Origin of the sequence: Nocardia transvalensis NBRC 15921 (assembly GCF_000308875.1) — a bacterium.
GTDB lineage: Bacteria > Actinomycetota > Actinomycetes > Mycobacteriales > Mycobacteriaceae > Nocardia > Nocardia transvalensis.
Genome location: NZ_BAGL01000061.1, coordinates 1 through 113,254 on the forward strand (window position 1 = coordinate 1; position 113,254 = coordinate 113,254).

A 113,254-nucleotide genomic window follows, 5' to 3' on the forward strand; every position below is an offset into this window, starting at 1 on the left:
ACCAGGGTGTGCGGTCGGCGCTCGTCGACTACGAGTTCGTCCATGACTGTCGCTTTCTGTATCGAATCCGTCCCGCCGGGAACGGATCTCGGACGCATGCGGGCAGCGGACACCGGCCGACACCATGGCGGTGTCGGCCTGGCGCTGACCGATCAGCGTCGGGCGATACAGAGGTGGGTCAACACGTCCCGGCCACTGACGGCGGGGACGCGGGACGCGGGCGGGCCTCGCGGGCGCTCCACCGGCGGCGCGGAGACCGCGGCGGGCCTGAGGACAGCGAGGGCGAGCGTGGCCACCGCCCGCGGCGCCGCCTTGTCACGGTCGCCGGGCAGGACGGTGTCGGGCACGCAGTGGCCGAGGTGGTTCAGGCAGCCGGTGTCGGCGGGATGGCGCACGCAATGCCACAGCGCCGCACCGCCGTCCGCGGGCGCGGCGATCCGGGTGGGAATCGTGGTGTGCTCGTGCGTGGCGGCGGTCGCCGCCGAACAGTTCACCAGCGGCACGACCAGCGCCAGGACCGCGACGAGGAGCAGCAGGGGGCCGGCGAACCGCGACCGGGCGCGAGCGCTCACTCGCACCATGCGCGTAGAGTGTTCGGCAGCCACCCGATCTTTCTACCATACCCCCCAATGGTATTGACGAACGGCGAGCGGGATCACATCGGATACAGGCTGTGCTTGCGCGGATTGGGCGGGATGGTCGCCTCCTTCTCGCGCAGCAGACGCAGGGCCTGCCGGATTTCCAGGCGGGTGCGCGCCGGTTCGATCACCGCATCGATGTAGCCGCGCTCGGCGGCGATCCACGGCGTGGCCACGGTGGTGTTGTACTGGTCGATCATGGCGTCCCGCACCGCGTTTCGCTGATCCTCGGGCACCCGCTCGAGCTGCCGCCTGCCGACGATGTCGACCGCGCTCTCCGCGCCGATCACCGCGATGCGGGCCGTGGGCCAGGCCAGGCTGATATCCGCGCCGAGCTGCTTACAGGCCATGAATCCGTAAGCGCCGCCGTAGGATTTGCGCACCACCAGATTGACGATCGGCACCGTCGCCTCGATGATCGCCCGGAAGACCCGGCCCCCGCGGACGATGACGCCGTTGCGCTCCTCCTCCACCCCCGGCAGCACCCCGGGGGTATCCACCACGAAGATCAGCGGCAGCCCGAAGGCATTGCACAGCCGGATGAAATGCGTTGCCTTGTCCGAACATCGGGCGTCCACGGCCCCGCCGAGCACCAGCGGCTGATTGGCGACCACGCCCACGCTGCGGCCGTCCACCCGGGTGAATCCGGTGATCAGATTCGCCGCGGTCTCGGCGCGGATCTCGAGGAAGTCGCCGTCGTCGAAGATCCGCAGCAGGATGTCGTGCATGTCGTACCCGGCCCGGTCGGAGTCGGGAATGATCGAATTCAGCTCCAGGTCGGAGGCGGTGATGTCCGGTTCGAGCCCCGGGTTGACGACCGGCGGCAGCTCCCGGCAGCTCGACGGCAGAAAGCTGAGATACCGTCGGGCCCAGTCGAATGCCTCGCCCTCGGTGGCCGTCACGTGGTGGACGGTGCCGTTGCGCGCCTGGCTGTGCGCGCCGCCGAGTTCCTCCATCGAGACGTCCTCGCCGGTCACCGCCTTGATCACCTCGGGGCCGGTGACGAACATGTAGGAGGATTCGGTGGCGACGAGCACATCGGTGTTCACCGGCCCGTACACCGAACCGGCCGCGCACTTGCCGAGCATGATCGAGACCTGCGGCACGAAGCCCGACAGGCGCTCCTGATTGCGGCTCATATGCCCGAACCAGGCCATCGATGTCACCGCGTCCTGGATGCGGGCGCCGCCGGAGTCGTTGATCGAGACCACCGGGCAGGCCTTCTCGAACGCGAACTGCAACGCGCGGGCGACCTTGCGGCCGAACATCTCCCCGACCGACCCGCCGAAGACGGTCTGATCATGGGCGATGACCACCACGGGCCGTCCGTCGATGGTTCCGCGGCCGGTGACCACCCCGTCGCCGTACATCGCATCGGATTTCGCAGGCTGGCGCATGAGCCCGCCCATCTCGACGAACGTGCCGCGGTCGAGCAGGATGTCCACGCGCTCGCGGGCACTGGGGATGCCCTTCTTCTTCCGCTTCTCGATCCCGGCCTCGCCGGCCGGTTCCGCGGCCACCTCCAGGATGTCCCGCAGTTCCGCCAGCTTCTCCTGCGTGCCAGCCATCTCCACCGATCCTTCGCCTCGCGTACCAGCGGGGACGATAGGGGGTGGGGGTCGTTCGGCAGCGTATGGCCAGCGAACTTGTGGAGAGATCACAGCGGCGGCCGGTTTCCGCTTGGCCGCCGCCATGACGGGCGAGCACGCTCGCTTATGTCCGCGAGACGGTGAACGATGGTTCGCCGCAGCCGGTTTCGGTGTACTGGATTCCACCAGATCGACACACGAAATCCGAGGTAGAAGCCATGAAAATCGCAGTTTTCGGTGCCACCGGCAGTATCGGCAGCCGGGTCGTCGAGCAGGCGCTCGCACAGGGGTACGAGGTCACGGCCTTCGCCCGCGACGCGCAGCGGGTCACCACGACGCACGAGCGCTTGCGCATCGTCGAGGGTGATGTCCTCGACCCCGTCGCCGTCGACCGGGCAGTGTCCGGTCAGGACGCCGTGGTGGTCGCGCTCGGCGCCGGGCGCAAGGGCGGGGTGCGCGCCGAGGGCACCCGCATCGTCATCGAGGCCATAGGGCGCACGGGGGTGCGGCGCCTGGTCTGCCAGTCCACCCTCGGCGTCGGCGACAGCCGCGGGAACCTGAACTTCGTCTGGAAGTACCTGATGTTCGGCCTGCTGCTGCGCGCGGCCTACGCCGACCATGTCCGGCAGGAGGAGTACGTGCGGGCCAGCGACCTGGACTGGACGATCGTGCGGCCCAGCGCCTTCACCGACGGCCCCGCCACCGGCAGCTACCGCCGCGGATTCGGCGCCGCGGAGCCGGGACTGAGCCTGAAGATCGCCCGCGCGGACATCGCCGCCTTCGTGGTCGAGCAGGTGAAGGACACGACCTACCTGCGGCAGGCTCCGGGGATCTCGCACTGACCGGCACGGCGGTGTGCACTGACACCCCCTTCGTGCCAGTGCACACCGGCATCGCCCACATATACCGACGTAGACGCACGGCGAGAGTGCCATGCACGCTGGTATATGTCAATCGGATCGTGATGTACTGTTGTCAAGATCGCCACTGGGCAGACGGAGGGGTCGTGGACGACGCGCAGGCAGGGCCCGGAGGCGCCGATCAGCCCCGCACGGAACTGGCCGCAAAACTCGACCGGCTGTTCGAGGTGATGCGGGCGGCCTCCGCGCAGCCGCTGTCGAATGCCGCTGCGGCGGAAGCGATCACGCGGTCCACCGGAACCTCGATCAGCGCCGCCTATCTGTGGCAGCTCCGCACCGGGCTCAAGTCCAATCCCACCGTGCAGCATCTGCAAGCCATCGCACAGTACTTCGGCGTCCCGGCGTCGTATCTGGTCGACGGCGGCGCGGACGAGGCCGTCGAGTCGCAATTGGGCCTGCTTCAGGCTATGAAGGATGCCGGCGTGCGTAACCTCGCGTTGCGCGCGTCGGGCCTGACGCCGCGCACGCTGGCCAGCATCGCGGCGATCGTCGACCGCGCCCGGGAACTGGAGAATCTCCCCCCGGTGGCGGCGGACGAGCAACCACCGGCACCGAGGGACGGATCAGCGAACGGAGGGTGATGGGGACATCGGCCGGACAGATCCGGAAGGTACTCACCGATCTTCCGATTCCGCAGCCCTGGGATCGGCGCCGATTCGTGGACGCCGTCGCCGCGCTGCGCGGTCGCCCGATCACCCTGATCGCCGCGCCGCTGACCGGCGTCCTCGACAGCCCGTGCGGGCTGTGGCTGGTGCGCGAGCACGACGACGTGATCATCCACGAGGGCGCGACATCGGAGTACCACCGGGATCAGATCGTCTGCCACGAACTCGGCCATATGGTCCTGGGGCACGACCGGTCCGGTCCGGACGCCAGCGAGGCCGATCCGATGCTGCGGCACGCGCTGCCCGATCTCGATCCGGCCACCGTGCGCACCGTGCTCGGACGCTCCGGCTACGGCAACCGGCTCGAGCGCGAGGCCGAACTGTTCGCCACGATGGTCATGACGGCCGCTGCGCCCCGGCCCCCGCAGAATCTGCGCAACGTCCTGTTCCGGCAGCAGTGACCTCCACCGTCCCCGAGACCCTCGCCTGGCCGATCCTCGTCGCGACGATGCTGATCGTGGCCGTCCGGTGGGCGTGGTTCCGGACCAGCGCCGCGGAGCGGTATCTCAATGCCACGCTGACGATGATCACCCTGACCCAGCTGCTGCGCGAGGCGGCCGTGGAACGCGCGATCGCCGCCGGGTCGCCGCTGTCGGTCACCGACGTCCAGCAGCTGTCGCTGTGCACGATCGTGCTGTCGATCCCGCCGTTCCTGTGCGTGATCGCCCTGCTGTCGGGCGTCGATCCGCAGGCGGTGCGCCGCCGGCGGTATCTCTACTTCGGCGTCGGGGCCGCGCTGTCGGCGGTCGTCCTGATCGCGGGCGCGCGGGCGCGCCGCGCCGGGCTGCCGACCGAGGTCACCGGAGGCTGGGACGGCGTGCTGGTGTGGATCGCGTTCTCCGTGCTGCCGATGTACCTGGCCTATCTGATGATCCGGCGTTGCGCGCTCGAGTACCGGCAGCCCGATGTGACCGCGGCCGAGAAACTGGTGCTCGCGGGGATCGCCGCCGCGGGCGCCGCCATCGGCGTGGCCACCGCGATCGCGCTGGCTCTCGCCGTGCTGCAGGCGCTGGATCTGGTCGATTCGGTGCAGTACCGGCTGGCGACGCATTCGAAGAACTTCTTCGGCATCGCGACGATCATCGCCGTCATCTGCGCCGCGCCGCCCGCGAAGGCCGCGATCGAGTACCTCGGACTGGACGCCACCAGCAGGCGATGGCGGCGGCTGCGCCCGCTGTGGCTGGCGCTGACGACCCGGTTCCCCGACAGCCGGCTGCCCCTGGACGAGGACCCGTCCCGCCGCCGGGCCACGACGCTGCGGCTGCACCGGACCACCGTCGAGATCCGCGACGCCATCCTGCGGCTGCATCCCTACTGCCGCCCGACGCCGCCCGCCGAACTCGCGGCATTCGTTGCCGCCGAACGCGTTCCGGACCGAGACGCCGAAAGCGCCGCGCTGGCCCTACAACTCGGCCACGCGATGCGGGCGGTCGCGGGCGACTGCCCCGAGAATGCCGCCGACATCCGGCCGTCGCCGTCGGCCGATCTGGATACCGAGGTCGGCGAGTTGCTCCGTCTGGCACGCTGGTGGCCCGCGGCCCAACGCCACACCGGCGGCGACCCCACCCCCGCCGACATCGCCCACCCGCACGAAACACGAGGGACGACACCATGACCTCCACCCAGGTAGCGCCGACCGACGCCCGCCCGGAGCGGATGCCCCGCCCGCCGTGGCGGGTTCCGCTGCTCGGCGACGTCCTGACCACCGACTTCGCCAAGCCGTGCCAGCGGCTGGCGCGGCAGGCGCGCACGCTGGGCCCGGTCTTCGAGCAGAAGCTGTTCGGGTATCCGGCCGTCATCGTCACCGGGACGCGGGCGGTGGCCGAGGTCAACAACGAGGCGGTGTGGGAGAAGCACATCGGGCACTCGCTGATGAAGCTGCGGCCGCTCGCCGGGGACGGCCTGTTCACCGCCTTCAACCGGGAACCGAACTGGGCCACGGCGCACAACATCCTCGTCCCCGCCTTCAGCAAGGCGGCGATGACCACCTACCACTCCACCATCACGGCCACGGTGCGGGAGCTGACCGATCGGTGGGCGGCGCAGTCGCCGTCGACGTGGGTGGATATTCCCGCGGCGACCAACGCCCTGACCTTCGAGATCATCTCCCGCGCCGGATTCTCCCAGTCCTTCGACGCCCTCTCGGGCGCGGACACGAATCCCTTCGTCGCGGCGATGGTGCGGGAACTCACCTACGCCAACCGGCGCACCGATGTCATGCCCTGGTTCGAGCGGACCTTCCGGCGCGGCGACCGGCGCCGGCACCGGCAGGATCTGGCCACCGCCCGGTCCGTCGTCGACGACCTCATCGGCGCGAGACGGGCGCAGCCGCACGACGAACAGCGCGACATGCTCGACCTCATGCTCGGCGGGGTCGACCCCGAATCGGGAGAAAGCCTGGACGACACCAACATCCGGCATCAGATCCTGACATTCCTCATCGCCGGGAGCGAAACCTCGGCGAACATCATCGCTTTCGCGCTGCACTACCTCGCCGCCCATCCCCGGTTCGCCGAGGAGGTCCGCGCCGAACTCGACCAGCGCTGGCCCACACCGGAGTTCCCGGCCATCGGCTTCGACGATGTCGGCAAGCTGCGCGCCCTGCGGCGCGTCGTGGACGAGACGCTCCGGCTGTGGCCGACCGGCCCCGGCTACTTCCGCCGCGCCCGGCAGGACACCACCCTGTGCGACGGCCGCTACCGGTTCCGGCAGAAGGACTGGGTCCTGGTGCTGCTGCTCGCCGCGCACCGCGACCCCGCCTGGGGCCCGGACGCGGACGAGTTCAACCCCGACCGCTTCCTCCCCGACACCCGCCGCACCCTCGGCCCGCACATCTACAAACCGTTCGGCACCGGCCCCCGCGCCTGCATCGGCCGCCAGTTCGCCCACCACGAGATCACGATCGCCCTCGCCGCGATCCTCCACCAATTCGACCTGGAACCCGACCCGTCCTACCACCTCGACGTCCGGGAAACCCTCACCCTCAAGCCCTCCGGCCTCCGCCTCCGCCTCCACCCCCGCAAGCCCTGAAGACAGTGCTGGAATCGGCAGGGGTCAGGCGAGTTTCAGGCTGCGGCCGATGATTTCCTTCATGATCTCGGTGGTGCCGCCGTAGATGGTCTGGACGCGAGCGTCCATGTACGCCTTGGCGATCGGGTATTCGCGCATGTAGCCGTAGCCGCCGTGCAGTTGCAGGCATTTGCTGATGAGGTCGAGCTGTTCCTCGGTGCTCCACCACTTGGCCATGGCGGCGTCCTCGGCGGTCAGGGTGCCCGCGTTCAGCTGTTCGATGAAGCGGTCGACCAGCACCCGCACGGCCGTGGTCTTGGTGGCCAGTTCGGCCATCACGAAGCGGGTGTTCTGCTGGGCGCCGATGGGCTTGCCGAACGCCTTGCGGTCGCGCACGTACTGGATGGTCATGTCCAGGCAGCCCTCCATGGCGGCCGCGGCCATGACCGCGATCGACATCCGCTCCTGCGGCAGGTTCTGCATGAGGTGGATGAAGCCCTGGCCCTCGGTGCCGAGCAGGTTCTTCCCGGGCACGCGCACATCGGTGAAGCTGAGTTCCGCGGTGTCCTGCGCCTTCAGGCCGATCTTGTCGAGGTTGCGGCCGCGCTCGAAACCGGGCATGCCGCGCTCGACCACCAGCAGCGAGAAGCCCAGCGCGCCCTTCTCGGGATCGGTCTGGGCGACCACGATCACGATATCGGAGTTGATGCCGTTGGTGATGAATGTCTTGGCGCCGTTGAGGATCCAGTCGTCGCCGTCCTTGACCGCGCGCGTTTTGATGCCCTGTAGATCCGAGCCGGTGCCCGGTTCGGTCATCGCGATCGCGGTGATGATCTCACCGGCGCAGAAGCCGGGCAGCCAGCGCTGCTTCTGCTCGTCGTTCGCCAGCTCCAGCAGATACGGCGCGATCACATCGTTGTGCAGCGAGAAGCCCAGGCCCGAATACTGGCCGCGGGTGGTCTCCTCGGTGAGCACCGCGTTGTAGCGGAAATCCTGTACGCCCCCGCCGCCGAACTCCTCCGGCACCGCCATGCCGAGGAATCCCTGCTTACCGGCCTCCAGCCAGACCTCGCGGTCGACAGCGCCCTGCTCCTCCCACTTCGCGTGGTTCGGCGCCACGTGCTGGGCGAGAAACTTCCGATACGACTCCCGGAACAGATCGTGTTCGGGTTCGAATAGCGTGCGTTGCACCGCCAACCTCCTAGTGACCACTTCGGCGTCGTCGCCTCTCCCCCACACGGTACCCGGAAGTCGAATCGTCGTTCACTTCGAACCCGAGAAAAAGGGTTCCAACTGCATAGCCTGCCGGAAGGTCGATGACGTTGGCGACCCGAACCCCGGTAAACCTGGCTACAGCCCCAGCGCCCCGCGAGCGCGGCCCCAGAGGGTGCGTCCCCGATCTCGGTCGCGCTCGGCGAACAGGAACGTCAGCTCCTCCTCGAGGGCCTTGCGCACCACCACCTGCAATTCCTCGGCCGCGGCGTCGAGGTCCTCCGCGTCGGCCCAGGGCGTGGTCTCGATGGCGGCGCCGGCCGAGTAGTAGAACCGCTCCGGCTTCGGGATCCACGTCGGCCCGAAGCCCGTCACGAACGGCGGCGTGAGATTCGCCTTCATGCCGAGCGCCTGCACCAGCGCGCGCACCGGCCGCATGGCCGCGTCCTGCCCGTCGAAGTGGATGTCGAAGGCGTCGTCCGCGCCGACCATCGCGATCGGCACGATCGGGGCGCCGGTCTCGATCGCCATCCGCGCGAACCCGGTGCGGCCCTCCCACTTCAGCACGTACTTCTCGCCCTTGCGGCGCACCGCCTCCCGGCCGCCGCCCGGGAACACCAGCACCATCTCCCCCTGATCGAGCAGTGCGCGGCAGTTTGCGCGGCTGCCGCGAACACACCCGATGCGATGCAGCGCGTGCCGCACCCCGGGGACGGTGATGAGGACGTTCTCGGCCAGCCCGCGGATGAGCCGGCCCCGGCTGCGCGCGATCTCCGGCCACAGCAGCGGGGTGTCGATGCCGAGGAAATTATGGTTGCCGACCAGCAGTACCGGGCCGTCCTCGGGAATGTTGCCGAATCCGTGGAAGACCGGGCTGGTCCATGCCCGCATCGGCGCGGTCAATGCGTCGAAGGCGCGAATGTCGCTGTCCCGCAGCGACATTCGCAGTGGTGCGCCATCCGACAGCACGCCGCCGAGACCTCTCGGGGCGGAATGGCTTTCAGACAAGAAGAACCCTCCCTGCAACTCGTTCTCGTTATCTGAATCGTAACGAAAACGGTCGCGGGGCACGGCCGACGTGACGAACGCCGCTCAGCCCGGCAGGCCCGCGCTGCCCGCGTGCGCGTACTCCGTCAGCACGGCCGCGAGCGCCGAGGGCACGCGCGCCCGGATCCGGGTGCCGCCCTCCTCGTGGTCGGACTCGAGAATGCGGCCGTCGGCGTGGATCCGGGCGAGCAGGTCGCCGCGGGTGTACGGCAGCAGCACGCTCACCTCGACATCCAGCGCGCCGAGCAACTGCGCCAGCCGGTCGCGCAGATCCGTGAGCCCCTGTCCGGTGCGGGCGGAGACGAAGACGGCCTGCGGCAGCTGGGCGCGCAGATGCGACAGCTCGGACGGATCCAGCGCGTCGATCTTGTTCACCACCAGCAGTTCCGGGGGCGCCGTCGCCTGGGACTCGCGCAGCACGTCGGTGACGACCTCGCGCACGGCCTTGATCTGCTCGGCGGGCAGCGGGTCGGAGCCGTCGACCACGTGCAGCAGCAGATCGGCGCCGGTGACCTCCTCGAGCGTCGAGCGGAATGCCTCGACGAGCTGGGTGGGCAGGTGCCGGACGAAGCCGACGGTGTCGGTGAACACCACCTCGCGCCCGTCCTCCAGCGCCGCGCGGCGGGTGGTCGGGTCCAGGGTGGCGAACAGGGCGTCCTGGACCAGGATGCCCGCGCCGGTGAGCGAGTTCATCAGGCTGGACTTACCGGCGTTGGTGTAGCCGACGATCGCGACCGCGGGCACGCCGCTGGCGGTGCGCCGGGCGCGCTTGGTGTCGCGGGCGGTCTTCATCTCCTTGATCTCGCGGCGCAGCTTGGCCATGCGCTCGCGGATCCGGCGGCGATCGGTCTCGATCTTGGTTTCACCGGGGCCACGGGTGCCCACGCCGCCGCCGCTGCCGCCGGCGCGACCACCGGCCTGGCGGGACATCGACTCGCCCCAGCCGCGCAGCCGCGGCACCATGTACTCCATCTGCGCCAGCGATACCTGCGCCTTACCCTCGCGGGAGGTGGCGTGCTGGGCGAAGATGTCCAGGATCAGCGCGGTGCGGTCGATGACCTTGACCTTGACTACCCGCTCCAGCGCGGTCAGCTGGGCGGGGGTCAGCTCGCCGTCGCAGATAACGGTGTCGGCGCCGGTCTCGAGGACGACGGCGCGCAGCTCGTCGGCCTTGCCCGAACCGATGTAGGTGGCCGGATCCGGCTTGTCGCGGCGCTGGATCAGCGCGTCCAGCACCTGCGAGCCCGCGGTCTCCGCGAGTGCGGCGAGTTCGGCCATGCTGGCCTCGGCCTGCGCCGTGGTGCCACCGGTCCAGACGCCGACCAGCACGACGCGTTCCAGGCGCAGCTGCCGGTACTCGACCTCGGTGACATCCTCGAGTTCGGTGGACAGCCCGGCGACGCGGCGCAGCGAACTGCGCTCGTCGAGCTGTAGCTCGCCGACGGTCGGCTCCGGAGCCCAGCCGTCGCGGGTGTCACCGGTGTCGTCGTCGAGTTCCTCGATAGGGGTGAACTCGAAAGTCTCTACTTTTCTCATACGCCTCCATGATCCCACGACTCAACGTACGGGCGCACGCGAGTTATTCCGGGGACACCCGCGGCGACGCGGACCGGGTTCAGGCGTCGTACCACCAGGAACCGGCCAGCCGTCCCGACGCCAGGAGCACCGACGGCCCGCGCAGCCAGGCCTCGCCCCGCTCGATGCCCACCGTGACCTCGCCGCCGGGGATGCGCACCCGGACCTGTCCGCTCTCGGTGTCCGGATCGAACCCCGCCCGCACCAGCGCGGCGGCCGCCGCGGCGACGGTTCCCGTTCCGCAGGAACGGGTTTCGCCGACACCGCGCTCGTAGACGCGCATATCCACCGCGCCGCCGGAACCCAGCGCGGTGAGGATCTCGACGTTCACGCCCTGCGGGAACATCTCCGGGTCGAAGCCGGGCGGGACGCTGAGATCCAGCGCCGCCAGCGCGTCGGGGGTCAGGCGCGGATCGACGCAGGCCAGGTGCGGATTGCCGACATCGATGCCGAGTCCGGGCAGCGCGTCGCCGCCGATGGTCGCTGTGGACTCGCCCAGCTGCCGCACCGATCCCATCGTCACCGTGACCTCGCCGTGCACCGGGCCGGCGGCATGCACGGTCACCGGGCGGGCGCCCGCGCGGCTGCCGACGACGAACTCCTCGCGCTTGTCCATGCCGGTCGCGACCAGGTAGTGCGCGAACACTCGCACCCCGTTGCCGCACATCTCGGCGATCGACCCGTCGGCGTTGCGGTAGTCCATGAACCAGTCGTCGGCGGCGACGCCCGGCGGCAGCTCGCCGAGCACTCCCGTCGCGGCGAGCGCGCCGGCGCGCGCCACCCGCAGCACGCCGTCGGCGCCGATGCCGCGCCGCCGGTCGCACAGCGCCGTCACCCGCTCGGCGGACAGGTTCAGCGTGGCGTCCGGATCGGGCAGGACGACGAAGTCGTTCTGGGTGCCGTGGCCCTTGGTGAACTCGATACCGGCCGCGTTCTCGCTCTGCTCGCTCATCGTCACCATCCTCACACGCGCGCCGCCGCGGACCGCGCCCGACGTGCTCAGTCCGCCTCCTGCAACGCCCCGCGCTGGCGGAAGATTTCGTACAGCGCGATCGCGGCCGTACAGGGGGCCGGCAGCGTTCCGGCGGCCGGGACCCGCACCACCGCGTCGCAGGCCCCGGGCCAGTTCGCGCCGAGGTCCGCCGCGTCGCCGATCACCACGATCGTCGCGGTCGTGAGGGCGTGCGCGTCCACCGGAACGGCCCCGCTCACTGCCGCCTCGGCGTCCACGATGCCGACGACCTGCGTGGGAATGCCACGCTCCGCCTGACGGTCGCGCAGTCCGCGGAGGGCGGCGATCCCTGGGACGCGGAACACCGGCAGCGCGAACAGCGCCCCGGCGGAGGCCCGCACGCACTGCGGGTCGTAGTGGTCGACGCCGGACCCGCTGATCACGACCGCGGCCGCGCCGAACGCGTGGGCCGTGCGGATCAGGCCGCCGAGCCGGAGCGCGGAGGCGGGTCGTTCCACGGCCAACACGACCGGCGCCTCGCCCGGCGACCCGGGGGCGAAGTCGTCCAGCGCGAGGTCGCGGCATTTCGCGACCGCGACCAGTTCCGTTGTCCCCATGCGTGTTTCGGCGAGTTCGGCCATCAGTTCGGGGACCAGCCCCATACTCGGCACCGCGCCGGCGTCGATCAGCTCGCGCGCCCAGGGCGGCAGTTCCGGGCCGCCCAGGCGGTAGAGCAGCGTTTCCAGCGGCCAGTCGTGCGCGACGGCCCGGGTGATCGGCTCGGCGCCGTGGATCAGGAAACGGCCGTCGCGGGTGCGTTTGGCCCGGTTGGTGAGGTACGCCTGCCATTCCTGGACCGCGGCGTTGCGGGTGGTCACTGCCGGGTTCGTTCCTCGTCGTCGCGGGGTGCGCCGGACGGCATCCGGTCCAGCGCGGAGGTCACCAGGCCGGGGTCGGCGCCGTCGAGCCAGCGGACGCGCGGGTCGCGGCGGAACCACGAGCGCTGCCGCCGGACGTAGCGCCGGGTGCCGATGAGCGTGCGTTCCCGCGCCTGGTTCAGGTCGTATTCGTCGTCGAGGTACGCGAGGACTTGTGCGTAGCCGAGTGCGCGCCGAGCGGTCTGGCCCTCGCGCAGGCCGCGGCCGAGCAGTCCGCGCACCTCGTCGACGAGCCCGTCGCGGAACATCGTGGCCGTCCGCTCCTCGATCCGGGCGTCGAGGTCGGCGGTCTCGCGATCGACACCGAGAATGATTGTGCCCCAGCGTGGTTCGCCGATGCGCGGCTGTGATGCGGCGAACGGGCGGCCGGTCAGCTCCACGACCTCCAGCGCGCGCACCATCCGGCGGCCGTCGGTGGGCAGGATGGTGGCGGCCGCGACCGGGTCGGCGTCGCGCAGCGCCGCGTGCACCACCTCGACGCCGCCGGCGGCCAGCACGGCCTCCCACTTCGCCCGCACCCGCGGGTCGGTGGCCGGGAACTCCCAGCCGTCCAGCAGCGCCTGCACGTACATCATCGACCCGCCGACGATCACCGGTGTGCGGCCGCGTGCCAGGATCGCCGTGACATCCGCGGCGGCCGCGGTCTGGTAGGCGGCAACCGTCGCGGTCGCGGTCACCTCGAGGACGTCGAGCTGGTGGTGCGGGATGCCGCGCCGCTGGTCCGGGGGCAGTTTCGCGGTGCCGATATCCATGCCGCGGTACAGCTGCATGGCGTCGATGTTCACGATCTCGCCGTCGAGGCGCTGGGCCAGCTCGAGGGCCAGGTCGGATTTGCCGGTGGCCGTGGGACCGACGACGGCGACCGGGACGGTCACGACGCCGCCCCGGGCCGCCAGACGCACACCTGGTAGCCGACACCGAAAGGCGCTGCGCGATACAGGGTTTCGACGCCGGGTCCGGTGGCGTCCGCGCCGAACAGACCGGCCAGCGCCTGGAAGGCCGCGCGGCCGGACACCTCGAGCTCCGCGCACAGCAGCGGGTCCAGGGCGGCCAGCGCGTCGCGATCGCCCGCCGCCAGCGCCCGATCGATCTCCTCCTGCACGCCCTCGGCCCGAGGATCGAGATAGCCCGGCGCCCGGGTCGACAACGTGGCCGCGCCGTCCGCGACCACGAGCACACCGTGATCCACCGAACTCGCATCGAGGTCCCGCCGCAGCGCCGCCCCCACCTCCGCACACCGCCCCGGCGCGGCCCGCCCATCGAGAATCCGTGCCTCGGCCACCACGTCCGGCGCCACCTGCCCACGCAGCCACCCCCCGAGCAGCGCCGCCAGCGGCAGTTCGGGATCGGCGGTCGCGGGGGCACTCGGCGACAGCGCGAGCACGGGATCAGCGGCCTCGGGAGCACTCGGCGACAGCGCGACCCGGACGTCCACGCCGTAGCCGCGGAAGGTGCCGGCGGTGTTCGGGCCGAAAGTGGCGTCCGTTTCGCCCGTTCCGACGACGGTCCACCGGGACGCGGACGCCGCCAGCGTCCGTCCCGCCGTCAGCACAGCCTCTCGTAGGCCCGGGACCTGGGCGGCCGGATGCTCGGCATCGGCCACCGGCGTGCCCCCGCACAACTCGGGAACCAGCACGGGGGGCGACGGGATCAGCACGGCGACGCGGAGCACGCGTCCACCGTAGCGACCGGGTCCCGCGCCGCGGCGCGGCAGCCACCCGAGACCGTTCGCGCGACGATTGCGTGCCGCCGGTGGCCGCATCCGGGTCCGGGCGGGCCGCGTGTCCACGGCGAGCGACGCCCGGCAAGATCGACCAGCTACCGGCGGCGGCTTCGGGCAGGGGGTCGGCGGGTACGGCGGCCGGAAAAGACCGCCCGCAGCCGGACCGGACGGAAAACGGCTGGTCCCCAGCCCTTCCGCCGTCACCGCCGGGGCCTCGGCACGGGCGGGTGAGGCGTCCGCGAGCGGGCGAAGCCACATACCGTAACGCGGCCGGCGGCCCGCAGCAACCGCTCGAGTCGCGCCACCGTCCACAAGACACGGCGAATCCGTCGGCTGCCTGGTTGAATGGGATGAGCTAGGGCGTAACCAGGCAGCCGTGACGCGCGGCAGGGACGAGGAGCTATGAGCGACAACAGCGGAACCGAGAAGGCTACCCACCCGGACACCGGCACGGCGCAGCGGTCCGGCGACTCCGTCGCGCCGCGGCCCACGCCTGCCGATGTCGCCAAACCCGGCCCCAAGCCGGGCCGTCCCGGCGGTCCCAAGCCGGGTTCGCGTAAACCGGAATCCCCCAAGCCGCACGCGGTCAAACCCGCTCCCGGGCCCGCCCAGGAGCATCCGCACCCGGTCGTGGTGCCGACGGTGAGCGATCCGAGCGAATGGGGCCGCGTCGACGACGACGGCACGGCCTGGGTGAAGACCGCCGACGGTGAGCGCGAGATCGGTTCCTGGCAGGCAGGCGACGCCGCCGAGGGCCTGGCCCACTTCGGGCGCCGGTTCGACGATCTGGCCACCGAGGTCGCCCTGCTGGAGGCCCGGCTGGCCGCCGGCACCGACGCCCGCAAGACCAAGACGGCCGCCCTCGCGCTTGCCGAAACGTTGCCGACCGCCGCGGTGATCGGCGATATCGACGGCCTGGCCCGGCGTCTGCAGGCCATCATCGAACACTCCGACGAGGCGGCCGCCCACGCCAAGGAGGAGAAGGAGCGGACCCGCCACGAGCAGACCGAGCGCAAGGAGACGCTCTGCGCGGAGGCCGAGCAGATCGCCACCGACTCCACCCAGTGGAAGGCCGCGGGCGACCGCCTGCGCGAGATCCTCGACGAGTGGAAGACCATCCGCGGCGTGGACCGCAAGGTCGACGACGCGCTGTGGCGGCGGTTCTCCAAGGCGCGCGAGTCGTTCAATCGCCGCCGCGGGGCGCACTTCGCCGAGCTCGATCGGGAGCGGGCATCGGCCAAGGCCCACAAGGAGGAACTCTGCGTGCGGGCCGAGGAGCTGTCCGACTCCACCGACTGGGGCGGCACCGCCGCGGTCTTCCGTGAACTGCTGACCGAGTGGAAGTCCGCGGGCCGCGCCCCACGCGAGGCCGACGAGCAGCTGTGGCGGCGGTTCAAGAGCGCCCAAGACGTCTTCTTCGCCGCCCGCAATGCCGCCGCCTCCGAGCGGGACGCCGAATTCGAGCACAACGCGACCGCGAAGGAGGATCTGCTCCGCAGCTACGAGGAGCGAATCCCCGCCCAGCTGGACCCCGACTCGACCGCGCTGGACAACGCCCGCGCCGCGCTGCGCGAACTGCAGGAGAAGTGGGACGCCATCGGCAAGGTGCCGCGCGAGCGCATCCAGGAGCTGGAGGGCAAGCTGCGCGCGATCGAGCGGCGCGTGCGCGAGGCGGTCGACGCGCAATGGCGGCGCACCGACCCCGAGGCCATGGCCCGCGCCGCCCAGTTCCGCGAGCGGGTCGCGCAATTCGAGGAGCAGGCCGCCAAGGCCCGCGCCGCCGGCCGCACCCGCGACGCGGAAAAAGCCATGGAACAGGCCAAGCAATGGAGAGAGTGGGCCGACGCGGCCGAGGGCGCGGTCAGCAGGCGCTGAGAGGGAGTCGCTACTCCTCGTCCTTCGTGTCCTTATCCCCCAGGAGCCAGGTGCGCTCGCGCTTCTCCTGCTCGGCGGCGGCGAGGCGGCGTTGTTCCTCGGCCTCCAAGTGCAGGGTCGTGCGGCTCCACACGACCTTGATCCAGTGGAAGGTCAGCACGATGATCGCGAGGGCGGCCAGGATCAGGCCGATGCCCGGGCCGGCGCCCTCGTAGTTGCCCAGGCCGGGGGTCTGGCGGTGCCAGATCGACAGCACGCCGAAGACGCTGCCGATGGCCGAACCCGCCACCGCGACCCAGGCCAGCACCCAGCGCCGCGTGACCAGCGCCAGCAACGAGAACCCGATCCCGAAGAGCACCACGAACCATTCGAAGACCCGCGACGGCAGCCCGATGTGCTCGGCCCGCGCGGTCGCGTCGTACATCAGCACGTCGAGGCCGCGCGCGGCCCCCGCGTGCGGCAGCACCAGTGACAGCAGCAGCACGAAGACCGACACCGCCACGACCATGGCCCGCGTCCCCGGATCGATCTCGCCCGCGATCTTGCGTTCGACGGCCTCGAGATCGTCGCGGAACTGCTCGAACACCTTGGTCTCGGACGGATTCATAGGCTCCTCGTTCGGCTCGGAGGCGGAGTCGCTCTCGGCCGAAATACTACCGGCTGTCGTATCCTCGGCGTCCGCGTCGTCCCGCCGAGCCCCGTCCTCGTCCCGATCAACCACCGGTCATCATCGCCTCATCGCCGAATCGTATTGTGCTGTATGTATTTTCGCCGTGTTCCCAGTGGTTTCCGGCCAAAAGCGTGCCGGAAAACAGAGGGGGGCCACGGTGCTGGTCATATTCCAGGGGGCCACGGTGCTGGTCATATTCCAGGGGCCATGGCGCTGGTCATGCTCCGCAGCCCGAATCGCATCCTGCACTCGCCGCCACCGGCTCCGGGGCCCCGATGCTCGGGATGCCCAGGCCGACGCCGATGGGAGCGGTCTTGGGGGTGATGCCGCGCTCGTGGGCGTCGCCCGCGCGGGTGCGGCGGTGGGCGTGGACCTCGCTGTCGGCGATCAGGTGGTGCGGGGCGGCGGCGGTGACGGTCACGGTGACGAGGTCGCCGGGCCGGATGCCGTTCTCGGCCGGCGGGCGGAAGTGCACGAGCCGGCCGTCGCGGGCGCGGCCGCTCATGCGCGCCGTCGCGGCGTTCTTCTTCCCCGCACCGTCGGCGACCAGCAGTTCGACCTCGGTGCCGACGAGCGCCCGGTTGGCCTCCAGCGACACCTCCTCCTGCACCGCGATCAGCCGGTCGTAGCGCTCCTGCACCACGGCCTTGGGCACCTGGTCGGCCATGGTCGCGGCCGGGGTGCCGGGCCGGATCGAGTACTGGAAGGTGAAGGCGCTGGTGAACCGGGCCTGCCGCACCACATCCAGGGTCTCCTGGAAATCCTCCTCGGTCTCGCCCGGGAAGCCGACGATGATGTCGGTGGTGATGGCCGCGTGCGGCATGGCGGCGCGCACCTTGTCGATGATGGCGAGGTAGCGCGCCTTGCGATACGACCGCCGCATGGCCTTGAGCACCCGATCGGACCCGGACTGCAACGGCATGTGCAGCTGCGGGCACACGTTGGGGGTCTCGGCCATCGCCTCGATCACGTCGTCGGTGAATTCCGCCGGATGCGGCGAGGTGAACCGCACCCGCTCGAGCCCGTCGACGGTTCCGCAGGCGCGCAACAGTTTCGCGAAGGCGCCGCGGTCGCGGTGCTCGTCGGCGTCGGCGAAGTTCACTCCATACGAGTTGACGTTCTGGCCGAGCAGCGTCACCTCCAGCACGCCCTGGTCGACCAGCGCCTGCACCTCGGCCAGCACGTCGCCGGGACGCCGGTCGACCTCCTTGCCGCGCAGCGACGGGACGATGCAGAAGGTGCAGGTGTTGTTGCAGCCCACCGAGATCGACACCCAGCCGGCGTACGCGGACTCCCGCTTGGCCGGCAGCGTGGACGGGAACGCCTCCAGCGATTCCAGGATCTCGACCTGCGCCTGCTCGTTGTGCCGGGCGCGTTCCAGCAGCACCGGCAGCGAGCCGATGTTGTGCGTGCCGAAGACGACGTCCACCCAGGGCGCCTTGCGCACCACGGTGTCGCGGTCCTTCTGCGCCAGGCAGCCGCCGACGGCGATCTGCATCCCCGGCCGGTCGGCCTTGATCGGAGCCAGATGCCCGAGGGTTCCGTAGAGCTTGTTGTCGGCGTTCTCGCGCACGGCGCAGGTGTTGAACACGACGAGATCCGCGGTCGCGCCCGGCGTGGCCTTCACATATCCGGCGTCTTCCAGCAGGCCCGAGAGCCGTTCGGAGTCGTGCACGTTCATCTGGCAGCCGTAGGTGCGGACCTCGTAGGTCCGCTCCCCCTCGGCCGCCTCGACGGAACGCACTCCAACCTGCGTAGACGAATTCACCCGTCCAGGGTATCGGTCGCCGGAAGCGCCGCATCGACCCCGTCGACCTGCGCCTGAGCGGCCGTGATACGAGTCACCAATGTCAAGTGACGGTTAAGGGTGTGCGGCGACGGCGCGACGCATCCGCGAATATTGCGCATTTCCAGCACTTTCGCTCTAGGGTCTGTCCCATGACCGACGCTGCCGACGCAACACCCGGCACTGCCACCGAGCCGACCCTCGACGCCGACGCCGCCACCGCGCCACCGATGATCTCGATGCACGATGTGGACAAGCATTTCGGCGCGCTGCACGTGCTGCAGAACATCAATCTCGAAGTGCCCAAGGGGCAGGTCGTGATCGTTCTGGGCCCGTCGGGATCCGGAAAGTCGACGCTCTGCCGCACCATCAACCGCCTCGAACCCATCGACTCCGGCACCATCGCCGTCGACGGCACCGAGCTGCCCGCCGAGGGACGGGCGCTCGCCAAGCTGCGCGCCGACGTCGGCATGGTGTTCCAGTCGTTCAACCTCTTCGCGCACAAGACCATCCTCGAGAACGTCATGCTGGCCCCCATCAAGGTGCGCCGCTTCGAGAAGAAGAAGGCGCACGAGAAGGCGATGGAACTGCTGGAGCGGGTCGGCATCGCCAACCAGGCCGAGAAGTACCCGGCCCAGCTGTCCGGCGGACAGCAGCAGCGCGTGGCCATCGCCCGCGCGCTGGCGATGAACCCCAAGGTGATGCTGTTCGACGAGCCCACCTCCGCGCTGGACCCGGAGATGGTCAACGAGGTCCTCGAGGTGATGGTGTCGCTGGCCAAGGAGGGCATGACCATGCTCGTGGTCACCCACGAGATGGGCTTCGCCCGCCGCGCCGGCGACCGGGTGCTGTTCATGGCCGACGGCCAGATCGTGGAGGACAGCGAGCCGGAGACCTTCTTCACCGCGCCGCGTTCCGAGCGAGCGAAGGATTTCCTGGGCAAGATCTTGAGTCACTGATCGGTGACACCCACCTCCAGTACTGCACGAGAGAGAAGGAATTCGATGAGGATCACCCGTGCACTGCAAATCGGTATAGGCGCGCTGGCCGTGGCGCTCGCGGCGACGGGGTGCGGGGGCGGCAGCTCCAAGACCGTCACCGAGCACGCCAAGGACGGCAAGCTGACCATCGGCATCAAGTTCGACCAGCCCGGTCTGGGCCTGCGCAGCAAGGACGGCTCGTACTCCGGTTTCGACGTGGACGTCGCCAAGTACGTCGCGGGCAAGCTGGGCGTGGCCGAGGACAAGATCACGTTCAAGGAGGCGCCCTCCGCCCAGCGCGAGACGCTCATCCAGAACGGGCAGCTGGACTTCGTGGTCGCCACCTATTCGATCACCGATCAGCGCAAGGAGAAGGTCGACTTCGCCGGGCCGTACTACCTCGCGGGCCAGAGCTTGCTGGTGCGCTCGGACAACACGAACATCACCGGCCCGGAGTCGCTGACCGGCGGTAAGAAGCTGTGCTCGGTGAAGGGTTCGACCCCCGCGCAGAACATCCAGAAGAACTACGCCAACGACGTGCAGCTGCAGGAGTACGACACATACTCGCTGTGCGTGGAGGCCCTGAAGTCCGGTGCGGTCGACGCCCTGACCACCGACGACATCATCCTCGCCGGTTTCGCCGCGCAGAGCCCGGGCCAGCTGAAGCTGGTCGGTAAGCCGTTCACCACCGAGAAGTACGGCATCGGCCTGAAGAAGGGCGACAAGGAGTCCCGCGACAAGATCAACGACGCCATCGAGGCCATGATCAACGACGGCGCCTGGAAAGCCTCGCTGGACAAGAACTTCACCGGCACCGGATTCCAGCCCGCGGCCCCGCCGCAGGTCGACCGGTACTGACGACGTCGCGTGAGGGGCGGTCTCCGAGACGGGACCGCCCCTCGCCCAACCGGATTCACCTCACGATCGGAGGGACACGTCCGCCGTGTTCGACTTGATCTCCCGATATCAAGACCAGTTGCTCGACGCATTCTGGATGACCGTCAAGCTGACCGCGCTGTCGGCGGTCGGCGCGCTGATCCTGGGCACCGTCGTGGCCGCCATGCGGGTCTCGCCGGTGCCGGTGGCGCGCTGGGTCGGCACGGCGTACGTGACCATCTTCCGTAATACGCCGCTCACGCTGATCCTGGTCTTCCTCTCCCTGGGCGTCTACACCACGCTCGGCCTCAAGCTCGCCAGCGAGAGCAACGGGCTGAACTTCCTGCCCACCAACAACTTCCGCTTCGCCGTGGTCGGCCTGAGCATCTACACCGGCGCCTTCGTCTGCGAGTCGCTGCGGTCGGGCATCAACACCGTGCCGCTGGGACAGTCGGAGGCGGGCCGCTCGCTGGGCCTGACGTTCGGGCAGAACCTGCGCTATATCGTGCTGCCGCAGGCGTTCCGGTCGGTCGTCGCGCCGCTCGGCAGCGTGCTGATCGCGTTGACGAAGAACTCCACCATCGCCTCCGCCATCGGTGTCGCCGAGGCCGCGGCCCTGATGGCGAAGATGAACGAGACCGAGGCCGACATCATCGCCATCGGCGCGATCTTCGCACTCGGCTTCGTCATCCTGACGCTCCCCCTCGGCCTGATATTCGGCTGGCTGGCACAGAAATTCGAGGTGAAGCGATGAGTTCGGGCGCCTCCGTCCTGTTCGACGCACCGGGGCCCAAGGCCCGGGTGCGCCATGCGGCCTACTCGGTGGTCGTGGCCGCGGTGATCGTCGCGGCGGCCTGGTTCGTGCTCGGCAAGCTGTCGGACAAGGGCCAGCTCACTGCCGAGAAGTGGAAGCCGTTCGTCGACGCCGAGGTGTGGGACACCTACATCCTGCCGGGTCTGCGCGGCACCATCGTGGCGGCGGCGCTGTCGATCGTGTTCGCGCTCGTGATCGGCATGATCTTCGGCCTGCTGCGGCTGTCGGACCATCGCAGCGTGCGCATCGTGGCGGGCGCGATCGTCGAATTCGCCCGGGCCATCCCCGTGCTGATCCTGATGATCTTCCTGTACGCGGTGATCGCCAAGTACGACCTCACCGATTCCAGCCAGTACGCGCTGACGGCCGTGGTGATCGCGCTGACGGTCTACAACGGCTCGGTCATCGCCGAGATCGTGCGCTCGGGCATCCGCTCGCTGCCCGCGGGCCAGAGCGAGGCCGCGGTCGCGCTCGGCATGCGCAAGGGCCAGCTCATGCGCCTGATCCTGCTGCCGCAGGCGATCACGGCCATGCTGCCGGCGCTCGTGTCGCAGATGGTGGTGGCGCTGAAGGATACGGCGCTGGGCTACCAGATCACCTACCAGGAGATCGTCCGCCAGGGCCAGCAGCTCGGCGCGGCCGAGCAGAACACGGTGCCCTCCCTGATCGTCGTCGCCATCATCATGATCGTCCTGAACTGGGCGCTCACGAAGGTGGCCACCCTCCTGGAGAAGCGCCTCCGCTCCCGCAAGAAGGGGCGCACGGTCATCCCAGCGAACGCCGTCCTCCCGGCCCCCGGAGTCGGCGCGGTCGGGTCCCGCTGACCCGTCCAGCGTCCGTCGACTCGGCCACTACTCGTTTTCCGGCATGCTTTTGGCCGGAATCCCTCGGGTGATTCCGGCCAAAAGCATGCCGGAAAACGGAGGCGGGACGGCGGGAGTGGGGACGGGGTCGATGGCTGGGCACTCCGGGGCCGACGAGGGCTCGGGGCGTGCGAGTTGCATTCCCTGTGAGCGCAAGTCTCGTCGCCCGGGCCCGCTCCGAGCATTCTGAGGGTGCACCGCCTCCGGCCGCCGGGTCACGCCACTCTCGGCGGCCGGAAGCGGGTGTCCACTACAGGTAGCCGCCGCTGCCGGGTTCCGGGCCGGGCGGCAGGGCCTCGATGCGGGAGCTGTCGTCGCGGGCCGCGATCAGTTCCGCGAGCGTCATCCCGTCGGGGCCGACCATCGGACGCGGCCGGTCGCCGAGTTCCCGGTCCAGCCACGTCCGCGCCTCGGCGGGCGCCAGCGGGCCCACCTCGAGCTGCGCCAGGCAGCGGCCCGGCCGGATCACGGCGGGGTGCAGATGGGACAGGTTCTCGTTGGTGGTGATCGCCACCAGCACGTCGCGACCCTGGCCCAGCATGCCGTCGGTGAGGTTCAGCAGACGCGAAAGCCCTTGTCCGGTGGACTCTTTCGCCGAGCCGCGGATCAGCTCGTCGCAGTCCTCCAGCACCAGCAGCCGCCAGCGCCGCTTGGCCTCGTCGTAGGTGTCGACGCCGATGGCCACCTCCATGAGGTAGCCGGGGTTGGCGAACAGCACCTCGGGATCGAGGACGCAGTCGACCTGGCACCAGCCCGACCACTCGCGGGCCAGCGCCCGCAGCGCGGAGGTCTTGCCGGTCCCCGGCGGCCCGTGCAACAGCAGCAGGCGGCCGCGCACCTCCTCGGCGCGCAGCGTCATCAGCCGCCCCATCGCCGCGCCCGCGTCGGCGGCGTAGTTGCCCTCGATCTCCGCCCACGACGCCGCGCTGATGGTGCGCTCCCGCCGCTGCGGTCCGTGAGATCCGATGTGCCAGAAGCCCATCGACACATGACTGTCGTCGGATTCCGGTTCCACGACGGCATCGGTGGAACACGCCTCGACGATCTCGCGTGCCAGTTCCTCGGTCACCGCGCAGACGTCGATCTGCGCGCTGCCGTTGGTGCGGCGCACCACGCGCAGCGTCCAGCCGTCGCCGACCGACAGCGTGGCCTTCGTGCCGTCCTCGTCGCTACCGCGCAGCACGCGGGCGCCCTCGGGCGTCAGCGGCGCGTCGGGCTTGACGCGCTCGAGTTCCGTCGAGACCGCGTAGGGCTGGTCACCGGAGAGGAACGGCGCGAGTCCGAGCGCGTCGATGATGTCGCGGGGCGAGTCGGAGTCGTCCAGGTTCATCACCCACGAGGGCGCCGCGGCCGTATCGGCCGCATACTCCCCGTGGCCGACCAGCCTCAGACGTTCCTGTAGGTTCGTAGACATTCCGACAATCATCCCGAGGAACCCCGTAGCAGTCCAATCAATTTCCGCCCGCGAAATACGTTGCACTGTGCGGGATATCACCGCCGACCACGACCCGCACCGTCATTCGAACCCCGGATGAACTGGCGGACAACACATTACGCACGTCCGGCGACGATCATGTTTGCCGGGCGCGGCGGCGTGCCCGCCGCGCCTGTTTGACCACCGGACGTTCCGGGTATTCACGACTAATGGCGGCGAAACACAGATCCAGCCTTGGCGCACCCGGCGCATTTGTTTTCGTCGCGTAGCAGCCGGGCACCCGTCGACCGCCCGATGCAACGACGCACCACGGTAGACCAGCTCGAGGCCTCGATCAGCAAGGGGACAAGTTTTGCCGACTTCATCGCAAGAATCCAAGATCCGAAACCCGAGCAAAGGCTATGTCGCGCTGCTGGGTTGGAGTCTGAACGCGGTCGAGGCCGTGGACAGATTCGACCGGCGTTATGTGGTTGTGGCACCGGAATGGGCCGAGGAATATTGCATCGAGAACGACATACCTTACATCCCATGGAATTTCGAACGTCTCAACGATCGCTCGATGGAGATCGCCGAGACCCTCAAGGAGCGCGGCGTCGACGTCGCCATCCCGATCTTCGAGGAGACCGTCGAGTGGGCGGGGGCGATCAACTCCGTCCTGCTCGACAATCCCCGGCTGCTCGGGCAGGCGATGCTGCTGCGTGACAAGTCACTGATGAAGCGCCGGGCCCAGCTCGGCGGCATCCGGGTGGGCATCTTCGAGGAGGCCCACGAGCGCGACGACGTCATCCGCTTCCTCAAGCGCGTCAACCAGACCCTGATGAAACTGGACGGCGACCCCAACGACCCGATCCACATCAAGGCCTTCGACAAGGCCGGCTGTCTCGGGCACCGGATCATCCGCACCCCCGACGAGATCGATACGATCCCGGACGAGGAGTTCCCGGTGCTGATGGAATCACATCTGGACGGCTGGGAATTCGCCGTCGAGGCGTGGATCCACGAGGGCCGGATCGCCTTCCTCAACATCTCGGAGTACGTGACGCTCGGATATTCCGTATTCGTCCCGGCGACACCCGAACTCGAGAAGTTCCGGCCGGAGATCACCCGGCAGGTCGAGAAGTTGATCAAGACCTTCGACATCGATTTCGGATTCGTCCATCCCGAGTACTTCGTCACCAGTGACGGCGAAATGTATTTCGGCGAGGTCGCCTACCGGCCACCGGGTTTCAAGGTTTTCGAGTTGCTGGAGCGGGCCTACGGCTTCAACGCGTACCACGGTCTGGTGATGGCCTTCGACCCGAAGACCACGAAGGAGGAGATCGAGGAGTTCTTCCCGCGCGAGGTGGTGGACGCGACGGGGCATGCCGGATGTTTCGGCGTGTATCCGCGGCGGCGGGTGGTCAGTCACCTGTCGATGCCGGAGGAAACGGAGGATCACGACTACTTCGAATCCCACGAGCTGGCCTCACCGCTCACCGACAAGGTCACCAAGCGCACCGCGTACGGCAACCACTGGGGTCTCTTGTACTTCTTCGGCGACGACCCGTACACTCTGCGGGATCTGCTGAAGCGTCAGGAAGAACTGGACTTCTACATATGATTCGCAACGGCAGCGGATCACGGGAGGATCCTTCTTGAGCCCACTCAGCAGCGACAGGGCAACCCTCGACAGACGCCTTGCCGCACTCGACGACGCGACGCGTGCCCTCGCGGATGCCAGCGGTTTCGGCAAGCAGGTCAAGCTGTCGCGGATGCTGGCCGCGCTGCGCCGGGTCCTCCTCCTGTCCGGCGGTTGCGCGGCGGTCCGGGCGCGAGCCGCCCGGATCGAGGAGGCCGGCCTGTTCCTCGGCACGGACTGGGCGCAACCGCACATCCTCATCCCGTCGCTGAGCACCGGCTCGCTGCACAGCCCGAACGGCGACACCGTCGTCCTGGAGACGGTGAGCAACCTGCGCCTGCTGGCCGTCGCCAAGGGTGACTACGAGCATCCGATGATCACGGCCGAGCAGGCGCACAACCACCTGTCGCAGGTGCTGGCGTCGAATCTGACGATGCTGTTCGCGCCTCCCTCGGAGGCCGAGCGGGCTCGCCAGGGGCGCATGGCCCAGGTGTCCCGCGAACTGCTCGGCTACCTCGTCGAGCAGGTCGGGTACGAGAAGGTACTCGAGAATCTGGTCGACGAGATCTGGCGGATCCTGCGGCAGCGCCCGATCCAGGTCGACGCGGTGAAGCGGATGATCACGCAGATCGCCGTCGCCCGCAGTAATCCCGATATCGATCTGGGCGCCAGCGGGCTCGGCGCCGATCGGCTGATCAGCAGCCTCTACGGCACCACCGACGCCTGCCGGGAGGATCCGGGCGTCGAGGTGTACCGCACCCGCCTGGAGTCGATGGACGACGGGGCCCTGCAGTTCGAGGCGGCGGGATTCGCGCGGTCGATGCACGACACCGGGCTGGTGTCGCCGTATCACGCTGTGCTGCTGCGTTTCCTGCTGGAGAAGGGCGACTACCTGCTCGCCGAGGGATTGGGCCTGTCCAGCACCGGCCGCGACTGCCTGCTCTGCTATCACGACCTGGTGCATCACCTGATCGAGGGGGCCGTGCACGTCGAGACGGCCCAGTGCATCTACGGGCTGGCGCTGATGCTGGAGCGCGGCATCCTGTATCAACCGCCCGTCGCCCCCGCGATGTGGCGGCAACTCGCGCTCCGCCTCTCGCCGCCCGCCCAGCAACGCCTGACGCAGGCGTTCGGGTCGGCGGTCGAGCCGCGGACCTGGCTGCTGGCGGGCACGCTATCGATGCTCGGCCTGCCACTGGGCGTGGGCCAGGGCGACAATCCCACCTGCCAATCGGCGCGGGCACTGTCGATGTGGGCCTACAACGATCCCGACTACCTGTTGCAGACCGTGGTCTGGGCCGCGCGCGACGACGAGGTCGTCATGCATTTCGAGGGGCAGCCGATCTCCTCGCAGGACGTCGATGCCGGTGTGGCGAAAACACTTCCGCTCGATCTGGATCCGGTGTCGCTGCTGGTGGTCCCGCATCTGGACCGGATCTACGCCGAGATGGGACGGCGTTGCATCGGGCGCGAGGGCGATCCGCACCGCTGGGTCAATCCGGAGTTCCACGGCTGGTGGTCCGGGCGCGGCTTCCGCATCAACGTCGACGTGAACACCGGCAAGCTGATCGCTCTCGACCAGTTCCTCCAGGAGTTCTACGCCGCCTACCACCCCTTCTACAACGGCAACCAGCCGCTGATCCACCCGCAGCCGGCCGGTATCGCCGTCACCGACAGCGCGGCGCGCTTCGTCGGCTGGCACGCGATCACGGTGCTGCGGGCGAGCCTCGATCCGCAGGACACGATGCGGGTCTACTTCTACAACCCGAACAACGACAGCGGCCAGGACTGGGGCGACGGCGTCGTCGTCGGCACGGCCGGTCACGGCGAACGGTTCGGCGAGGCGTCGCTGCCGTTCGAACAGTTCGCCTCGCGCCTCTACATCTTCCACGTCGACCCGCTGGAGCCGGGCGAACCGGCCGCCGTCGACCGGGCGGAGCTGGACCGCGTGGTCGGCTACGTCCATCGCAGCTGGGGCGCGGACCGGCTACCGGCCTGACCGGTCAGCCGATCGGACGGCCGGTGAGCAGCCGCGCCGCGATCCACGCCTGGCGCAGATGTCCGGTCACTCCCTGCCTGCTGCACACCATCGACCAGACGGTCGTCGTGTGTTCGGGGCTCGGGGGCGGGGTGCGCCCGGTCAGCCGATCGTCGAGCCAGTCGCCGACGATCGGCGCCGCGATGACCGCCAGCGTGATGTGGCCGCTGATGCGGTCGCGGACGTAGGTCACCGGCGTGCCCGCGGCGCGGTAGCGCGCGACGTGCTCGTCGATGGCCCGGACCGGGACGATGAGATCGTTGACGGCCTGCACCACGAACATCGGCATACCGGGCGTGCGCTCGCCGGGACGGACCTCGGCGAGTGCGGCGCGCACCTCCGGATGGGTCAGCAGTTCGGCGAGATTCGTTCCGTCGTCGCTGATCCGGACGCCCGCGCCGCGCAGCACGATCTGGATGGTCGCGGCGATCTCGGTATAGGCGAGCAGATCGAGGAATCCGGGGCTGAACCCGATGCGCACCCGGTCCAGATCCGGATAGGCGCGGCGCAACCCGGCGATGCAGAGGGCGACCAGGCCGCTGGAGGCCACCCCGCTCAGCCAGCGGTTCAGATGGACGACGGCCTGGGTGGGATCGCCCACCGGGGACCCGGCGTATCCGGCGGCGAGATCGAGTTCCGGGGCGTAGTCGTCGGCCAGTTCCGCCGCCCAGGAGGTGGCGAGGCCGCCACCGGAGTAGCCCCAGAGCCCCACGGGCGCGGCCGGATCCAGGCCGAGCGGACCGAAGGACAGCGCCGCGCGGATGCCGTCGAGGATGCGGTAGCCGGGCTCGCGGGGCACGCCGAACCGTCCGCCGGTGCCGACGTGATCGGGCACCGACACCGCCCAGCCGCGCGCCACGGCACCGGCGATCAGCAGCAGTTCGAACTGGGGAACACAGCCGAGGGAGCGGGCGCCATGCCGAAGTGCGTACGACGGAAGGCATTTGGGCGCGACGGCATCGATCGCGCACTGGTAGGAGACGACCGGCCGGGTAGCGGTCGGGTCGGCGTCCCACGGCAGCAGCACGGTCGTCACCGCGGCCTCGGGGGCGCCGTTCAGGTCGTTGGTGCGGTAGAGCAGCTGCCAGGCCTGCACCCGCTGGGGAATCCGGCCGAACAGCGCCACCCGGACGCGCCGGTATCGCAGGACGGCGCCGGGTTCGTCGGTGTCGAGATGCGGCGGGGCGACGTAGAACGGATCCACATCGGGGCGCAGCGGCCGGGCGGAGGTCAGCGGGCCGGTGGCGGGCCGCAGGCCGTCGAAGTCGGCGGCCGTATCGGCGGCTAGGCTCATGGGCACATCCTTTCGAATGGAGAGCCGCCTCCGACGACCGACCGGCACGCCGGCCCTCCCCCGGAGAGTAGATCGATTACAGGCCCGAATAGCTTGCACCGCAACCATATTCACCGAATTTCGGCCATACCCCTAAGCGCCGGTACGGGTTGTGTGCGCCGCGCGCCGTCCGCTATGGCGTCTGTGGCCGGTCGGTTCCGGAATATTCTGGGGCACAACATCATCGGCGAACCGCTCCGATCCGGTCGCCTGCCCGCACGCGTCTAGGCCCGTGGACCGCCGGTCACTCCCGTCGCCAGGTAGGTGAGGTAGCTCGGGTGGGCCGGGTCGACGACGATGCCCTGCCCGTCGATGCGGCGCTTCAGGGCGGGCGGCAGGAAGTGGCGCGGGAAACTGCCGGGAGCGACGGTCACGCGCAACCGGTGGCCGGCGCGCAGCAGAGCCTCGGTCGGATTGATCTCGATATCGAGATCGAACGGCTCGCCCGGGACGACGGGGAGGACGGTGTCGGCGCGCAGACTTCGCATGGGCGACACCAGTTCTCCGTCCACGTAGGTGCTGTGGTCGGTGTCGACGGCGCGCAGCGACGACAGCAGCGCGCCGCGCGTGAGCGGCGCCGACGCGCCCGCGGGCTCGACGTCGGTGACGGTCACCGACCAGAACGCCTCGGTGCCGCCTGTCCGCACCCGCAGGTGCAGATTGAGTGGTCCGGACAGGACCAGATCGGACGTGAGTGGTTCGGTGGTGAAGGTGACCGCGGTGGCCTCGGCCCGCCGGTCGTCGGCCCCGAAATGCGGTCCGAACAGGGTGGTGATGCCCAGCGACATGACGGCGGTGTCGTTGGACGCCACGGCGCGGCGGCCGACCGGCAGCGGGATCAGCCGGACGCGGGCGGGCGGCTCGGGCCGTAGCGAACCGTCCAGACCGGAATGCGCGGCCGAACCGCTCGGGTCGGGCGTCAGATAGAGCCGGCGCGGGGTGGCCGTCGAATCGGGAAAGTGCGGGCGCGACAACCAGGTCCCGCAGCCCTGCCGGCGAACGGTCACCGGCCCGTACCGCTCGATCCCGGTGTCGATGCCCCGCAGCCAGCGGTCGAACCACGCGCACTGCAATTCGTCGAGCGCCTGCGGATTGCCCGGTGCGCCGAAACCCGATCCGGGGCTGAGGTGATAGCCGTCGTCGACGACGAGTTGTTTACTGCCACTGCCGACGCGTTCGAACATGCGGAAGTTCGAGCGGTTGTACACGTCGTGCCAGGCGCCGTGGATCCAGGTGGCGGCGGTGATGCGCTCCAGCGCCGGAAGGCGTTCCGCCCATTGATCGTTGAGGTAGGCGTCGGGGTGACCATCGGTGAAGGCGATCCGCCGTGCGCGCCCCAGCCAGCTCACCGGTTCGCGGCAGCGGTCGCGTAGATACCGTCCGAGGACCCGGTTGCGGACCATGCCCCGCGGGGAGGGCATCCACTTCCCCGCATTGACCGCCGCCATCCATAACGCCATGGCCGGTGTCGGCACGCCGCCGGTGAGCCCGAGTTCGCGGACCGGATCCTCCCCCGCGACGATCGCGAAGACCGCGTCCAGCCCGGCGGGCCTGTCACCGGCCGCGATGAGCGCCGCGATACCCCCGTACGAAATGCCGGTCACGCCCAGATGTCCGTCGCACCAGCGCTGTTCGCGAATCCACGCCAGCGTCTCGGCATAGTCTCGATGCTCGCGCGGGCCGAAGAAATCCCAGGTCCCCGTGGAGGATCCGGTCCCCCGCACGTCGACCACCAGAAACGCGTACCCCCGCGACACCAGCGTCCGATTCGCCGCCCAGACGTCCAGGACCCCTCCGGCGGTGGTGTGCACCAGATCCCGTCCGCGAAACCGCCGCCGATCCGACGGCCGCACCCGCCGCCCCGCGCGCTGCCCGACCCGGGCGACCGCGGCGCCGTACCGGTTCCCCATCCGGTTGTAGGGCGTGAAATTGACGACCACCGGAAACTCCCCCGCCACCGGCACTCCCCGCGCATACGCGGGCCGGATCAGATCCGCGCACAACACCGCCCCGTCCGACATCGGAATCGCCACGCCGGTATCCACGTGCACCGCGGGAAACCTCTCCGGTCCGATCTCGAACCGAGCATCCGGAGGCAACGACTCGACAGCAGACAACGGCGCGGCCATGAGGGCTCCTCCACCTGAAAGTCCAACGAAGTGACCCAAGTGTCCCAGAAGGTCATCTCATTTACGACCCCGATATCTATACCTTCTGATACAGGTTGCGTTCAGGTCTGTGCGAGTTCGGCTTTCACGACGGTGTACGCGACGGATTGGGTGTAGCCGCGGCGGGCGAGCATGCCCAGGAGGCGGCGGGTCGCCTTCTCGTGGTCGAGGTTCGGGGGGAAGGTGCGGATCTTGCGGCGGACCAGTTCGGTGGCGGTGTCGTGGTCTTCGGCGGGGTTCGGCGTCTCGGCGGGCTCGCCTGCGGGTGGTGGTGTGCGGCGGAGCGTTCGGGCGGAGCGGGGCTGCGGAGTCTGTCCGGCGCCGAAGTCGGCGGCGGTGAGTTCGGCCTTGACGACCGTGTGGGCCGTGGCGGGGTTGAAACCGCGCCGGGCCAGCATGCCGACGAGGCGGCCGATGGCCTTCTCGCGGTCCAGGTCCGGGGGTATCGACTTCAGTTTGTGGCGGACGAGTTCGGCGGCGCGGGTGCTCTCGTCCTCGGCGGTCACGGCGGCGAGCGCGGGTTCGGCGTCGGCGGGCGCCACGCCCTTGCGCCGGAGTTCCTGAGCGATGACCTTCTTACCCCGGCCGGAGTACGTGTGACGGGAGTGGACCCACTGCTCGGCGAAGGCGGCATCGTTGATGAGACCCACCGCCGCGAGCCGGTTCAGGGCCCGCTCGGCGACGTCGGCCGCGAATCCCTTGGCCGCCAACTTGTCCGACAGTTCCGCACGGCTGCGCGCCCGATCGGTCAGCAACCGCAGACACACATCCTTCGCCTGCGCCTCGGTACCCCCACCCCCGGGCTCGCGGTCGGCCCCTTTGCCCCGCCGCCCACGACGGCGGCCCCGCCCCTCGTCAGCGTCGCCATGCTCGGAGGATCTTTCGCGCGAGGGCTCCGCAGGCCCGGCCGGTGACGGTGGATCCGAGTGCGGCGCAGGGTTTTCCGCTGGACTCGTCCGGCTGACAAGGTGATCGGAGATCAGCCCGATCGTGGTGAGGTGGTCGAGCGCTCGCTCGGCGACCTCGGCCGCAAACCCCTTGGCCGCCAGCAGGTCCGCCAGCTCCACGCGACCGCGTTCCCGCGCGGTGAGCAACCGAAGACACATGCCCTTGGCCTGCGCTTCGGTACCGCCGTCCTCGGGCCTGCCACCGGAATCGTCGTCCCGCCGTCTACGACGCTGCCCCGGGGCGGCCGCACCGACAGGCCGACCCGAATCATTGCCGACGCCTCGGCCACGCCGGGGCCCTCGGACGGCAGCGTCGCCCGGGCGGCCCGAGTCGTTGTCAGGATCGCCGGTCGCCGGTCGTTTCCGACGACGGTGCGGCTCCTGGTCGCTGCCTGGTTCCGCTTGTGCCTGTGCGTCGGTCTTCTTGCCGGTGCGCTGCGGGACCGAGGTGAGCAAACCCGCCTCCGACAGCTCATCGAGTGCGCGCTCGATCACCTCGGGTGTGAATCCGCCGATGGCCAGTTGCTCGCTCAATTCGTCCCGGCCGTGGGTGCCGGTGCTCAGCAGGCGTAGGCACGCGTTCTTGGCTTGGGTTTCGGTACCTCCGGATGGCGCGGGATCCGGCTGGGCGTGGTCGGAACGCCACACGCCCTGCGGCCCGGAGCCATCCGTCTTGGCGCGCTTCGGGCGTCTCGGGCGGCGGTAGCCGGGAGTGAACTCCCCCTCCCCGTCTCCTCCACGCTCCCCCTGATCCAGTTCGCGGCGTAGGCGTTCTACCGCGTCGAGCCGAGTCGCGCCGGGGCCCTGTACAGGTGCGGGCCCCGGCGCGTCCCGGTCGGGCATCGGTTAGAAGTCGACGGGCGCCTCGGCGCCCGCGTCTGCGGTGACATCGGCACCGATGCCGAGCTTTTCCTTGATCTTCTTCTCGATCTCGTCGCGCACGTCGGTGTTCTCCAGGAGGAACTTGCGCGCGTTCTCCTTGCCCTGGCCGAGCTGGTCGCCCTCGTAGGTGTACCAGGAGCCGGACTTACGGACGAAGCCGTGCTCGACACCCATATCGATGAGCGAGCCCTCCTTGGAGATGCCGTGGCCGTACAGGATGTCGAACTCGGCCTGCTTGAACGGCGGCGAGACCTTGTTCTTGACGACCTTGACGCGGGTGCGGTTGCCGACCGCGTCGCTACCGTCCTTGAGGGTCTCGATGCGGCGCACGTCCAGGCGCACCGAGGCGTAGAACTTCAGCGCCTTACCACCGGTGGTGGTCTCCGGCGAGCCGAACATGACGCCGATCTTCTCGCGCAGCTGGTTGATGAAGATGGCGGTGGTGCCGGAGTTGTTGAGCGCGCTGGTCATCTTGCGCAGCGCCTGGCTCATGAGGCGGGCCTGCAGGCCGACGTGGCTGTCGCCCATCTCGCCCTCGATCTCGGCGCGGGGCACCAGCGCGGCCACCGAGTCGATGACGATGATGTCGATGGCGCCCGAGCGGACCAGCATGTCGGCGATCTCGAGCGCCTGCTCACCGGTGTCGGGCTGGGAGACCAGCAGGGCGTCGGTGTCGACACCGAGCTTGCGGGCGTAATCCGGGTCGAGCGCATGCTCCGCGTCGATGAAGGCCGCGACACCGCCGGCGGCCTGCGCGTTGGCGACCGCGTGCAGGGCGACCGTGGTCTTACCCGAGGACTCCGGGCCGTAGATCTCCACGATCCGGCCGCGCGGCAGCCCGCCGAGACCCAACGCCACGTCCAGCGCGATCGACCCGGTGGGGATGACCGAGATGGGCTGGCGCGCCTCCTCGCCGAGGCGCATGACCGCGCCCTTGCCGAAGCTCTTCTCGACCTGAGCGAGTGCGAGTTCGAGCGCCTTGTCGCGGTCGTAAGCCTGTGGTGCCATCGTCTGAACCCCTTCTGGACGGGTAAGTCTCGTTGTGTGGTTGGCGCCCACGTTAGAGGGCGGCACCGACAAGTTCTGCGGACAGCTTAGACGAACACGTGTTCGAGGCAAGCGACTCGCCCGAGGACACGCGAACCATCTGCACTCCCGCCGCTACCCCTGGTTCGGCTGCGGAACCAGCGTGACGTGGTCGGTGTGCAGCAGCGCCTGCGCCTGTTTGAGCACCCGCAGGGCCGGGGTGATCTCGAGACCGGTGATGCCGTCCAGCGGGCCCAGCCGCTCGGTGACGTATCGGTACAGGTGCGCGGTGTCGCGGCAGACGACCGACGCCAGCATATTGGTCGACCCGGTCGTGGCGGCGGCGAAGGTCACCTCCGGATGCGTCACCAGCGCCCGGCCCACCGTGTCGAGATCGCCCGGTCGCACCCGCAGCCACAGCATCCCGCGCGTCGCGTATCCCATCCGCTCGATCGCGAAATCCATGTCGAAGTACAGCACGCCCGACTCCTCCAGCTCGGCCATCCGCCGGGCCACTCGGGTTGGGCTCCACCCGGTTTCGGCCGCCAGCTGCGCGTACGGCGCACGGCCGTCCCGGGAGAGCGCGGCCAGCATCGCCTCGTCGCCGGGCGACAGGTCGACGGGTTCGGTCCCGTCGCGGCCGCCGCGAGGGCGATCGGGCCCCAGCTCACGCCGCTGCCGCGCGGTGAGCAGCCGCCCGTAGCGCGGCCACTCCTCCGTCAGCGGGAAGCGGTGCATGATCTCGTAGGCCGACAGCCCGACGACCTGACTGGCCTGCGGAAGTGTGGTGAGCAGCAACCGATCCCGGTGCTCGGCGGTGCGCGGCCGGCTCATGCACGTCACCTCGGAGCCGGTCGACAGCAGCGATACCCAGCTGACATCGGGCAGCCGCGCCAGCGCCTCCGCCAGCCGCAGCGCCTTGTCGGGCGTGGACTGCATCCGCAACATCCACCGCGTGCTGCCCAGCGGTATCACGTTGACCTGCCCGGCGACGTGGAGCATGCCGCGCCGGCGCAGCGACCGGTAGCGCCGCGCCACGGTCTGCTCCGAGACGCCGAGAACCGCGGCGAGCCGCGCGAACGGGATGCGGGGATCGGTGACCAGCCCGTGCACGATCTGCTTGTCGAGCAGATCGAGTACGGAGGATTCATCGAGATCTTCGAGTTCCATAGTCGGAATCCAACGTCGTGAGGCGGCCGGGTAGGTGGATATTCAAGCATGTCGGAGGCTTGGCGTCGATATCGTTCACCCTGTCTCTGGAGGTCGCCATGCGGAAATGGCTCCCCTTGTTCGCGGCGTGCCTCGGCACGCTGATGTTGCTCATCGACGTCACCATCGTGACCGTGGCGCTGCCCGATATCGCCGCCGACCTCGGCACCGGGCTGTCCGGGTTGGCGTGGGTGGTCGACGGCTACGCGCTGGCGCTGGCGGCGCTGCTGCTGGTGCTCGGCGCGCTGGCCGACCGGGTCGGCGCGAAACCCACCTATCTGGCCGGGCTGGTCGTCTTCGCGCTCGCGTCGCTGGCGTGCGGGGTCGCGCAGTCGGCGGCGATCCTGGTCGCCGCCCGGGCGTGCCAGGGCATCGGCGGCGCGGCCATGTTCGCGACCACGCTGTCGCTGCTGCACGCCACCTACACCGGGCGCGACCGGGGCGTCGCGTTCGGCGCGTGGGGCGCGGTGGCGGGCGCGGCGGCCGGTATCGGCGTCGTGCTGGGCGGTGTGCTGACCGATCTGCTGTCGTGGCGGTGGATCTTCTTCGTGAACCTGCCGATCGCGGCGGTGGCGATCGTGTTGTCCGCCTTGGTGTTCGGGCCCTCGGCGCGGCATGCGGGGCATCGGGTCGACCTGCCGGGCATGGCGGCGTTCGCGGTCGCGGCGACGGCGGTCACCTACGGCATCATCCGCGGCGGCGAGCACGGCTGGTCCGACGGACAGGCGGTCGTCGCCCTGGTAGCAGGCGCGCTCGCGGCGATGGCGTTCGTGGTGATCGAAACGCGCAGCGCCGCTCCGATTCTCCCGCCGGCGCTGCTGCGCAACCGGGAATTCGGCGCCACCCTGATCGCGGCGGCCGGGCTGAGTTTCGCGGCCTTCGCGTGCAGCCCGCTGATCTCGCTGTGGCTGCAACAGCCGTTGCGTCTGTCGGCGCTGAGCGCGGGGCTGTCGATGCTTCCGGTGTCGGTGACGGCGTTCGTGGTGTCGGGCGGATTCGGGCGGTTGCTGCACGATCTGGCGCCGAAGTGGACGATCGGCGCCGGGCTGGTCGTGATCGGGGTGGGTACGAGCCTGCTGACCCTCATCGATACCGGATCCTCGTGGACCGCACTGATTCCCGGCTACATCGTGGTCGGCGTGGGCGTGGGCGCGATGGCGCCGTCGCTGGTGTCGGTCGGGATGGCCGCGGTGCCGCCGCAGCAGAGCGGTACCGCCGCGGGCGCGGTGAACACCGCCCGCCAGCTGGGCCTGGCGCTGGGTGTCGCGGTGCTGGGCACGGTCTTCCGCGGTGCGGCCGGGGACGGGCGGCCCGCGCTGCCGCAGTACGTCGACGGGATCGACGCGGCCGTGGCGGTGGCCGGAGCGGTGGGGATCGTGCTCGGCGTCCTCGCCTTCGGGATGTTCCACCGGCGCGCGCGGATGCCGGAGTCCGATTCGGCGGCAGGCGAAGTCCTCGTCGCCTGACCGCGGACGGGGCCTGCCCGCGGAACGACGGCCGGGTGGGCCCCGAGGACGGAAGCGCCTACCAGCGAGCGCGGGGGACGTCGAATTCGGCGCACAGCGCACGCCAGACGTCGCGCGGATCGACACCCGACTCGATGGCCTGTGCGCCCGTGCGGCCCAATGACGGCAGCACATGGTCGGCCAGCAGCATGTCGCCACGAGCCGCGCCGAACTCGGTGTGCAACAGTTCCCGGAAGTCAGTCAATCGCACTGGGCCGAGGGTACCTGCCCCCACCGACCGCCCCGCACCCAACCATCACCCGCCGGTCCGCCCACCCGGAGCCACGGCATTGCGAGATCGCCTGTCGAGCCCAGCACACGATCGAGGTCAGCGGGCCTCCAGGCATGAACGCGTCATCGAAATCGACCGGCGGACCTGTTCGGGGCGCGAGTGACCGAGGCGGACTTGTCAGTGGGCCCGAGCCGCGTCCAGGACTCGGTGGCAGACCTCGACGGGGTCGGTGACGTCGGGGGCGGTCGCGGCGGCGGCTCGGGCGGCGTCGCGGAAGGTGGGGTCGTCGAGCATGCGCTGGACCGCCCGCCGGACGGCGGGGCCGGTGAACGGGCGGACGACAATCGAACTGCCTTGGCGGGCAGCGCGATTGGATAGCTCCCACTGATCGCCGCCACCGGGGACGGTGACGATCGGGACCCCGGCCAGCAGGGATTTCGCCAGTAGGCCGTGCCCGCCGCCGCCGACCACGACGGCGGCGTGGCGGAGCAGTTCGTCCTGGCGGCCCAGACCCGCTGTGGCCCACGGCGGAACGTCCGCGGGCGGCGTGTGGATCATCGACACCGCCACGCGCACACCGGCGCCGTCGAGCGCCTCCAGCAGGCCCTCGGCCATATCCGAGACACCCGTGTGGGCGGTGGACGGGGCCACCATGATGAGGGGCGCGTCGCCGGGGGGCAGTGGCAGTATGTCCTCGGTCGGCTCCCAGAGCAGCGGCCCGACCACGTGCGCGTCGTCCGGCCAGTCGGGGCGGGGCACCTCCAGCGCGGGCAGGGTCGCGATCAGCCGCGCCTGCGGGCCCGGATCCGGGCCGGGGAGTCCGATCTCGATCCGGGCCTCGGCGCGCTGCCGGTCGCCGCGGTGTATCGCGCGGGCGGTCATACCGCGCAGCACCGCGTCCCGCGCGCGGCCGCGCAGTCCCTCGCCCGGGGCGAGCCCACTCCCGATGGGCGGCAACGCCTTCGAGGGCAGGTACAGCGGGTGCGGCGACAGCTCGACCCACGGGACGCCGAGGCGCTCGGCGGCCATGCCGCCGCCCGCGGTGAGGACGTCCGACACCACCAGTTCGGGCAGCATCGCGCTCAATTCGGGCAGGATCTCCGAGGAGATGTGCGCGGCGCGCTGGTGGATGCGCTGCCCGGCATCGCCGTCGTCGTCGCCCGGACGCGGCGCGAGGCCCTTCAACCGGCGGACCGGGATGCCCGCGGCGCGGGCGGCGTCGAACCATACGGGCGCGGTGAACAGCACCGGCTCGTCGCCGGCCGCGAGAAATCGCAGGCACAGCGCGATAGCCGGGAACGCATGACCCGGGTCCGGTCCCGCGACGACAGCCACTCGCATGCGCCCCAGGGTGCCATATCCGACCGACACCCCAGTGGGGTCACCCAACGAACGTGTCGCCACAACCCATTTCGCGGAATCGCAGGTGGGCTGACGCTATCCCGCGAAGTGGTAGAGCTCGAAGCCTACGGCGTGGGTGGCGGGGAAGCCTTCCTGCGGGGCGGTTGTCATTTCTATGACGGCGCGGGCTTGGTCGGCGACCGGTTCGGGGCTGAGGGCGGCGAGGTAACGTGCGTGGGCCGCAAGGGATTTCACCGCCGTCTCGACGGTGTCGGTGACGTCCACCGCGTGGGTGGCGGCGGGGCCGAGGACCGCGGCCCAGCGTGCGGTCCAGATCGGGAGGTCGGCCAACTCCGGGAAGATCCACTCGTTGCCCGCGTCCGAGACCGCGTCGAGGCCCGCCCGGCCGACCGCGCGGTGGTCGGCGCTGTTGGCGAAGCCGGAGGCCCAGGCGTCGCCGAAATACGACAGCACCACCAGCTCCGGGCGGTGGCGCCGGATCGCGCGCGCCAGGTCCTGCCGCAACCGCAGGGATTCCTCGATCCGGCCGTCGGGATAGCCGAGGAATTCCACCTGCTCGACCCCCACGATCTCGGCCGCGGCGATCTCCTCGGCCTCCCGCAGCGGGCCCGATTCCGCCGGCGGTAGCCCCGCGATCCCCGCCTCGCCACTGGTGACCAGCAGGTATCGGATGTCCTTACCCTGCCCGGTCCATCGCGCGACCGCCGCTGCCGCCCCGTACTCGATATCGTCCGGGTGGGCGACGATCACCAGCCCGCGTTGCCAATCCTCGGGAAGCTGCTCCATGCGGGCCATTGAAACACCCCCCGGACACGCCGGTGGGCCGTTCGGCGGCGACACCGAAACGACCCACGCGACCCTGACACAGGGACGTCTACATCTTGCTGACGGACGACTTGTTCGACCCCGAGACCGCCTTGTACAGCAGATACAGGCCGAACACCACGGCGCTGATCATCAGGATCGGGAACAGCGCCTTGACCAGCGCGCCGATCACGATCAGCGCCAGCCAGACGAGCGCGACGACGCCCAGGATCTTCCAGAACATGTCCTTTTCCTCCCGAAGGTTTCCGAACCGCCGTCGCGATCCGACTCCTCCATACTGACAAGCCGGGCCCGGAAAATCACCTGGTCACAACCGATATCCGGGAAATATCAGGGTTGTCCCGGAGAGCCTCGTCCCCTCCGGTGGATACGCTCGTCGGGTGACCACGGCGCACGATATGAGCGAGAACGCACCGCGGGAGGTGATCGCGCAGACCCTGCGCGAGGAGATTCTCACGGGCCGCCTAGCGCCCGGGGACCGGTTGCGCGAGGCGGACCTCGCCGCCCGGTTCGGCGTCTCCCGCGTGCCCGTCCGGGAAGCCCTGTCGCAGTTGCAGAGCGAGGGGTTCGTCACGCTCGTGCGGTATCGCGGCGCCACGGTCTCGGCGACCTCGGGGTCCGCGGCGCGGGAGCTGATCCAGATCCGGCGCGGCCTGGAGGTGCTGGCGGCGCAGCTGGCCGCCGAGCGCCGCGGCGGCGACGTCGCCGACGATCTGGCGCGCGTTGTCGAACTGGGCCGCTCGGCCGCGGTGAACCTGGCGCACGCCGACCACCCGCCGCTGGTGCTGCGATTCCACACCCTGGTCGTGGAGGCCGCCGGGAACCACCAGCTCCGGCTCATGCTGGATCCGCTGCTGCGGCGGGTCTCGTGGATCTTCGATCAGCACCTGCGCGAGCGCAGCCACGATTCGTGGAGCGACCACGCGGCCATCGCCCAGGCCATTCTCAGCGGGTCGCCGGTGCAGGCCGGGTACCTCATGGGCGAGCACATCGCGAAGGACGAGCGGTTGCTCGACGAACTCGATCACCACTAGTTCGTATACAAAAATCCGACTCCACGCGGATACTCACGGATATTTACGTGTAGAAAATCCACAGAAACGTCCGGGAAACACGCTTTGTATACCAATTAGGGATCAGCGTCGAGCTCTCCGGAGGTTGTTCCCGTGCCTTCCCCACCCGTCACCCCCGCGCGCCGCCTGTCACCGTGGCGCACCGTCCTGTTCGGCGCCCAGCACGTCCTGGTGATGTACACCGGATGCATCGCCGTCCCACTGGTTTTCGGCGCCGCCCTCGGCCTCGACAAGTCCACCATCGCCACGCTGGTCAATGCCGATCTGCTGGTCGCGGGCGTCATCACGCTCGTCCAGGCGATCGGGGTCAGCAAACTGCTCGGCGCCCGGATGCCGGTGGTGGCGGGCGCGTCGTTCACCGCCGTGAATCCGATGATCCTGATCGGGCAGGAGTACGGCCTGTCCGCGGTGTACGGCGCGATGATCGCCGCCGGGATCTTCGGCCTCCTGGTCGCGGTGCCGTTCTCCCGGTTGCTGCGATTCTTCCCGCCGATCGTGCGCGGCGCGGCGGTGACCATGATCGGCCTGTCGCTCATCGGCAACGCGGTCACGATGGTCTTCGGCGACGAGCACCCCGACGGCGGCCGGTTCGCGCTCGCGGTCGGCGTGATCGCCCTGATCGTGGCGCTGATGCGGTACGGCCGTGGCGTTCTCGCGCAATCGGCCGTCCTCGTCGCGCTGGTCCTGGGGACGGCAATCGCGGCGACGGTGTCGATGACGGACTTCGCCGGGGTCGGCTCCGCCGGATGGCTGGGGCTGCCGAATCCCTTCGTCTTCGGCGCGCCCCAGTTCCCGATCGCGGGCATCGCGTCGACGTGCCTGGTGATGCTGGTGATCTTCGCGGAATCGACGGCGTATCTGCTGTCGGTGTCCGAGACCACCGGCGAGCCCGCCGACCGGGGGCGGCTGGCGCGCGGTCTGGCGGCCGACGGCGCCTCGGCTGTCCTGGCGGGGTTCCTGACGTCCTTCCCGGACACCATTTTCGCGCAGAATGTCAGCCTGGTGCGGATCACCGGCATCGTGAGCCGGGCGGTGACCGCGGTCGCGGGCGGATTCCTCGTGGCGCTCGGGCTGGTGCCGAAGATGGGCGAGGTGGTCGCGAGCCTGCCGGGCCCGGTCGTCGGCGCGGTCAGCCTGGTCATGTTCGCGACGGTGGCCGGCGTCGGCATCGCCACCATCGCGCAGGCCGACCTCCGCCGCAACGACAACCTGCTGATCGTGTCGCTCGCGATGGGTGTGGGGATGGTGCCGATCGTGGCGCCGGAGATCTACGCCGACCTGCCGTCGGCCGCGAAAATCGTTCTCGGCGGGTCGATTACGAGTGCGGTGCTGGTGGCGTTCGTCCTCAACCTGCTCTTCAACCACCTCGCGATACCCCGGATCGCGCGAACGACCGACGATCCGAGACCCGCTGCCCCGCAACCGGGTTCGACTACCGAAGAGGTGCCCGCATGACCGCCGTATCGCTACTCACCGTGCCCGCGAGCGATCCCGGCGACCTGAGCGCGCTCGATGTCCTCGACCGGTCCGGGCGCGCGCCCGAGGATCTGATCGCCGTGATCGGCAAGACCGAGGGCAACGGCTGCGTCAACGATTTCAGCCGCACGCTCGCCTCCGCCGTCTGGGAACCGCGCCTGCCCGCGACGGCCGTCACGGTGTTCTCCGGCGGGACCGAGGGTGTGCTCAGCCCGCACGTCAACCTGTTCGTCCGCGACGACCGCCGCCATCCCGGATTCGATCGCGGCCTGGTCGCCGCGGCGGGCCGCACCCGTGTCCTCGATCCGGGCGAGATCGGGCGCGCGGCGCAGGTGGACGCGGTGGCCGAGACGGTCGCGAAACTGCTCGCCGACCTCGGCGTCCGGGCCGCCGACACGCATCTGGTCGTGGTGAAGTGCCCCCTGCTGACCTCGGACAAGATCACCGCGATCCGGGCCGCGGGCGGCGTGCCGGTGGCGACCGACACCTACGAGTCCATGGGCCACTCGCGCGCGGCGAGCGCCCTCGGCATCGCGGTGGCGCTGGAGGAATGCGATCGGCCGCACGCGCTGCGCGCGCTGTCGGGCGAGGCCGGAGTCTCGTCGGCCCGCGCCTCCACCAGTGCGGGCGCGGAACTCGACGACTGCCACGTTCTCGTTGTCGCGGAGAGTGATTCGGCCGCCAACCCGCTCCGCGCGGTGCACGGCGAGATGCGCGACGCGCTCGATCTCGCGTCGGTCACCGCGCTACTGGACCGCGTCCGGGCCGAGAACGGGACGGTCCGCCAGATCTTCGCCAAGGCCGAGGCCGATCCCGCCGGAACCGTGCGCGGCCTGCGGCACACCATGCTCACCGACTCCGACGTCAATGCCACCCGGCACGCCCGCGCCGCCGTGGGCGGCCTGCTGTCGGCACTCAAAGGCGATGGGGCCGTGTATGTCTCGGGCGGCGCCGAACATCAGGGGCCACCCGGCGGCGGCAGCGTCACGGTGATCTACGAACTACCCACTCCGGCGAGGAGCGACCGGCCATGACCACGACCACGCAAGCCGCCGAGAACACTTGGGACATCGAGGAATTCGAGACGACCCCGGTGCCCGCCGACCACCGGCGCCGCCTCCCGTCCGTGGCCGCGGTCTGGCTGGGCTTCCCGATGGTGCTGACCTGTGCCATCTTCGGCGGGCTCATCGTCTACTCGCTCGGGTTCTGGCGCGGGCTGCTGGCGATCGCGGCGGGGAACCTCTGCCTGATGCTGTACGTCGGCACCCTGAGTTATCTGGCCGGGCGGACGGGCGAGAATTTCGCGCTCACCGCCGCACGCACCTTCGGACGCCGGGCGGCCGCGATACCGTCCGCATTCCTGGCGACCATCGTGATCGGCTGGTTCGCCTTTCAGACCGGTATGGCCGGGGCCATCCTGCACGACAGCCTCGGCTGGCCGGAGAAGGCGACCACGCTGGCGGCCGGGCTGGCGTTCGTCGCGTTGACGCTGCTCGGGATCCGGGCGCTGTCGGTGATCGGCATGATCGCCGCGCCGGTGTACATCGTTCTCGGCGCGATCGCCGTCTACCTTGCCGCACAGGACGGTTCGACCTCGCCCCTCTCGTACCACGGCGAGGCCGGTAGCGCCGCACTGAGTTTCGGCGCCGCGGTGACGCTGGTGATCGCCTCGTTCATCGACTCCGGCACCATGACGGCCGATTTCACCCGATGGTCGCGCAACGGCCGCGAGGGCTTCCTGGCCGCGATGTCCGCGTTCCCCGTGGGCAATTCGATCGCCCTGCTGATCGGCGGGCTGGTCGTCGCGTTCGGCGGCGCGACCGATCCCGGCGCCGACGGCGGCAACTTCCTCGGCCTGCTGATCGATCACGGCGGGGTGCTGGTGCCGCTGGCGGTGGCGTTCGTCTTCATCAATCTGGGGTCGGTGTGCGCGCACTGCCTGTACAACGGCGCGGTCGGCTGGAGCCAGCTCACCGCCGGCCGGATGCGCGCGCTGACCCTGATCCTGGGCGCCGCCGGGGTGGTGCTCGCGGTGGCCGGGATCTGGACCTACTTCGAGCAGTGGCTGAATCTGCTCGGCGTGATCGTCCCGCCCATCGGCGCGGTCGTGATCGTCGACCAGGTGATCCTGCCGCGCACTCGGCTGCGCTCCTCCCCCGCCGCCGGCTCCGTGCGCTGGCAGCCCTTCGCCGGGTGGGCCGGCGGAGCCGCCGCCGCACTGCTCACCCATCGGCTCGCGCCGTGGCTGTCCGATGCCGTGGTCGGCTTCGTCACCGCGGCGCTGATCGTCACCGCCGCCTCCGTCCTGACCGCACGAGACCAGAAGGATTGCCCCGCATGACCTTTCCGCCGCTCACCGCCGCCACCCCGTACGCCTGGCCCTACGACGGCGAGATCGATCCCGCCCGCACCGGGCTGCTGCTCATCGACTGGCAGACCGACTTCTGCGGATCCGGCGGCTATGTCGATCGGATGGGCTACGACCTCTCCCTCACCCGCGCCGGGCTCGAACCCACGGCCCGCGTCCTCGCCGCCGCGCGCGATCTCGGAATGACCGTCGTGCACACCCGCGAGGGACACCGCCCGGATCTCAGCGATCTGCCCGCCAACAAGCGCTGGCGGTCGGCGCGCGCGGGCGCCGAGATCGGCAGCACCGGACCGTGCGGGCGGATCCTGGTCCGGGGCGAACCAGGCTGGGAGATCGTGCCCGAGGTCGCGCCGCTGCCGGGCGAACCCGTGATAGACAAACCCGGCAAGGGCGCGTTCTACGCGACCGACCTCGATCTGGTGCTGCGCACGAGAGGTGTGACGCACCTGATCATCACCGGTATCACCACCGACGTCTGCGTCCATACGACCATGCGCGAGGCCAACGATCGCGGATACGAATGCCTGGTGCTGTCGGACTGCACGGGCGCGACCGAACGGCGGCACCACGAGGCGGCGCTCAGCATGATCAGCATGCAGGGCGGGATCTTCGGCGCCGTCGCGGCCTCCGCGGACCTGCTCGCCGTCCTCGGCGCGACGCCCGCCGCCGTATGAGGGTGGTGCTGATCCACGGCGCCGCGACCGATTCACGCGTGTGGTCGGCGACGGCCGCCGCACTGCGCGGGACGGCCGAGGTGCTGTGCCCGGACCGGCCGCAATCCGGCGACATGGATACCGAGATCGCGTTCCTGGCGCCGCTGTGCGCGGGGGCGTTCGTCGCGGGTGTGAGCGGTGGTGCGACGCTCGGGCTCGAACTGGCCGCGCGCGGTGTGCCCCTCGCCGGTGCGCTCCTGCACGAACCGGCCGCCGGGTCGCTGGCGCCCGGACTGCTCGACCATGTCGCCGCCGCGCTCGCGTCCGAGGGTGTCGAGGGATTCGGGCGTGCGCTCTACGGGCCGTTGTGGCGCCCGGACCGGACGGAGGCTTCGGTGGCGACGGTGCGTGCGGAGTTCGCGATGTTCCGGGGGTTCGAACCGGCACCGCTGGGCACCGCCCATAGCGTTACCTTGACCGTCGGGGCGAATTCCCCTCGCCCACGCCATGATTCGGTCCGGGCACTGGCCGAACACCTGGGTGCCGGGGTTCGCATCCTGCCCGGCGTCGGGCACGCGGCGCACCTCGAATCCGGCGAGACGCTGGCCGGGGTCATCGACACGATGGTCGACGACCTCACTGCGGCTTCACCGGGGCGTCACCCACTCGGGTAACCGCCGACTCGCCCGCCGCTGTTCGGCACCTTGCGTTGTAGGCCGCCGGGGTCCATGCTTGAATATAAGTACAAACTTATTCAAGGAGGTTGTGATGCCCCTACTGTCCGATCCTGTCGAGGTCGCCGGGCTGGTCGCCCGGGAGATCCGCACCGGTTCCCGGGACGGCGCGCCGACGAAGATCGCCGTCGCGCGGCGCACGTACGCCACCGACCGGGACGATCTGTGGAACGCCCTGACCGATGGCGAGCGGATTCCGCGCTGGTTCCTGCCGGTCAGCGGGGATCTCCGGGTCGGTGGCCGGTATCAGCTGGAGGGCAATGCCAACGGCGTCGTCGAGCGGTGCGAGGCGCCGGAGCGGTTCGCCGTCACCTGGGAGATGGGGCCGCAGGTGTCGTGGGTGGAGGTCGTGCTCACGCCCGACGGCGAGGGCACCCGGCTGGAGTTGATCCACGAGGCGCACGTCGATCCGGATCTGTGGACGCAGTACGGGCCGGGTGCGGTGGGCATCGGATGGGATCTCGTGCTCATGAGCCTGGGGTTGCACCTGGCGAGCGGGGAGGCGGTCGATCCGGACGAGGGCCTCGCGTTCCCGACCACTCCCGAGGGCACGGAATTCGTCCGGGCCGCCGCGGGCGGATGGGCCGAGGCGGCGGCCGGCGACGGCGACGACCCCGCCGCGGCCCGCGCGGCCGCCGATCGGGTGACGGAGTTCTACACGGTCGAGCCCGAGGGCTCGGATTCTTGACGTCTCCGTCGCCGGAGCAGATCTTCGACGCGCTCGGCGACCCGGTCCGCCGCTCCATCCTGGAAATGCTCGCCACGGCCGGTGAGCGGCCCGCCGGCGAGATCGTCGCCGCTGTGCAGCGGCAGACGAAGATCTCCCAGCCCGGCGTCTCCCAGCACCTCAGGGTGCTGCGCGACGCCGGGCTGGTCACCGTCCGCGCGGAGGGTACCCGCCGGTTCTACGCCCTCGATCAAGAAGGCGTGGACGCGGCGCAAGCGTGGCTGGCCCGATTGGCTCATCCGATCGAGCAGTTCGAGCAGCCGATGGATGCGCTCGCCACCGAGGTCGCGCGCGGCAAACGCGCCCGCAAGGCCGCCGGGCCCGGCCATTCGGCCGAGCAGGCGGCGGACAGGCACACCCGGCCCGCCTGACTTGCGGGCCCACCGGGTGTGTGCCGAGTCGGTTGTGTGGTCTCCCCAGCGCGTCCGCGGGCGGTGGTGAGGTCTCCGGAACTTGCGCGCGGAGCGACTCTCGCGAAAACACCGGCCCTACTGTGTCATTCGTCGCGGCACAGCACATATCCGAAGTGACACAGGAAGTTCCGGTATGAACAGAAGAACAGGCCGCAGAGTCCTCGCCGTCGCCGCCCTCGCCGGCTCCGCCACCCTGACCTCGCTCGTCGGCGCCACCGCCGCCACCGCGGACACCCCGCTGGCGGTGGTCGCCGACAGCGGCAGCAGCTCGGGCAGCGCCAAGGCCCCCGGCTCCGGCGAGAAGCAGACCGGCGCGGAAACCCCCCTCGCCTCGATCGCGAACAGCGGCAGCGCAGGCAGCTCCGGCTCCGGCGAGAAGAAAACCAGCGCCGAAACCCCCCTCGCCACCATCACCAACAGCGGCAGCGCAGGCAGCTCCGGCTCCGGCGAGAAAAAGACCAGCGCCGAAACACCTCTTGCCGACATCGCCAGCAGCGGCAGCGCGGGGATTCGGGCTCCGGCGAGAAGAAGACCGGGGCGGAGACGCCCCTCGCCACCATCGCCAACAGTGGTAGTGCGGGGAGTTCGGGGTCCGGGGACAAGAAGGCCGGGGCGGAGGTGCCGCTCGGGGCGGTGGCCGACAGCGGCAGCAGTTCAGGGAGCGCCAAGGCGCCCGGCTCGAGTGAGAAGAAGACCGGTGGGGCGCCGTCGGATTGGGTGCAGCAGATCCTCGACCAAGTGCAGAACCTGCTCTGACACAGCGGGTTTCGCCGGTTCCCGTGCGGGCGTCCCCTGCGGCCGCACGGGAACCGTCCCGCCCGGCACGGGCAGAAGTCAGTGGTGCACGGGGAGAAGTCAGCGGCGCACGGGCAGAAGTCAGCGGCGCACGGGCAGAAGTCAGCGGCGCACAAGCCGGGGATCAGTAGCACAAGGGGCGGGGATCAGTGGCGCACCGGCCGGGATCAGCGGCTGTCGGCGAGGTCCGTGAGGGCTTGGGCCCAGCCGTCGAGGCGGTCGGCGGCGTCGCGGAGGTCTTCCATGGCCCAGCCGAGATCGTCGGGGAGGGCGGGGCTTTCGGGGACGGCGAGGACGTGGGTGGCGGAGGCTACGAGGTCCTCGTAGTCGGTGACACCGGATTCGAGGCGGGACACCGCGGCGCGGACCTGGTCGGCGAGGCCGGGGACGGCGACGGACCGAACCTGGTTCACCAGCCCGGCGGCCTTCTCCATGGCGGCCACGTCGGCGGCCAGGGCGTGCAGGGCCGCCGCGCCGGATCCGGCGGTTTCGAGGGTGTCCGCCAGCTCCTCCTCGGGGAGGCGGCGACCGTTCGCGATCTGCCGCCCGACGACGTACAGGGCACGTTCGGCACGGACCAGTCTGGCGATCGGCTCGCGGGCCGCGGAGCGTATCGGGGGCAGCTTGCGAGGCACGAACGTGGCCGCGGGCAACGGGTTCCGCCGCAGTTCGAGGTAGCGCCGAGTCGTGACGGCCGCACCGGTCACCAGTGCCGCGGCGCCACTGCCGACCACGATGACGGCCCAGGCCGGAGCCGACACGACCACCAGCCCGGCGGTCCCCAGTGCCGTCAGCCCGGACGCGGCACTCAGCCGCAGGCTCCGCCGCCGTACCCGCCGACGCCGGCGCATCTCCCGCTCCCGCGGGTCGGCCCACTTCCGCACCGCGTGCAACGCATGCTCCCCGGCCTCCCGCAACGTATCCGGCAGCCGCCGAGCCTGATCGATCTGCTCGCCCTGAACCCCCGACTGCGCCAACACCTCTCGCACGAATCCCCCACCCGAGCCACGCGCCTCCCGAGACCGCCCATCACGAGACTCCCGCGCCTCCGGGGACCGCCCATGACGGGACTCCCGCGCCTCCCGGGACCGCCCACCACGGGCATCGCGCGTCTCCCAGTACTGCTCACCACGGGACTCCCGCGCCTCCTGGGACCGCTCGCCACGGGACTCTGCCGCACCGGCGGAACGGCCCGATCGAGGCATCGACACGGGCCCATCGGCCTCCCCGGGCACCCAGCCGAAACGGCGGTCGGCAGCCGCCGGATGCTCCTGCGGACCGGTGGGGGCCTGGCGCACAACGGCTTCGGGGGCGGTGCACGCGCTCGGAGCCACGGCGGGCGGTGCTGCGGGCCGAGCCCTGTCGTCGTCCGCGTCGCGCCGGAATACGGAGGGGAACAACGACTTCCGGCTGGGTGCCGGGACGGTCCCGGCGGGCGGGGCGGAGCTGGGCTCGCGGGTGCGGCGGATTCGGGCGCGGCCGACCGCGGGCTCGTTGCGGGCCCGCGATCCGGCCATCACCTCGTACCTTTCCAGCGAGCGAGCGTTACTGCTGCGCGGTCTGGCCCTTGTCGATCTGCTGCGCCTGCGGGGCAGCCGGATTCGGCGCGGCCTGCGGGGTGGCCGAGTCGCCGGCGGGCAGCGCGTCGCCGCGCATGGAGGCGCGGATCTGCTCCAGGCGGCTGTGGCCGGCCATCTGCACGCTGGCCTGCTGCACCTCCATCATGCGGCCCTGGACCGAGTTGCCCGCCAGTTCGGCGGCGCCGAGCGCATTGGCGTAGCGGCGCTCGATCTTCTCGCGGACCGCGTCCAGGCTCGGCGTGCTGCCCGGCGCGGACAGGGTGGAGTCCATCGACTGGAGCGAGGCGCTGACCTGCTCCTGCATCTTCGCCTGCTCCAGCTGGCTGAGCAGCTTGGTGCGCTCGGCGACCTTCTGCTGCAGCGTCATGGCGTTCTGCTCGACGGCCTTCTTCGCCTGGGCGGCGGCCTGCAGCGACTGATCGTGCAGGACCTTCAGGTCCTCGATCGACTGCTCGGCGGTCACCAGCTGCGCGGCGAACGCCTCGGCCGCGTTGGTGTACTGGATCGCCTTCTCCGAGTCGCCCGCGGCCTGCGCCTGGTCGGCGAGCATAACCGCCTGCCGGGCGTTGGCGTTGAGCTTCTCCACCTCGTCGAGCTGGCGGTTCAGCTTCATCTCCAGCTGACGCTGGTTGCCGATGACCGACGCCGCCTGCTGCGACAGGGCCTGGTGCTGGCGCTGGGCTTCCTCGATAGCCTGCTGAATCTGGACCTTCGGATCCGCGTGCTCCTCGATCTTGGAATCGAAGAGGGCCATGAGGTACTTCCAGGCCTTGACGAACGGATTAGCCATCGATTGATCCCGCCTCCATCTGACGCGCCGCGCTCCAACGCGGCTGTAGTGCGCGACCGTCACGCACCCCGTTGTCCCTATCCTCCACCGCGCGGCACCGGTGTGGGGAGAACCGGCCGGTTACCGACGCTTACAGAGAATCTATCCGTTTCCGCTCCGTCGTACAGCGTTGCCGGCGCCGATCGTTGTCGACGCCGGCAACTCCGGGTCACTTCGCCTGTACCAGTACCAGCTTTTCCGCCCTCGGCGCCGGAATCACGATGCGGGTGTCACCGGCGATGGCGCCCAGCGGAACAGCGGTTGCGGACGCGACGGCGGCCTCCGCGGGCGCCGCCTCGGGTGCGGGCGCGACCTGCGGGGACGCCGGCACGGGCGCCACACCGTCGGCGTCGGCCATGGCGGAACTCACATCCGACAGCACCCGCGACAGCGGTAGATCCAGGGCCTGGCAGATCGCCGCCAGCAACTCGCTGGAGGCCTCCTTGCGGCCACGCTCCACCTCGGACAGATAACCGAGGCTCACACGCGCGGAGGTGGACACCTCGCGCAGGGTCCGGCTCTGGGCGATCCGAGCACGCCGCAGACTTTCCCCGATGGCCTCTCGCAGCAGCGTCATCTCGTTCTCCTCACGTTCCCTTACTCGCCGGACCCGAACGTCTGTACTGACAACGTCACACCGCACCCGGTTGGTTCCCGGGCGCCGGGCGCCCCAGGCTACGGACGAGTTCGCCCACGGCCGCGTGGACCGCTTCCATTCTGATCGTCCACCGGTCGCCGGACAGTTTCAACCGCAGGACCTCGGTGCCCTCCGGTCCCGCCAGCCCGACGAACACCGTGCCGACCGGCTGTCCGTCCTGCGGATCCGGGCCCGCGACGCCCGTCAGCCCCAGTCCCCAGTCGGCGCCGCACGCCGTGCGCGCGCCCACGGCCAGCTGTTCGGCCGTGCTCGCGGCGACCGGGCCGTCGGACGCCAGCGTGTGCTCGCTCACGCCGGCGAGCGTGTGTTTCAGATCCGTGGCGTAGACGATCAGGCCGCCGCGCAGCACGGTGCTCGCACCCGGCACACCGGCGATGGTGGCCGCGAGCAGGCCCGCGGTCAGCGATTCGGCGGTCGCCACGGTCCGGCCCGCCTCCCGCAGCAGGCGCACGAGATCGGCGGCGGGGACGATCGCGGTGAGCGGGTCCACGCCGGCGGGCGGCACCGCGGTCACGACCGCCGGACCGGTCCGAACCGGAGCCGGGCCGCTTGCACCACGTAATCCAGGCCGGTGACCACCGTCAGCACCACGGCCACGTACATCAGCAGCAGGCCCGCCGTCTCGAATCCGCCCGACAGCGGTAGCAGCATCACCCCGATGGCCAGCGACTGCACGAGCGTTTTGAGCTTGCCGCCGCGCCCGGCCGGGATCACGCCGCGCCGCACCACCGCGAGCCGCAGCAGGGTCACCCCGATCTCGCGCGCGCAGATGACCAGCGTGATCCACCAGGCCAGATCGCCCAACGCCGACAGTCCGATCAGCGCGGCGCCGATCAGCGCCTTGTCGGCGATCGGATCCGCCAGCTTGCCGAAGTCGGTGACCAGGCCGTATTTGCGGGCCAGTTGCCCGTCGATGCGATCGGTGACGGCGGCGATACCGAACAGCGCGGCCGCCGCGATCCGCCAGACCGTGTCGTGCCCGCCCGCGGCGAACAGCGCCAGCAGGAACACCGGCACGATGAAGATCCGCAGCACCGTCAGGATGTTGGCGATATTCAGCAGCGGAACCGCCGCGGGCTCCGCCGGACGGGCGCCCGCGGACACCAGATTCGCCCGCGCTCGCCCCGCCTCGGCCCAGGCGCTGTCCATATCGTCGCTCTGCACGCTCACCGGCACCCCCACCCGGTGATGCCGAGGTCGGGAGCACTTTCCGCGAGCCTCGCCGACCTCGCCCGGGCGCCGTGCCGAGCACCGGGACATCGGGCGGCGAGGGCGGGCGGGGAGTGCGGCACTCCACCAGACTATCGGTTGTCCAGCCGACTACTGTGCACCCCATGACAACACGGGCACCACACAGTGATTCGATCGACGCCGAGGCATCCGGTGGTCCGATCGTGCGCCGTGCCCGGACCTCGGACGTCCCCGCGATCAAGACCCTCGTCGACGCCTACGCCGGCAAGATCCTGCTGGAGAAGAATCTGGTCACCCTGTACGAGGCGGTCCAGGAATTCTGGGTGGCCGAGGTGGAGGGCCGGGTCGTCGGCTGCGGCGCCCTGCACGTGCTGTGGGCCGATCTGGGCGAGGTGCGCACCGTCGCGGTGCATCCCGATGTCAAGGGTCGCGGCTTCGGCCGGATCCTCGTCGACAAGCTCATCGAGACGGCCCGCGAGCTGGAGCTGCGGCGGCTGTTCGTGCTCACCTTCGAGGTGGACTTCTTCCAGCGGCACGGTTTCGCCGAGATCGACGGCACGCCCGTGACCGCGGAGGTCTTCGCGGAGATGTGCCGCTCCTACGACACCGGTGTGGCGGAGTTCCTCGACCTCAGCTACGTCAAGCCGAATACGCTCGGCAATACTCGAATGCTGTTGACCCTGTAGACATTAGGGAGTTCCCGTGCCGATCTTCGCCGTCCACTACACCTACTCCGAGGCCGCGGCCGCCGGGCGCGACGAGCACCGTCCCGCCCACCGCGGCTGGCTGTCGGAGCTGGTCGACCGCGGCATCGTGCTGTCGACGGGACCGTACCCGGACGGGTCGGGCGCGCTGATCCTGTTCCGCGCCGACGACGAGGCCGCGATGGAAAAGCTGCTGGCGGAGGACCCGTTCGCGCAGCAGGGCCTGATCGAGGCGACGCGGTTCCTGCGCTGGCAGCCGGTGATGGGCGCGTTCGCCGAGTGACCGACTACCGCGTCCTCAACCGCGCCAACTGGGACGACCGCACGCCCCTGCACGCCGCCTCCCCCGACTACGCGCTCCAGCGTTTCCGCGCCGATCCCGCGTTCGTCAGCGATACCGTCCGGTTCGATCTGCCGCGACTGGGCGACGTCGCCGGGCTGCGCGGCGTCCATCTGCAGTGCCATCTGGGCACCGACACGATCTCCCTCGCCCGGCTCGGCGCCACGATGACGGGACTCGACTTCTCCGAGGCGGCCGTGCGGCACGCCCGCGACCTGGCCGAACAGAGCGGCGCCGCGGTCGATTTCGTGCGCGCCGACGTCTACGACGCGGTCGAGGCGCTGGGATCCGAGGGCTTCGACCTGGTGTTCACCGGCATCGGCGCGCTGTGCTGGCTGCCGGACATCCGGCGCTGGGCGCGGACGGTCGCCGGACTCCTGCGCCCCGGCGGGCGGCTGTTCCTGCGCGACGGCCACCCGTTCGCCCAGGCACTCGACGAATCCCGCACCGACTGCCTGGCGATCGGCTATCCGTACTTCGAGACGGCCGAACCGATGGTGTGCGAGGAGGACGGCACGTACGTCACGACGGACGGTTCGCTCACCCACACCGTGACCCACCAGTGGAATCACGGCATCGGCGAGATCGTCTCCGCCGTCATGGACGCGGGCCTGGCGCTCACCGGACTCGACGAGCACGACAGCGCCCCGTGGCCGGTGCTGCCGGATCGAATGGTGCGCGGGGACGACGGCGAATGGCGGCTGGCCGAGCACCGCGAGCGGATGCCGTTCACCTTCACCCTGCGCGCTCGCAAGCCGTAGAACAATGCCGGAAATTCGGTTTCCCAGCACAATTCGCGGTGCTACCGTCGAACGACACTACGACCGGGAGGTGACGGCGATGATCGGGCAGACGAACCAGCGATGGCTGCGCGGCGTCCGGCAGCTCGCGCTACTCCCGGCATCCGGCCGGACGGACGTCCCCGGCGGTCCCTGACTCGCCTTTCGCACGGACCTGCGACAGGGCCGCTCTCGGGCATCACGCCACGAAAGCGGCCCTTGTGTCGTTCCCGCGCTCCCTCGTAGCCCAACAGGAAGAGGCACCGGTGTTAGGTACCGGGCAGTGCGAGTTCGAATCTCGCCGAGGGAACCACCATCTCCGCCGGACGCTAGTATGCGGATGACCCTATTCAACCAGTTGCATATGCGAGGTCGAGATGCATCCGTTCCGGCAGGCGGTCGAATCCCACGACGCGGCGGCCATCGAGGCGTTGTTGGCCGACGATGTCGTCTTCACCAGCCCCGTGGCCTTCAAGCCCTATCCTGGGCGGGCGATCACGGCCGCGATCATCCGCGGCGTGATGCGAGTGTTCGAGGATTTCCGCTACGTCCGCGAGATCGCCGATCCTAACGGCCGGGACGCGGCGCTGGTCTTCGAGGCGACCGTGTCCGGGAAGCGGCTCACCGGATGCGATTTCGTGCATCTGGACGAGGACGGCAAGGTCGACGACCTGATGGTGATGGTGCGCCCGCTCTCGGCGGCGACCGCGGTGGCCGAGGCGATGGGCGCGCAGTTCGACCGGATTCGGCAGGAGGCCGCCGAGCAGATCCAGCGCGAATCCGCCTGCGCCTAACCTGGAACGATGCGGTTGGACGAGGGCGAGGCGCTGCGGCGGTTCCGGGCGGCCCGGGTCGCGCGGCTCGCCACGGTGAGCGCGGCCGGGCAGCCCCATCTGGTTCCGGTCACCTTCGCCTTGGCGCCGGACGAGCCGGTCGTGGTGATCGCCGTGGACCACAAACCGAAGACGACCACGAATCTGCGCCGCCTCCGCAATATCGCCGCCGACGACCGGGTCTGCCTGCTCGCCGACGAGTACGACGAGGACTGGACCCAGCTGTGGTGGGCGCGCCTGGACGGCACCGCCCGCATCCTCACCGCCGACGCCGACCGTGCGCTGCCGATCGCGTGGCTCACCGCCAAATACCCTCAGTACCAGGATGTTCCGCCCGCGGGCCCGGTGATCAGGGTGCACGCCGCCACCGTCTCGGGGTGGTCGTTCGGCTGAGCCGTGGATCAGGTGGCGTCGAGATCCGAGGGCGTCGCGCCGTTCCAGTCGACGACATGGTCGTGCAGGCGCAGCGATTCCTCCACGCCCGCCCAGTCCTCGACCCACTTGTCGACGCAGCCGGTCGTCATCGCGGCATCGTCGGCCGTGCGGATCACGACGCCCATGGCGTCGGCGCGTTCCTCGGGCGTCTCGGCCAGATCGACCGTCCGGTCGACCCGGATGTATTTACCCGCCCACGCGCCGGAGACGATGCGCCCCACGACGCCGTAGTAGCGCGGGGCGTCGGCATATCTGGCGATCAGCGCCGAGCGGTCGTCGACGGCGCTCACCCGCGAATCCGATTCGGCGGCGAGCAGGACCGGTATCGCGATGCCGAACAACCGGACGGTCCCCTTGGCCGAGTCCTCACCCACCTCGTCGATCTCGGCCTCGAGAGTCGCGAACGCCCCATCGGTCACAGTGACACGCCGACCAACCTGGAATTCGACCATGGCCCCATACACTTTCACAGACAGCCGGTACCCCCCTCCCACACATGGTGGGACCGACGGCGTTTGCAGACAAGGTGTTTCGCAGATTCCACGACGAGATCGCGTTTCCTTCAGGACATTTCCCGAAGAGCGCCGCCCGACGCCAGGGCCTCGTCGATGGTCGCCATATTCTCCTCGGCCCAGGTGCGCAGCGCGGACAGCGGAACCTCCAGGGAGAGACCGAGTTCGGTGAGACGGTAGTGAACCTTGGGCGGCACCGTCGGTTCGACGCGGCGGGCGACCAGGCCGTCGGCGGTCAAATTCTGCAGGGTGACGGACAACATCTTCTGGGAGACGCCGGGCATGCGGCGGCGGAGTTCGGCGAACCGCAGTTCGCCGGGGGCGGCCTCGGCGAGCAGTTTCACCACCATCGAGACCCATTTGGTCCCGATGCGGTCCAGCAGGCGCCGGGTCGGGCAGGCGGGATGGAACAGATCGCCGCGCCGGGTGGTCACCTGAACCTCACCACCTGAGTCGAAAGTGCCGTCTTTGCTGATGGACATCGGTTTCCTAAGTTTATGTGGTCACCAATGGTAACCATAGCGAGGTAGGTCGAGATGACACGGGACACGAAAACCGAGATCGCAGTGCGGCGCGTGGTGGCGAACGGCATCGAGATGAATGTGGCGGTCGCGGGTGCGGGGCCCGCTGTGCTACTGCTGCACGGGTTTCCGCACACTTGGCGGTTGTGGCGTGACACCATCGCCGATCTCGCGCCCACGCATCGGGTGATCGCGCCCGATCTGCGTGGGCTCGGTGCCAGTGCACGTCCGGCCGGTGGGTACGACGCCGGGAATCTGGCGGACGATGCCGCAGCTGTACTGGATGCGCTGGGCGAGCCGGAGGCGGCGGTCGTCGGCATCGATCTCGGCACCGCCCCGGCCTTCCTGCTCGCGATGCGGCGGCCGGACCGGGTGCGGCGGCTGGTGGTGATGGAGGCGCTGCTCGGCGGGTTGCCGGGCGCGGAGGACTTTCTACGCGGCGGTCCGCCGTGGTGGTTCGGCTTCCACGCCGTGCCCGGCCTGGCCGAGAACGTCCTGGCCGGACACGAATCCGAGTACATCGACTGGTTCCTGACCGCGGGCACCCTGGGCCGCGGCGTCCCCGCCGACTTGCGTGACGCGTTCGTCGAGGCCTATACCGGCACCGATGCCCTGCGCGCCGCCTTCGCGCACTACCGAGCCATGCCGGAGACCGCACGGCAGATCGAGCGCGCCGTGGCCGAGTCACGCCTGCGGGTACCGGCGCTGGCCGTCGGCGCCCACCCGGTCGGCGACGCCCTGGCCCGCCAGCTGGCATCCTGCGCCGACGACCTGACCGGTCACGTGATCCCCGGCCGCGGGCACATCGTCCCGGTCGACGGCGCGGACGCGCTCCGGCCGCTGCTCGCGGAATTCCTTGCGCCGCACCAACTCCGGTGACGATTACAGCGGCATCAGATGATGCTTGCGAGGCCCGTGCTCGGCGGTCTTGTCGCGCAGCAGCCGCATCGCCTTCCGGATCTCCAACCGGGTATCGGCCGGTTCGATGACGGCGTCGATGTATCCGCGCTCGGCGGCGATCCACGGCGTGGCCACGGTGGCGTTGTAGAAGTCGACCATCTGCTGCCGCACCTCGGGGCGCTGCTCCTCGGGCACGGCCGCGAGCTGCTTGCGCTGGGTGAGGCTGACGGCGGCCTCGCCACCCATGACCGCGATCCGCGCCGTGGGCCAGGCCAGGTTGATATCGCCACCGAGTTGCTTGCAGCCCATCACCGCATAGCCGCCGCCGTAGGCCTTGCGCACCACCACCGTGACGATCGGGACGGTGGCCTCCACGACGGCGTAGAAGAACCGCCCGCCGCGCTTGATGACGCCGATCTTCTCCTCCTCGACCCCGGGCAGCACTCCCGGCGTATCGACCACGAAGATCAGCGGCAGCCCGAAGGCATCGCAGAGCCGGATGAAGTGGGCCGCCTTGTCCGAGGCCCGGGCGTCGATCGCGCCGCTGGAGACCAGCGGCTGATTCGCCACGACACCGACGGGACGGCCGTCGACCCGCGCGAAGCCGGTGATCATATTGCGCGCCGCCGCGTCCCCGACCTCGTGGAAGTCGCCGTCGTCGAAGATCCGGGACAGGATGTCGTACATGTCGTACCCGGCGCGGTCGGAATCCGGGATGATTGCGTCGAGTTCGGTGTCGGACGCGGTGCGTTCCGGTTCGATGCCCGGATTGACCAGCGGCGGCTGCTCGAAGCAGTTCGACGGCATGAAGCTCAGATACGACCGCGCCCAGTCGAAGGCCGCCCGCTCGTCGGGGGCCACATGATGGATCGAGCCGTACTGCGCCTGGTTGTACGCGCTGCCGAGTTCCTCGAGGGTCACCTCCTCGCCGGTGGTCTCGCGAATGATGTCCGGGCCGGTCACGAACATATAGGCCGATTCGGTCGCGATCAGCACATCGGTGTTGATCGGCGCGTACACCGCCCCGGCGGCGCATTTACCCAGCATCAGCGAGACCTGCGGGACCACGCCGGACAGCCGCAGCTGCCGTCTGCTCATCGCCGCGTACCAGGCGAGGGAGGTCACGGCGTCCTGCACGCGGGCGCCGCCGGAATCGTTGATCGCGACGAACGGGCAGCCGATATCGGCGGCGAAATCCATCGCCGCGGCGACCTTCCGGCCGAACATCTCGCCGACCGAGCCGCCGAACACCGTCTGGTCGTGGGCGATGACCACGACCGGGCGGCCCTCGACGGTGCCGCGGCCGGTGACCACGCCGTCGCCGTACAGCGCGCCGGCGACCCCGGGCTGCTTCACCAGCGCGCCGAATTCCACGAAGCTCCCCGCGTCCAGCAACATATCGATGCGCTCGCGAGGGCTGGGGATCCCCTTGGCCTCGCGCTTGGCGATACCCTTGGCCCCGGCCGGCTCCCGGGCTGTCGCGAGATTCTGCTGGAGCATCTTCAGTTTCGCGGCCGTGGTCTCCATGCGCAGCGTCCTCCCTCGTTTGCCCTCGATTCGCCGTACCGATCGACCTTAGCCGGAGTAGACGCGTTCACAACTATGTGCACTGCAATAGACTCTCGGCCGTGTCGTCCACAGCTATACACCGCGGTACCGAGCAGACCTATCAGCGCCGGGCCGGCCGTGCGCTGGAGGAGCGCACGAAGGCGATGATCGTCGCGGCGGCCGAGCGGGTCATGACGTCCGCCGGGCCGGAACAGCCGATCGCGCACCTGACGACCGCCGACGTGTGCGCGGCGGCGCGCGGCTACGTCCGGCGCGACGGCACCGAGGGGCCGATTCCGAAGGCCACCATGTGGAAGCACTTCAAGACGATGGCGGCGCTCGCGGCCGCGGTCGCCGACCGGATGACCGCCGAGAACCGGCCGGTCCCCCAGCGGATCATCGACCTGGCGGCCGGTCACGGCGAGGCCGAGTCCCGGCCCGGCGCCGTGGACGTGTCGCGGCTGGAGGCCCGCTATTCCAGCCGCACCTACGAGATCTCGCAGCTGGTCGAGCAGTTCGACGCCGCCGCGGCCCGCGACGACCGGTCCGACATGCTGTACTGGTCGGCCGAACTCGCCGAGCGCCGGCTGCGGGAGCATCGCCGCGGCGACCGGGATCCGATCGTCGCGGCCGGTGAATGGGCCCGGCGCGGGTTACGCCTGGTCGACGTCGACTCACGCCTGGACTGCATGATCGGCATCCGCTGCGCCCGCGCCGCGGCGGCGGCCGAAACGGTCCTGTCGCGACGGCCCGAGTACGAGGCCACCGGTCTGAGCCGGATCCGCTCGCTGAAGGAGTCCGAGGGCGAACTGGCCGCGGTCCTCGGCTGGGACCTGCACCGGGAGCTGGCCCGGTTCCACGCCGACCACGCGCGCGCCCTCACGGAGGAGGATCCGGAACGCGAGATGCGCGCGATGCGGACCGTCGCGACCGCGCTGATCGCGATGTGCGGACCCGAGTCCACCCACGCCCGCGAACCCCAGGACGTCTTGCGCGCGGGGGAACTCGCCGAAATCATCGCCGGGCTACGCCGTCTCGAGATGGCCTATGCCGCCCATCCGGAGCATCGGCGGCTGTTCGCCACTGTCTTCGACGACGATGTCGCCGCGACGACGCGCGAGTTGCTGGCCTGCTTCCCGGCGACCACGGGCGGGCGCCGCCACGAGGGCAATGTCCGCGCGCTGCTCCGGCTCGACGATCTCACCGAGCGGCTGCACCGCCTCGACCCGGACACCGATCCCGGTGCGGTGATCGCGAGCGTCGACGGGTACGAGCAGGCCTCGGTCGACCTGCTCCGGACCGCCGAATTCGGCACCGTCCGAGATATTTTCGTCGCCCGGTACCTCACCGCCAAGGCCCGCGCCCTCGCGTTGCAGCACGGCGGGACCCGCGAACCGGACCGGGCGCCCGGCGGTCCGCTGGTCAATCCGAGGCCGGCAGGACTGATCCGGGCCGCGATCCGCTACTACGACCACGCCGCCAAGGTGACCAGCACCCGCGGCGCCGACGGCGTCCTGCGTGCCCAGGCCGCGCGGGCCGGGGCCGACCTCGCGAACTCGGATCTGCTCGGCGGCGGCCGGATCGCCGACGAGACAACCGAATCCGGGGACGGCGAATTCGACCGCATCGTGCGCACGATCAACGACCTGGTACTCATCACCGTCAGCCGCCGCAACCGCTTCACCGACGCCGAGGTCCAGCGCCTGCTGGATATGGTCGACCCGATGTACTACTACATCACCTCGGGTAGAAATTGACCTGCATTACCTGGTGCGGCCATCTCCCACTTGCACCGGAGCCCCGCTCACGAGCCGATCGCGGCGTTCATGATGGTGCCCGCGCTGGTGGCGATGATGCCGCCGATCATGGCGCCCGCCACCATCTTCGGGGAGTCGGAGATGCCGCCGCCCGCCCACTTCTCCCACGCGAAACGTCCTCCCGCGTAGGTGATGCCCATCACGCCGGACAGGATGACGAACCAGGTGAAGTACCGCACGAGCTTCATCAGCTTGTCCGCGGCGGGCGGCGTCTCGGGTGTGGGGTTGCCGATCTGAGCGAGGATGGTGTCGTGAACGGCCGCGAGGATCATGCACATCTCTTTCCGAGGTCGGTGAACCAGCCCGTAACTGTCGCGAAAATAATACTGTCCGAAAGAGATTGGGGGCCACCCCGTCCGGGAAGATCGCTCAGGTGCCGATCGCGGCATTCATGATGGTCCCGGCGCTGGTGGCGATGATGCCGCCGATCATGGCGCCGATGACCATCTTCGGCGAGGGGCCGGCGCCGATGGATTTCTCCCACGCGAAACGTCCTCCCGCGTAGGTGATGCCGAGCACACCGGACAGGATGACGAACCAGGTGAAGTACCGGACCAGTTTCATCAGCTTGTCGGCGGCGGGCGGGGTCTCCGGCGCCGGATTGCCGATCTGAGCGAGGAGGGTGTCGTGTACGGCCGCGAGGATCATGGGGTCTCTTTTCCCGGGGTCGTGGACCAGCACGAAGCTGTCGCGAAAACGATAGTGTCAGAACGCAATCGACATCCGGAACCATCATACCGGGTCTCTCGCGTCGCGTGAGCGTTGTCGCGCGGAACTATTCCGCCATCGCGGGCATCGAGTTCACCAGGGCCGTAGGGATCTTCGGGAGGGCGTAGGGGTGATGGGTTGTGAGCCAACCGATCAGTTCCTCGCGGACGGCGCAGCGCAGCGTCCAGACGTCGTCGGAGTTGCGGGCCGACATGGACGCCCGGACCACGATGCTGGTCGGGGTGCTGTCGGTGACCAGCAGGTTCCAGTTGCGCCCGTCCCAGTCCTCGCGGTGGCGCAGGTATTCGCGCAGATGGTCGCGCAGGTCCGCGACGGGGGCGCTGTGGTCCAGATACAGGAAGACGGTGCCGGTGATCTGCGACCCGCCGCGCGACCAGTTCTCGTAGGGCTTGCTGTTGAAGTACGACACCGGCATGGTCAGCCGCCGATCGTCCCAGATCCGCACGGTGAGGAACGACAGGGTGATCTCCTCGACGGTGCCCCACTCCCCCTCGACCACCACGGTGTCACCGATCTTCACCGAATCGCCGAACGCGATCTGCAGCCCGGCCATGAGATTGCCGAGCGTCGACTGCGCCGCGACACCGGCGATGATGCCGATGACACCGGCCGAGGCGAGCAGCGAGGTGCCGAGCGTGCGCAGGCCCGGGAACAGCAGCAGCATCACCACGGCCGCGCTCGTCAGGGCGAGGATGAACGTGACGATCCGGCGCACCAGCGTGAGCTGGGTGTGCAGCCGGCGCACCCGCGCGGTGTCGGCGGTGCGGCCGGCGTACTTGTCCAGGGTGTTCTCGGCGACGGCGTCGACGGCCCGGATGGTCAGCCAGGCGGCGGCCAGGATCGCCGCGGTGGCGAGGATATTGCGGATCACCTCGTCCTGCCGCAGGTGCAGCTCGGCCAAGGGGTAGGTCAGCTGTAATCCCGCGGATCCCAGCAGGATCTGCAGCGGCAGCTGGACCCGGCGCAGCAGGCCGGGTAATCGGGTCCTCGGGTGTTTGGTCGCGCTGTAGCACAGCACGCGATCGGTCAGCAGCCCCAGCGTCACGGTCACCACGAGCGTGACGCCGAAGACGATCAGCGGGCGAAGTACCTCCTCCAAGGCGTCCAACTCCTTGCGACGGGTGTCAGATGGGCCAACCAGCCACGCTACCTACCGATCCGGGGACCGGCGCAAGTCCGCAGCAGCGGAGGTGAATTCACTCACACGCTCGTCGCAGGGGTTATTCCGCGCCCTCCGGTTCCGGCTCGGGCTCGCCGCCGCCCTTGATCGTGTACAGCAGACCCTCCAGCTCATCGGGTTTCACCAGGACGTCGCGCGCCTTGGAGCCTTCGCTGGGGCCGACCACGTTGCGGGTCTCCATGAGGTCCATGAGGCGGCCCGCCTTGGCGAAACCGACGCGCAGCTTGCGCTGCAGCATCGAGGTGGATCCGAACTGCGAGGTGACCACCAGCTCCACCGCCTGCACGAACAGATCCAGATCGTCGCCGATATCCGGGTCGACGTCCTTCTTCTCGCCGGCCTTGGCGCTGGTGACGCCCTCCTGGTATTCGGGTTCCGCCTGGTTCTTGGCGAAGTCGACGACGCCCTGGATCTCCTCGTCGGAGATGAACGCGCCCTGCAGGCGGGTGGGCTTGTTCGCGCCCATCGGCAGGAACAGGCCGTCGCCCATGCCGATCAGCTTCTCCGCGCCCGGCTGGTCCAGGATGACGCGGGAGTCGGTGAGCGAGGAGGTGGCGAAGGCCAGCCGCGACGGCACGTTGGTCTTGATCAGGCCGGTGACCACGTCCACGGAGGGCCGCTGCGTCGCCAGCACCAGGTGGATGCCCGCGGCGCGAGCCTTCTGGGTGATGCGCACGATCGCGTCCTCGACGTCGCGCGGGGCGGTCATCATGAGGTCGGCCAGCTCGTCGACGATGGCGAGGATGTAGGGATAGGGCCGGTACACGCGTTCGCTGCCGAGCGGCGTGGTGATCTGGCCCGACTTCACCTTCTTGTTGAAGTCGTCGATGTGGCGGACCTTGCTGGCCTGCATGTCCTGATAGCGCTGCTCCATCTCCTCCACCAGCCAGGCCAGCGCGGCGGCGGCCTTCTTCGGCTGGGTGATGATGGGCGTGATGAGATGCGGAATGCCTTCGTAGGGCGTGAGTTCCACCATCTTGGGGTCGATGAGGATCATCCGCACCTCGTCGGGCGTCGCGCGCTGCAACAGCGACACCAGCATCGAGTTCACGAAGCTCGACTTACCCGAACCGGTGGAACCGGCCACCAGCAGATGCGGCATCTTCGCCAGGTTGGCCGCGAGGAATTCGCCCTCGATATTCTTGCCGAGCCCGATCAGCAAGGGGTGGTGCTCGTTTCGCGTGGACGGCGCCTTGAGGACATCGGCCAGGCGCACCAGTTCGCGGTCGGAGTTGGGCACCTCGATGCCGACGGCGGACTTGCCGGGGATCGGGGCCAGCAGCCGGACGTTCTCCGTCGCCACGGCGTAGGCGATATTGCGGGCCAGCGCGGTGATCTTCTCGACCTTGACGCCGGGTCCGAGTTCCACCTCGTAGCGCGTGACCGTCGGGCCGCGCACGAATCCGGTGACCGCGGCGTCGATCTTGAACTGGACCAGGACCTCGGTGATCGCCTCGATCATCGATTCGTTGGCCGCGCTGCGCCGCTTCGGCGGATCGCCGTCGACGAGCAGCGACATCGGCGGCAGCTGGTAGTCGCCCTCCACCTCGCGCTCGGTGATGAACTCCATCTGCTGCGGCGCGGGCGGCTCGGGCGTCTGGTCGACGACCTTGGGCGCCTTCTTGGGTTTCGCCTTGGCGGCGGGCTTTTCGGCCGCGGCGGCCTGGGCGGGCTCCTCGGCGATGTCCTTGGCGGCGCGCAGCGGCGGTTCGCCGAGGACCTCGGTGGCGGCGTCGGAGCCGCCGAATTCGTCGGTCGGGTAGTTCTCCTCCGGGGTGCGGCCGCGGCGCTTGGACCTGCTCTTGTGGACCGGGAACCCGTCGGCGTCATAGTTTTCCGGGTCGTAGAGCCCGTATTGACCGTCGTAGGAATCGTATTCGTCGCCGTGGGCGGCGGTGCCGAACAGTTCGCGCAGCCGGTTGGGCACCTCGCGGACCGTGGTCCCGGTGAGCAGCAGCACGCCGAACACCATGGCGATCAGCAGCAGCGGCACCGCCAGCCAGCCGGTCAGGCCGTCGCGCAGCGGGCCGCCCACCACGTATCCGGCGAAGCCCGCCGCGTGCGCGCGGCCGTCCTGGTCGGTCGGCGCTCCCGCGGCGATGTGCCACAGCCCGAGCGCGGGCAGGCCGACCAGCAGCCCGCCGAGGACGAGGCGCGGCCGGATCTCGGGGCGCGGTTCGGTGCGCATGAGGATCACCGCGACGGCGGTGGCCACGAACGGCAGCGTGGCCGAGGCGGATCCGGTGACCCAGCGCATCGCGGTATCGACCGCGTGCCCGATCGGCCCGCCCGCCGCCAGCCAGACGGCCGCCGCGATGATGACGCTGAAGGCGATGAGGACCAGGGCGATGCCGTCGCGGCGATGGCCGTGCTCGATCTCCCCCGCCCGGCTCAGCGTGCGGGTGGTGGCGCCCACCCCGCGCGCGAGCATCGACCAGCCGTTGCCGATCCCTCGACTCAGGACGGCCAGCGGCGCGGTATTCGAGCGGCCCCGGGCCGGACGGCGAGCGGCGGCGCCGCGGCCGCGCGGGGTCGTCCGCCCCCGCGTCGCGGACGAACGAGTCCCGGCCGGGGCCTGCCTCCGGGTCGCTCCCGACGACGTCCCCCGTGCCGATCCCGCCCGAGAGCGTGGCGTCGTGCTGCCCCGGGTCTTACCTGCCATGGGTCTCAGGCTAGCGGCAATCGCCCCATCCAGACCATCCGCAACACCCACACCACGCACATCACAGTGCGGGCGCGGGGGTGGTTTGACCGGCCGGGATGGGTCTCGACGACCGCCGGATCAGCAGGAAAAGGGACCCCAGCAGGGCAAACATGGCCAAGTGTCCATGGGAGGATTTCGCGACGTAGCGGGACGTGGGCCGGGCTCGAGTGAAAGTGAGAAATGTCCGAGGCTCGGCGAGTCACAGTGACGGATTTCGTCACTGTGACCGTGCGATTCCAAACGGCCACGCCCCTTTTTTTCCGGCACGCTTTTGGCCGGAATCCCTCGCCTGTCAGACGCTGCGGTCGGTGGAGAATACGGCCTTGATGTCTTCCTCGGAGCCTGCGGCGTCCACGCGAACTTCGTTGCGGCCGAAGGCGTGCAGGAGGAGTTCCGATGGCGGGGCTGTCAGCAGGACGGCGTCGCCGCCGGCGTTGTGGGCGGTGACGCGGTCACCGGCGGGGGTGGTGAGGACCACCGTGACCGGGGATTTGCGGTAGGCCATGCGGGCCATGCGGCGGACCGAATGCCAGAGCTTGGTCTCGTCGGCCTCGCTCAATATCCGTGGCTCCCAACCGGGTTCGCCGCGGCGCACGTCCTCGTGATGGACGAACATCTCGGTGAGATTGACCACCGCGTCGAGCGGGGCCAGCGGCGACCACCACGGCGGGCCGGTGCGGATCTGCTCCAGCAGTTCGGTGAAGGGCCGGCGCGCGGCGGCGGCCTGCACCGACTCCAGATGTCCGGCAAGGGGTTTCAGCAGGATGCCGGGGGCGGCGTCGGGCCGGCGCTCGCGCACCACCAGGTGTGCGGCCAGATCCCGCACGGTCCAGGTACCGCACAGTGTCGGCGCGTCGGGACCCGCCGCGGTCATGGTCACGACCAGGGCGCGCCGCTCCCGTTGAGCCAAACTCATACCCCGAGCCTAATCGACCCGGAAGCGGCCGGACTGTGGCCGCCGCCACATCCGGCCGTTGGAGCTGGTCAGACGCCCAGAACTGTCGGGACGATCATCGGGCGGCGGCGGTAGGCCTCGGCGACCCAGCGCCCGACCACCCGGCGCACGCTCTGCGCGATGCGGTGGGTGTCGGTGACGCCCTCACCGGCCAGGCGCTGCAACTCCGCCTCCACCAGTTTCTGCGCCTCGACCAGCGCACCCGGGTCGTCGGAGAACCCGCGGCCGCTCACCTCGGGGGCGCTGACGGCCTTACCGGTGGTCGCGTCGACGGCGACGGTGATGGCGATGAAACCACCCTCGCCCAGGGTCAGGCGATCCGACAGCGTCGACTCACCCACATCGCCGACAGACAGGCCGTCGACGTAGACCTGGCCGACCGGGAAGCGTCCGACGATCGAGGCGATCCCGTCCACCAGGTCCACCACCACGCCGTTCTCGGCCAGCATGACCCGGTCCTCCGGGACGCCGGTGGCGACGGCCAGCGCGCCGTTGGCGCGCAGGTGCCGCCATTCGCCGTGCACGGGCATGGCATTGGTGGGGCGCACCGCGTTGTACAGGTACAGCAGCTCGCCGGCCGAGGCGTGGCCGGAGACGTGCACCTTCGCGTTCTGCTGCGTGACCACGGTCGCGCCGAGCCGGGCCAGCCCGTTGACCACGCCGAAGACCGCGTTCTCGTTACCCGGGATGAGCGAGGAGGCCAGCACCACGAGATCGTCGGCGCGGATGTTGATCTGGCGGTGGTCGCCGCGCGCCATCCGCGACAGCGCCGACAGCGGCTCGCCCTGCGATCCGGTCGAGATCAGCACCAGCTTGTGCACGGGCAGATTCGCGGCCTGATCCAGGTCGACCACGATCCCGTCGGGGAGTTCGAGGTAGCCCAGGTCCTGCGCGATCTGCATATTGCGGACCATCGAGCGGCCGACGAAGCAGATCCGGCGGTCGTAGCGCTGCGCGACATCCACCACCTGCTGGATGCGGTGCACGTGGCTGGCGAACGAGGCGACGATCACCCGGCCCTTGGCCTTGCCGATGACGTTGTCGAGCACCGGCCCGATCTCGCGCTCGGGGGTGACGAAGCCGGGCACCTCGGCATTGGTGGAGTCGACGAGGAACATGTCCACGCCCTCGTCACCGAGGCGGGAGAATCCGGCCAGGTCGGTGAGCCGGCCGTCCAGCGGCAGCTGATCGAGCTTGATGTCGCCGGTGTGCAGGGCCAGGCCCGCCGGGGTGCGGACCGCCACCGCGATGGCGTCCGGGATCGAGTGGTTGACCGCGAAGTACTCGCACTCGAACGGGCCGTGCGTGGTCTTCTCGCCCTCGGTGACCTCGACCAGCTTCGGCTGCAACCGGTGCTCGCGGCACTTGGCGGCGACCAGGGCGAGGGTGAACTTGGAGCCGACGACCGGGAGGTCGGGGCGCAGGCGCAGCAGGAAGGGCACCGCGCCGATGTGGTCCTCGTGACCGTGGGTGAGCACCACGGCCGCGACCTCGTCGATCCGGTTCTCGATAGGCTGGAAGTCGGGCAGGATCAGGTCGACGCCGGGCTGCTGGTCCTCGGGGAACAGCACGCCGCAGTCGATGATCAGCATCTTGCCGTCGAATTCGAAAACGGTCATGTTGCGGCCGATTTCGCCGATGCCGCCGAGCGCGAAGATGCGCAGGCCCTGGCGCGGCAGGCGGCCGGGCTGACCCAGGGCGGGGATGCCGGCCGGCTGCGGTTCGGGCTGTTCGTTGCGAGCCTGGTCGGCGCGGGCCCGGGCCTGTTCGGCCCGGCCACGTCCGTTCTGACGGCCCCGGCCGCCCCGACGCTGCCGGTCCGGCCGCTCGGACCGCCCGGATTCGGCCGAAACCTGTTGCGGCGCGGCCTTTTCGGCCTTGTTCAGATCCTGCTCCGCGGCCTTGGCAAGCTCCCGCTCCTCGCGAGCGGCCGCCTTCGCCTGCTGTTCCACAGTTTCCGACTTCGCCTGCTGTGCCACCGATTCCGACTTCGGCTGCTGCGCCACCGATTCCGGTTTCGCCTGCTGCGCCACTGACTCCGGTTTCACCTGCTGCGCCGCCGTTTCCGGCTTCGCTTGCTGTGCCCTCGTTTCCGGCGGCGGTGCCGGGTCGGGGGCGCCGGCGCCCCGGGAGGCGGCTCTGCGGCGGGGGCGGCGGGCTTCCGCGTCACTCATGCGTAAACCCCCGCGGCCTCCAGTTCGGCGGCGATGGAGTGCAGCACCTCGCCCTCGGGCATCAGCTGCGGCAACCGCGGCTCGCCCACATCGATGCCCAGCAGGCGCAGCGCGGCCTTGGTCATCGCGACGCCGCCCACCCGCGCCATCGCGCGCATCAGCGGCAGCATGCTCACATTGATCTCGCGGGCGCCCTGGACGTCACCGGCGAGGTACGCCTCGCGCAGCGCCAGCATGCGCTCCGGCACGATCTGGCCGATCACACTGATGAATCCGACCGCGCCGACCGACAGCCACGGCAGGTTCAGCACGTCGTCGCCGGAGTACCAGTCCAGGCCGGTCTCCGCGATCAGCTCCGCGCCGACGCCCAGGTCACCCTTGGCGTCCTTCACCGCGACGATGTGCGGATGTTCGGCGAGGCGGCGGATGGTCTCGGGCAGGATCGGCACCACCGACCGCGGCGGGATGTCGTACAGGGTGACCGGCAACTCGGTGGCGTCAGCGATCGTCAGGAAGTGCGCCAGCAGGCCCTCCTGCGTCGGACGCGAGTAGTACGGGGTCACCAGCAGCAGGCCGTGCGCGCCCGCCCGCTGGGCGACGCGCGCGAGTTCGATGCTGTGCGCGGTGTCGTAGGTGCCGGCGCCCGCGATCACCGTCGCGCGGTCGCCGACCGCGTCGACGACGGCGTGCAGCAGATCGAACTTCTCCGACTCGGTGGTGGTCGGCGATTCGCCGGTGGTCCCGGAGATCGCGAGCAGGTCGACACCCCGGTCGACCAGGCGTGTGGCCAAGGCGACGCCGGCATCGACATCGAGCTTGCCCTCGGCAGTGAAGGGGGTCACCATCGCGACACCGACCGTGCCGGACGCGCGCAGCCCTGTTCGCGTCGATTCACCGTTCGTCATGGTCAGCAAGGCTAGCAGTGTTTATAAGGCGTCGGGCTCGCCGTCTGCGCTGTGCTGCCGGGGTGTGGCGGGGGGCACGTGAGCCGAAGAGTCGTGACGGCAGAGATGACATCACGAAGGAGGTGGCGTGATGTCAAATATGGCGTCATGATGGTGTCATGGATTTGAACGCCTACACCGCGCGACTGCGGGACGACCTGATCGCGGCCGCCGCGCTCGGGGACGAGAAGACGCAGGCCACCGCCGCCGCCCTGGCCGCGGCGACCGAGAACGCCGCGCGGCTCACACTGCTGGCCGCACTGTCGGACCTGGCCACCGAGATCAGCGAGACGCTGGGTGACCGCACCGTGCACGTCTCGTTCGACGGCACGGACGCCCGCGTCGACGTGCGCCCGGCCGAGCGCGCGGCGGAGGAAACCCCTAGTTTCGAGGATCTGACCGGCGATATCAGCCGCGTCACCCTCCGCCTGGTCGACCAGATCAAGTCGCGCGCCGAGCAAGCGGCCGCGCAGAGCGGCGTCTCCCTGAACTCCTGGCTGTCCAGCACGGTCCAGGACGCGCTGCGCGACCAGATGCGCAAGGGTGGCCCGGGACGGTGTGACGACTGAGTCCTAGGTCGACACCGACAGGTTGCCGTCGGTGTCGATCTCGGTGCGGCGGTCGTGATCGGGCGCGTTGGCGAGCACCGTCGCCAGCATCCGGCGGCCGACCGGCAGCACCCGCACCGTCACCGAGCCGCCGTTGGCGGCATCCAATTCCCTTGTCGCCGCGTCGATCACGCGCTGCCGCACCCATTGCGGCGCGCCCGCGAAACCACCGTCGTCGAGCAGCACCACCTCGACACCGCGCGAGCGGGCGCCCCGCGCGGCGCCGCTGAGTTCCTCCGAGACCAGTTGCGGCGCGCGCAGTCCGTCCCGCAGTTCGGCCTCCAGCAGGCGGCATTCCTCGCGCTCGGCGACGGTGAGTTCGGCGCCCTCGGAGATCCGCTCCAGAATCGGCCGCGCCACCCGGTCCAGGCGCGCCAGCTGCCGGATCCGCTCGCCGTCGGCGGCGGCCATGGTCGCCTCGGCGGCGGCGCGAATCGTGACCTCCTCGCGCAGGATTCGCAGCGTGCGCTGGGTCGGCCGCATGATCACCGCGAAGACCGAGATCGCCGTGACCGTGCCGACGGGCACCAGGGCGGCGGAGATCGCGCCGTCCGCGGTCCCGATCCGCGCGGCCGTCACCGAATCGACGATCACCACCCCGGCCACCCCCAGCCAGGCCGCGCCGAGCCGCCCACGCAGGACGAGCACCGCCATCACGTAGGAGGTGACGAAGGTCGTCCACACCATGTGCCCGGCGTGGGCGGAATCCAGGCCCCACACCGTCAGCGCGGTCGCCACCGGTCCCGCGGCGACCACGTACGCCGTCGCCGGCCACGGCAGCGGATCGCTGGCCACCACCAGCACCAGGGCACCGGCGACCACCTGGATCGCCAGCGCCGCCAGCACCGCCCACAACGGCGAGGCGGACAGGTTGCGCAGCATGTACAGCACGATCGTCAGTTCCAGGATCAGCAGGAACAGCCACGCCGGGCCGCCACGCAGACCCAGCAGTTCCCGCAGGCCGAACCCCGCGGCGACGTCGGGGTGGCGGCCGTCAGTTCGAACCATCGCCGCCCCACACCAGCGTCACCGTCGTGCCGTCGCCCGGTTGCGATTCCACGAATCCCGCACCGCCGGACAACTGCCGCATCCGGCCGAGAATGCTCACCGAGATGCCGAGCCGGTCCGCCGGCACCCGCCGCACGTCGAAACCCACCCCGTCGTCGGCGAAGACCAGCCGGATACTCCCGGCGCTGATGGTGCAGGTGACGGTGCGGTGCACGGGTTTTCCGGACACGGAGGCGTGCCGCAGGCTGTTGCGCACGGCCTCGCCCAACGCGGAGGCGAGCGTGGTGGCGGCGTGCACCGGCAGGCGCAGATCATCGAATCCGGGCCAGGTGCGGGTCGCGAAGCGGATGCCGGGATTGATTTCGTGCACCGCCGACCGCAGGAAGATGACCGCCGCACGGGCGTCCAGCACATCGGGTTCCCGTGCGGCGACGCGGATCTCGTCGAGTTGTTCCAGCGTGCGTTCCGCCTGCCGGCGCAGCACGGCCGACTGCTCGTTGCCGCGCGAGGCGTCCAGGAGGGTGGACAGCACCGCATCGTGGATCAGCGCCGCGAAGCGGGCCCGCTCGTGGTCGCGGGCCGACGCCGCGGCCGAGGAGGCCGCCTGCCGGCTGGCCCGCGCCGACTCCCAGTCCACCCGCGCGGCCGCGCCCAGCGCGCTGACCACGCACCACAGCAGCAGCGTCGACAGCCCGAAGGCGCGGGCGAACGCGCTCACCCACGACATGGTGGTGAGTTCCTCGACCAGATAGACATTGCTCAGCGCCACCGCCACCGAGCCGAACAGCAGGTACGTCGCCGACACCAGCACCGGCCACGCCAGCGCGGCGGTCAGCATGCCGAGCGGCAGCAGGCGATACAGCCAGACCGAGGCCGCGTCCACGGTATGGGGCTCCAGGGCGAACGGCAGCGTCGCCAGCCCGGCCAGGTAGCCGATCGCGGCCGCTCCGGCGACGGCGCGAACGGTCGTGGGGCGCAAGCGAATCGAGACGATCGCCAGCGCCGGGAAACCGGCGAAGACCAGCAGCACCGCCACCGGCGCCCACCAGCCCGGCGCGACCCGGCTCTGCGCGACGATCTCGGGCAGATCGACCAGGCCCATGATGATCCCGCCGAGCCCCATCGACAGGCCCAGCCTGCGGACGATCCGGTCGAACGCCACCGCGCCCGCGTCCTCGCTCACCGAATGCCCGCGCCACCACGTCCCCGCACGCACCAGTGGTCCCGTCCGGGCGATCGGTGCCTGCAACGTACCGACAGCGGTCATGCCCGGGGGTGACGTTCGGGCATGGGCAGCCAGCCGTCCTCGACCGCGCGCTTGTACAGATCGGTCTTGGTCGGGGCCGGCCGCCCGGCGTCGGCGTATTTCTGGCGGATGCGGCCCAGATAGTCGTTGACCGTCTGCTCCGACAGGCCGGTCAGGCGCGCCACCCGGGATGCCTTCTCGCCCGACGCGTACAGCGTGAGCACCTCCTGCTGGCGCGGGCTCAGCCCCACGTCCGACAGTTGCGGATCGCTGTCGATGGCGGCCGCCCAGTCGGTGGTCACCACCTGTTCGCCCGACGCGGCGGCCCGCACGGCCGACACCACCGTCTGCACGTCCTCGGATTTGCGCACCACGCCGAGCACGCCCGCGCGCGCCGCCGACCGCACCAGGAACGGATTGTCGGCGCCGGTGAACACCAGCACCTCCAGCCCGCGGTCGCGCAATGCGCGCACATTGTCCTGCGGGGTGGATCCGTCCGCCAGCCGCAGATCCAGTACCACCAGATCCAATTGCGGTGCGGCCGAGAGCAATTCGCTCACCGTGCCGGCGGTGATGACAAGTTCGAGATCGGCTTCCCCGGCCAGCATCGACGCCAGCCCCAGCGCGACGGACTCGTGGTCCTCGACGAGCCCGATCCGGCGCGGGTGCGATGTCACCGACTGCTCCGGCGTCCCCTGCTGTATCGCGTCCACGGCCCTCTCACCTCTTCCCAGAATCCCGAACACCTCGTCCGGTGGCCGGCTCCGCGCACATCTAAACAGGCACCGGAACGTCCTGGTGTCGAGTATGCCGGGACGGGTCCGCCGTAGTCAGCCACAAGAAATCGGGGGACGCCGCGATGAACTGGGGCGCAACCACCACGGAAGGGGGGTGAACGGGGGGCGAGGTTTACCGGCGCGTCCGGCGGCTGGCGTGGGGTTTCAGGCCATGAGCTGGGCGGCGACGGTGCCGCCGAGTTCCCAGCAGCGCTCCCGGAGATCTTTCGTGACCGGTCCGGTTGCCACCACGGGCGCCGCGGACTTCTCCCACCCGAGCCCGGTGGTAACCGAATCGATACTGCGCTCGGCGCCCTCGGTGCCCTGATTGCCGTGAATGTAGTAGCCGAACGGCCGACCACGGGTGGAGTCCAGGCACGGGTAATAGAAGGTGTCGAAGGCGTGTTTCAGCGCTCCCGACATGTAACCGAGGTTGGCAGGGGTGCCGAGCAGATAACCATCGGCCGCGAGAACATCACTGGCCGTCACCGCGAGCGCGGCCCGCCGCACGACCTCGACCTCCTCGATCTCCGGATCGGTGGCCCCCGACAACACGGCCTCGAACATGTCCTGCATGAAGGGCGACGGCGTGTGGTGAATGATCAGCAGGGTGGGCACGCCCCGAGCCTAGTGGGGCTACCGTTCTGGGATGCCCAGCCGATCACGACTTCCCCGGCTTCCGGAGTTCACGCCGCCGGCCGATCCGCGCCGTGGGTATTCGCAGCAGGAGATTCTGGCCGAGTTGCGGCGGTTCATCCTCGAGGGGAGTCTGCCGCCGGGGGTCGGGTTGCCGTTGCGGGAGTTCGCGCAGCGTTTCGATGTCAGTGCCATTCCGGTGCGGGAGTCGTTGCAGACGCTGATCGGTGAGGGGCTGGTGGAGCATCGGCCGAACTTCGGCTATACCGTCACCCGGCTGACCGCGGGTGAGTTGCGCGAGCTGTATGTGGTGCGGGAGCAGTTGGAGTTCGCCGCGCTGGCCGCCGCGGTCCGTCATGCCACCGCCGAGGATCACCGTGTCGCCACCGAGGCTCATGCCCGGTTGGAGGAGGCGGTGCTCGGCGACGATCCCGCCGCCTACCACCGCGAGACCCGCACCTTCCACCTGGCGCTGACGCGGCCATCGGGGATGGCCCGGCTGGTGCACATGCTCGAATACGCCTGGAACATCACCGAGCCGATCCAGCCGATGGTGCATGTCAGCGCGGGTGAGCGGGCCGTCCTGCACGCCGATCACAGCCGCCAGCTCGCGGCCTTTCTCGCCGGGGATGCCGAGGCCCTGCTGGCCGCCACCGAACAGCACCACGCGAGGCTCAACCACGTGGTAGCAGGGCTGCCGACGGACACGGGGTTGTTCGCGGAGCCGGGGGGCGGCGACGAGTGATTCCGGCCAAAAGCGTGCCGGAAAACGAAGTGGGCGTCGGCCGGAAGGGAGGTGGACGACGGCCGGGGTGGAAGCGGACGACGGCCGGGGGTGAGTGGGCAGGGATGCGCGAGGGCTGTCGCGAACAGATATACGATTTTCGCAACAAGGGGGCAATACCGGCTCGATAGCGTCGTCCGAATTACGTTTCACCCCGCTGCCGCGGGACAGATCGATCGGATGTGCGACATGACCGAGATCGCCGCATCGGCACTCGCGACCGGACGGCAGGCGGCGGCGCCCGCCCCGCCGAGCAGCGCCACGAATCCCGCCTACGACCCCCGGCTCACCAACGAGGATCTGGCGCCGCTGGAGAAGCAGTCCTGGGGTGTCTACAACATCTTCGCGTTCTGGATGTCCGACGTGCACAGCGTCGGCGGCTATGTCACCGCGGGCAGCCTGTTCGCGCTCGGCCTGGCCAGCTGGCAGGTGCTGATCGCGCTGGTCGTGGGCATCGTGATCGTCAACGTGTTCTGCAATCTGGTCGCCAAGCCGAGCCAGCGCACCGGCGTGCCGTATCCGGTGATCTGCCGCAGCGCGTTCGGGGTGCTCGGCGCCAATATCCCGGCCGTCATCCGCGGCCTGATCGCGGTGGCCTGGTACGGCATCCAGACCTTCCTCGCCTCGGCCGCGCTGGACGTCGTGCTGGTCAAGCTGTTCCCGGGCCTCGCGCCCTACGCCGTGGTCGGCGATTACGGATTCCTCGGGCTGTCGGCGCTCGGCTGGGTCAGCTATCTGACGCTGTGGGTGCTGCAGGCGGCCGTGTTCTGGCGCGGGATGGAGTCCATCCGCAAGTTCATCGACTTCTGCGGTCCCGCGGTCTACGTCGTGATGTTCCTGCTGTGCGGGTACCTCATCGCCAAGGCGGGCTGGGGCGCCATCGACCTGAACCTGTCCACCGTGACCCATCACGGCTGGTCGGCGGTTCCGGTGATGCTGGGCGCGATCGCGCTGGTGGTGTCGTACTTCTCCGGTCCGATGCTGAACTTCGGCGACTTCTCCCGCTACGCGCGTTCCTTCTCCGCGGTCAAGCGCGCCAACCTGCTCGGGCTGCCGGTCAACTTCCTGGTGTTCTCGCTGCTCGTGGTCGTGACCGCGTCGCTGACGATGCCGGTGTACGGCGAGCTGATCACCGATCCGGTGGCGACCGTCGCCCGCATCGACAACACCTTCGCCATCGTGCTGGGCGCGCTGACGTTCGTCGTCGCGACCATCGGGATCAATATCGTCGCGAACTTCGTCTCCCCCGCCTTCGACTTCTCGAACGTGAATCCGCAGAAGATCAGCTGGCGCGCGGGCGGCATGATCGCCGCCGTCGGCTCGCTGGTCATCACGCCCTGGAACCTCTACAACAACCCCGACGTCATCCACTACACCCTGGAGACGCTGGGCGCGTTCATCGGACCGCTGTTCGGTGTGCTCATCGCCGACTACTACCTGGTCCGCAAGCAGCGGGTGGCGGTCGACGACCTGTTCACGATGTCCGAGACCGGCACCTACTGGTACCGCAAGGGCTACAACCCGGCCGCGATCATCGCGACCGCGATCGGCGCGGTGGCGGCGATGTTTCCGGTGCTCACCTCCGGGAAGATAACCGGTATGTACACCGCCGCCCAGTACAGCTGGTTCATCGGCTGTGCGCTGGGCCTGCTCTGCTACCGGTTGCTGGCCACCCGCGGCCGCTTCCGGCTGTCCGCTGTCCACTACGAAACCCGTTGAGGATCATGAGAATTCGTGTCATCAACCCGAATACGACCACCGCCATGACGGCGGTGGTCGATCAGTGCGCGCGGGCGGTGGCCGCCCCCGGCACGATCGTGGAGTCGGTCACCCCGTCGATGGGCCCGGCCTCCATCGAGAGCCACTACGACGAGGCGCTCGCCGTCCCGGGCCTGCTGGCCGAGATCGCGCGCGGTGAGGCCGAGGGCGCGGACGGCTACGTCATCGCCTGCTTCGGCGATCCGGGCCTGTACGCCGCGCGCGAGCTGGCGCGCGGCCCCGTGATCGGCATCGCCGAGGCCGCCATGCACGCCGCGAGCCATCTGGGGCGCGGCTTCAGCGTCGTCACCACCCTGGCCCGCACCGTCGGCCAGGCCGCCGACCTCGCGGAACGCTATGGGATGCAACGCTTCTGTCTGGGCATCCACGCCACCGACATCCCGGTGCTGGAACTCGAGGACCCCAAGGTCCGTACCGTCATCGCCGACGCCTGCCGCGCCGCGGTGGCCGCCGACGGCTCCGACGCGGTCGTCCTCGGCTGCGCCGGCATGGCCGACCTGTGCGAATACCTCACCGATGAGGCCGGCGTCCCGGTCATCGACGGCGTCGCCGCGGCCACACTCTCGGTCCAGTCGCTGATCACCCTGGGCCTGCGCAAGTCCGGCCGCGGCGAATTCGCCACCCCGCTGCCCAAGCACTACACAGGCTTACTGTCGGACTTCGGCACCGACGGAGCGTCCCGATGACCCACCGGACCACGAGACACAGCCGCACCACACCGGCGCACAGCCCCACCATTTTTCCGGCACGCTTTTGGCCGGAATCCACCGTGAGATCCCGGCCAAAAGCGTGCCGGGAAAACGATGAAGTATGCCGGGAAACTGAGGGGGTGCGGCGGTGAGTCTGCCACCGGATTTCCTGGCCGGGCTCGCGGCGCGGTTGTCGACAGTGGACGCCGAACTCGCTCGGCACTATTCGGGGGACCGGCACGGCCAGCCGATTCATACCGCCTACGTGTCCGGCGCCGACGCCTCCAAGGACATTACGCACGAATGGGGTGTGGCGGCAACGGAACTGGCCGAGCGGCACGCGGGCCTGCTGACCGAACTCGCCGGGGCGGACATCCTCGAGCGGGTTCGGGAGACGCTGGCGCAGCGGCCTGTTCAGGATCTGCGGCTGGACTTCGAGGACGGGTACGGGACTCGCGGTGACGAGGTCGAGGATCGGGATGCGCTGCGCGCCGGGCAGATTCTGGCCGCGCTGCCTGCCGAGGTGCGGTCGCGTGGCATTCGTATCAAGGGGCTCACCACCGCCGAGTACGAGCGGGCGATCCGTACGCTGGAGCGTGTGCTGGAGGGGGCCGGGGGCGTGCCGGACGGATTCGTGTTCACGATCCCGAAAATTCGCGCCGCCGAGCAGGCCGACCTCGCCGTACGCCTGTGCGAGGCGCTCGAGTCCGCACACGGATTACCTTCCGGCGCACTGCGTTTCGAATTGCAGATCGAGAGCCCGCAGGCCGTGATCGCCGCCGACGGGACCGCCACGGTCGCGCGGGCGATCCAGCTGAGCGCCGGACGGTGCAGCGGATTGCATTACGGCACCTACGATTACAGCGCCGCCTGCGGTATCTCGCCGCAGTTCCAGTCGCTCGAGCATCCGGTCGCCGACCACGCCAAGGCGGTCATGCAGGCCGCGGCCGCGCAGACCGGGGTGTGGGTGTGCGACGGCTCCACCCAGGTGGCGCCGGTCGGCACCGACGAGGAGGTGGCCGCGGCCGTCGCGCGCCACTTCCGGCTGGTGACCCGATCCCTCGAACGCGGCTACTACCAGGGCTGGGATATGCACCCCGGCCACCTGGTGACCCGCTGGCTGGCCACCTTCGCGTTCTTCCGGGGCGCGCTGGCGGCGGCCGCGCCCCGCATCGACCGCTATCTGGCGCGCCGGGGCGGCGCGGTGGTCGACGAACCCGCCACCGCGCAGGCCCTGGCCACGGTCGTCCTGCGCGGACTGGACTGCGGGGCCTTCGAACCCGACGACGTCACCGTGGTGGCCCCGGCCGCCACCGTCGACGTCCTCACCCTGTTGCGAGAAAGGAAGTTGCCGACTACATGAGCGACGTGCCAACCGATTTCACCCTCCTGCCCGATCTGGCCGTACGGTCACTCGGCGGGGCGGTCGTCTGGGCCAACGACGAATCCTTCGCCGAGAAGGAGAATCTGATCCGGCCCGAGGCGTCGACCTTCTCCACGGAGTCCTTCGGGCACAAGGGCAAGGTCTACGACGGCTGGGAGACCCGCCGCCGGCGACGCCCCGGCGGGACCGCACCGGCCGCCGACGACTGCGACGAGGCCGTCGTGCGCCTGGGCGTCCCCGGCGTCGTCCGGGGTGTGATCGTCGATACCGCGTGGTTCAAGGGCAACTACCCGCCGGAGATCTCGGTGGAGGCGATCGCGCTCGCCGGCTACCCGCCCGCCGAGGAGGTCGCGGCGGCGAGCGGCTGGGTCACCATCGTCCCGCGGGCGAAGGTCGAGGGTGACACCGCCAACCCGTTCACCGTCGATTCGGAGCGCCGCTTCACCCATGTGCGGCTGCGCATGTATCCCGACGGCGGGGTGGCCCGGCTGCGCGTGCACGGCGAGGCGAAACCCGATCCGCGCTGGCTGGGTTCGGGTTCGTTCGATCTGGCGGCGCTGGAGAACGGCGGCCGGGTGGTCGACTGCTCCAACCGCTTCTACTCCTCGCCGCAGAATCTGCTGCTGCCCGACCGCCCGCGCATCATGGGCGAGGGCTGGGAGACCGCCCGGCGGCGCGGCGGCGGCAACGACTGGGTGCGGGTGCGGCTGACCGGCGAGGGCATTCCGGCCATGGTCGAGATCGACACCTCGTACTTCCTGTTCAACAGCCCGGGCGCCGCCCAGCTGACCGGTATTCGCGCCGACGGCGCCGAGGTCGAACTGCTGCCGCGCACCGATCTGCTGCCCGATGCCCGCCACCGGTTCCCGATCGAGGTGAGCGAGCCGGTGACCGAGGTGCGCTTGGACGTCTACCCGGACGGCGGCTTCGCCCGGTTGCGGGTCTTCGGCACTCTCACCGAGGCCGCGCGCGACAAGCTGGCCGCGGAGCCGGCATTCGGGGCGCTCGCCGACGACGCCCTCGATCAGCTGCGGACCGAGCGGGAGTGACGGTGGCCGACTATCCGCGCGACCTGGTCGGTTACGGGCCCACGCCGCCGCATCCGCGGTGGCCGGGGGACGCCAATGTGGCCGTGCAGTTCGTCCTCAACTACGAGGAGGGCGGCGAGAACTGCGTCCTCGACGGCGATGCGGGCTCGGAGACATTCCTGTCCGATATCGTTCCGGCACAGTCTTTTTCGAACCGGCACATGAGTATGGAGTCGCTGTACGAGTACGGGGCACGGGCCGGGTTGTGGCGGGTGCTGCGCGCGTTCGAGAGCCGCGACATCCCGCTGACCGTCTTCGCCGTGGCCCGTGCGCTGGAACGCAATCCGGAGGCGGTGGCGGCGTTCAAGCGGCTCGGCTACGAGATCGCCGGGCACGGGCTGCGCTGGATCTCCTATCAGGAGGTCGATCCGGAGACCGAGCGGCAGCACCTGGCCGAGGCGGTGCGGATCATCACCGATCTGTTCGGCGAACCGCCCCGCGGCTGGTACACCGGCCGCGACTCGCCGCACACCCGGGATCTGGTGGTCGAGCACGGCGGCTTCACCTACGACGCCGACTCCTACGCCGACGACCTGCCGTACTGGGTCGAGGTGCGCGGCCGCGACCACCTGGTGGTGCCGTACACGTTGGAGGCCAACGACATGCGGTTCTCCTCCCCCGCCGGATTCGCCAACGGCGAGGAGTTCTTCACCTACCTCCGCGACGCCTTCGACGTCCTCTACGCCGAGGGCGCCGCCGGATCCCCGAAGATGCTGTCGATAGGCCTGCACTGCCGCCTGGCCGGCCGCCCGGGCCGCGCCGCCGCCCTCGGCCGCTTCCTCGACTACGTCCAGTCCCACGACAAGGTATGGCTGGCCCGCCGCATAGACATCGCCGAGCACTGGGCAAGGGTGCACCCGCCGCGCTGACTCCTTCACATCCCTTTGCACTCCACAATGGGCGCGGGATACACATCCTGCGACACCCCGAATCGCCACGGCCGGTGGACATCCACTCCTTCGAGGTGCGCGAGTTCGGGGACCCAGCGGCGGGCGTACTCGCCGTCGGGGTCGTGGCGCTCGGCCTGGCGGAGGGGGTTGAGGACGCGGTTGGGGCGGGTGTCGTTGCCGGTGCCGGCCATCCACTGCCAGTTCATCTGGTTGTTGGCGATATCGCCGTCGACCAGCCAGCGCAGGAAGTGCCGGGCACCGATCCGCCAGTCCACCTGGAGCGTCTTGGTCAGGAAGCTGGCGGCGATCAGCCGGGCGCGGCCGGGCATCCAGCCCTCGGCGCGGAGCTGCCGCATGCCGGCGTCCACGACGGGGTAGCCGGTGCGCCCGGCGCGCCACGCCTCGACCGATTCCGGATCGTCGCGCCAGCTGATCCGCGCGGGCCGGTAGTCCCGCCACCCCGCCTGCGGCCGCGCCGCGAGCACCTGGTGGTGGAACTCCCGCCAGGCCAGCTGGCGCACGAACGCCTCGCCGCCGGGGGTCGTCACGTCGGTCTTCGCGACGATCTCCGTCGTCGACAGGCAGCCGAAGTGCAGGTATGCCGACAGGTGCGAGGTGGCGTCGGCATCCAGCGCGTCGGAGTCGGTCGCGTAGCCGGCGATCCGGCCGGACAGCCAGCGCCGCACCTCTTTTCGCGCACTGGTCTCGCCGCCGACGGCCAACTGCGGCGAGCACGCGTCGGCCTGGTCGGCGAAGCCGGGCAGCGGATCACTCTGCACCCGAGGCACTTCGAGGCCGGTGGGCTTGGGCAGCGGCCGCCGCAGCGGGACCTCGAGCCAGCGCCGGTAGTAGGGCGTGAAGACGGCGAAGTGATCCCGTCCCGTCGCCGGCGCCAGCTCGGACGGGTCGACAGCCGTGATCGTCCCGGGGTGGGCGTGCAGCCGGATGTCGCGGCGGGCCAGCCGCTCGCGCAGTGCCTCCTCCCGCTTGCGGCTGTACCAGCTCACATCGGCGGCGATGTGCACGCTCTCGGCGTCCACCTCGGTGGCCACCGCGTCGACCGCGTCCACGACGTCGCCGTGCCGGACCACCAGATGTCCGTTCGCCGAACGCAATTCGCCGTCGAGTTCGGCGAGCGCGGCGGCGAGAAAGCGCGCCCGGTTGGCCGACCCCCGCTCGCCGACGATGGCGTCGTCGACGACGAACAGCGGGACCACCGCGTCGCCCTCACGATGCGCGGCGGTCAGCACCGGATTGTCGTGCACCCGCAGGTCCCGGGTGAACAGGGCGATGGTCACCGTCATCGGGCGACCCCACGGCTCGGCCCGGTCGCCACGAGGGTCGTGCCGGCACGGCGTCGGGCGGCTCTTCCCCGCCGGTACCGGCACGACCCTCGCGGCGGCCGGATCCCCGCACACGCCTCCTCGCGCGGGCCCAGCTCGTGGCCGGAGTGCGCCACCATCCGGCGCGCGGTGAAGATCCAGCGGAATCGGTCGTGCGGATCGGGCACGTGCACTGATTCTCCTCGGGTCGGCTGCGGCCCATCGTACTCACAAACGATGCATCAACGATGCATATTCGCCGGTATTCCTCGGTGTCACCGCCATGACCAGGCCGGAGCATCCCGGGTGATGTCGCACTGACCCCACCGTCCGTCGCCGGCCCCGCGACGCGCGCGCGGCCGACCACTCCGACAGGGCCGCCGGGCGGGCAGGCAGAATGAGGCAATGCCCGCCCGTTCCGCCCCCGAATCGGATGTGGGCTACACGGTGCGCGCGGTCGCCGATCGGCTCGGCATTCCGACCGCGACGCTGCGGAGCTGGAACCACCGCTACGACATCGGCCCGCCGCGGCACCGCCCGGGCGCGCACCGGCTCTACACCGAGGCCGATATCGCTCAGGTGGCGCGCATGCTCGATCTCATTCGCGCCGGAGCCAGTCCGGCCGGGGCCGCCGCCGCGGTGCGCGCGCCCGCGGTGGATCACGGCGACCGGGGGCCGCTGCTGACCGCGGCCTTCACCTCCGACGCGGCCATGGTGTCGGAACTGCTGACCGCGCACTTCCGCGCGCACGGTGTCGCCGACACGTGGAATACGTTGTGCCGCCCCGCATTCGCCGATATCGTCGCGCAACAGCTGGAGGGGGTGGGCTGCATCGATGTGGAGCATCTGCTGTCGTGGTGCATCACCTCGGTACTGCAGCGCGTCGCGCCCCCGCCGATGGTGACCGGGGCGCCCGGCGTGGTCCTCGCGTGCACGAGCGGCGAGACCCATTCGCTGCCGCTGGAGGTGCTCCGCGCGGCGCTCGCCGAGCGCGGGGTGGGCTCGCTCATGCTCGGCCCGGACGTCCCGACCGGCGCGCTGACCGACGCGCTGGCACGCCGCGCCGAGCCCACCTCCGTCGTGCTGTGGTCGCAACAGGAATCCACCGCGCTGGCATCCGCGGTGCGCGCCTGCGTCACCGCGCGAGCGCGGGTTCTGGTGGGCGGGCCCGGCTGGGATGCCGTCCTACTACCCGAGGCCGTGATCCAGGTCGGCAGCCTCCGCGCCGCCGTCGACCTACTCGGCTGAATACGACATACCGGACCATCCGGCACGGAACACAGGCGCAACGATTACGCAGCGAACCTAGCCCTGACGTTCCTGCCGCTCGAGCGCCACGGCCCGCCGCATGGATTCACGGGCACGGGACCGGTCACCCGCATAGTCGTAGGCGCGGGCCGCGCGGTAGTTGGTGCGCCAGTTCTCCGGATCCGCCTCCCACTCCTTCCGCACCTGCTCGAACAGTGCGTCGGCGGCGGACTTCTCGATCCGGCCGGAGGCACGCCGCGGCAGCTCGGAGACGTCCAGCTCGCTGCCCTCGTCGTGGGCGAGGCGGGCCAGTCGCTGATGGGCCAGCGCGGCGCGCAGGCTGGTGCCGACGACCCAGGCCCCGAGGACGGGCAGGATCAGCACGCCGATACCGATGGCCATACCCGCGGCCGAACCGGTGGCGATCAGGTCCACCGCGATCCGCCCCAGCAGGACGAAGTAGAAGGCCAGCGCCAGCACCAGGAACGCGATGAAGGCCACCTTCACCCAGACCTGCCGCCGGGTGTCGTCGGCGCCGCTCACAGGTCCAGGAGCGGATCGAGGCCGACGGTCAGGCCGGGCCGGTCGCCGATCTGCCGCACGCCCAGCAGCACGCCGGGGGCGAACGAGGTGCGATCGAGCGAGTCGTGGCGGATGGTCAGGGTCTCGCCCTGAGTGCCGAACAGCACCTCCTGGTGCGCGACGAGCCCGGCGAGCCGCACCGAGTGCACCCGCACGCCGTCCACGCTCGCGCCGCGCGCGCCGTCGAGTTCGGTGGTGGTGGCATCGGGACTCGGGCCGACGCCCGCCTGCTCGCGTGCCTCGGCGATGATGCCCGCGGTGCGGTACGCGGTGCCCGAGGGCGCGTCGGCCTTGTTCGGGTGGTGCAGTTCGATGACCTCGACCGAGTCGAACCAGCGGGCGGCCTGTTCGGCGAACTTCATCGACAGCACCGCGCCGATCGCGAAGTTCGGCGCGATCAGCACGCCGACCTCGGGCTTGCCGGACAGCCAGCCGCGTACCTCGTCCAGCCGTTCCGCGTCGAATCCGGTGGTGCCGACCACGGCGTGAATTCCGTGCTCCACCAGCCATTTCAGATTCGGCATGACCACGCCGGGGTGGGTGAAGTCGACCACGACCTGCGCGCCGCCGTCGGTGAACGCGTCCAGCGCGTCGTCCTTGTCGACCTGCGCGACCAGTTCCAGATCGCCGACCGCCTCGACCGCCGCGCAGATCGCCTGCCCGACCTTGCCGCGCGCGCCGAGCACACCCACCCGGATCGGGTTCGCCGTCACCCTGAACTCCTCACATGCCGTCCGATCGTCCCCGCCGAGCCTACTGTTCCCGCGATCGGCGGCGGTCACCCCGGTCGGCTCGCGCGGACCTCAGTCGAAAGTGATGACCTGCCGCAAGCCGTGCCCGGCGGCCAGCTCGTCCATCGCGCCGTTGATGTCCTCGAGGCGGATGCGCGACGACACCAACCGCTCGACGGGTAGCCGGCCCGCGCGCCACATCGTGATGTACTTCGGAATGTCACGAGCGGGCACGGCCGAGCCGAGGTAGCTGCCGACGATCGACCGGCCCTGCGCGACCAGGCCGAGCGGCGAGATACTCGCCCGCGCGTCGGGATGGGGCAGGCCGACGGTCACCGTGGTGCCGCCGGGAGCGGTGGCGGCGACGGCGGTCTCGAACGCCCGCACATTGCCCGCGGCCTCGACCACGACGTCGGCCACGATGCCCCGCTCCGCCAGCTCCGCGGGTGTGTGAACCTGGGTGGCGCCGAGTTCCGTTGCCAGGGAGAGCTTTTCGGGCAGGGTGTCGACGGCGATGACCTCGTTCCCGAATTGCTCGCGCAGCGACGCCGCCACCAGGACCGCCGCCATACCGACACCGCCGAGGCCGACGACCATGATCCGGTCGTCCGGACCGGGCCGGGCGGAGTTCAGCAGCGCGCCGCCGCCGGTCAGCACCGCGCAGCCCAGGACGGCCGCGACGTCCGGCGGCACATCGTCGTCCACGGGCACCACCGAGCGCCGGTCGACCACCGCGTGCGTGGCGAAACCGGAGACGCCGAGGTGATGGTGCACGGCCGCCCCGCCGCGCAGCAGCCGGCGACCGCCGCCGAGCAGCTCACCGGTGTTGTTGGCCGCGCTGCCGGGGACGCACGGGGTGCGGCCGTCGGTGGCGCAGCCCTCGCACTCGCCGCAGCGGGGCAGGAACGTCATGACCACGCGCTGACCCACGGCGATATCGCCCACTCCGGAGCCGATCCGCTCGACCCGCCCGGCGGCCTCGTGCCCGAGCAGCATCGGCACCGGCCGCACCCGATTGCCGTCCACGACCGAGAGATCCGAGTGGCACAGCCCCGCGGCCTCGATCCGGACCAGCAGTTCGCCCGGTCCCGGCTCCCCCAGCTCCAGCTCGTCGACGACGAGCGGCCTCGACTCGGCGTACGGCGTCGGATCGCCGATTCGTTCCAGCACAGCACCGCGGATCCTCATTCACCCGACGCTACCGCCTGCGGGTGGACGGTGGACAGCGCCCGTCGCGCGCGGCCCCCGCCGGGAGGCATAATCGCCGCAGGCGGCGAGAATCAGCCGAGAACCAGCAACGAGGCGAGGCCATGAAGACGACGTCCCCGACCCGCGGGCTCAACCGCTTGATCACCGACTCCTTCGGCCGCGTCGCCCGCGGCTACGACACCCCGCTACTCCAGCACATGGTGTACCGCCCGCCGCAGGATCAGGTGATCGCCGAACTCCGGGCGGCCGGGTCCCGCCGGATCGCCGATATCGGGTGCGGCACAGGCATTCTCACCACCCGCATTCTCCGCGAGCTGGAGCCGGAGCAGATCTTCGGCATCGACGCCTCCCCCGGCATGCTGGCCCAGGCCCGCACCCGATCCACGCGGGTGACCTGGATGCAGTCCCCGGCCGAGCGCCTGCCGTTCGGCGACGAGGCCCTGGACGCGGTGGTCACCACCAGCGCGTTCCACTTCTTCGACCAGCCCGCCGCACTCGCCGAATTCGCCCGTGTCCTGGCCCCGGGCGGCCTGGTCGCGGTCTCCACCGTGAATCCCTCCGGCCATCTCGCGAGCCCGGTCCGCCAGCTCACCCGCACCACCCTCAGCCCGTATCACGCGCCGTCCCCGTCGGAGGTGCGGAACATGGTGCGCGTGGCCGGTTTCGAGGTCTCCGATCAGCGCCGCATCCACCGCCCGCTGCCGCGCTGGCTCATTCCGGACGTGATCACGGTGGGCCGGAAGCGGTAGCTCATCCCCAGCGCATCAGCATGCGGTCCACCGCGCGCGGTGCGACCATCCCCAGCATCCGCAGTCCGGCGGCGTACCGGGGCACCATGCGCACGGGCCGGGTGCGGATCGCCCGCATCATCCATTCCGCCGCCTGCTCCGGCGTCAGGCCCGGCATCGCGCGATAGCGATCGGTCGGCGCGCTCATCGCCGTGTGCACGAGCGGATAGTGGATCGACGTGAAAGCGATTCCCCGCGAGAATAATTCGCCGTCTGCGCAGCGGCCGAACCCCGCGAGGGCCGCCTTCGACCCGTGATACGCCGCGAACCGCGGGGAGGTGTCGGCGGCGACCGTCCAGGTGCCGACGTTGATCACGTGCCCCGACCCGCGCTCCGCCATACCGGGCAGCAATCCGAGGGTGAGCTGCACCGCGCCGAAGTAGTTGACGGCCATGGTGCGCCGGAAATCGTGCATGCGGTCGAAGGATTCGACCAGCGGGCGGCGAATCGACCGGGCCGCGTTGTTGATCAGCACATCCACCGCACCGGCATCACCGACGACCCACTGCACCAGGTCCTCGACCTGATCGGGATCGGCGATATCGCAGACACGGCATTCGGCCTTGCCGCCCGCCGCCGCGATCTCGTCACCGAGCAACGCCAGCTCCTCACCGCGCCGCGCGACCAGGATCAGTTCGGCCCCCGCGGCCGCCAGGCGCAGCGCCGCGGCCCGGCCCACACCGGCGGATGCCCCGGTGAGCAGGATCCGCTTGCCCACCAGCGATGTCGCTCCACTCCCCCGGACGCCCCCGACCGGCCGCAGCATATGTGGCGCGACCCGCCGGGCAACTCGCGCACGCACGGTCCCCGTCTTCGGCTTCCCCTCGACCATGCCGCCATTCAATCACGCGCCGCGCCGGGCCCGGCCGTGGTCACATCCCCAGCACACCGCCACCAAATTTTCCCGGCACACCGCCACTGACTGTTTCCCGGCACACCGCCACTGACTGTTTTCCGGCACACCGCCACTGACTGTTTTCCGGCATGCTTTTGGCCGGGATCCATCGTCCGCACCGGGGATTCCGGCCAAAAGCATGCCGGAAAAAAGGGGGCGGTGGGGGCGTCAGGTCGGTGGGGTCGGGGGTGGGGTGGCCGGGACCGGTGGCCAGGGTAGGGGGGAGAGGTGGGTGGGGCGGCGGGTGAGGTCCTCGTCCCAGTCGACCGTGACGCCTACCCAGGCTGTGGGGTGGTCGAAGCGGGTGGCCTTGGCCGCGAACTCGGTTCTGCGGAAGGAGATCTCGCCGAAGAAGTCGCCCGCCGTGAAGTCGGCGGCGGTGCCCTCGAAGCGGGCGCCGGCGAAGGAGACGGCGCCGTGGAATTCGGCGCGGGTGAAATCGACCGCGTCGCTTCCGGTGTGGCGCCAGCGCGCCTTCGCGCCGAGGCGGGCGCCGTCGAAGGAGGTCCGCTCGGCGTAGAACCGCGCGCCGGCGAACGAGACCTGGCCGCCGGCGAACGCGCAGCGGTCCAGGCGGACTCGGCCGCCGTCGAAGGTGGCGCTGTCGAACCGGGTGGCCTCGGCGTCGAAACGCGCTCCGGCGAAGCTGGTCTCGTCGCCGGAGAAGGTGGCGCCGGTGAAACGCGTACGCGGGCCGCCGAACTCGGCGCCCTCGAAGGACACCGGCCCGGTGAACGTGGCGTCGACGAAGCTCGTCCCGGAGCGTCCGGTGCTGACATCCTCCGCCTCGGTCCCGGTGAACCGGGCGCCCCGGAACAGCGTCGGACTCCCGAAGACGGCCCCGTGGAAGGTGACATGCTTGCCGAGGAACTGCACGAATTCGAAGTTCGCGGTCCGCGACCCGGTGAAGCACGCGCCGCGGAAATGCGTGTGCTTCCCCGCGAATATCGCGTACCGGAAGTCGACGTCCTCGAGAATCGCGTCGTCGAAGTCGAAATTGTAGGCGGACCACGAGGTTTCGGCCTTGCGCCGCAGGTGCGCCACGATCACCGCGACGATCGTCCGGCGCACCTCGCTGTCGTTCTGCCGGATCTGATACGCCCGCTCGACCACGACCTCCCCGGCCCCGGTCTCCTTGCGCGACACCAGGTGATTGGCGCCGTCGCGCGGATCGTAGGGCAGCCGCAGGTAGCCGCACAGCACGTCGATGCACTGCTGCCGCCGCCCGCCCGCGCTGAACTCGTCCGCGACCCCGGCCATCGCGTACACGCCGGCGATTCGCACCGCCACATCCGGATCGCCCAATTGCTTGGCCGCCGCCCCGAACAGCTCCGCGAACCGGCCCCGCTCGTTGTCGCGCTGCCGCCGGTAGGCCACGACCAGCGCGACCGCGCCGCCGATTCCGGCCGTCACCGACAGCGCGATCTTGGTGAGATCCACCTGATTCGGCGTCTCCGTCTTGGCCCCGAGCAGCAGCCACAGCGTCCACCACGCCAGGCCGGAGATCGCCAGCCCGCCGAGTACCGCCGTCACCACCGACAGCAGCAGCGCCGAGCGCCGCATTCTCCGGCCGAGCCGCCCGCCCCACTTCCCCCGCCTCCGCATAGCCGCATGGTAGCGAGAAATCGCCGCCCACGGCAGCGCGAGCGGCGATTTCCCTTATGCCCCTGACCTTTCAGGCCGCGGCAGCCGCCCGGCTCCCGCGCAGCCCGAGACCCGCCGCGACCAGGCACGCCGCCGCGACCACCGCCACGAACCACGGGAATATCGTCCCCATGCCCCAGGTCGTCGCCGCCCAGCCGGCCAGGATGGTCGGCAGCGCCATCGACGTATAGGCGAGCAGGTAGTAGGCCGACATCGTCTCGCCCCGCTTGTGCTGCGGCACAACATTGGACAGATGCCGCAGCGATCCGCCGAACCCGAGCCCGAAGGTGCCGCCGAGCAACACCCCGGCCACCAGCACCACGGCCCAGTTGTGCGTCGCCAGCGCCGGAATCGTCAGCAGCAGCGCGATCGCCATCCCGGTGTCGCCGCCGATCGCCGCGCGCCGCGCCGGAATCCCGGTGGCAAACAGCTGGGCCAGCGCGCCCGCGGTCGCCGTGGAGGCGACCACCGCCCCGCCGAACACCAGGTTGTGCACGCCGGTCTTCTCCGCGGCGAGCGCCGGATACAGCGACAGCAGCACGCCCAGCACCGACCAGGCCGCCATCACGCCCAGCGCCGAGAACCAGAAGTCCGCGCGAATCTCGTGCGGCACCGCGGGTTTCGCGATCCGGATGGGGCCGGTCACGCGCTTGGTGTGGGTCTCCCGCATCAGCACCACGCCCACGCCGATCAGCAGGCACAGCACGGTGATCACCACGTACGGCGTGCGCAGCGGATGCGGTACGTACTGCGCCAGCAGAGCCGAGCCCAGAATCGCCACGGCCATACCGGCATTGAACGCCACGCCCGTCAGCTGCCCCGACCGCGCGCCGTGCTTGGGCCGCAGATCCAGCAGCGCCGCCGCGCCGGACACCACCGTCGCGCCGACCGCGATCCCGTGCAGGGCGCGGGCCACGAGCAGCATCGCGACATTGTCGGCCAGCAGGAACACGACCAGGCCGAGCACCATGGTGGCGAAGGCGCCCAGCAGCACCGGCTTGCGCCCCACAACGTCGGAGATCTTGCCGGACACCAGCACCGCGCCCAGGGCCGCGACCGCGTACACGGCGAAGACGAGGGTGGTGGTCAGCGGCGAGAAGTGCCACTCCTTCTGATACAGGCCGTACAGCGGTGCGGGCGCGCCGGACACTCCGAGCGCGACGCCGCTGGCGGTCAGGATCAACGCGTATGCCCAGGGTTGCGCCGTCCGCTCGACCGGGGATACAGCCACTGTCGCTGCCATCGCTCCCTCTCCATCAGGTAAGTTTGATTGCGATCGAACCCAACCACCGTAACGCCGGTACGATTCCCATCAAACCGTCAGTGAGGAAGATCATGACGGAAACGAACCGCGTCGTCGAGGCATTTCCGGTCGCCCCGGTGCAGACCGTGCTCGACGCGCTGCACGACCCGGTCCGCCTGGAGATGGTGCGACGGCTGGCCAACGCGGGCACACCGGTGCGCTGCGGCCTGCTCTACGACACGATCAACAAGTCGACCGCGACGCATCATCTGAAAACGCTGCGCCAGGCCGGTCTCACCGAGAAGATCATCGAGGACGGGCAGACCTACGCGCGGCTGCGCACCGAGGAGGTGGCCCGGGAACTGCCCGGACTGCTGGACGCGGTGGTGGCCGCGGCCAATCGGAGCGAACCGAAGGACTAGATGTCACCGATCGCCGAACTGACCGAGGTGGTCGTGGACCTGCATTCGGATCTCGCCGAATGGCTGGGCACCGACGCGCCGCCGAAGGTCTTCGACCGGTTCGCCAACGCGCTGGACGACGGGTTCACCTCGGTCGTCACCACGGGCGAGGCCGTGACTCGCGACGCGCTGCTGTCGGGGGTGTGGTCGGCGCGCAACGCCCAGCCTGGCCTGGAGATCGAGATCACCGATGTCACCGAGATCGCCCGCACCACGAAGCTCGTCATCGTGCGCTTCGTCGCCGAGAACCGCTTCGGCGGCGCGAGCATGCGCCGCCGGGTGACCGCGGTCCTGCTCACCGACGGCCAGCTCTACTCCTGGCGCTCGGTGCACGAGACCGCCATCCCCGCGGCGTCCTGACCCCGGACCGGGCGGCTCAGTCGTTCACGAGCCGCCGGACCGACGTGGGCAGATCGCGGGTGCGGCGGAACGGTCCCGCCACCGACACCGCGAACGGCCGGGCCAGCAGGGAGCGAGCCACGGCCGAGACCTCCGCGGTGGTCACCGCGTCGATCCGGGCCAGCGTGTCCGAGACGCTGCGGTGGTTGCCGTAGCTGAGTTCGCTGCGGCCGATCCGGTTCATCCGGGAGCCGGAATCCTCCAGCCCCAGCACCAGACCGCCGCGCAGCGAACCCTTGGCGCGAGCGCATTCGGCATCGGTGATGCCGTCCGCCGCAACCTCTTCCAGCACGTCGCGCGCGAGACTCGCGACCTGGCCGAGGTTTTCGGGCTGGCAGCCCAGATACACCGAGAAGGCGCCCGTATCGGCGAAGGTGTCGACGCTCGAGTACACCGAGTACGCCAGGCCGCGCTCCTCCCGGATGCGCTGGAACAGACGGGAACTCAGCCCGCCGCCGAGCACGGTGTTCAGCACCGACAGCGGCCAGCGCTTCTGCCCCTCGTGCCGCCCGTAGGCGCGCACCCCGAACACCAGGTGCGCCTGCTCGCTGTCGCGGTAGGTCCGCTCCAGCCGCGGCGGCGTCCGCATGCGGAAGTGGCCCTCGCGCCGCGGCGCCGGTTCCCGCACCGGATCGAGGCGGCCCGCGAAGGCGCGATAGATCAGTTCCACCGTGTGCTCGTGGTCGACATTGCCGGCCACCGCGACGACCATCCGGTCCGGACGGTAGCGGCGCTGATGGAATCCGCGCAGCTGCGCCGCGGTCATGCCCTCGATGGATTCGACGGTGCCGATCACCGGCCGCCCGATCGGGTGGTCGCCGAACAGCGCGGTCAGAAACGCGTCGCCGACCATGTCCTCGGGGTCGTCGTCGCGCATCGAGATCTCCTCGAGCACCACCTGGCGCTCGACGCCGACATCCTCGCCGCGGCACAGCCCGTTCAGCACCACGTCCGACACCAGATCCACCGCCAGCGGCAGATCCTCGTCGAGGACGTGCGCGTAGTAGCAGGTCTGCTCCTTGGCGGTGAACGCGTTCAGCTCACCGCCGACCGCGTCCATGGCCTGCGCGATATCCAGCGCCGACCGGGTGGGCGTCTGCTTGAACAGCAGATGTTCCAGGAAATGCGCGGCCCCGGCGACCGTCGGGCCCTCGTCGCGCGAGCCGACGCCGACCCAGACCCCGACCGACGCCGACCGCACGCCCGGCACGTGCTCGGTCACGACTCGCAGCCCGCCAGGCAGCACGGTACGCCGCACACCGCTGTCGGTGAGCGGGGCGTCCGTGGTCGCGAGTCGTAGCGAAGAACCCCCCTGCTCGGTAACGAGCGAGGGGGGCGTGTGCTTCTTCTTCGTCACACCGAAATTTTTACTCGGCACCGGCCTCTACCGCAGCGGTGTCGGCGGTAACGGGCGCCGCCGCTGTGTCCTCTTCCTCGACCGGAACCAGGGAGATCTTGCCCCGGTTGTCGATGTCGGCGATCTCGACGCGGATCTTGTCGCCGACGTTCACCACGTCCTCGACCTTGCCGACCCGCTTGCCGTTGCCCAGCTTCGAGATGTGCACCAGACCGTCGCGGCCCGGCAGCAGCGAGACGAACGCGCCGAAGGCAGTGGTCTTGACGACCGTGCCGAGGAAGCGCTCGCCGACCTTCGGCAGCTGCGGGTTCGCGATGGCGTTGATCTGATCGATCGCGGCCTGCGCCGACGGGCCGTCGGTCGCGCCGACGAACACGGTGCCGTCGTCCTCGATGGAGATGTTGGCGCCGGTGTCCTCGGTGATCTGGTTGATGACCTTGCCCTTGGGTCCGATCACCTCGCCGATCTTGTCGACCGGGATCTTGATGGCGGTGACGCGCGGGGCGTACGGGCTCATCTCGTCCGGGCTGGCGATGGCCTCGGCCATGACCTCCAGGATGGTCAGGCGCGCGTCGCGGGCCTGGTTCAGGGCGCCGGCCAGCACCTTGGAGGGGATGCCGTCGAGCTTGGTGTCCAGCTGCAGCGCGGTGACGAAGTCCCGGGTGCCGGCGACCTTGAAGTCCATGTCACCGAAGGCGTCCTCGGCGCCGAGGATGTCGGTCAGCGCGACGTAGCGGGTCTCCTCCTCGCCCTGGTCGTTCTTGATCGCGTCGGACACCAGGCCCATGGCGATACCGGCGACCGGCGCCTTCAGCGGCACACCGGCGTTCAGCAACGCCAGGGTCGAGGCGCACACCGAACCCATCGAGGTCGAACCGTTGGAGCTCAGCGCCTCCGACACCTGACGGATGGCGTAGGGGAACTCCTCCTGGCTGGGCAGCACCGGGATCAGGGCGCGCTCGGCGAGGGCGCCGTGCCCGATCTCGCGCCGCTTCGGGGAGCCGACGCGGCCGGTCTCGCCGGTGGAGAACGGCGGGAAGTTGTAGTGGTGCATGTAGCGCTTGGAGGTCTCCGGGCCGAGCGAGTCGACCTGCTGCGCCATCTTCACCATGTCGAGGGTGGTGACGCCCAGGATCTGGGTCTCACCGCGCTCGAACAGCGCCGAACCGTGCGCCCGCGGGACCACGGCGACCTCGGCCGACAGCGCGCGGATATCCGCGAGGCCGCGGCCGTCGATGCGGAAGCCGTCGGACAGGATGCGCTGGCGCACAAGCTTCTTGGTGACCGAGCGGAACGCCGCGCCGATCTCCTTCTCGCGGCCCTCGAAGTCCTCGGCGAGGCTCGAGAGCACCGAGAGTTTGACCTCGTCGATCTTCTCCTCGCGCTCCTGCTTGCCCGGGATGGACAGCGCCTCGTTCAGCGGGGTCTTCGCGGTGCCCTCGACGGCCGTGTACACGTCGTCCTGGTACGGCGGGAAGAGCGGGAACTCCTCGGTCGGCTTCGCCGCCAGCTGCGCCAGGTCCTGCTGCGCCTTGCACAGCCGGGCGATGAACGGCTTGGCGGCCTCCAGGCCCTCGGCCACCACGGTCTCGGTCGGCGCCTGCGCGCCGCCCTCGACCAGGGCGATCACGGTGTCGGTGGCCTCGGCCTCGACCATCATGATCGCGACGTCACCGGACTCGACGACGCGGCCGGCCACGACCATGTCGAAGACCGCGCCCTCGAGCTGCTCGACGGTCGGGAACGCCACCCACTGGCCCTCGATCAGCGCGACGCGCACGCCGCCGACCGGGCCGGAGAACGGCAGGCCCGAGATCTGCGTCGACGCCGAGGCCGCGTTGATCGCGACGACGTCGTACAGGTCCTTCGGGTCCAGGCTCATGACCGTGACCACGACCTGAATCTCGTTGCGCAGGCCGTCGACGAACGACGGGCGCAGCGGCCGGTCGATCAGGCGGCAGGTCAGAATGGCGTCGGTGGAGGGACGGCCCTCGCGGCGGAAGAACGAGCCGGGGATGCGGCCCGCAGCGTACATCCGTTCCTCGACGTCGACCGTCAGCGGGAAGAAGTCGAACTGGTCCTTGGGGTGCTTACCGGCGGTGGTCGCCGACAGCAGCATGGTCTCGTCGTCCAGGTAGGCGACGACCGCACCCGCGGCCTGCTTGGCCAGGCGCCCGGTCTCGAACCGCACGGTGCGGGTGCCGTAGCTGCCGTTGTCGATCAGCGCGACCGACTCGAAGACTCCGGGCTCGACCTCGACCGCGGAGCTGGTCTGTGTATCCGTCATTGTTCTGTTCTCAACCTCTCGTCTCGCCGGATCCAGCGCAGGTGTGCGCGATCCGGCTGTTGTCAGCCGTACCCGGCTTGGGCGCGTCTCGGCGCGCACACCCGGCCGGTCCCCCTTGGGAGCGGCGACGCGGAGGCGGTCATCGATCGAAGCTCTCCGGACCGTCGTGCCGAAAAGCCACTACCGAAGACCGACGCCACGCGACGGGTGTGTACGGCCGTGTCGTCGTCGTGCGTGTTACCGATCGGTCCATACACGACTAGCCGACGGGGAGATTCTAAGCCTCCCCGTCGGCTGGCTTGCGAACTGCCTCTGCAGAACGTGTGTCGCTATGCGTCAGCGACGCAGTCCGAGCCGCTCGATCAGCGAACGGTAGCGCGCGATGTCCTTGTCCTGCAGGTACTTCGACAGGCGCTTGCGACGGCCGATGAGCTGCATCAGGCCGTGGCGGGTGTGGTGATCGTGCTTGTGCTTCTTGAGGTGCTCGGTGATGTCGGAGATGCGCTTGGTCAGCATCGCGATCTGGGCCTCCGGCGAACCGGTGTCCTTCTCGTGCACCCCGTAGTCGGCGAGGATCGCCTTCTTCTGCTCGGTGGTCAGCGCCACGAATTCACTCCTGGTATTCCAGTCCGCGCTCGGAAGAACCGGGAAACCCCGGGCGGGCGCCACCGCGGACCGCAGCAAACCCGACGAGCCAGCCTACCGGACGGGCATCCGGAAGCCGAATCGCCCTCGCGCTGTACCCACATCCATTACCTCACGCGTAATCGACTTGCCGCTACCCGGCTGCGAATCTTGTTCTCGCACGGACGATTACAGAGGAGCCCACGATGCCGTACTTCCGGACCACCGACGGAACCACCCTGGCCTACGAGGAGTACGGCACCGGCGCGCCGGTCGTCTTCCTCGCCGGATGGTCGCTGAACACCGAGATGTGGGAGCACCAGGCGCCGTTCTTCGCCGAGCGAGGCTACCGCTGCGTCCTGCTGGACCGCCGCGGCCACGGCCGCTCGGACCGGCCCGCCGGCGGCTACGACGTCGATACCCGCGCCGACGACGTGGCGGCACTGCTCGAGCACCTGGACCTCACCGGGGTCACGCTGGTCGCGCACTCCGCCGGCGGTGCGGAGGCCGTCCACTGTCTGGCCCGGCACGGGCAGGACCGGGTGCGCCGGGTGACGCTGCTCGCACCGGCCATGCCGCGGATGGCGTGGGCCCCGGACCACCCGGCGGGCGTTCCGGAGGAGCTGCTGGAGGCGTCCATGGCCGCCCTGCGCGCCGACCGCGCCAAGTGGATGGCCGACCGGGCCCAGGGCTACTTCGCCACCCACCTCGGCAACGACGTCTCCCCGGCCCTCATCGATCAGGAGGTCCGGCGCTGCCTGTCGACCACCCACTGGGCCGCCATCCAGGTCCAGCGCTCGGTCATCGAGAGCGACCTGCGCGCCGAACTCCCCGGCATCACCGTCCCCGTCCTGCTCGTCCACGGCCACGCCGACCAGTCCATCCCGATCGACCCCTCCAGCCGCGTCGCGGTCCGGCTACTCCCGAACGCGGAACTGAAGGAGCTTCCGACCGCCGGACACGGGCTCTATGTCACGCACGCGGCGGAGATCAACGCGGACATCCTGGAGTTCATGAAGAGCTGACCACCCCTTTTTTCCGGCACGCTTTTGGCCGGAATCCCATGGTGAGATTCCGGCCAAAAGCGTGCCGGAAAAAGGGGTTGGCCTACTGGTCCGCAGCGAGAATCTCGCGTGTGCGGTCCACATCCCGACTGATGGCCGTGACCAGATCGTCCACCGAGCCGAAAGTACTCTGCCCGCGGATGTGCTCGACGAAATCCACCGCCACGTGCTGGCCATAGAGGTCGACGTCGGTGTCGAGCACGTAGGCCTCGACGGTGCGGGTGCGGCCGGAGAAGGTGGGGTTGGTGCCGACCGAGATGGCCGCCATCGCCCGCTTGCCCGCCGTGGTGGTGCCGACGGTTTTGCCGGGGCTCAGGACGGTGAACCAGCCCGCGTACACGCCGTCGGCGGGGATGGCGGCGTGCATCGGCGGCGCCACGTTCGCGGTCGGGAAACCGAGTTCGCGGCCCCTGCCGTCGCCGTGCACGACGACGCCCTCGACACGGTGCGGGCGGCCGAGCGCATCGGCGGCCGCGGCCATGTCACCGGCGTCGACGCAGGCGCGAATGTAGGTGGAGGAGAACGTGACCGCGTGCTCGCCGACCAGCTTCACCCCGTCGACCTCGAAGCCCCAGCGGCCACCGAGGTCGCGCATGGTGTCGATGGTGCCGGTGGCCTTCTTGCCGAAGGTGAAGTTGTCGCCGATCACGACCTCGGTCACGTGCAGCTTCTCGACCAGCAGGTCGTGCACGTAGCGCGAGGGGGTGAGCTTCATGAAGTCCTGGGTGAACGGCATCACGCAGAACACGTCGATGCCCAGTTCCTCGACCAGTTCGGCCCGCCGCGTCAGCGTGGTCAGCTGCGCGGGGTGCGAACCGGGCCGCACCACCTCCATGGGATGCGGGTCGAAGGTCATCAGCACCGACGGCACGCCGCGCACGGCGGCGGATTTCACGGCGCGGCTGATCAACTGGGCGTGCCCGCGGTGCACACCGTCGAACACCCCGATCGTGAGCACGCACCGTCCCCAGTCCGGGGGCATGTCCTCGAGACTTCGCCATCTCTGCACACCCGGCAGCCTACGCAAAGCGCGTCACGGAGGGCATTCGGCGGTGCGGTTGTTCACAGCGGCGTGGCGCGGGCATCGGCGGTTCGTCATATCGTGTTCGGCGGGCCGCCTCCTCCGGACCGGCCGTTCGCACGGCTAAGCTCGAAACGTGCCCGGAAAACGAGATATCGCCACCCGTCGCGAGCTGGCCGATCCCTCCGCGTCACAGCAGACCGACGCGACGGAGACGAGCGGCACGGCCACCGCGACCGGCGAGACGACCCTCGCGCCGGTGCTGTCCTCGGTCGCGCAGGACTACCTGAAGGTGATCTGGACCGCGCAGGAGTGGTCGCAGGAGAAGGTGTCGACGAAGCTGCTCGCCGAACGCATCGGCGTCTCGGCGTCGACGGTGTCCGAAGCGGTGCGCAAACTCGCCGATCAGGGCCTGGTCGAGCACGCCCGCTACGGGTCCATCACGCTGACCGAGGACGGCCGCCGCGCCGCCGTCGCCATGGTCCGCCGGCACCGCCTGATCGAGACCTTCCTGGTGAACGAACTCGGCTACGGCTGGGACGAGGTGCACGACGAGGCCGAGGTCCTCGAGCACGCGGTCTCCGAAACGCTGATGGCCCGCATCGACGCCAAACTCGGCCACCCGGACCGTGATCCGCACGGCGACCCCATCCCCTCGGTGGACGGCGCCGTGCCCACCCCGCCGGCCCGCCAGCTCAGTGACTTCCAGGCGGGCGAGACCGGCCGCGTCGCCCGCATCTCCGATTTCGACCCGGCCATGCTCCGGTACTTCGACTCGGTCGGCATCGCCCTGGACACCCCCATCTCGGTCGTCGAACGCCGAGACTTCGCCGGCACCATAGCCATCCGACTAGGCGACCGCACCCTGGACCTGGGCAGCCCCGCCGCCGAAGCCATCTGGCTGACCTCCTGACGAGATTCCGGCCAAAAGCGTGCCGGAAAGAGGGGAGCCTACGTCGCCGTCAGTGCCCGGCACCACAGCCCCAGTCCCCCGGCACCACCGCCCCAACTCCCCGACACCACCGCCCCAACTCCCCGACACCACCGACCCAATTCCCCGGCATGCTTTTGGCCGGGGCGTATGCCCTTCAGCTCCCCACGAGTTCCGCGGCGCGCTTGGCGATGGTGAGACCCAGTTCGGTGGTGGTGGCGGTGCCGCCCAGGTCCGGGGTACGGACACTGCCTTCGGCCAGGACTTCGCAGACGGCGCGATCGATGGCCGCCGCGGCCGCACGCTCCCCCAACTGCTCCACCATCATTGCGGCGGCGAGGATTTGGGCCACGGGGTTGGCGATGCCCTGGCCCGCGATATCGGGCGCACTGCCGTGGACGGCCTCGAACATGGAGGGGGCGTCGCGGTGCGGGTTGATATTCCCCGAGGGTGCCAGGCCGAGACCGCCCGTCACCGCGGCGGCGAGATCAGACAGGATGTCGCCGAACAGGTTCGAGCCGACGATCACGTCGAGGCGGTCGGGGTGCAGCACGATCTCGGCGGCCAGCGCGTCGACGTGCATCTGCCGGGTCTCGACGTCCGGGTACTCGGCCGCGATGCGCTCGAAGACGCTGTCCCAGTACGGCATCGAGTGGATGAGGCCGTTGGATTTGGTCGCCGAGCACAGCCGCCCGTCGCGCTCGCGGGCCCGCTCGAATGCGTAGCGGATGATGCGCTCGCAGCCGGTGCGGGTGAACACCGACTCCTGGAGCACGACCTCCTCCGGACGGCCCGGGTTGTGGATGCCGCCGAGTTCGGAGTACTCGCCCTCGGAGTTCTCCCGCACGATCAGGATGTCCAGATCCTCGGCGGTGCGGTCGCGCAGCGCGGATTCGGTGCCCGGCAGCAGCCGCACCGGACGCAGGTTCACGTACTGGGAGAACGCCCGGCGCAACGGGATCAGCAGACCCCACAGCGAGATGTGGTCGGGCACACCGGGAAAGCCGACGGCACCCAGCAGGATCGCGTCGAACCCGGCGAGCCGTTCGACCCCGTCGGCGGGCATCATCGCCCCGGTGCGCAGGTACTGCTCACAGGACCAGTCGAATTCGGTCCACTCGACCCCGGGCAGCACGGCGTCGACGACCTGCACCGCCTCCGCGGTCACGTCGACGCCGATGCCGTCGCCCGGAATGGTCGCGATGCGATAAGTGCTCACAGCTGCACGCCGATGTACTTGGTCTCCAGGAATTCGTCGATGCCCGTCAGGCCGCCCTCGCGGCCGAGCCCGGACTCCTTGATACCGCCGAACGGCGCGGCAGGGTTGGACACCACGCCCTGGTTGAGCCCGACCATGCCGGATTCCAGCGCCTCGCACACGCGCAGCCCGCGGCGCAACCCCTCGGTGTACACATACCCCACCAGACCGAACGGGGTGTCGTTGGCGCGCGTCACGACCTCCTCCTCGGTATCGAACGGGGTGAGGCTCGCGACGGGGCCGAAGATCTCGGTGTGGCACATCTGCGCGTCGTCCGGCACGTCGACGAGAACCGTTGCGGGATAGAAGTTTCCGGGGCCGTCCAGCGGTTCGCCGCCGAGCAGCACCCGCGCGCCGCGCGAGCGGGCGTCGGCGACCAGCTCGGTCACCTTGGCCACTGCGGCGTCGTCGATGAGCGGACCCACCACGACATCGGGTTCGGTGCCCCGGCCGAGCGGCAGCGCCGCCATCCGCGCCGCGAGCCGCTGCGCGAAGTCGTCGATCACGCCGCGCTGCACGAAGATCCGGTTCGCGGCGGTGCACGCCTGCCCGATATTGCGCATCTTCGCCGCCAGCGCGCCCTCCACGGCCGCATCCAGGTCGGCGTCGTCGAAGACGATGAACGGCGCGTTGCCGCCCAGCTCCATCGAGGTCCGCATGACGGTCTGCGCGCACTGTTCGAGCAGCTTCTTGCCGACCGGCGTGGAGCCGGTGAACGACAGTTTGCGCGAGCGCTCGTCGAGGATCATCGGCGTCATCAGCGCGCCCGGATCGGAGGTGGTGACGACGTTCACCACGCCCGCGGGCACCCCGGCCTGCCGCAGGATGTCGGCGATCGCCAGCGTGCACAGCGGCGTCTGCTCGGCCGGCTTGACGACACAGGTGCACCCGGCCGCCAGCGCCGGGCCGATCTTGCGGGTGGCCATGGCCATCGGGAAGTTCCACGGCGTGATCAGCAGGCTCGGCCCGACCGGCTGGCGGGCCACCAGGAACCGGGCGTTGCCGGCCGGTGCGGTCATGTATCCGCCGTCCAGGCGCACGGCCTCCTCGGCGAACCAGCGGAAGAACTCCGCGGCGTAGGTGACCTCGCCGCGCGCCTCCGCCAGGGGCTTGCCCATCTCGAGGGTGGCGATCAGCGCCAGCCGGTCGGCATCGTCGAGCAGCATGCGGTGGGCGCGCATCAGGATCTCGCTGCGCTCGCGCGGGGGCGTGCGCGCCCAGTCGGCCTGCGCGTTCGCCGCGGCCTCGAGGGCGGCGAGGCCGTCGTCGGGCCCGGCGTCGGACACCGAGCACAGCGTCCGGCCCGTCGCCGGATCGACGACCGGCAGCGTCGCCGCCGTCTCGCGCCACTCGCCACCGATGTACAGCCCGGTGGGGACGCTGTCGATCGCGGCCCGCTCGGCCGGATTCAGGCTCTCGTCGGTCCGGTTCGGGATCGTCTGGCTCTGCGTCACCGCGTGCTCCTCACCCTGGTCTCCGCCGGATCCGGCGGTCGGTTGATATCGGTACCCCATTGCTGCGGCACTGCCCGACATGTTATTCATATTGTCGACAATCCGACAATAGACAATCCGACACACCCCCGTTCGCGGCACCACCCCACGCTCCGGAAGGCGGATCACGATGACGGCTCTCTCCCCCGTCCTGAAGCAGGCCACCCCGGTCACCGTCGACCACGGCGAGGGCTGCTACCTCTACGCCACCGACGGCAGCCGCTATCTCGACTTCACCGCCGGGATCGGCGTGACCAGCACCGGTCACTGCCACCCGAAGGTGGTCGAGGCGGCCCAGAAGCAGGTCGGCAGCCTGATCCACGGTCAGTACACGACCGTCATGCACAAGCCGCTGCTCGCGCTGACCGAGCGCCTCGGCGACGTGCTGCCGGCCGGGCTCGATTCGGTGTTCTTCTCCAACTCCGGCAGCGAGGCGATCGAGGCGGCGCTGCGGCTGGTGCGGCAGGCCACCAAGCGGCCCAACGTCATCGTGTTCCACGGCGGATTCCACGGCCGCACGGTCGCGGCGGCCACCATGACGACCTCCGGCACCCGGTTCTCCGCCGGATTCAGCCCGCTGATGGCCGGTGTGCACGTGGCGCCGTTCCCGACCGCGTTCCGCTACGGCTGGAGCGAGGAGCAGGCCACCGATTTCGCGCTGCGCGAGCTGGACTACCTGCTCACCACCCTGAGCTCGCCCGACGAGACCGCCGCGTTCTTCGTCGAGCCGGTACTCGGCGAGGGCGGCTACATTCCCGGCAACACCCGCTTCTTCCAGGGCCTGCGCGAGCGCGCGGACCGCCACGGCATCCTGCTGGTCTTCGACGAGATCCAGACCGGCTTCGGGCGGACCGGAAAGTTCTTCGGCCATCAGCACTTCGACGTCAAGCCGGATATCATCACCATCGCCAAGGGCCTGGCCAGCGGCTTCCCGCTGTCGGGCATCGCCGCCTCGAGCGAGCTGATGGCCAAGGCGTGGCCGGGTTCCCAGGGCGGCACCTACGGCGGTAACGCCGTCGCCTGCGCCGCCGCGCTGGCCACCATCGACGTCATCGAATCCGAGGGCCTGGTCGACAACGCCGCCGAGCGGGGGCGCCAGCTGCTCGCCGGCGCGCGCAGCCGCGCCACCAAGGCCGTCGGCGACGTGCGCGGCCTGGGCCTGCTGGTCGGCACCGAATTCACCACGGCGGCAGGCGAACCCGACACCGCCACCGCGGCGGCCGCGCAGCGCAAGGCGCACGAGAAGGGCCTGCTGCTGCTGACCTGCGGCGCCTACAGCAATGTCGTGCGGATGATCCCGCCGCTGATCGTGACCGCCGACCAGGTCGACGAGGCCCTCGGCATCTGGTCCTCCGTGCTGGACGAGCTGTAGGAGATTCCGCCATGGCCCGCTACATCAGCATCACCCTCACCAAGGCGGGCGTGCGCTGCCGCGCCCGCCTGCTCGAGGCCGAGGCCCCCCTCACCTGCGCCGCGGTGTGGGACGCCCTGCCGCAGGAGGCAGACGCCTTCCACGCCAAGTACGCCCGCAACGAGGTGTACACGCTGGTCCCACGCATCACCGCGGCCCCGCACCGCGAAAACCCCACCATCACACCGATTCCCGGCGACGTCTGCCTGTTCGACTTCGAACCCTGGGAGATCGGCAACCCCGCCTACGGCTACGAACCCGGCTCCGAGGCCCACCACGCCCAGGGCGCCACGGACCTGGCCCTCTTCTACGGCCGTAACAACCTCCTGATCAACGGCGACCAGGGCTGGGTCCCCGGCAACGTCTTCGCCACCATCGAAGAGGGCCTGGCCGATATCGCCACGGCATGCAACAACCTCTGGCTCCGCGGCGTCGAGGGCGAAACCCTCGCCTTCGCAAGGGATTCGGAGTAGCCAGCAAGGGAAGTTCCTCTTGTTTCCGGCCAAAAGCATGCCGGAAACAAGGGGGCAGACCCACGAGAACCGTCACCACTCCGAGCGAGAGCCGCCTGTCTTTCCCAACATGGTTGTGGGGAGTTCGCCCAGCGAACTCCCCACAACCATGTTGGGGCACCGCAAGATTCGGGGCGCGACACGCGAGAAGGCCCGAAGTAGAGTCGGTCAGCGATCAACAGTGGCTCGGTCGCCGGGCCCGGCCGCGGCCGCGGTGTCCGCTCGGCGGGAAGGTGACATCGCCATGTTCACAAGGACTTTCGATCGCCCCGCACGACTCGCCCGCCGCCTCGCGGCACCCACGCTAGTCGCGGCGGCCGCAGTAGCCGTACTCGGCGCGGGGAGTGGCTCAGCCGAACCCGCAGCAGGCAATGAGGTAGCCGCCCAGGGGGTTACCCCGGTCTTCGACGGCCTGTCCACCCATTGCGGCGAGGGGTATTGCGCGCAGTACGACAAGCACGGGCGATACGTGTGCACCGTGACGGTGCTGCCGCTCGGGGGCGGATCGGCGGCGGCGTACAACTGGCTGCCCAACGAGATCTGCGATCTCCAGGTGACGATCGCCAACGCGCTGCCGTAGGGCCGTGCCCTCGCACCGGGCCACGGGCGCGGCGACGAGTGCCGTGCCCGAGCCTGGCGCGAGGGATCAGCCCGCGAGGACCACTTCCGCGAAGCGGGCCATGGCCAGGACCAGATCGTCGGAGTGCCGCGGGCCGACGATCTGGAGGCCGACCGGGAGCCCGGCGGCGGTGGCGCCGATCGGGATGCTGATCGCGGGCTGCTGGGTCATGTTGAACGGGTAGGTGAACGGCGTCCACTGCGGCCAGCTGCGCAGATCGCTGCCTGGCGGAACGTCGTGGCCGGCCTCGAAGGCGGCGATCGGCGTCGTGGGCGTGATCAGCACGTCGTAGGCGGTGTGGAAGGCGCCCATCACGATTCCCACCTCGGCGGCGACCGCGCGGGCGTTCAGATGGTCGACCGCGCTCAGGGTCGCGCCCCGATCCCAGACCTCACCGAGGCCCGGATCGACGCGCTCGCGGCTGCCCTCGGGGAAGTGCGACAGCATCGTCGCCGCGCCCGAGGCCCACAGATCCTCGAACGCCTCCAGTGGATCGCTGAAGCCCGGATCGGCGTTCACCACGCGCAGCCCGGCCGCCTCCAGCTGCCGCACCGCGCTCTCCACCACGCTCGCCACCTCGGGGTCGACGTCGACGTAGCCGAGGGTGGGCGAGAAGGCGGCCGTCGCCCCGCGCACGTCGCGCTGCAACTGGGCGCGGTAGGTGCTGATCGGCGGCGCGAGCGCGGTGGGGTCGCGCGGATCCGGCAGCGCCAGAATGTCCATCAGCAGCGCGGCGTCCTCGACCGTGCGCGTCATCGGCCCGGCGTGGGCCAGCGGGCCGAACGGGCTCGCCGGGTACAGCGGGATCCGCCCGTGCGTGGGCTTGAACCCGACGATGCCGCAGAACGCCGCCGGAATGCGCACGCTCCCACCGCCGTCGGTGCCGACCGAGACCGGGCCCATCCCCGCGGCAACCGCCGCCGCACTGCCGCCCGAGGAACCGCCGCAGGTCTTCGACGGATCCACCGGATTACGGGTGATCCCGGTGAGCGGGCTGTCGGTGGTGGCCTTCCAGGCCAGCTCCGGCGTGGTCGTCTTGCCGAGGAACACCATGCCGTCGCCGCGCAGCCGCGCCGCGACCGGGCTGTCCACGGGCCACGGCACATCGGGCTCGACGGAGGTGGAGCCACGGCGCGTCGGCCAGCCCTCGGTGAGGAAGATGTCCTTGATCGAGATCGGCACCCCGTCCAGCAGCCCGGCCACGTGACCGGAATGCCAGCGCGCCTCGGACTCCTTGGCCTGGATCAGGGCGCGTTCGCCGTCCACCAGACAGTACGCGTTGAGATCACCGTCGCGCTCGGCGATCGCCTCGAGGACCGCCTCGGTCGCCTCGACCGGTGAGAGCGCCCCCGCCGAATAGGCGGTGATCAGCTCGACCGCGGTCATCGCGGCCGGTTCGGTGGGGATATCGATATCGGGGTGGGCCATCCTGACTCCCTTTCAGCTGGGGACGTATCCCAGCCCTTTGTCGACCACGTTCACGAGCGGCCGGCCGTCGCTCCACCTCCGGAAATTCTCGGCGAACGCGGTGGCGAGATCACCGCGCCAGCCGACCACATCACCGGAGTTGTGTGGGGTGAGTTGGACATTCGGCAGATCCCAGAGCGCATGGCCGGGCGGCAGCGGCTCGGGATCGACGACATCGAGCGCCGCGCCCGCGAGCGTGCCGTTGCGCAGCGCGGCGACGAGATCGTCTGTCACTACTAGTTCCCCACGACCGACGTTGACGAAACGGGAATGCGGCTTCATCGCGGCGAACGCGCGCGCGTCGAACATGTGCCGGGTCTGCTGGGTCAGCGGCGCGATGGCGACCACGTAGTCCGCCCCGGGCAGCTCGGCGTGCAGATCCGTGGCGACGGTGCCGAAATCCGGATCGTCGGTGCACGCCCGCCGCCCCAGGCCGCGGACCTCCATGCCCACGCAGCGCAGCATCCGCGCGATCGACCGGCCGATGGACCCGGTGCCGACGACGAGTACCGTGGCGCCGGAGAGCCGCTCCGACTCCCGATGGCGCCATTCGTGCCGCTGTTGCAGCCGCCACGACTCGGGCAGGTCCTTGGCGAAGTTCAGGATCTGCGCGAGCACGTACTCGGCGATCGGCCCGTCGAAGATGCCCCGGGTGTTGGTGACGACGACGTCACTGCGGATCAGCTCGTCGAACATCACGGAGTCGACGCCGGTGGCACCCACGTGCACCCAACGCAATCTGTCGGCTCCCGGCCAGGCGCCGGGAACCGCTGTACTGGTGAAGTCGTACACGAACAACACATCGGCACCACGAAGCGAGTCGGCGAGCCCCTCCGCCTCGGTGTAGCGGATCTCGGCCCGCTCGGACACCGGGCGCAAGAGGCTCGCATCGGGCCGGGTGCCATCGTGAAGAACGGTGACTATTTGGCCCTCATTCACATTGACAGGCTAGAAACGCATCGTATGATTGTCAACAATCCGATCGTGTGCGGAGGAATATTCAGCTGAACGCGAGAGGGGCCCACTGGTGGCGGAACTCAATTTTCCCGACATCGACGGCCCGGTCGCGCAGCGAGGTATCGGCATCATCGCGCCATTCGACCTGGCGCTGGAACGCGAGTTGTGGAGGTGGGCGCCTCTCGAGGTGAGCCTGCACCTGGCCCGCACTCCGTATGAGCCGGTACCGGTGTCGGTAGCGATGGCGGAGCTGGTGTCCGATGCGGCACACCTGACCTCCGCCACGCGCAACATCCTGCATGTAGACCCGGAAGTGATTGCCTATCTGTGCAGTTCGGGCAGCTTCATCAAGGGGCTGGACTACGAGCGTTCGTTGTGCGACACCATCTGCGCGGCCGGAGCCCGAGATGCGGTGACCACGTCCGGCGCACTGATCGAGGCGATCAGAGCGCTCGACGTGAGCAGGCTCTCGGTCATCACGCCGTATGACGAGATCCTGACCGAGAAGCTGCACGACTTCCTCGGTGAGGCCGGCTGCGAGGTCGTCCGATCGAACCATCTCGGCCTCGGCGGCGGTATCTGGAAGGTCAGCTACCGCACCATCGCCGAGCGCATCATCAACGCCGACGATCCGCGGTCCGAAGCGATCTTCGTCAGCTGTACCAACCTGCCCACCTACGACCTGATCGAACCGCTCGAACAGGCCCTCGGCAAACCGGTGCTCACCGCCAACCAGCTCACCATGTGGGCATGCCTGGGGCGCATGAAACTGCCCATGATGGGGCCCGGCAAGTGGCTCCAGGACGTCTTCTAGGGGAACCGATATGCAGACGCCGACGATCGGCTTCATCTACCCGGACCACGCCGCCGAGGACGACTATCCGCGCGCGGCCGAGATCCTCGGCGCGGACCTGCGGGTCGCGCACATCTACGGCACCGATCTGCACGCCGTGCCCGAACTGCTCGACCTGGGCAGCCCCGGCAAGTTGCGGCAGGGGGCCGAACTGCTGGCGCCGGCGCGGCCCAGCGCGGTCGTATGGGCCTGCACCTCCGGCAGTTTCGTCTACCGCCCGGACGGGGCGCGCGAGCAGGTCCGGGGACTGGCCGAGGCGGCCGGGGTGCCCGCCTCCAGCACCAGCTTCGCCTTCGTGAACGCCGCTCGCGCGCTGGGCATCTCGACGGTCGCGGTGTGGGCGAGCTATCCGGACGACGTCGCGGCGCTGTTCGTCGACTTCCTTGCCGCCGAAGGCATCCGGGTGCTATCCATGGGCAGCGCGGATATCGATACGGCGGCCGAGGTCGGCACCCTCACCGACGAACAGGTGCTGAAACTGGCCGTCGCCAACGACAATCCCGATGCCGAGGCGCTGCTGATCCCCGACACCGCCATGCATACGCTGGCGGTACTGCCGGAGTTGGAGGCCACCTTGGGCAAGCCGGTACTCACCGCCAATCAGGTCACCATCTGGGAGGGCATCCGGCTCGCCGGCTATTCGCCGGGGAGCGAACCGATCTCCCCCCGGCTCGGTAAGCTGTTCTCGGAAAGGCTCGTTCATGTCGGTGATTGAATTCGAGCCGGTCAACAGACAGTCGACGGCGGAGATGATCGCCGATCGGCTGCGCACGGCGATCATGCGCGGCGGCCTGGCGCCGGGCGCACAGCTCGTCGAGGCCGATCTCGCCACGCAGTTCGACGTCTCCCGCGGTCCGGTGCGGGAGGCGATGCAGCGGCTGGTGTCGGAGGGCCTGCTGCACAGCATCCGGCACCGGGGCATCTTCGTCATCGAGCTCAGTCTGGAGGATGTGGTCGACATCTACCGGGCCCGGACCGCGATCGAGGGCGGTGCGCTGGACCTGATCCTGGACGGCCGCCGCGATATCGCCTATGCCGCACTGGAACCCAGCATCGCCGCGATGCGCGCGTGCGCCGACAGCCGCGATCCCGCCGGGATGTCCGATGCCGACCACGCCTTCCACGAGGCACTGGTGGCCAGCGCCGACAGCCCCCGCCTGGCGCATGCCGCGCGAACGCTGTTCATCGAGACCCGCATGTGCCTGGGCGCGTTGGAGACCACGTATTCCGATGTGCTCGACCAGATCCAGGAGCACACCGACCTGCGCGAGGCCATCGGTTCCGGCGCCCCGGCCCGCGCCCGCAAACTCCTGGTCGACCACATGCACGACGCCGTGGAGCGCCTCCGCGCCACGGTAGGCGCGGACCTGCACCCGGCGGACGTCTAGTCGATCAGCCCGCGCGGCCGGACCACGAGGACGGGCGACGAGCGCCGACCCTTCTCCTCGAGCAGCGCGATGGCGCGGCCGTCGGCGGTCAGCGCCGCGTGGACGCCGGGGATGCCGACGGGATCGAGCCAGCGGCCGTCGCGCAGGGACGCCTCCTCGGCCGCGGTGATCGTGCGGTGCGCGAACGCGAGCCGGGCCGCGGCATCGATGTCCAGGTTCAATCCCGGATCGTCGGCGAGCCGATCCAGGGTCCGGGCGTGCTCGAGGGTGAAGGGGCCCACCCGGGTGCGGCGCAGTGCCGTGAGATGGCCGCCGACGCCGAACTTCTCGCCGAGATCGCGGGCCAGGGCGCGGATATAGGTGCCCGACGAGCACTCCACGACCACCTCCAGGTCGACGAACGACGTTGTGCCCGTATCGATATCGCGGCGCGCCAGGACGTCGAAGCGGCTGACCGTGACCGGGCGGGCGGCCAGCTGGACGTCCTCCCCCGCACGGGCCCGGGCGTAGGCGCGTTCGCCGCCGACCTTGATCGCGCTCACCGTGGCGGGGACCTGCTGGATGTCACCGGTCAATCCGGCCACGCCGGAGGCGATCTCGGCATCGGTGACGTGCCCGGCGGCGGTCGTCGCGACGCCCTCGCCCTCGGCGTCGTCGGTGACGGTGGACTGCCCGAGCCGGATCGTCGCCGCGTACGCCTTGGTGGTCAGGGTGAGCAGGCCCAGCATCTTCGTGGCCCGTTCCACGCCGAGCACCAGCACCCCGGTGGCCATCGGGTCCAGGGTGCCCGCGTGCCCGATCTTGCGGGTGTGCAACAGCTTCCGGCATCGGGCCACCACGTCGTGGCTCGTCATGCCGCCGGCTTTATCGACGATCAGCAAGCCGCCGAGCACGTCCACCAGCGGGGCCGGCCGCTCACCCACGGTCGCTCCCACCGGAACTCGTGCGAGTGCCGCGCATCAGCCCGCCACGATCGCGGTCAGGATCAGCCCGTCGCCGATCAGCCAGCGCCCGTCGAACGCGGCCAGGGGCGCGCCGCCGTCGTTCGCCTGTCCGGGCACGAGGATCTTGCTGTGAAAGGTTCCGGCGCTGCCGGAGTCGTCGATGGTGAAGGTGATGTGCGCGTCCTCGAAGCCCAGCCAGCGCAGCGTCAGCGGGAACCACGCCTTGTAGGTGGCCTCCTTGGCGCAGAACAGCAACCGGTCCATGTGCAGGCCGGTCGCCGGGATCGCGCCCTTCAGCCACTCCCGTTCCGGCGGCAGGCTCACCGACTCCAGCACGCCCTCGGGCAGGGTGTCGTGCGGTTCGGCGTCGATGCCGACCGAGCGCCAGCGCAGCCGGTGCGCGAGGGCCGCGGCGCGGTACCCGTCGCAGTGGGTCAGGCTGCCGACGACGCCGCTCGGGAACAGCGGCATTCCCCGCTCCCCCTTGCCGATCGCCACCTGCGGCTCACCGAGTTGTGCGAGCGCCTCCCGCGCGCAGTACCGCGCGCCGATGAAATCCCGGCGCCGCTTCTCCACCGACTTCGCGATCAGGTGCTCCTCGCCGGGATGCGGCTTCAGCTCCTCCGGATACCGCACCAGCTCCGCCGCCGCCACACCCTCGGGCAGTATGCCGCCGATAAGGCGCGCCGACACCCGATCCACCCGCTCCTCGATGACCGCCTCCTGACTCGACACCTACTCGACACGAGGGTAGCCGAGGACGCGGACCGCCGATCGAGGTGCGCGCCGGTCTCCGATCACCTACCGTGGCCCGAATCACATCCGTGGACCGCCGGGCGGCTTCGGATGTGACGCACGGATCTTCCGAGGAGGTAGTGGTGACGGCCGAGGATACGGAAGACGGGCACGCGCCGCGGACCGCCGAGGACTCCGGGACGGCCGTGCGCGGGCAGCTGCGCCGGGGCGCGCTGCGCTCGCGGCACCTCACCATGATCGCGCTGGGCGGCATCATCGGCGCGAGCCTGTTCGTGGGCAGCGGATCGGTCATCGCCACGGCCGGACCGGCCGCGATCGTGTCGTACTCGATCGGGGGCGTCCTCGTCGCCCTCGTCATGCGGATGCTCGGCGAGATGGCCGTCGCGCGACCGGCGCTCGGATCGTTCATGGAGTACGCGCGGGTGGCGCTCGGCGATCGCGCCGGATTCGTCGTCGGCTGGCTGTACTGGTACTTCTGGGTCGGGGTGGTGGCCTTCGAGGCGGTGGTCGGCGGGCGCATCATCGGCGGCTGGACCGGCGGTCCCGCATGGGTTTTCGCGGTCGGGCTGATGCTGTTGCTTACGGCCTCCAACCTGCTGTCGGTGCGGTCGTTCGGGGAGACGGAATTCTGGCTCGCGTCGATCAAGATCACCACGATCGTGGTGTTCCTGGTGGTCGGGGTGCTGTATGTGCTGGGCCTGCTGCCGGATTCGCGGCTGTCGGTGTCGAATATCGGGTACGGCGGATTCTTCGCCCAGGGCGCGTATCCGGTGTTGCAGGGTGTCGTCGTGGTGATCTTCGCGTACTTCGGCACCGAGATCGTCACGATGGCCGCGGCGGAGTCGCGTCAGCCGGCCCGCGCGATCGCGCGCGCGACCAACACGATCGTGTGGCGCATCCTGATCTTCTACGTCGGCTCGGTGGCGCTGCTGGTGATGATCACGCCGTGGCCCGACATCCCGTCCACCTCGAGCCCGTACGCCACGGCCTTCGACCGGTTCGGCCTGCCCGCCGCGTCCACGATCATCGATGCGGTCGTGTTGTCGGCGGCGTTGTCGGTCCTGAACTCGGGGCTCTACACCGCCTCTCGGATGGTGTACGCGCTCGGCGGGAACGGGTGGGCACCGGCGTGGGCGACCGACACCACCCGACGCGGAGTGCCGTGGAAGGCGATCCTGCTGAGCACGGTGGTCGGCTACTTCGCCATCCTGATGAACTACGTCTCCCCCGACCGGGTCTTCGCGTTCATCATGAACTCGGCGGGCGCGGTCGCGCTGTTCGTCTACATCATCATCGCGCTGTCGCAGATCAGGCTGCGCAACCGGCTGACGCGGGAGGGACGGTTCGACACCTCGCTGCGGATGTGGCTGCATCCCTGGCTCAGCGTCCTGTCGATCGCCGCCATCGTCGCGATCCTGGCGACCATGGGCTACATGTCCGATACGCGGTCGCAGTTCTACCTCAGCCTGGTCAGCGTGGCGGTCCTGCTCGTCGCGTTCCCGATCGTCCAGCGTCATCGACGAAGGAGTCGGGTGAGCCCCTACCCTCGGTGATCATGACGTCCGCGATTGTCCGCCCTGCCCTTGCCTCCGACGAACCGTTTCTCTGGACCATGTTGTTCGAGGCGTCGCATGCCGCCGAGCAGCAGATGGAGGTGGACGACCTGCGGTCCGTGCCCGAGCTGGCTCGCTACGTCGAGAAGTGGGGCGGCGCGGGCGATCTCGGCGTGATCGGGTGCGAGGAGGGCGGAACCATGCTGGGAGCGGCGTGGATTCGGCTGTTCGACGCGCGGAACGCCGCCTACGGATACGTCGACGACCGCACTCCCGAACTCGCCGTCGGGGTGGTGCCGCGGGCACGCGGCACCGGCCTGGGAACCATGATGCTGAACCGCCTGCTCGACAGTGCCGCGGCCGACCACGACGCCGTCTGCTTGAGCGTGCGCGAGAACAACCCCGCGCGACGGCTCTACGAACGCCTCGGTTTCGTGTACGTGCCCGGTTCCGAGAAGACCAACCGCGTCGGCACCACCAGCATCACCATGGTGCGACGCCTCGGCTGACGGCCCGGCTCAGGCCAGGCCGCGGCGGCGATCGGCCTGGCGGCGCATCTCGGCGGCGGCGGACCGCATTGCCGCGGTGATCTTGAAGTGGCCGCCCCACTCGTTCAGGTCGCCGGGGCCGTACTCCGGCGCGGGCAGGATCTGGCGCAGCAGTTTGTCGGGCAGGCCGCGGCGCTGCCACTCGCGCGGGTAGCCCAGCGACACCTCTTCGTGGCGGACGCCGTCGTAGTAGGTGGTGCGCGGGATGTGGAGGTGGCCGTAGACCGAGCAGACCGCGTTGTAGCGGGTGTGCCAGTCCGCGGTCAGTTCCGTCCCGCACCACAGCGAGAATTCCGGATAGAACAGCATCCGGGTGGGCTCGCGGTTCAGCGGGAAGTGGTTGATCAGCACGACCGGAGCGCCGGGCGCCAACTCGTCGAGCCGGCGGCGGGTGTACTGCACGCGCGCGTGGCACCAGGCGTCGCGGGTCACGTACGGGTCCGGGGACAGCAGGAATTCGTCGGTCGCGACGACATTGCGGTCGCGGGCGATGGCCATCGCCTCGGCCTTCGTGGTGGCCCCGTCCGGCCGCCAGGAGTAGTCGTAGAGCACGAACAGCGGCGCGACCGTGACCCGGCCGCCGTACTGCTCGGCCCCCGCGCCCTCCCAGACCGGGAACGGGTCCTCGGGCGTCAGCACGTCCAGGTCGCGGCACAGCGACACCAGGTAGTCGTAGCGGGCCGCGCCGTGCATCTGCACGGGATCCTTGACGGTGGTCCACAATTCGTGGTTGCCCGGCACCCAGATCACCTTCGCGAACCGGCGGCGCAGCGTCTCCAGCGCCCAGCGGATGTCGTCGGTCTTCTCCGCCACGTCACCCGCGACGATCAGCCAGTCCTCGGGGGAATCCGCCCTGATCTGCTCGACGACGGGTTTGTTGCCCTGGTGCCCGACATGGATATCGCTCACGGCCATCAACTTCGGAGTCACCCGGCACTACCCTCTCTACTCGCCTACCGCGCCTGCATGCGCCAACCGCGGCGATCCCCTCCACATTCCCACGGGTGATCAGGTGCTGCCTTCGCGACCCCCGGCGGCGCCATCGGTGACAGCGGCGTCGGGTGCTGCCACTTCGGCCTGTTCGATACCGCCGGTGAAGGCGCCGGCGGTGGCCGCGAGGGCGGTGCTGCCGGCGATCCGGGCGGGCAGGTGCGGGTCGGGGGGTGTGCGCAGCAGGACCAGCTGGTGGTAGAGCGGGGCGGTCGCGGCGATCAGCAGGGCGCGCGCGTCGGTGCCGGGCGGGATCTCGCCGCGCCCGATCGCCCGCTCGACCACGATCTCGCAGTCCGCGTACCGGCCCTCCCACAGCCGCCGCAGCGCGCGGGCGGCCTCGTCGGAGCGGAACGACACCGCGATCAGGGCCGCGGCGATCGACGGCCGTTCGAGCAGCGACTGCTGGATCTCCTCGTTCAGCGCCGCGAGATCGCCGCGCAGCGAGCCGGTGTCGGCCGGATGCCAGTCCAGGTCGCCGGCCGCGTCCACGACGTCGGCGAGCAGACCCCCGACGTCCCGCCAGCGGCGGTACACCGTGGCGCGGTGCACGCCCGCCCGCGCCGCGACGGTGTCCACGGTGAGTGCGTCGTAGCCGGATTCGGTCAGCTCGGCGCTGACCGCGTCGAGCACCTGGGCGCGGATGCGGGCGGTGCGGCCACCCGGCCGCGGCCGGGCCGGTGCGGTGGAATCTCCTGGTCGCGGTGCGGAATTCATGGACGGTGATCCGATGGCTTGACGGGATGAGACCATCACGCTACCTTAGTGCAACAATTGTCGCACTAAGTGAGGTTATGCCGATGCTCATTCGAAGTGTTCGCCCGGTCCTGCGGTCCCGTGTGGCCGCGTCCTCGAATGCTTCGGAGCGTGTTCATGCCCACTCAGATCACCGCGCACGCGGTCAGCAAGTCCTTCGGCGGCAAGCCGGTTCTCGAGGCGGTGACCTGCTCGCTCCTCGCGGGTGAGCGCACCGGCATCGTCGGGGAGAACGGCTCCGGCAAGACCACCCTGCTGCGCCTGTTCGCCGGGTGCGAACGGCCCGACGAGGGCGAGATCGTCGTCCACGCCGAGGGCGGTATCGGCTATCTCGCCCAGGACGAGCGGCTGCCGGCGGAACTGACCGTCCAGCAGGTCATCGACCGGTCCCTGGGCGATCTGCGCGCCATCGAGCGACGCATGCGCCTGCTGGAGGCCGCCATGGCTGACGGCGACGATTCCGCGATGACCGAATACGGCGAACTCACAACGGTTTTCGAGCTGCGTGACGGGTACGACGCCGACGCCCGGGTGGAACGTGCCCTGCACGGCCTGGGCCTCGGGGTGGTGCGCCGCGACCGCACGGTCGGCGGGCTGTCCGGCGGCGAGCAGGTCCGGTTGCGGCTGGCCGCGGTCCTGGCGGCCGGGCCCGAGGTGCTGCTGCTCGACGAGCCCACCAACCATCTCGACGACGATGCCCTGACCTGGTTGGAGGACCATCTGCGCACCCGGCGCGGCACCACCGTCACGGTCTCGCACGACCGGGTCTTC

The 113,254-nt window shown here is 69.9% G+C and carries 110 protein-coding genes, 1 tRNA gene and 3 pseudogenes (1 of these 114 cut by a window edge); 52 read left to right on the forward strand and 62 right to left on the reverse strand.

What is annotated here, in order from left to right:
- Positions 1-152: 152 nt before the first annotated feature.
- Together lpqS and ON41_RS20790 are read right to left on the reverse strand one after the other, a co-directional pair.
- Entirely contained in the window at positions 153-581 is a 429-nt protein-coding gene (gene lpqS, locus ON41_RS20785) for a putative copper homeostasis (lipo)protein LpqS (protein WP_040749384.1), read from the reverse strand.
- A gap of 74 nt (positions 582-655) precedes the next feature.
- Positions 656-2,206, reverse strand: a complete 1,551-nt coding sequence (locus tag ON41_RS20790; RefSeq protein ID WP_040749385.1) for an acyl-CoA carboxylase subunit beta — start codon at positions 2,204-2,206, stop codon at positions 656-658.
- 239 nt (positions 2,207-2,445) lie between these two features.
- Here ON41_RS20790 and ON41_RS20795 point away from each other — a divergent pair, with 239 nt between their 5' ends.
- The 5 genes from ON41_RS20795 to ON41_RS20815 all read left to right on the forward strand — a co-directional run bounded on the left by ON41_RS20795 (position 2,446) and on the right by ON41_RS20815 (position 6,842).
- On the forward strand, positions 2,446-3,069 hold the full coding sequence (locus ON41_RS20795) for an NAD(P)-dependent oxidoreductase (protein ID WP_040749386.1): 624 nt from the start codon (positions 2,446-2,448) through the stop codon (positions 3,067-3,069).
- A gap of 248 nt (positions 3,070-3,317) precedes the next feature.
- Positions 3,318-3,728, forward strand: a complete 411-nt coding sequence (locus ON41_RS20800; protein WP_246461023.1) for a helix-turn-helix domain-containing protein — start codon at positions 3,318-3,320, stop codon at positions 3,726-3,728.
- Entirely contained in the window at positions 3,728-4,213 is a 486-nt protein-coding gene (locus tag ON41_RS20805; protein ID WP_040749387.1) for a hypothetical protein, read from the forward strand. The genes ON41_RS20800 and ON41_RS20805 overlap by 1 nt, the downstream gene beginning before the upstream one ends.
- Positions 4,210-5,427, forward strand: a complete 1,218-nt coding sequence (locus ON41_RS20810) for an MAB_1171c family putative transporter (RefSeq protein ID WP_040749388.1) — start codon at positions 4,210-4,212, stop codon at positions 5,425-5,427. The genes ON41_RS20805 and ON41_RS20810 overlap by 4 nt, the downstream gene beginning before the upstream one ends.
- Positions 5,424-6,842 (forward strand): cytochrome P450, encoded by a 1,419-nt coding sequence (locus ON41_RS20815; protein ID WP_083905505.1) that lies wholly within the window; start codon positions 5,424-5,426, stop codon positions 6,840-6,842. The genes ON41_RS20810 and ON41_RS20815 overlap by 4 nt, the downstream gene beginning before the upstream one ends.
- Positions 6,843-6,866: 24 nt before the next feature.
- Here ON41_RS20815 and ON41_RS20820 read toward each other — a convergent pair whose 3' ends face one another.
- The 7 genes from ON41_RS20820 to ON41_RS20850 all read right to left on the reverse strand — a co-directional run bounded on the left by ON41_RS20820 (position 6,867) and on the right by ON41_RS20850 (position 14,217).
- Complete coding sequence (locus tag ON41_RS20820; RefSeq protein WP_040749463.1) at positions 6,867-8,012, reverse strand: acyl-CoA dehydrogenase family protein; 1,146 nt, start codon at positions 8,010-8,012, stop codon at positions 6,867-6,869.
- Between the two features lie 159 nt (positions 8,013-8,171).
- On the reverse strand, positions 8,172-9,041 hold the full coding sequence (locus tag ON41_RS20825) for a lysophospholipid acyltransferase family protein (RefSeq protein WP_246460831.1): 870 nt from the start codon (positions 9,039-9,041) through the stop codon (positions 8,172-8,174).
- An 84-nt stretch (positions 9,042-9,125) separates the two neighbouring features.
- Positions 9,126-10,616 (reverse strand): GTPase HflX, encoded by a 1,491-nt coding sequence (hflX, locus tag ON41_RS20830; RefSeq protein WP_040749390.1) that lies wholly within the window; start codon positions 10,614-10,616, stop codon positions 9,126-9,128.
- A 79-nt stretch (positions 10,617-10,695) separates the two neighbouring features.
- On the reverse strand, positions 10,696-11,607 hold the full coding sequence (gene dapF / locus ON41_RS20835) for a diaminopimelate epimerase (protein WP_174411341.1): 912 nt from the start codon (positions 11,605-11,607) through the stop codon (positions 10,696-10,698).
- 47 nt (positions 11,608-11,654) lie between these two features.
- Entirely contained in the window at positions 11,655-12,485 is an 831-nt protein-coding gene (locus ON41_RS20840; RefSeq protein ID WP_040749391.1) for a TrmH family RNA methyltransferase, read from the reverse strand.
- Complete coding sequence (miaA, locus tag ON41_RS20845; protein ID WP_373281355.1) at positions 12,482-13,447, reverse strand: tRNA (adenosine(37)-N6)-dimethylallyltransferase MiaA; 966 nt, start codon at positions 13,445-13,447, stop codon at positions 12,482-12,484. Before miaA ends, ON41_RS20840 begins: the two co-directional genes overlap by 4 nt.
- Positions 13,417-14,217, reverse strand: coding sequence for a class III extradiol ring-cleavage dioxygenase family protein (locus ON41_RS20850; RefSeq protein ID WP_040749466.1), 801 nt, complete (start codon positions 14,215-14,217; stop codon positions 13,417-13,419). The genes miaA and ON41_RS20850 overlap by 31 nt, the downstream gene beginning before the upstream one ends.
- 453 nt (positions 14,218-14,670) lie before the next feature.
- Here ON41_RS20850 and ON41_RS20855 point away from each other — a divergent pair, with 453 nt between their 5' ends.
- Positions 14,671-16,143, forward strand: a complete 1,473-nt coding sequence (locus tag ON41_RS20855) for a DUF349 domain-containing protein (protein WP_040749392.1) — start codon at positions 14,671-14,673, stop codon at positions 16,141-16,143.
- A 10-nt stretch (positions 16,144-16,153) separates the two neighbouring features.
- On the opposite strand, the gene ON41_RS20860 is transcribed toward ON41_RS20855, so the two are convergent.
- Together ON41_RS20860 and miaB are read right to left on the reverse strand one after the other, a co-directional pair.
- Positions 16,154-16,750, reverse strand: a complete 597-nt coding sequence (locus ON41_RS20860) for an Rv2732c family membrane protein (RefSeq protein ID WP_040749467.1) — start codon at positions 16,748-16,750, stop codon at positions 16,154-16,156.
- Between the two features lie 280 nt (positions 16,751-17,030).
- Positions 17,031-18,557, reverse strand: coding sequence for a tRNA (N6-isopentenyl adenosine(37)-C2)-methylthiotransferase MiaB (miaB, locus tag ON41_RS20865; protein ID WP_040749393.1), 1,527 nt, complete (start codon positions 18,555-18,557; stop codon positions 17,031-17,033).
- A 272-nt stretch (positions 18,558-18,829) separates the two neighbouring features.
- Here miaB and ON41_RS20870 point away from each other — a divergent pair, with 272 nt between their 5' ends.
- The 4 genes from ON41_RS20870 (at position 18,830) to ON41_RS20885 (ending at position 22,093) form a co-directional block, all read left to right on the forward strand.
- Positions 18,830-19,558 carry an amino acid ABC transporter ATP-binding protein gene (locus tag ON41_RS20870; RefSeq protein WP_051162083.1) on the forward strand — a complete coding sequence of 243 codons (729 nt, stop codon included), beginning with the start codon at positions 18,830-18,832 and terminating at the stop codon, positions 19,556-19,558.
- A gap of 45 nt (positions 19,559-19,603) precedes the next feature.
- Entirely contained in the window at positions 19,604-20,437 is an 834-nt protein-coding gene (locus tag ON41_RS20875; RefSeq protein WP_040749395.1) for a glutamate ABC transporter substrate-binding protein, read from the forward strand.
- Between the two features lie 136 nt (positions 20,438-20,573).
- Positions 20,574-21,209, forward strand: a complete 636-nt coding sequence (locus ON41_RS20880; protein ID WP_051162085.1) for an amino acid ABC transporter permease — start codon at positions 20,574-20,576, stop codon at positions 21,207-21,209.
- The gene (locus tag ON41_RS20885; RefSeq protein WP_040749397.1) at positions 21,206-22,093 is read left to right on the forward strand and encodes an amino acid ABC transporter permease; all 888 of its coding nucleotides are present in this window, start codon (positions 21,206-21,208) and stop codon (positions 22,091-22,093) included. The genes ON41_RS20880 and ON41_RS20885 overlap by 4 nt, the downstream gene beginning before the upstream one ends.
- 289 nt (positions 22,094-22,382) lie before the next feature.
- Here ON41_RS20885 and ON41_RS20890 read toward each other — a convergent pair whose 3' ends face one another.
- A complete protein-coding gene (locus ON41_RS20890; RefSeq protein WP_040749468.1) occupies positions 22,383-23,546 on the reverse strand; it encodes a DUF5925 domain-containing protein in 1,164 nt (387 codons plus the stop codon).
- A 580-nt stretch (positions 23,547-24,126) separates the two neighbouring features.
- Here ON41_RS20890 and ON41_RS20895 point away from each other — a divergent pair.
- Together ON41_RS20895 and ON41_RS20900 are read left to right on the forward strand one after the other, a co-directional pair.
- Entirely contained in the window at positions 24,127-25,167 is a 1,041-nt protein-coding gene (locus ON41_RS20895; protein WP_246460833.1) for an ATP-grasp domain-containing protein, read from the forward strand.
- 34 nt (positions 25,168-25,201) lie between these two features.
- On the forward strand, positions 25,202-27,184 hold the full coding sequence (locus tag ON41_RS20900) for a hypothetical protein (RefSeq protein WP_040749398.1): 1,983 nt from the start codon (positions 25,202-25,204) through the stop codon (positions 27,182-27,184).
- 4 nt (positions 27,185-27,188) lie between these two features.
- On the opposite strand, the gene ON41_RS20905 is transcribed toward ON41_RS20900, so the two are convergent.
- The 7 genes and pseudogenes from ON41_RS20905 to ON41_RS20930 form a co-directional block, all read right to left on the reverse strand.
- On the reverse strand, positions 27,189-28,517 hold the full coding sequence (locus tag ON41_RS20905; RefSeq protein WP_040749399.1) for a lipase family protein: 1,329 nt from the start codon (positions 28,515-28,517) through the stop codon (positions 27,189-27,191).
- Between the two features lie 263 nt (positions 28,518-28,780).
- Positions 28,781-30,685 carry a CocE/NonD family hydrolase gene (locus tag ON41_RS20910; RefSeq protein ID WP_083905506.1) on the reverse strand — a complete coding sequence of 635 codons (1,905 nt, stop codon included), beginning with the start codon at positions 30,683-30,685 and terminating at the stop codon, positions 28,781-28,783.
- Positions 30,686-30,786: 101 nt separating this feature from the next.
- Positions 30,787-30,942 (reverse strand): annotated as a pseudogene (locus ON41_RS43825) (recombination regulator RecX); the annotation flags it as partial.
- A 111-nt stretch (positions 30,943-31,053) separates the two neighbouring features.
- Positions 31,054-31,578: pseudogene (gene recX, locus ON41_RS40440) on the reverse strand (recombination regulator RecX); the annotation flags it as partial.
- A 153-nt stretch (positions 31,579-31,731) separates the two neighbouring features.
- Positions 31,732-32,514: pseudogene (locus ON41_RS43830) on the reverse strand (regulatory protein RecX); the annotation flags it as partial.
- Between the two features lie 3 nt (positions 32,515-32,517).
- Entirely contained in the window at positions 32,518-33,561 is a 1,044-nt protein-coding gene (recA, locus tag ON41_RS20925) for a recombinase RecA (protein ID WP_040749401.1), read from the reverse strand.
- A gap of 153 nt (positions 33,562-33,714) precedes the next feature.
- Positions 33,715-34,749, reverse strand: coding sequence for an Lrp/AsnC family transcriptional regulator (locus tag ON41_RS20930; protein ID WP_040749402.1), 1,035 nt, complete (start codon positions 34,747-34,749; stop codon positions 33,715-33,717).
- A 98-nt stretch (positions 34,750-34,847) separates the two neighbouring features.
- Between ON41_RS20930 and ON41_RS20935 the strand changes: the two genes are divergently transcribed.
- The gene (locus tag ON41_RS20935; protein ID WP_040749472.1) at positions 34,848-36,254 is read left to right on the forward strand and encodes an MFS transporter; all 1,407 of its coding nucleotides are present in this window, start codon (positions 34,848-34,850) and stop codon (positions 36,252-36,254) included.
- A gap of 58 nt (positions 36,255-36,312) precedes the next feature.
- Here the strand turns inward: ON41_RS20935 and ON41_RS20940 are convergent, their stop codons facing one another.
- The 4 genes from ON41_RS20940 to ON41_RS42300 form a co-directional block, all read right to left on the reverse strand.
- Positions 36,313-36,504, reverse strand: a complete 192-nt coding sequence (locus ON41_RS20940; protein ID WP_040749403.1) for a DUF3046 domain-containing protein — start codon at positions 36,502-36,504, stop codon at positions 36,313-36,315.
- Between the two features lie 198 nt (positions 36,505-36,702).
- Positions 36,703-37,866, reverse strand: coding sequence for a glycosyltransferase (locus ON41_RS20945; RefSeq protein WP_040749473.1), 1,164 nt, complete (start codon positions 37,864-37,866; stop codon positions 36,703-36,705).
- Positions 37,867-37,962: 96 nt separating this feature from the next.
- Positions 37,963-38,673 (reverse strand): PIG-L deacetylase family protein, encoded by a 711-nt coding sequence (locus ON41_RS20950; protein WP_040749474.1) that lies wholly within the window; start codon positions 38,671-38,673, stop codon positions 37,963-37,965.
- A gap of 88 nt (positions 38,674-38,761) precedes the next feature.
- Entirely contained in the window at positions 38,762-38,935 is a 174-nt protein-coding gene (locus ON41_RS42300; RefSeq protein ID WP_040749404.1) for a hypothetical protein, read from the reverse strand.
- A 157-nt stretch (positions 38,936-39,092) separates the two neighbouring features.
- Here ON41_RS42300 and ON41_RS20960 point away from each other — a divergent pair, with 157 nt between their 5' ends.
- From ON41_RS20960 to ON41_RS20995, 8 genes are all read left to right on the forward strand, one after another.
- Positions 39,093-39,746: a GntR family transcriptional regulator gene (locus ON41_RS20960; RefSeq protein WP_051162060.1), complete on the forward strand. Its 654-nt coding sequence runs from the start codon at positions 39,093-39,095 to the stop codon at positions 39,744-39,746.
- A 132-nt stretch (positions 39,747-39,878) separates the two neighbouring features.
- The gene (locus ON41_RS20965) at positions 39,879-41,240 is read left to right on the forward strand and encodes a nucleobase:cation symporter-2 family protein (RefSeq protein ID WP_063709924.1); all 1,362 of its coding nucleotides are present in this window, start codon (positions 39,879-39,881) and stop codon (positions 41,238-41,240) included.
- Positions 41,237-42,295, forward strand: coding sequence for a cyanuric acid amidohydrolase (gene atzD / locus ON41_RS20970; RefSeq protein ID WP_040749405.1), 1,059 nt, complete (start codon positions 41,237-41,239; stop codon positions 42,293-42,295). Before ON41_RS20965 ends, atzD begins: the two co-directional genes overlap by 4 nt.
- Entirely contained in the window at positions 42,292-43,602 is a 1,311-nt protein-coding gene (locus ON41_RS20975; RefSeq protein ID WP_083905507.1) for a cytosine permease, read from the forward strand. The genes atzD and ON41_RS20975 overlap by 4 nt, the downstream gene beginning before the upstream one ends.
- Positions 43,599-44,303 carry a biuret amidohydrolase gene (gene biuH, locus ON41_RS20980; protein ID WP_040749406.1) on the forward strand — a complete coding sequence of 235 codons (705 nt, stop codon included), beginning with the start codon at positions 43,599-43,601 and terminating at the stop codon, positions 44,301-44,303. Before ON41_RS20975 ends, biuH begins: the two co-directional genes overlap by 4 nt.
- Positions 44,300-44,956: an alpha/beta fold hydrolase gene (locus tag ON41_RS20985; protein WP_169336501.1), complete on the forward strand. Its 657-nt coding sequence runs from the start codon at positions 44,300-44,302 to the stop codon at positions 44,954-44,956. The genes biuH and ON41_RS20985 overlap by 4 nt, the downstream gene beginning before the upstream one ends.
- A 94-nt stretch (positions 44,957-45,050) precedes the next feature.
- The gene (locus tag ON41_RS20990) at positions 45,051-45,704 is read left to right on the forward strand and encodes an SRPBCC family protein (protein WP_040749407.1); all 654 of its coding nucleotides are present in this window, start codon (positions 45,051-45,053) and stop codon (positions 45,702-45,704) included.
- Positions 45,701-46,114, forward strand: a complete 414-nt coding sequence (locus ON41_RS20995; protein WP_040749408.1) for an ArsR/SmtB family transcription factor — start codon at positions 45,701-45,703, stop codon at positions 46,112-46,114. Before ON41_RS20990 ends, ON41_RS20995 begins: the two co-directional genes overlap by 4 nt.
- Before the next feature lie 117 nt (positions 46,115-46,231).
- Here the strand turns inward: ON41_RS20995 and ON41_RS43480 are convergent, their stop codons facing one another.
- A complete protein-coding gene (locus ON41_RS43480) occupies positions 46,232-46,642 on the reverse strand; it encodes a hypothetical protein (RefSeq protein WP_040749409.1) in 411 nt (136 codons plus the stop codon).
- A 147-nt stretch (positions 46,643-46,789) separates the two neighbouring features.
- Here ON41_RS43480 and ON41_RS43485 point away from each other — a divergent pair, with 147 nt between their 5' ends.
- Positions 46,790-46,912: a hypothetical protein gene (locus tag ON41_RS43485; protein ID WP_276325748.1), complete on the forward strand. Its 123-nt coding sequence runs from the start codon at positions 46,790-46,792 to the stop codon at positions 46,910-46,912.
- Between the two features lie 206 nt (positions 46,913-47,118).
- Here ON41_RS43485 and pspM read toward each other — a convergent pair whose 3' ends face one another.
- The 5 genes from pspM to pgsA all read right to left on the reverse strand — a co-directional run bounded on the left by pspM (position 47,119) and on the right by pgsA (position 51,188).
- Complete coding sequence (pspM, locus tag ON41_RS43120) at positions 47,119-48,468, reverse strand: phage shock envelope stress response protein PspM (protein ID WP_246460834.1); 1,350 nt, start codon at positions 48,466-48,468, stop codon at positions 47,119-47,121.
- Between the two features lie 28 nt (positions 48,469-48,496).
- Positions 48,497-49,321, reverse strand: coding sequence for a PspA/IM30 family protein (locus ON41_RS21010; RefSeq protein ID WP_040749410.1), 825 nt, complete (start codon positions 49,319-49,321; stop codon positions 48,497-48,499).
- Positions 49,322-49,529: 208 nt separating this feature from the next.
- Positions 49,530-49,937: a helix-turn-helix domain-containing protein gene (locus ON41_RS21015; RefSeq protein WP_040749411.1), complete on the reverse strand. Its 408-nt coding sequence runs from the start codon at positions 49,935-49,937 to the stop codon at positions 49,530-49,532.
- A 55-nt stretch (positions 49,938-49,992) separates the two neighbouring features.
- On the reverse strand, positions 49,993-50,532 hold the full coding sequence (locus tag ON41_RS21020) for a CinA family protein (protein WP_246829570.1): 540 nt from the start codon (positions 50,530-50,532) through the stop codon (positions 49,993-49,995).
- A complete protein-coding gene (pgsA, locus tag ON41_RS21025) occupies positions 50,529-51,188 on the reverse strand; it encodes a CDP-diacylglycerol--glycerol-3-phosphate 3-phosphatidyltransferase (RefSeq protein ID WP_373281356.1) in 660 nt (219 codons plus the stop codon). The genes ON41_RS21020 and pgsA overlap by 4 nt, the downstream gene beginning before the upstream one ends.
- 164 nt (positions 51,189-51,352) lie before the next feature.
- Between pgsA and ON41_RS21030 the strand changes: the two genes are divergently transcribed.
- From ON41_RS21030 to ON41_RS21055, 6 genes are all read left to right on the forward strand, one after another.
- Positions 51,353-51,895: an amino-acid N-acetyltransferase gene (locus tag ON41_RS21030; protein WP_040749412.1), complete on the forward strand. Its 543-nt coding sequence runs from the start codon at positions 51,353-51,355 to the stop codon at positions 51,893-51,895.
- A 16-nt stretch (positions 51,896-51,911) separates the two neighbouring features.
- The gene (locus ON41_RS21035; RefSeq protein ID WP_040749413.1) at positions 51,912-52,196 is read left to right on the forward strand and encodes a YciI family protein; all 285 of its coding nucleotides are present in this window, start codon (positions 51,912-51,914) and stop codon (positions 52,194-52,196) included.
- Positions 52,193-53,014: a class I SAM-dependent methyltransferase gene (locus ON41_RS21040; RefSeq protein WP_040749414.1), complete on the forward strand. Its 822-nt coding sequence runs from the start codon at positions 52,193-52,195 to the stop codon at positions 53,012-53,014. Before ON41_RS21035 ends, ON41_RS21040 begins: the two co-directional genes overlap by 4 nt.
- 254 nt (positions 53,015-53,268) lie before the next feature.
- A tRNA-Leu gene (locus ON41_RS21045) sits at positions 53,269-53,345 on the forward strand.
- A gap of 64 nt (positions 53,346-53,409) precedes the next feature.
- A complete protein-coding gene (locus ON41_RS21050) occupies positions 53,410-53,826 on the forward strand; it encodes a nuclear transport factor 2 family protein (RefSeq protein WP_040749415.1) in 417 nt (138 codons plus the stop codon).
- A 9-nt stretch (positions 53,827-53,835) separates the two neighbouring features.
- A complete protein-coding gene (locus ON41_RS21055) occupies positions 53,836-54,258 on the forward strand; it encodes a TIGR03668 family PPOX class F420-dependent oxidoreductase (RefSeq protein WP_040749416.1) in 423 nt (140 codons plus the stop codon).
- Between the two features lie 8 nt (positions 54,259-54,266).
- On the opposite strand, the gene ON41_RS21060 is transcribed toward ON41_RS21055, so the two are convergent.
- Entirely contained in the window at positions 54,267-54,719 is a 453-nt protein-coding gene (locus ON41_RS21060) for a hypothetical protein (protein WP_040749417.1), read from the reverse strand.
- Positions 54,720-54,862: 143 nt separating this feature from the next.
- Entirely contained in the window at positions 54,863-55,294 is a 432-nt protein-coding gene (locus ON41_RS21065; RefSeq protein WP_051162064.1) for a winged helix-turn-helix transcriptional regulator, read from the reverse strand.
- A 54-nt stretch (positions 55,295-55,348) separates the two neighbouring features.
- Here ON41_RS21065 and ON41_RS21070 point away from each other — a divergent pair, with 54 nt between their 5' ends.
- Positions 55,349-56,212, forward strand: a complete 864-nt coding sequence (locus ON41_RS21070; protein WP_040749419.1) for an alpha/beta fold hydrolase — start codon at positions 55,349-55,351, stop codon at positions 56,210-56,212.
- Between the two features lie 3 nt (positions 56,213-56,215).
- Here ON41_RS21070 and ON41_RS21075 read toward each other — a convergent pair whose 3' ends face one another.
- Positions 56,216-57,760, reverse strand: coding sequence for an acyl-CoA carboxylase subunit beta (locus ON41_RS21075; protein ID WP_040749420.1), 1,545 nt, complete (start codon positions 57,758-57,760; stop codon positions 56,216-56,218).
- A 101-nt stretch (positions 57,761-57,861) separates the two neighbouring features.
- Between ON41_RS21075 and ON41_RS21080 the strand changes: the two genes are divergently transcribed.
- The gene (locus ON41_RS21080; RefSeq protein WP_040749421.1) at positions 57,862-59,538 is read left to right on the forward strand and encodes a hypothetical protein; all 1,677 of its coding nucleotides are present in this window, start codon (positions 57,862-57,864) and stop codon (positions 59,536-59,538) included.
- A 47-nt stretch (positions 59,539-59,585) separates the two neighbouring features.
- Here ON41_RS21080 and ON41_RS21085 read toward each other — a convergent pair whose 3' ends face one another.
- The 7 genes from ON41_RS21085 to dapA form a co-directional block, all read right to left on the reverse strand.
- The gene (locus tag ON41_RS21085) at positions 59,586-59,870 is read right to left on the reverse strand and encodes a hypothetical protein (RefSeq protein ID WP_174411343.1); all 285 of its coding nucleotides are present in this window, start codon (positions 59,868-59,870) and stop codon (positions 59,586-59,588) included.
- 97 nt (positions 59,871-59,967) lie between these two features.
- Positions 59,968-60,246: a hypothetical protein gene (locus ON41_RS21090; RefSeq protein WP_040749423.1), complete on the reverse strand. Its 279-nt coding sequence runs from the start codon at positions 60,244-60,246 to the stop codon at positions 59,968-59,970.
- 127 nt (positions 60,247-60,373) lie between these two features.
- Positions 60,374-61,426, reverse strand: coding sequence for a mechanosensitive ion channel family protein (locus ON41_RS21095; protein ID WP_040749424.1), 1,053 nt, complete (start codon positions 61,424-61,426; stop codon positions 60,374-60,376).
- A gap of 121 nt (positions 61,427-61,547) precedes the next feature.
- Positions 61,548-64,169, reverse strand: coding sequence for a DNA translocase FtsK (locus tag ON41_RS21100; RefSeq protein ID WP_040749425.1), 2,622 nt, complete (start codon positions 64,167-64,169; stop codon positions 61,548-61,550).
- A gap of 334 nt (positions 64,170-64,503) precedes the next feature.
- On the reverse strand, positions 64,504-65,127 hold the full coding sequence (locus ON41_RS21105; RefSeq protein ID WP_040749426.1) for a TIGR03085 family metal-binding protein: 624 nt from the start codon (positions 65,125-65,127) through the stop codon (positions 64,504-64,506).
- Positions 65,128-65,195: 68 nt separating this feature from the next.
- Positions 65,196-67,340, reverse strand: a complete 2,145-nt coding sequence (locus tag ON41_RS21110; protein ID WP_040749427.1) for an RNase J family beta-CASP ribonuclease — start codon at positions 67,338-67,340, stop codon at positions 65,196-65,198.
- Positions 67,337-68,245, reverse strand: coding sequence for a 4-hydroxy-tetrahydrodipicolinate synthase (gene dapA, locus ON41_RS21115; RefSeq protein WP_040749428.1), 909 nt, complete (start codon positions 68,243-68,245; stop codon positions 67,337-67,339). The genes ON41_RS21110 and dapA overlap by 4 nt, the downstream gene beginning before the upstream one ends.
- Positions 68,246-68,403: 158 nt before the next feature.
- Here dapA and ON41_RS21120 point away from each other — a divergent pair, with 158 nt between their 5' ends.
- Complete coding sequence (locus tag ON41_RS21120) at positions 68,404-68,853, forward strand: hypothetical protein (RefSeq protein ID WP_040749429.1); 450 nt, start codon at positions 68,404-68,406, stop codon at positions 68,851-68,853.
- A gap of 3 nt (positions 68,854-68,856) precedes the next feature.
- Here the strand turns inward: ON41_RS21120 and ON41_RS21125 are convergent, their stop codons facing one another.
- The 4 genes from ON41_RS21125 to ON41_RS21140 form a co-directional block, all read right to left on the reverse strand.
- Positions 68,857-69,900: a DUF8320 family protein gene (locus ON41_RS21125; protein ID WP_051162065.1), complete on the reverse strand. Its 1,044-nt coding sequence runs from the start codon at positions 69,898-69,900 to the stop codon at positions 68,857-68,859.
- The gene (locus ON41_RS21130; RefSeq protein WP_040749430.1) at positions 69,887-71,167 is read right to left on the reverse strand and encodes a sensor histidine kinase; all 1,281 of its coding nucleotides are present in this window, start codon (positions 71,165-71,167) and stop codon (positions 69,887-69,889) included. The genes ON41_RS21125 and ON41_RS21130 overlap by 14 nt, the downstream gene beginning before the upstream one ends.
- Complete coding sequence (locus ON41_RS21135) at positions 71,164-71,859, reverse strand: response regulator transcription factor (protein ID WP_174411344.1); 696 nt, start codon at positions 71,857-71,859, stop codon at positions 71,164-71,166. The genes ON41_RS21130 and ON41_RS21135 overlap by 4 nt, the downstream gene beginning before the upstream one ends.
- Positions 71,860-72,087: 228 nt before the next feature.
- Positions 72,088-72,540, reverse strand: a complete 453-nt coding sequence (locus ON41_RS21140; RefSeq protein WP_040749431.1) for a flavodoxin family protein — start codon at positions 72,538-72,540, stop codon at positions 72,088-72,090.
- Positions 72,541-72,571: 31 nt separating this feature from the next.
- Here ON41_RS21140 and ON41_RS21145 point away from each other — a divergent pair, with 31 nt between their 5' ends.
- The 6 genes from ON41_RS21145 to puuE all read left to right on the forward strand — a co-directional run bounded on the left by ON41_RS21145 (position 72,572) and on the right by puuE (position 79,151).
- Positions 72,572-73,303, forward strand: a complete 732-nt coding sequence (locus ON41_RS21145) for a GntR family transcriptional regulator (protein ID WP_040749432.1) — start codon at positions 72,572-72,574, stop codon at positions 73,301-73,303.
- Between the two features lie 228 nt (positions 73,304-73,531).
- Positions 73,532-75,061, forward strand: a complete 1,530-nt coding sequence (locus ON41_RS21150) for an NCS1 family nucleobase:cation symporter-1 (protein WP_051162091.1) — start codon at positions 73,532-73,534, stop codon at positions 75,059-75,061.
- 5 nt (positions 75,062-75,066) lie between these two features.
- Complete coding sequence (locus ON41_RS21155; RefSeq protein ID WP_040749433.1) at positions 75,067-75,807, forward strand: aspartate/glutamate racemase family protein; 741 nt, start codon at positions 75,067-75,069, stop codon at positions 75,805-75,807.
- A gap of 151 nt (positions 75,808-75,958) precedes the next feature.
- Complete coding sequence (locus ON41_RS21160; RefSeq protein ID WP_051162067.1) at positions 75,959-77,173, forward strand: DUF6986 family protein; 1,215 nt, start codon at positions 75,959-75,961, stop codon at positions 77,171-77,173.
- Complete coding sequence (gene alc / locus ON41_RS21165; RefSeq protein ID WP_083905510.1) at positions 77,170-78,243, forward strand: allantoicase; 1,074 nt, start codon at positions 77,170-77,172, stop codon at positions 78,241-78,243. Before ON41_RS21160 ends, alc begins: the two co-directional genes overlap by 4 nt.
- Before the next feature lie 2 nt (positions 78,244-78,245).
- Positions 78,246-79,151 carry an allantoinase PuuE gene (gene puuE, locus ON41_RS21170; RefSeq protein ID WP_040749486.1) on the forward strand — a complete coding sequence of 302 codons (906 nt, stop codon included), beginning with the start codon at positions 78,246-78,248 and terminating at the stop codon, positions 79,149-79,151.
- Positions 79,152-79,156: 5 nt separating this feature from the next.
- On the opposite strand, the gene ON41_RS21175 is transcribed toward puuE, so the two are convergent.
- Entirely contained in the window at positions 79,157-80,476 is a 1,320-nt protein-coding gene (locus ON41_RS21175) for a cryptochrome/photolyase family protein (RefSeq protein WP_040749434.1), read from the reverse strand.
- Between the two features lie 423 nt (positions 80,477-80,899).
- On the opposite strand from ON41_RS21175, the gene ON41_RS21180 reads away from it, so the two are divergent.
- Positions 80,900-81,742, forward strand: coding sequence for a MerR family transcriptional regulator (locus ON41_RS21180; protein WP_040749435.1), 843 nt, complete (start codon positions 80,900-80,902; stop codon positions 81,740-81,742).
- A 57-nt stretch (positions 81,743-81,799) separates the two neighbouring features.
- Here ON41_RS21180 and ON41_RS21185 read toward each other — a convergent pair whose 3' ends face one another.
- The 3 genes from ON41_RS21185 to ON41_RS21195 form a co-directional block, all read right to left on the reverse strand.
- Positions 81,800-82,285 carry a hypothetical protein gene (locus ON41_RS21185; RefSeq protein WP_040749436.1) on the reverse strand — a complete coding sequence of 162 codons (486 nt, stop codon included), beginning with the start codon at positions 82,283-82,285 and terminating at the stop codon, positions 81,800-81,802.
- The gene (gene dapB, locus ON41_RS21190) at positions 82,282-83,037 is read right to left on the reverse strand and encodes a 4-hydroxy-tetrahydrodipicolinate reductase (RefSeq protein ID WP_083905511.1); all 756 of its coding nucleotides are present in this window, start codon (positions 83,035-83,037) and stop codon (positions 82,282-82,284) included. Before dapB ends, ON41_RS21185 begins: the two co-directional genes overlap by 4 nt.
- 90 nt (positions 83,038-83,127) lie before the next feature.
- Positions 83,128-84,243 (reverse strand): alcohol dehydrogenase catalytic domain-containing protein, encoded by a 1,116-nt coding sequence (locus ON41_RS21195; RefSeq protein WP_040749437.1) that lies wholly within the window; start codon positions 84,241-84,243, stop codon positions 83,128-83,130.
- Positions 84,244-84,365: 122 nt separating this feature from the next.
- Between ON41_RS21195 and ON41_RS21200 the strand changes: the two genes are divergently transcribed.
- The gene (locus ON41_RS21200; RefSeq protein WP_040749438.1) at positions 84,366-85,013 is read left to right on the forward strand and encodes a class I SAM-dependent methyltransferase; all 648 of its coding nucleotides are present in this window, start codon (positions 84,366-84,368) and stop codon (positions 85,011-85,013) included.
- Position 85,014: 1 nt separating this feature from the next.
- Here ON41_RS21200 and ON41_RS21205 read toward each other — a convergent pair whose 3' ends face one another.
- The 3 genes from ON41_RS21205 to ON41_RS21215 form a co-directional block, all read right to left on the reverse strand.
- Positions 85,015-85,770 carry an SDR family NAD(P)-dependent oxidoreductase gene (locus tag ON41_RS21205; RefSeq protein WP_246829571.1) on the reverse strand — a complete coding sequence of 252 codons (756 nt, stop codon included), beginning with the start codon at positions 85,768-85,770 and terminating at the stop codon, positions 85,015-85,017.
- A 345-nt stretch (positions 85,771-86,115) separates the two neighbouring features.
- Positions 86,116-87,552 carry a pentapeptide repeat-containing protein gene (locus ON41_RS21210; protein WP_040749440.1) on the reverse strand — a complete coding sequence of 479 codons (1,437 nt, stop codon included), beginning with the start codon at positions 87,550-87,552 and terminating at the stop codon, positions 86,116-86,118.
- A 70-nt stretch (positions 87,553-87,622) separates the two neighbouring features.
- On the reverse strand, positions 87,623-88,834 hold the full coding sequence (locus ON41_RS21215; RefSeq protein WP_051162071.1) for an MFS transporter: 1,212 nt from the start codon (positions 88,832-88,834) through the stop codon (positions 87,623-87,625).
- 92 nt (positions 88,835-88,926) lie between these two features.
- On the opposite strand from ON41_RS21215, the gene ON41_RS21220 reads away from it, so the two are divergent.
- Both ON41_RS21220 and ON41_RS21225 read left to right on the forward strand, forming a co-directional pair.
- Entirely contained in the window at positions 88,927-89,256 is a 330-nt protein-coding gene (locus ON41_RS21220; RefSeq protein ID WP_040749441.1) for an ArsR/SmtB family transcription factor, read from the forward strand.
- The gene (locus ON41_RS21225; protein WP_051162073.1) at positions 89,257-89,655 is read left to right on the forward strand and encodes a hypothetical protein; all 399 of its coding nucleotides are present in this window, start codon (positions 89,257-89,259) and stop codon (positions 89,653-89,655) included.
- Positions 89,656-89,671: 16 nt separating this feature from the next.
- Here ON41_RS21225 and ON41_RS21230 read toward each other — a convergent pair whose 3' ends face one another.
- The 3 genes from ON41_RS21230 to rpsO form a co-directional block, all read right to left on the reverse strand.
- Positions 89,672-90,952: a M16 family metallopeptidase gene (locus tag ON41_RS21230; RefSeq protein WP_051162093.1), complete on the reverse strand. Its 1,281-nt coding sequence runs from the start codon at positions 90,950-90,952 to the stop codon at positions 89,672-89,674.
- 109 nt (positions 90,953-91,061) lie between these two features.
- Positions 91,062-93,338, reverse strand: a complete 2,277-nt coding sequence (locus tag ON41_RS21235) for a polyribonucleotide nucleotidyltransferase (RefSeq protein ID WP_040749443.1) — start codon at positions 93,336-93,338, stop codon at positions 91,062-91,064.
- Between the two features lie 336 nt (positions 93,339-93,674).
- The gene (gene rpsO, locus ON41_RS21240; RefSeq protein WP_040749490.1) at positions 93,675-93,944 is read right to left on the reverse strand and encodes a 30S ribosomal protein S15; all 270 of its coding nucleotides are present in this window, start codon (positions 93,942-93,944) and stop codon (positions 93,675-93,677) included.
- 224 nt (positions 93,945-94,168) lie between these two features.
- Here rpsO and ON41_RS21245 point away from each other — a divergent pair, with 224 nt between their 5' ends.
- Complete coding sequence (locus ON41_RS21245) at positions 94,169-94,987, forward strand: alpha/beta fold hydrolase (protein ID WP_040749444.1); 819 nt, start codon at positions 94,169-94,171, stop codon at positions 94,985-94,987.
- An 82-nt stretch (positions 94,988-95,069) separates the two neighbouring features.
- Here ON41_RS21245 and ON41_RS21250 read toward each other — a convergent pair whose 3' ends face one another.
- Positions 95,070-96,035 carry a bifunctional riboflavin kinase/FAD synthetase gene (locus ON41_RS21250; RefSeq protein ID WP_051162075.1) on the reverse strand — a complete coding sequence of 322 codons (966 nt, stop codon included), beginning with the start codon at positions 96,033-96,035 and terminating at the stop codon, positions 95,070-95,072.
- A gap of 271 nt (positions 96,036-96,306) precedes the next feature.
- Here ON41_RS21250 and ON41_RS21255 point away from each other — a divergent pair, with 271 nt between their 5' ends.
- Positions 96,307-96,960, forward strand: coding sequence for a metal-dependent transcriptional regulator (locus ON41_RS21255; protein WP_444543679.1), 654 nt, complete (start codon positions 96,307-96,309; stop codon positions 96,958-96,960).
- A gap of 175 nt (positions 96,961-97,135) precedes the next feature.
- Here ON41_RS21255 and ON41_RS21260 read toward each other — a convergent pair whose 3' ends face one another.
- Both ON41_RS21260 and ON41_RS21265 read right to left on the reverse strand, forming a co-directional pair.
- Complete coding sequence (locus ON41_RS21260; RefSeq protein WP_040749447.1) at positions 97,136-98,197, reverse strand: tartrate dehydrogenase; 1,062 nt, start codon at positions 98,195-98,197, stop codon at positions 97,136-97,138.
- Positions 98,194-99,624 (reverse strand): NAD-dependent succinate-semialdehyde dehydrogenase, encoded by a 1,431-nt coding sequence (locus ON41_RS21265; protein ID WP_246829574.1) that lies wholly within the window; start codon positions 99,622-99,624, stop codon positions 98,194-98,196. The genes ON41_RS21260 and ON41_RS21265 overlap by 4 nt, the downstream gene beginning before the upstream one ends.
- 235 nt (positions 99,625-99,859) lie before the next feature.
- Between ON41_RS21265 and ON41_RS21270 the strand changes: the two genes are divergently transcribed.
- From ON41_RS21270 to ON41_RS41725, 3 genes are all read left to right on the forward strand, one after another.
- Positions 99,860-101,101 (forward strand): aspartate aminotransferase family protein, encoded by a 1,242-nt coding sequence (locus ON41_RS21270; protein ID WP_040749448.1) that lies wholly within the window; start codon positions 99,860-99,862, stop codon positions 101,099-101,101.
- Positions 101,102-101,112: 11 nt separating this feature from the next.
- Positions 101,113-101,613, forward strand: a complete 501-nt coding sequence (locus tag ON41_RS21275) for a DUF3830 family protein (protein ID WP_040749449.1) — start codon at positions 101,113-101,115, stop codon at positions 101,611-101,613.
- A gap of 283 nt (positions 101,614-101,896) precedes the next feature.
- Positions 101,897-102,232, forward strand: coding sequence for a hypothetical protein (locus tag ON41_RS41725; protein ID WP_157185568.1), 336 nt, complete (start codon positions 101,897-101,899; stop codon positions 102,230-102,232).
- A gap of 66 nt (positions 102,233-102,298) precedes the next feature.
- Here the strand turns inward: ON41_RS41725 and ON41_RS21280 are convergent, their stop codons facing one another.
- Complete coding sequence (locus ON41_RS21280) at positions 102,299-103,699, reverse strand: amidase (protein ID WP_083905514.1); 1,401 nt, start codon at positions 103,697-103,699, stop codon at positions 102,299-102,301.
- 12 nt (positions 103,700-103,711) lie between these two features.
- Positions 103,712-104,617: a D-2-hydroxyacid dehydrogenase gene (locus ON41_RS21285; protein ID WP_085995744.1), complete on the reverse strand. Its 906-nt coding sequence runs from the start codon at positions 104,615-104,617 to the stop codon at positions 103,712-103,714.
- A gap of 148 nt (positions 104,618-104,765) precedes the next feature.
- Here ON41_RS21285 and ON41_RS21290 point away from each other — a divergent pair, with 148 nt between their 5' ends.
- Genes ON41_RS21290 through ON41_RS21300 form a run of 3 tightly spaced genes read left to right on the forward strand, consistent with a single transcriptional unit; the run spans position 104,766 to position 106,936 of the window.
- Entirely contained in the window at positions 104,766-105,509 is a 744-nt protein-coding gene (locus tag ON41_RS21290; protein ID WP_040749451.1) for a maleate cis-trans isomerase family protein, read from the forward strand.
- Between the two features lie 10 nt (positions 105,510-105,519).
- Positions 105,520-106,263 (forward strand): maleate cis-trans isomerase family protein, encoded by a 744-nt coding sequence (locus tag ON41_RS21295; protein ID WP_040749452.1) that lies wholly within the window; start codon positions 105,520-105,522, stop codon positions 106,261-106,263.
- The gene (locus ON41_RS21300) at positions 106,250-106,936 is read left to right on the forward strand and encodes a GntR family transcriptional regulator (RefSeq protein ID WP_040749453.1); all 687 of its coding nucleotides are present in this window, start codon (positions 106,250-106,252) and stop codon (positions 106,934-106,936) included. Before ON41_RS21295 ends, ON41_RS21300 begins: the two co-directional genes overlap by 14 nt.
- Here the strand turns inward: ON41_RS21300 and truB are convergent.
- Both truB and npt read right to left on the reverse strand, forming a co-directional pair.
- Entirely contained in the window at positions 106,933-107,859 is a 927-nt protein-coding gene (gene truB / locus ON41_RS21305) for a tRNA pseudouridine(55) synthase TruB (RefSeq protein WP_051162097.1), read from the reverse strand. The two genes, ON41_RS21300 and truB, sit on opposite strands and share 4 nt — an antisense overlap.
- A gap of 36 nt (positions 107,860-107,895) precedes the next feature.
- Complete coding sequence (gene npt / locus ON41_RS21310; RefSeq protein WP_276325750.1) at positions 107,896-108,615, reverse strand: 4'-phosphopantetheinyl transferase Npt; 720 nt, start codon at positions 108,613-108,615, stop codon at positions 107,896-107,898.
- A gap of 143 nt (positions 108,616-108,758) precedes the next feature.
- Here npt and ON41_RS21315 point away from each other — a divergent pair, with 143 nt between their 5' ends.
- Positions 108,759-110,189, forward strand: coding sequence for an amino acid permease (locus ON41_RS21315; RefSeq protein WP_246829572.1), 1,431 nt, complete (start codon positions 108,759-108,761; stop codon positions 110,187-110,189).
- 2 nt (positions 110,190-110,191) lie between these two features.
- Positions 110,192-110,698, forward strand: a complete 507-nt coding sequence (locus tag ON41_RS21320; RefSeq protein ID WP_040749496.1) for a GNAT family N-acetyltransferase — start codon at positions 110,192-110,194, stop codon at positions 110,696-110,698.
- A gap of 9 nt (positions 110,699-110,707) precedes the next feature.
- Here ON41_RS21320 and ON41_RS21325 read toward each other — a convergent pair whose 3' ends face one another.
- Together ON41_RS21325 and ON41_RS21330 are read right to left on the reverse strand one after the other, a co-directional pair.
- Entirely contained in the window at positions 110,708-111,667 is a 960-nt protein-coding gene (locus tag ON41_RS21325) for a metallophosphoesterase family protein (protein WP_083905515.1), read from the reverse strand.
- A gap of 78 nt (positions 111,668-111,745) precedes the next feature.
- Entirely contained in the window at positions 111,746-112,444 is a 699-nt protein-coding gene (locus ON41_RS21330) for a TetR/AcrR family transcriptional regulator (RefSeq protein WP_083905516.1), read from the reverse strand.
- A gap of 156 nt (positions 112,445-112,600) precedes the next feature.
- Here ON41_RS21330 and abc-f point away from each other — a divergent pair, with 156 nt between their 5' ends.
- Positions 112,601-113,254 carry the start of a ribosomal protection-like ABC-F family protein gene (gene abc-f, locus ON41_RS21335; RefSeq protein ID WP_174411345.1) on the forward strand. Its footprint extends 960 nt past the window's final position, so only the first 654 of its 1,614 coding nucleotides appear in the window; its start codon is at positions 112,601-112,603; its stop codon lies beyond the right edge, outside the window.

What these genes read in the sequence shown, in the direction of transcription:
- lpqS (WP_040749384.1), bottom strand. Translation starts at nt 581, where the DNA reads ATGGTGCGAGTGAGCGCTCGCGCCCGGTCGCGGTTCGCCGGCCCCCTG.
- ON41_RS20790 (WP_040749385.1), bottom strand. Translation starts at nt 2,206, where the DNA reads ATGGCTGGCACGCAGGAGAAGCTGGCGGAACTGCGGGACATCCTGGAG.
- ON41_RS20795 (WP_040749386.1), top strand. Translation starts at nt 2,446, where the DNA reads ATGAAAATCGCAGTTTTCGGTGCCACCGGCAGTATCGGCAGCCGGGTC.
- ON41_RS20800 (WP_246461023.1), top strand. Translation starts at nt 3,318, where the DNA reads ATGCGGGCGGCCTCCGCGCAGCCGCTGTCGAATGCCGCTGCGGCGGAA.
- ON41_RS20805 (WP_040749387.1), top strand. Translation starts at nt 3,728, where the DNA reads ATGGGGACATCGGCCGGACAGATCCGGAAGGTACTCACCGATCTTCCG.
- ON41_RS20815 (WP_083905505.1), top strand. Translation starts at nt 5,424, where the DNA reads ATGACCTCCACCCAGGTAGCGCCGACCGACGCCCGCCCGGAGCGGATG.
- hflX (WP_040749390.1), bottom strand. Translation starts at nt 10,616, where the DNA reads ATGAGAAAAGTAGAGACTTTCGAGTTCACCCCTATCGAGGAACTCGAC.
- dapF (WP_174411341.1), bottom strand. Translation starts at nt 11,607, where the DNA reads ATGAGCGAGCAGAGCGAGAACGCGGCCGGTATCGAGTTCACCAAGGGC.
- ON41_RS20855 (WP_040749392.1), top strand. Translation starts at nt 14,671, where the DNA reads ATGAGCGACAACAGCGGAACCGAGAAGGCTACCCACCCGGACACCGGC.
- ON41_RS20860 (WP_040749467.1), bottom strand. Translation starts at nt 16,750, where the DNA reads ATGAATCCGTCCGAGACCAAGGTGTTCGAGCAGTTCCGCGACGATCTC.
- ON41_RS20870 (WP_051162083.1), top strand. Translation starts at nt 18,830, where the DNA reads ATGATCTCGATGCACGATGTGGACAAGCATTTCGGCGCGCTGCACGTG.
- ON41_RS20875 (WP_040749395.1), top strand. Translation starts at nt 19,604, where the DNA reads ATGAGGATCACCCGTGCACTGCAAATCGGTATAGGCGCGCTGGCCGTG.
- ON41_RS20880 (WP_051162085.1), top strand. Translation starts at nt 20,574, where the DNA reads ATGACCGTCAAGCTGACCGCGCTGTCGGCGGTCGGCGCGCTGATCCTG.
- ON41_RS20885 (WP_040749397.1), top strand. Translation starts at nt 21,206, where the DNA reads ATGAGTTCGGGCGCCTCCGTCCTGTTCGACGCACCGGGGCCCAAGGCC.
- ON41_RS20890 (WP_040749468.1), bottom strand. Translation starts at nt 23,546, where the DNA reads ATGTCTACGAACCTACAGGAACGTCTGAGGCTGGTCGGCCACGGGGAG.
- ON41_RS20895 (WP_246460833.1), top strand. Translation starts at nt 24,127, where the DNA reads ATGGAGATCGCCGAGACCCTCAAGGAGCGCGGCGTCGACGTCGCCATC.
- ON41_RS20905 (WP_040749399.1), bottom strand. Translation starts at nt 28,517, where the DNA reads ATGAGCCTAGCCGCCGATACGGCCGCCGACTTCGACGGCCTGCGGCCC.
- ON41_RS20910 (WP_083905506.1), bottom strand. Translation starts at nt 30,685, where the DNA reads ATGGCCGCGCCGTTGTCTGCTGTCGAGTCGTTGCCTCCGGATGCTCGG.
- recA (WP_040749401.1), bottom strand. Translation starts at nt 33,561, where the DNA reads ATGGCACCACAGGCTTACGACCGCGACAAGGCGCTCGAACTCGCACTC.
- ON41_RS20930 (WP_040749402.1), bottom strand. Translation starts at nt 34,749, where the DNA reads ATGGAACTCGAAGATCTCGATGAATCCTCCGTACTCGATCTGCTCGAC.
- ON41_RS20935 (WP_040749472.1), top strand. Translation starts at nt 34,848, where the DNA reads ATGCGGAAATGGCTCCCCTTGTTCGCGGCGTGCCTCGGCACGCTGATG.
- ON41_RS20945 (WP_040749473.1), bottom strand. Translation starts at nt 37,866, where the DNA reads ATGCGAGTGGCTGTCGTCGCGGGACCGGACCCGGGTCATGCGTTCCCG.
- ON41_RS20950 (WP_040749474.1), bottom strand. Translation starts at nt 38,673, where the DNA reads ATGGAGCAGCTTCCCGAGGATTGGCAACGCGGGCTGGTGATCGTCGCC.
- ON41_RS42300 (WP_040749404.1), bottom strand. Translation starts at nt 38,935, where the DNA reads ATGTTCTGGAAGATCCTGGGCGTCGTCGCGCTCGTCTGGCTGGCGCTG.
- atzD (WP_040749405.1), top strand. Translation starts at nt 41,237, where the DNA reads ATGACCGCCGTATCGCTACTCACCGTGCCCGCGAGCGATCCCGGCGAC.
- ON41_RS20975 (WP_083905507.1), top strand. Translation starts at nt 42,292, where the DNA reads ATGACCACGACCACGCAAGCCGCCGAGAACACTTGGGACATCGAGGAA.
- biuH (WP_040749406.1), top strand. Translation starts at nt 43,599, where the DNA reads ATGACCTTTCCGCCGCTCACCGCCGCCACCCCGTACGCCTGGCCCTAC.
- ON41_RS20985 (WP_169336501.1), top strand. Translation starts at nt 44,300, where the DNA reads ATGAGGGTGGTGCTGATCCACGGCGCCGCGACCGATTCACGCGTGTGG.
- ON41_RS20990 (WP_040749407.1), top strand. Translation starts at nt 45,051, where the DNA reads ATGCCCCTACTGTCCGATCCTGTCGAGGTCGCCGGGCTGGTCGCCCGG.
- ON41_RS43480 (WP_040749409.1), bottom strand. Translation starts at nt 46,642, where the DNA reads ATGTCGGCAAGAGGTGTTTCGGCGCTGGTCTTTTTCTCGCCGGAGCCG.
- pspM (WP_246460834.1), bottom strand. Translation starts at nt 48,468, where the DNA reads ATGGCCGGATCGCGGGCCCGCAACGAGCCCGCGGTCGGCCGCGCCCGA.
- ON41_RS21010 (WP_040749410.1), bottom strand. Translation starts at nt 49,321, where the DNA reads ATGGCTAATCCGTTCGTCAAGGCCTGGAAGTACCTCATGGCCCTCTTC.
- ON41_RS21015 (WP_040749411.1), bottom strand. Translation starts at nt 49,937, where the DNA reads ATGACGCTGCTGCGAGAGGCCATCGGGGAAAGTCTGCGGCGTGCTCGG.
- ON41_RS21030 (WP_040749412.1), top strand. Translation starts at nt 51,353, where the DNA reads ATGACAACACGGGCACCACACAGTGATTCGATCGACGCCGAGGCATCC.
- ON41_RS21050 (WP_040749415.1), top strand. Translation starts at nt 53,410, where the DNA reads ATGCATCCGTTCCGGCAGGCGGTCGAATCCCACGACGCGGCGGCCATC.
- ON41_RS21055 (WP_040749416.1), top strand. Translation starts at nt 53,836, where the DNA reads ATGCGGTTGGACGAGGGCGAGGCGCTGCGGCGGTTCCGGGCGGCCCGG.
- ON41_RS21065 (WP_051162064.1), bottom strand. Translation starts at nt 55,294, where the DNA reads ATGTCCATCAGCAAAGACGGCACTTTCGACTCAGGTGGTGAGGTTCAG.
- ON41_RS21070 (WP_040749419.1), top strand. Translation starts at nt 55,349, where the DNA reads ATGACACGGGACACGAAAACCGAGATCGCAGTGCGGCGCGTGGTGGCG.
- ON41_RS21075 (WP_040749420.1), bottom strand. Translation starts at nt 57,760, where the DNA reads ATGGAGACCACGGCCGCGAAACTGAAGATGCTCCAGCAGAATCTCGCG.
- ON41_RS21085 (WP_174411343.1), bottom strand. Translation starts at nt 59,870, where the DNA reads ATGATCCTCGCGGCCGTTCACGACACCATCCTCGCTCAGATCGGCAAC.
- ON41_RS21090 (WP_040749423.1), bottom strand. Translation starts at nt 60,246, where the DNA reads ATGATCCTCGCGGCCGTACACGACACCCTCCTCGCTCAGATCGGCAAT.
- ON41_RS21100 (WP_040749425.1), bottom strand. Translation starts at nt 64,169, where the DNA reads ATGGCAGGTAAGACCCGGGGCAGCACGACGCCACGCTCTCGGGCGGGA.
- ON41_RS21105 (WP_040749426.1), bottom strand. Translation starts at nt 65,127, where the DNA reads ATGAGTTTGGCTCAACGGGAGCGGCGCGCCCTGGTCGTGACCATGACC.
- ON41_RS21110 (WP_040749427.1), bottom strand. Translation starts at nt 67,340, where the DNA reads ATGAGTGACGCGGAAGCCCGCCGCCCCCGCCGCAGAGCCGCCTCCCGG.
- dapA (WP_040749428.1), bottom strand. Translation starts at nt 68,245, where the DNA reads ATGACGAACGGTGAATCGACGCGAACAGGGCTGCGCGCGTCCGGCACG.
- ON41_RS21120 (WP_040749429.1), top strand. Translation starts at nt 68,404, where the DNA reads ATGGATTTGAACGCCTACACCGCGCGACTGCGGGACGACCTGATCGCG.
- ON41_RS21125 (WP_051162065.1), bottom strand. Translation starts at nt 69,900, where the DNA reads ATGGTTCGAACTGACGGCCGCCACCCCGACGTCGCCGCGGGGTTCGGC.
- ON41_RS21130 (WP_040749430.1), bottom strand. Translation starts at nt 71,167, where the DNA reads ATGACCGCTGTCGGTACGTTGCAGGCACCGATCGCCCGGACGGGACCA.
- ON41_RS21145 (WP_040749432.1), top strand. Translation starts at nt 72,572, where the DNA reads ATGCCCAGCCGATCACGACTTCCCCGGCTTCCGGAGTTCACGCCGCCG.
- ON41_RS21150 (WP_051162091.1), top strand. Translation starts at nt 73,532, where the DNA reads ATGACCGAGATCGCCGCATCGGCACTCGCGACCGGACGGCAGGCGGCG.
- ON41_RS21155 (WP_040749433.1), top strand. Translation starts at nt 75,067, where the DNA reads ATGAGAATTCGTGTCATCAACCCGAATACGACCACCGCCATGACGGCG.
- alc (WP_083905510.1), top strand. Translation starts at nt 77,170, where the DNA reads ATGAGCGACGTGCCAACCGATTTCACCCTCCTGCCCGATCTGGCCGTA.
- ON41_RS21175 (WP_040749434.1), bottom strand. Translation starts at nt 80,476, where the DNA reads ATGACGGTGACCATCGCCCTGTTCACCCGGGACCTGCGGGTGCACGAC.
- ON41_RS21180 (WP_040749435.1), top strand. Translation starts at nt 80,900, where the DNA reads ATGCCCGCCCGTTCCGCCCCCGAATCGGATGTGGGCTACACGGTGCGC.
- ON41_RS21195 (WP_040749437.1), bottom strand. Translation starts at nt 84,243, where the DNA reads ATGAGGATCCGCGGTGCTGTGCTGGAACGAATCGGCGATCCGACGCCG.
- ON41_RS21200 (WP_040749438.1), top strand. Translation starts at nt 84,366, where the DNA reads ATGAAGACGACGTCCCCGACCCGCGGGCTCAACCGCTTGATCACCGAC.
- ON41_RS21210 (WP_040749440.1), bottom strand. Translation starts at nt 87,552, where the DNA reads ATGCGGAGGCGGGGGAAGTGGGGCGGGCGGCTCGGCCGGAGAATGCGG.
- ON41_RS21215 (WP_051162071.1), bottom strand. Translation starts at nt 88,834, where the DNA reads ATGGCAGCGACAGTGGCTGTATCCCCGGTCGAGCGGACGGCGCAACCC.
- ON41_RS21220 (WP_040749441.1), top strand. Translation starts at nt 88,927, where the DNA reads ATGACGGAAACGAACCGCGTCGTCGAGGCATTTCCGGTCGCCCCGGTG.
- ON41_RS21225 (WP_051162073.1), top strand. Translation starts at nt 89,257, where the DNA reads ATGTCACCGATCGCCGAACTGACCGAGGTGGTCGTGGACCTGCATTCG.
- ON41_RS21235 (WP_040749443.1), bottom strand. Translation starts at nt 93,338, where the DNA reads ATGACGGATACACAGACCAGCTCCGCGGTCGAGGTCGAGCCCGGAGTC.
- ON41_RS21245 (WP_040749444.1), top strand. Translation starts at nt 94,169, where the DNA reads ATGCCGTACTTCCGGACCACCGACGGAACCACCCTGGCCTACGAGGAG.
- ON41_RS21270 (WP_040749448.1), top strand. Translation starts at nt 99,860, where the DNA reads ATGACGGCTCTCTCCCCCGTCCTGAAGCAGGCCACCCCGGTCACCGTC.
- ON41_RS21275 (WP_040749449.1), top strand. Translation starts at nt 101,113, where the DNA reads ATGGCCCGCTACATCAGCATCACCCTCACCAAGGCGGGCGTGCGCTGC.
- ON41_RS41725 (WP_157185568.1), top strand. Translation starts at nt 101,897, where the DNA reads ATGTTCACAAGGACTTTCGATCGCCCCGCACGACTCGCCCGCCGCCTC.
- ON41_RS21280 (WP_083905514.1), bottom strand. Translation starts at nt 103,699, where the DNA reads ATGGCCCACCCCGATATCGATATCCCCACCGAACCGGCCGCGATGACC.
- ON41_RS21295 (WP_040749452.1), top strand. Translation starts at nt 105,520, where the DNA reads ATGCAGACGCCGACGATCGGCTTCATCTACCCGGACCACGCCGCCGAG.
- ON41_RS21300 (WP_040749453.1), top strand. Translation starts at nt 106,250, where the DNA reads ATGTCGGTGATTGAATTCGAGCCGGTCAACAGACAGTCGACGGCGGAG.
- ON41_RS21320 (WP_040749496.1), top strand. Translation starts at nt 110,192, where the DNA reads ATGACGTCCGCGATTGTCCGCCCTGCCCTTGCCTCCGACGAACCGTTT.
- ON41_RS21330 (WP_083905516.1), bottom strand. Translation starts at nt 112,444, where the DNA reads ATGAATTCCGCACCGCGACCAGGAGATTCCACCGCACCGGCCCGGCCG.